The sequence below is a fragment of the Marinobacter sp. EN3 genome (assembly GCF_000475315.1).
GTDB lineage: Bacteria > Pseudomonadota > Gammaproteobacteria > Pseudomonadales > Oleiphilaceae > Marinobacter > Marinobacter nauticus.
Window position 1 is genome coordinate 1 of sequence record NZ_AXCC01000021.1, and the last position, 115,343, is coordinate 115,343.

The window sequence follows — 115,343 nt, forward strand, 5'->3', positions numbered from 1 at the left end:
ACCTTGGTCTGGAATACGCAGACTGTGCGGATTACCGCCATTACGGCGCATTTGCGGCCGTAGTTGCTTAATAAACGATCAACCGCTGTCGTCCGGACACACGTCCCTTTCCCCATTGAGTCGGGCCGGGGAGCCCTGGCATTTATCGGCTTCAATTTGACGACCAGAGAGTGGCGAGAAGTTCAGTTTTTCAGGTAGCATTTTAAAAGCGGCTGTTGGTGCTTGGTGAACGATGTAAGATCCTGAAACTATAGCACTTTCAGCCTCTTTCTTTTATCCCCTCGTTAGAAATACCGGTTAGCAACCTCCGCAAGAAAGGCCTTACCGATGAGTTCGTCAGCCAGGGCGAGAACGACAAGGGCGGCCATGAAACCGAGGCCATGCGCAAACATTACCGACTGGTGGTGCCACCGAAGCGCGCACGCTCGACGCTCACCTACATTGGTAAGGCTGCCAGCAAGTAACGCAGTTCGTCAGGAAGTTGAGTATCTGGAGGGATGAAATCGAGGTTTTGGCGCCCAGGATGGGCCGGATTCAGGCCTCGAAAATTTTTCTCGGAATTTTCTCGGTGCAGAATGCAACTATTTCTTATCGCTGCAAACCGTTGGAAACATTGGAGAAAAATGGAGGCGCGGGTCGGAATCGAACCGGCGTACACGGAGTTGCAGTCCGCTGCATAACCACTCTGCCACCGCGCCGGGGAAGCCTGGATTCTGGCTTTTGCTCTCAGGAGGCATTGAGAGACTTGGAGAAATTGGAGCGGGAAACGAGATTCGAACTCGCGACCCCAACCTTGGCAAGGTTGTGCTCTACCAACTGAGCTATTCCCGCTCTAATGTTTCAGAGGCATTGCCTCGTCAACGGCTGCGTATTCTACGGATTCCGCCTTCGCCGTCAACACCTTTTTTTCAACTTTCTGTTTTTACTGAAAATCTGCACAAAGTTTAGCCAGCAACGATTCAGGATCGATCCCCAGCCACCGCTGTGGTACTTCGCGCACCAGCCAGCTGCCCGGCGGAATCGCAGTTCAGGTAACTGGAGGACTGGAGCCATTCCTGATCGGGATAGTATTTAAACACCAGCTGTCCGCCCTTGAGCTCGTCTACCACGGTTTTGATGATTTGATTGTCTACCGCCGGGCAGCCATGACTACGGCCGATTCTGCCGTACTTTGTTACCCAGCTGTCCTGAACGTAGTCTGCACCATGGATAACAATCGCCCGCTGACGAGCAAGATCATTGAACCCTGGTTCCAGTCCGTCAAGGCGTAACGAATAGCCATGGGACCCCCGATAGGATTCGGCGGCTTTGAACAGGCCGATACTGGACTGGTGACTGCCCTCGATATTGGAAAATGCGGTTGCCTCAGCATTACCGGAGTTTTTACCGTGAGCCACGAGGTCACGAAGGATTAATTCTCCTTCGTTCAGATCAAACAGCCACAGCCTTTCTTTCGAGGACGGCAAAGAGAAGTCGATCACAGCCAGCCGCTCCGGCATGGCTGTGCCATTGCTGATGGCGCAACGGGTTGCCTTGAGTGCGGCTTCGAGAACCTGCGGGCTGAGCTTGGGAGCCGCGGAAGCCAAACGTCCAAACATATCATCGTTCGCGGTTTGGGCGTGGCCTGCGGCCGACAACCCGAGGGTAAAAAGCGCGCCTGCAACCAGAGCAGAAATTCCTCGTCGTTTGTGATGCTTGGGCATCAAACTTACCTCTCAACCAGATAGAAGCTGCATAAATCCGCAGATCAAAAAATGCCCTATTCTACCAATAAAAAATGAGACACCCGTCATCGCCGTACAAAAATTAAACAAGCAGTAATCAAACATACGAATTCCGGGGTGTGGCTCCGGCGTGATAGCATTGGCTCAACTCAACGGGGTGCCTGGAGGGCTGAGACCATACCCGCGGAACCTGACCCGGTTAATACCGGCGTAGGGATTGAGTCACCACCTTTCGTGGTGTTCGCGGCATGGCACCCCCGCTACTGAACAAGGTGCCAATGTATGATTTCACGCTTGATTCCCGCGTTGTTCGCCGTGTCGCTGCCGCTGATGGTTGCCGCCGATGAACCGACCGTCCTGAATGTGTATACCCATCCCTCCTTTGCCGCCGAATGGGGCCCGGGGCCCGCGGTTAAAGAGGCGTTTGAAGCCCAATGCGGGTGCTCCCTGAACTACACCGTATTGGACAGCGGCGGAGACATTCTGCAAAGGCTCCGGCTGGAAGGAAGCTCCACTCCGGCAGATGTGGTTCTGGGGCTGGATACCGGCACCATGGAGACCGCTCGGCAAACCGGCCTTCTGGGCCGCCACGGCCAATCACTGGAACGCCTGGCATTGCCTGTTAACTGGGACGACGACACTTTCGTGCCCTACGACTGGGGCTATTTTGCCTTTGTCTACGATACCGAGCAGTTGTCGGAGCCGCCCTCAAGCCTTGAAGAACTGGTCAACGCGCCAGACGATCTCAAGATCATTATTCAGGATCCGCGCACCAGCACACCGGGACTCGGCCTGTTGCTCTGGATGCATGCCGTCTATGGTGATGAAGCGCCAGCAAAGTGGCAGCAGCTCAGCGACAAGATTCTCGCAACCACCCAAAGCTGGAGTGACGGTTATTTCTCGCTATTCATGAATGGCGAAGCGCCTATGATCCTCTCTTACAGCACCTCTCCTGCGTATCACATGGCTATCGACAAAACTGCCCGTTATCAGGCGGCCCGTTTCAATGAAGGACATTACCTGCAGGTGGAAGTCGCCGCCCAGGTGGAAAGCTCCGATAACAAGACACTTGCCAGAGAGTTTCTGGACTTCATGCTGACTGCGGACTTCCAGCGTCATATTCCACTGAAGAATGTGATGTATCCGGCGGTCGATCTTGGCGATGAATTGCCAGACGTTTTCGACAAGCTGATTACACCACCCGAAGCCCTGTATATAGACCCCGCGACAGTTGCCACCATTCGCCGACAGTTGGTGAACGACTGGCTTGATGCACTGACCGACTAATGTGATGCCAACACACGCGAGAGCCGCCCCCTTCAGCCATCCTGGCTGGCAAATCTGGCCTGGCCTGTTACTCGGCACCGGGCTATTGCTGCTCGTGGCACTTGGCTTGGGGAGCATACTACAGGAGGCCGGTGAGCTGGATCTGGGGCGCACGCTAGCAAGCGCCTATTTCCAGAGCGTGGTCCGATTTACCCTTTGGCAGGCCTTTTTATCTGTCCTGTTAAGCCTGGCGCTGGCGCTCCCGGTAGCGACCGCCCTCGCCCGCTACAAAGGCTTCCCTGGTCGCACATTGATTCTGCGGCTGATGGAGTTGAGTCTGGTTTTACCCACTATCGTGGCAGTCTCAGGCATCATAGCGGTGTTTGGTCGGCAGGGCTGGTTAACCGGTCTGCTCAATACTTGGCTTCCTGGAAATGGTTGGAATCTTTATGGGCTGAACGGCATTCTGCTCGCCCACGTGTTCTTCAATGCGCCACTGGCGGCCCGAATCCTGTTGCAGGCTCTGGATTCCATACCCGCGCCACGAATGAGAACCGCCTCTCAGCTTGGGCTCGGCGGCTGGTGGCTGTGGCGTGCGGTACACTGGCCCGCCATCAAACCGGTACTGCCCGGCGTGGCGGCACTGGTGTTCACGCTGTGCTTCACCAGTTTTGCCATCATCATGACTCTGGGCGGAGGGCCAGGAACAACCACCCTGGAAGTCGCCATCTACCAGGCTCTTCGCTTCGAGTTTGATTTCGCCCGTGCCGCACTGTTCGCTATTCTTCAATTAGTTATTTGTGGCAGCCTATGGTGGCTGGTTTTCCGGAAACGGTTAGATACCGCGGTACTGCCAAACCGTCGGTTATCACGCCCCGTCCCTCTGTTTGCACGGCCTTGGCAAGGGTTTTCAGCGGGTCTGCTCCTGGCGATTTTCACGGCCTTTCTGGTCGCGCCACTACTGGCCATTATCCTGCGCGGTTTACCGGCGTTATGGCCAACGGCGGATGCTTCTTCTATTTACCGGCAGCTCTTGCCGGCCACCGCCCGCAGCCTGTTCATCGCCCTTCCAGCCGGGCTGGGCTCGGTGCTCGTTGCCTTGCTAACTCTGGCAGCCGCCAACCGGGCTGGTCGGCGCTGGCTGGCCATAGTGCCAGCCGTCACCGGCTATCTCCCCTTAATCGTTCCGCCTCTGGTACTGGGGACCGGACTTTTTATTCTGTTAAGGCCGCAATTGGGGAATACCATGCAGGGCTGGTTCCTGGTGGCACTGATCAACGGGCTGATGGCCGTGCCGTTTGTGCTACAGATACTGCGCGGACCTCTCGCAAGCCTGGACTCCGGATCACTCAAACAGGCAGACCAACTGGGCATCCTGGGCTGGTATCGATGGCGATGGCTGTATTGGCCGTATCTGCGCCGTCCAGTTGCTCTGGCCCTGGCGTATGGTGTGGCATTATCTCTGGGTGACTTCGGTGTTATCGCCCTGTTCGGCAGTCCCGGCAAACCCACTCTCCCCGTTTTGCTATATCAGCAACTGGGTAGTTACCGCTTAGGGGAGGCCGCAGGTACCGGACTCTGGCTGTTGGGGCTACTGATACTGATTTTTGTATCGCTCTCCGGTGTTCCCGGCATTAAGTCCAGAACAACTTCCGCTGCGAGCCAACCACTGCCGGAGCCTGAACATGCTTGAGATCAAAGATCTGGCCTTCGAGTATGGCCCTGACGGCCATCTCTGGCGATTCGATTTTTCCGTGCCTGCTGGTGAATGTCTGGCCATCCAGGGCCCGAGCGGTTCCGGCAAATCAACCCTGCTCAGTCTGGTTGCAGGTTTTCTCCCGCCAGCCAGCGGCCGGATTCTCTGGCAGGACAAGCCGATCCACTTGCTAAAACCCTGGCAGCGCCCGGTAACGAGCGTGTTCCAGGAACACAACCTGTTCGAGCACCTGGATGTCTTTACCAATATTGGCCTTGGCATTCACCCCGGTCTCAAGCTGGATGAATCTCAACGCCACGCCATTGAAGCCGGACTGGAACGCACCGGGTTAGCAGGTTTCGGTCCCAGAATGCCTGGCGAGCTTTCCGGTGGCCAACGCCAGCGCGTTGCCTTGCTGCGAGCCATCCTGCGGCGCCAACCATTGCTGTTGCTGGATGAGCCGATGACTGGCCTGGACACCGAGACCCGGAAGATTCTGTACGCCATGCTGCTGGAAGAGAAAGCCCGGGGCATCACCATGCTACTGGCCAGTCACGATGAAGAAGAACGCAGAATACTGGCAGACAGCCACTGGAATCTTTAAGCTTTCAGAGAACTCAAACAGGGACTCCGTGACTCCGTGGCAAATGAACCAGGCCTATCTCAGCCACTTGGCGCCCACACTCCCGGTAACGCCGAATTCGGTGGCCATACGCTGAAGTTTTCCGGCGACTGGACTCTGTCCCACTATTCCGCCCTGAATCGGCAAACAACTGCCCTGAAACCTCGCGCAGCCGCCTGCAACCCGGATTTTTCCGGCCTGGGCCGCCTGGACACCGCCGGCGCTTCGTTGATGGTGAAACTGCTCGGCAGCGAGGCTCTGATCAGCGCTCTGGGCCAGGCCGATTTACCGGATGAACAGCGTGCCCTGATCCACGCCGTCGCAGAAGCCATGAATCAGCCATCGGCGGATGTCGCAACCGTTAACCCTGCCGTGGCGTTCCTGGCGGAGATCGGAAAGAAGGTGACCACGCTGTGGCAACTTGTCTGGTTGCTGGCGGGGTTTATTGGCCAGACGCTGGGCACCCTGTTCTACATCCTGCCCCGGCCTACTCGCTGGCGTATAACACCCTTTGTGGCGGCACTACACGACACCGGTCTGAATGCCCTGCCCATTGTTGCCCTGCTTACCTTTCTGGTTGGCGCCGTGGTTGCGTTTCTTGGCGCGACAGTTCTTGAGGACTTTGGCGCAACCATTTACACCGTGGATCTGGTGGCGTTCTCGTTCCTGCGGGAGTTCGGCGTACTTCTGGCAGCCATCCTGCTGGCCGGCCGAACCGCCAGTGCATTCACCGCACAGATTGGCGCCATGAAAGTCAATGAAGAACTCGACGCTATTCGCACCCTGGGTCTCAATCCGGTGGAACTGCTGGTCGTTCCCCGGGTATTGGCAATGATGTTCAGCCTCCCCATTCTCACGTTTATCGGCATGATCTCGGGCATGGTCGGTGGGGCTGTGGTCTGCGCAGTGGCTCTGGACATTCCACCCAGCCAGTTCATTGCCATTGTCGAACGGGATATCGCCCTGAAGCACTTCCTGGTCGGCCTTGGCAAGGCGCCGGTGTTCGCATTTCTGATCGCCGTCATTGGTTGCCTGGAAGGCTTCAAAGTGGCCGGCAGTGCTCAGTCTGTCGGGGAACACACCACCTCCAGCGTGGTGCAGTCTATCTTTATGGTGATACTGCTGGATTCCGTGGCAGCGCTGTTTTTCATGGAAATGGGTTGGTAAGGCATGGCGGATCATCCGGTCATACAGGTACGCGCACTCGACAACCGGTTCGGCAGCCACATCGTTCATGAGAAACTCGATCTGGATCTGTATCCCCGGGAGATTCTTGGTGTGGTCGGCGGCTCCGGCACCGGCAAGTCCGTTCTACTGCGCAGTATTGTTGGCCTGAATCCACCATCCGGCGGGCACATCACCGTTTTTGGTGAAGATTTGACGGAATTATCCGCCACCGAACGTTCTCGCTATGAGCAACGTTTCGGGGTTCTGTTTCAGGGCGGTGCCTTGTTCACCTCACTGAACCTTGAGCAGAACATCGCGCTGCCGCTGATTGAACACGCCCGGCTGTCGCGGGCCGAAGCGGAGGAACTGGCCCGAATGAAACTGGCCTTGACCGGCCTGCCACCAGAAGCCGCCACGAAATACCCGGCCGAACTCTCCGGCGGTATGGTCAAGCGGGCGGCCCTGGCCCGGGCGCTGGCGCTGGACCCGGAAATCCTGTTTCTGGATGAACCAACCGCCGGTCTGGACCCGATCGGCGCTGCCGCCTTTGATGAGCTGATTGTCACCCTTCGCAACGCACTGGGCCTTACGGTGTTTCTTGTTACCCACGATCTGGATACCCTGTACACCACCTGTGACCGTGTTGCGGTTCTGTCTCAACGCAGGGTGCTGGTTGCCGATACTCTGGAAAAGGTGGCACAAACCGACGATCGCTGGATTCAGGACTACTTCCATGGTCCCCGTGGCCGCGCGGCGATTACAGCCCACAACAGGCTAACCAAACAGGAGCCCGGTTAATGGAGCCCAAGGCCCATCACGTTATCATCGGATTCTTCACGCTTGCGGCAGTCAGCGCTGCCTTGCTGTTTGCTCTGTGGCTGGGCAAATCATCTACCGACACTAACTGGGCCTATTACCGGATCGGGTTTGATCACCCGGTTGGCGGGCTGGCCAAGGGTAACCCGGTCCTCTATACCGGCGTCCCGGTGGGCGACGTGCTGGATCTTACCCTGGCGCCGGACAACCCCGCCCATGTGCGGGTACTGGTGAGGGTGAATCAGGATATTCCGGTACGGGAGAATACCCGCGCGGGCCTGGTACTGGCCAACATAACCGGCAGCATGAGCATACAGTTTACCGGAGGCACACCAGACAGCCCCATTCTTGAAGGCCACAAAGACAATCCACCGCTGATAACCGCCGAGCCTTCGGCCTTCAGTAACCTGCTGACCAACGGCGAGGCCATGCTCGGCAAAGCAGAGCAGTTGCTGGAGAATGCCAACCGGCTGATGTCCGAAGACAACCTGAGCAACATTGCCGAAATTCTTGAGAACACCCGCCAGGCCAGTGAATCGCTGCTGGCCAGCCGCGGCGAGCTTGAGGCGCTGATGACCCGGTTCGATGAAGCCGGCATCCGTGCCGAAGAAGCTGCCATCAAGGTGTCTGCCGCGGCAGACAGGTCCCGAGAGGTACTGGATGAGCGGGTGGAACCGGTTCTCCTGGCCATGTCCAGGGCGCTGACCACCCTTCAACCTACCCTGGATCGACTGGACACCCTCACCGGCGACAATGAACTGGCGCTGGACGCTGGGCTTCAGGGTCTGGGAGAAATAACCCCTGCATTGCGGGAGCTGCGTAGCACCTTGCGCAACCTGAACTCGTTTACCCGCAGGCTGGAGCAGGACCCCACCGGAACCTTGTGGGGCGGCACCGGCATCAAGGAGTACGAACAATGAAAGTGCTATCCGCTCTCGCCTTGGGCCTGGTTCTGGCTGGCTGCACGGTCTTCCCGGTGCCCGAATCCCCTCGCCTGATGGAGCTGGCACCAGCGAGCGACTTGCCAGCATTTGACCAGGCGCTGTCGGTCAGCCTTCGGGTAGATACGCCACTGGCTTCTGACCCGCTGGACAGCGCTCGTATTCTGATTAAACCGTCGGCTTACGAATACCGGGCCCTGGCAGGCGCCCGATGGCGAGAGAGTATTCCCGTGGTCGTTCGCGATCACCTGCTGGAAACCTTCCGGGCAAGCGGCGCGTTCGCGAATGTGATGACCGACACCAGCCCGGCAACGTCGCAGTTAACCCTGGTCTCCGAGCTGACCGGATTTCATGCTGAGAATAGTGAAACTGGCACACGGGTGGTGATCAGGCAGCATCAGCAACTCATGGATAATCGCACCAGACGGAGCTTGTGTGTGAGGAGTTATGAAGCCAGGGCGAACGCACAAAGCACCGCGCTGGGGGAGTTGATGGAGGCCTTCAGTAATGCCAGTGCACATTCATCCGTGACCACAGTCACCTGGGCACACCAGTGTATGGCCCAGGAACCTCCGGCCAATTAACCTGCCTCTTTCGGAAACAAGTCAGCCCAGGCGGCACGAAGGTAAAGAATCATGGACCACAGGGTCAGCACTGCTGCGATGTATAGCAGACCGATGGCCACATAAGCCCAGAAATTACCCGGCGGAAACGCCAGCAATCCGACAATGGCCGCCATCTGAGCGGTGGTCTTGATCTTACCGATATAGGACACGGCAACACTGGCGCGGCTGCCCATTTCGGCCATCCATTCACGCAACGCCGAGATCACAATCTCGCGACCGATAATCACGGTGGCGGGAATAGTCAGTAGTACCGCCGAATACTCTTCAATCAAGACAGCCAGCGCCACTGCCACCATGAGTTTGTCAGCCACCGGATCCAGGAAAGCGCCGAACGGCGTGCTCTGGTTCAATTTGCGGGCCAGGTACCCGTCCAGCCAGTCCGTCAGACCTGCCAGAGCAAATATGATGGCGCTAACCAGGTAACTCCATTGCATGGGCAGGTAAAAGATCACAACGAATACCGGAATCATCACGATACGGGACATGGTCAGTATGTTCGGTAAATTCATGGTGTTCCTATTGGTCATGCAATGCTGCGTAAATGGTCTCTGCCAATGATTTGCTGATGCCCTGCACTTTCGCCATTTCATCAACACTGGCTTTTCTGAGTTCCTGGATGCCACCAAAATAGCGAATCAGTTCGCGCCGGCGCTTTGGCCCAACCCCTTCGATACCTTCCAGGGTCGACTGGCGCCGCTTTTTATCTCGCCCGGCCCGATGTCCGGATATGGCAAAGCGATGGGATTCATCCCGAATATGCTGTATCAGGTGCAGCGCCGGAGAATCCGCCGGTACTCGGAATACGGCCCCAGTTAAGGCGTCAATCAGCTGCTCCATCCCTGCGCGCCGGGTCACACCCTTGGCGACACCAATCAGAGGGATATCGGAAATTCCTAGCTCTTCAAACACTTCACGAGCAATATTCAACTGGCCCTTACCACCGTCGATAAACACCAGATCTGGCCGCTTGCCCTCGCCGTTCACCATCCGCCGATAACGCCGGGTGAGCACCTGTCGCATGGCGGCATAGTCATCGCCGGCGGTTATGTCCTGGATGTTATACAACCGGTAATCGCTTTTCAGTGGCCCATTCTCGTCGAAAACCACACAGGATGCGACGGTATTTTCCCCATGATTGTGGCTGATATCGAAGCATTCCATACGGGAAGGCGTTTCCGTCAGCTCCAGCAGGTCCCGCAGGGCCAGCAATCGGCGATACACGGTTTCTTTACTGGCGAGATGTGTCAGCAGGGTTTGCCGGGCGTTGGTCATCGCCAGCTCCAGCCAGCGCCGACGCTCGCCCCGCACATTGCCGCGGATGCGGGTTTCCCTGCGCGCCGCTTCCGACAGGGCCTGCGACAATAATTCCTGCCCGTCTACCGCCACCGGCACCAGGATGTCGCGCGGAATCTCCCGCCGGGTGTCGCCACCGAAATAGTACTGGCCCAGAAACGAGGCCAGCAATTCGCCTTCGGTCTGTTCCAGGGAATAGCGAGGAAAATAATCCTTGGTGCCCAGAACCCGCCCGCCACGAACGATGATCACAACGATGCAGACCACACCGGCATCCTGAGCAATGGCGATGACATCTGCATCCCCTCCCTCACCGTCTACGGATTGCTGCTCCTGAACATGGCGAAGGTTGTTGATCTGATCTCTGTACGCCGCGGCTTTCTCAAACTCCAGCGCCCGTGATGCATCCTCCATGGACTGCATCAGGTCCTGAATAATCGCCGGGTTCTTGCCCTCCAGAAACATGCTGGCGTGCCGGATATCCTCCTGGTATTCCTCAGGGCTGATATAGCCGACGCACGGCGCCGTGCAGCGGTTGATCTGGTACTGCAGGCATGGCCGGGTTCTGTTTCTAAAATAACTTTCACTACAAGATCTTATGCGGAAAACCTTTTGTAGAATATTAAGACTTTCCTTGACCGCTCCCGAGCTTGGAAAGGGCCCGAACCAGGTGCCACCACCATTTTTGGTGCGGCCCCGCCGAAAGGTCAGCGAGGGATAATCCGAATGCGAGGAGAGATAGATATAGGGATAGGACTTATCGTCCCTCAACAGAATATTGTAGGGCGGCCGCAGCGATTTGATCAGATTCTGTTCCAGCAGCAACGCTTCTGTTTCACTGCCGGTAATAGTGACTTCAATGGCCGCAATCTTGCCCGCCAGGGCTTCGGTTTTAGGGGCCAGGCCTGATTTACGGAAATAACTGCTGACGCGCTTGCGAAGGTTGCGGGCTTTACCCACGTAGAGGATGCCACCGGTATCGTCATACATGCGATAGACACCGGGGCGTTCTGTCAGTTGTTTCAGGAAATTCTGGCTGTCGAACTTCCCGGGAGATTGCTCGGGGTCAGACCTTGTCGGCATCCAGCAATCCAAGCCTTACTGCCATCAGCGCCAGTTCCACATCACTGGAAATCTCCAGCTTTTCGAAAATCCGGTAACGGTAACTGTTTACGGTTTTCGGGCTCAGGCACAGCTTGTCGGAGATATCCTGAACCTTCTGGCAATCCACCACCATCATGGCAATCTGCATTTCGCGCTCAGACAGGCGCTCGAACAACGACAGCTCGCCGTCTTCATCCCGCTCACCCCCGAGCTGTTTCAGTGCCATTTTCTGGGCAATTTCGGGGCTGATGTAGCGCTGGCCGGAATGGGCTTTACGAATGGCCCGCACCATTTCCTGAATGTCAGCGCCTTTGGTGACATACGCGGTGGCGCCGCTCTGCATCACACGGGCCGGATAGGGGTCGTCAGCACAGGCGGTAACCACGATAACGCGAATGGAATCATCAATACGAAGAATGCGCCGGGTCGCCTCCAGGCCGCCAATACCGGGCATGCGAATATCCATCAGGACAATATCCGGACGGTTTTCACGCACACAGTCAATCGCCTCTTCGCCAGACGAAGCCTGGCCAATGACGTCTATATCGGGATTGTCAGCCAGCATGCGAGTGATACCCGAGCGTACGAGCTCGTGGTCATCAACAACCAATACCCTGATCAAAACTCACCTCGCCGTCAGGTATGAGGAAACAGGCCGATTGTAACGGTTAGCAGCGTCAGCCGGTAGGCGGCATGAAAAAAAGCTGCCAAAATGGGCACCTTGATCACAGACTATTGCCGGAAGGGGAGCCCAGGCCGGCGGTGTTCTCAACCGGATCGAACCAGACCACCAGTTCTCCCCTACGCACAGCTTCAAGTACGCGCTCCCGCTCTGCCAGAGGACTTTCGGTGTCATTCAACCCGTGATAACGGGTGCAGTATTCCTCGGCCAGGCCCTCGAGCTGATCAGCCGTAAGCAAACCCGTGTCTACTACAAATTTTTCTTCTCGCGGGTCCGGATCGGAAGGCTGCACTGCATCGTTACTCATAGAACCTCCAGTCAGTCGCTGTATGTTACGGTTTTATGAGCCAGACAAGAACCCCCGCAGATGAAGACACATCATCACGTTTCTGGAGAGCGGGTGCGGAAACGGGCAATGAGCTGCTTCATGCCCACCGATTCCTGCCTAAGCGCTTCACTGACAAGGCGGGTATCCTCCACATTCAGAGTCAGGGTCTCAGCACTCTCACCGAGAGCCTCCGCACGACGCCCCACTCTCGCGATTTCACCCCGCTGCAAGGCAACCGCACCCTGCACACTCTCACTCTGACGCTGCAGCTCATGAAACTGAGCCGCCAGACCTTCCAGGTGCGCTCTCAGGGCATGCAGATTAGCGCGATTCATTTCGCCAGCGCCCGCCATATCTTCCAACAGTGAGTCTGCGTTGTTTGCACCCACGACAAGGTCCTGCACCCACTGGCGAATATTGGCGGTGGATTCCGAGGTCCGACGCGAAAGCGTGCGTACCTCGTCTGCCACCACGGCAAATCCCCGGCCGTGTTCGCCCGCCCTGGCTGCTTCAATCGCCGCATTCAGGGCCAGAAGGTTGGTCTGCTCGGCAATATCGGCGATCACGCCGGTGACTTGCTCGATTTTTCCGGTTGCGTCTATCAACGCGGTGATCGACTCAGAAACCCGTCCAATCACCTCAACCGTGTGGTCAGCGCCTTTCTCACTGTTAGCCAGCCCCTCACGGACTTCGCTGTTGGCATTGACTGCATGCATCACCGTTGCTGCAGAGTGCTCGGTGGCCTGTTCGATCTGTGACGCCTGATCCGCGATGGAAGCCATAGACTGAGCCACATCGGAAATCTGGCGACGAGTGCTTTCGGAGGTTTGCTGCAGTGCTTCCGCTCCGCTATCCAGGCTGGCAGAGCGTGCATCAAGGCCTGAAGCCGCTGACCGAACATCCTCAACAAACACCTCAAAGCGCCGGACCAGTTGTTCAATAGCTCCGGCCACGCCGGCAACCTCGTCACGACCTTTTACCGCGAGGATCTTGGTTAGATCAGCGTTCTGCTCCATGGCCGACACATCCCGGGCCATGGCCTGCAAGCGAAGGATCACCGAAGTCCGTAGCCAGAGCGTCATCGCCGCGACCAACGCAAGAAAGACCAGGGCGCCACCAAGCAGGAACCTCTGCTGGTCTGCCAGATAATGCAACAGTTCCGATGCGCTCGCAGTAACGCCATCGCGACTGGCTCTCTGGCGCTCAGTTATCGCCGTCAGCATGGGCTCCAACGCTTGGAACAGTTGAAAATCGACGATTTTTCCCACTTCATAGTAGCTGCGCTGGCCTATTCCCTGTTTCATGTCCGCCATCAGCGCCACGACCCGGTCATATTGCTCGCGATTGTCCCGTGACCAGGTGCCTAACCCGGGATTCTCCTGAATCCTCTGCCAGTGCCGGGGAATTGAGCGCTCCAACTCGGTGAACAAAGGATCGATTTCGTCCCACAGTAAAAGCTGTGCCTTGATCTTGTAAGCCAGATCCTGCAGCAGTCGATGGTCCTGCTCCAGATCAACCAGCATCCAGGATTGCTCGAGACTCTCTCCAACCAGTGCCTGCGAGGTATGCTCGGCTTTCGCTATGATCATCCAGGCAATGAACGTGAGGCCGGCAACAGCAGCCACCGACAGCAACGCAAACGCCAGGATTCTGGCGCGAACAGTGGTCAGCATAAAAACTCCGATCAGGTGTACCCGGTCGGAGGGTATGCCCGTTTTATGACACTTTTATGTATTTGCTTGCGTCATTTTTTCGATACTACGTTTGGCGATCTTCAAAAATAACTGCTAAATCACTATCATCGCTCTTTTATTTCCGTTCGGATGCTAATGAATCACCACGCTTTCAAACTCACTCTGCCGATTTTATTTGGCTACATCCCCCTTGGTATGGCCTTCGGTGTGCTGTTTACCACGCAACTGGATTATCCCTGGTGGATTGCCCCCCTGATGGGCCTGGTTATCTACGCCGGTGCCGGCCAGATTCTGGCGGTCAGCCTGCTGGCTGCCAACGCCGGACTGGTTGAGGTGGCCGTTGCCATGTTCGTACTGAACGCTCGACATCTCTTCTATGGGTTGTCGCTGCTGGGACAATTCCGTGGCGCCGGCTGGCGTAAGGCGTATCTGATTTTCGGTTTGACCGATGAAACCTATTCCCTGCTCACCAGCCGCCCCCGTTCGGCCAATCGCGAACAGGAACAGCATGTGGACTTCCGGATCACGGCCATGAACCAGGGCTACTGGATTGTCGGATGCACCTTGGGTGCGGTACTCGGCAAGACTGTCGCCTTCAACAGTACCGGCATTGAGTTTGCACTCGTGGCGCTGTTTATTGTGCTCACCATCGAACAATTGAAAGCATTGGGGGATTCGTTTCCGGTGTGGGCGGGGGCGGCGGCAGCTGCGTTTGCCATGATGCTGGTGCCGGCAACCCATCAACTGATAGCAGGCATTGTACTGGTTACTGCAGTGCTTCTTCTGCACTACCGGAAATACCGCACCGACACTATGGCAGGAGAAGCAGATCGTGGGTGAAAGCAGCTACCTGGCGGCGTTTATTGCCATCTCCGCACTGGCCACGTTTGCGACCCGGGTGGTGCCGTTCCTGTTCTTTGAAAAACACACGGACCATCCTCTGGTGAAACACATCGGGCGCTTCCTGCCCGCAGCCGTGATGGCATTACTGGCCACAGTATTTTTGCAGAGGTCTGCGGACTGGCAGGCACAGGCACCTGGCGCAGATGCGCTGATACCCGGATTACTGGTGGTTGCCGTTCACCTGTGGCGCAGAAACGCGCTGCTTTCTATCGCGGCCGGCACTGCAGCCTACATGGCCATTCAGCAATCAGGCATTCTGTAAGGCACCCGAAAATCAGGGGGTGCCCTCAACATTGGCCACCAGCCGGGAATCTTCCAGCGCGGCCGTGCGGTGCTTCACCACGCCCTTGTATTCCGGGCTTTCAATCATCGCCAGAAACGCGTTAATGGAGGGGTAGCGGACCAGCAGCACCTGATCCCAGGATTCATCCGGCGGCGCAATCAGCGAACCGACGGAACGGCCAGACCAGATCACCTCGGCACCAACTTCCGAGACACTGCGGGCAGCCTCTGTCATATAACGCTTGTAAGCATCCCTTCCGGAACAGTCTTCGCTGTCATCCTTGTATGCAGCCTTGTCCCTGAACCGAAGCAGATTCAGCATCACAACAGGCTGATCTTTGGGGATTTCATCAAGAATCTTCTGTAACTCTTCCTGAGATGGATTGACGGTCGCCATAGTTGTCCCTGTTCATTCGTTTGCAGGATGGCTCTTTGATGCCATTCTTTGAATAGGACAGTAAACGAAAATCCCGAAATGTGCATCTCCATCTTCGCCTTTCGGAGGGGTTCCCTTGCATTATTGACCTTCGTCAAGCAAGAATTGAGGCCACACTACGGCTATAAGCACATAACCATCAGTGCTAAAGCGTACTTATTCAGAACAAGAGAGAGACAATCGACCGTGAGCAAACTCCCAGTGATACTGGCCGCAATCGGGCTGGCCACCACGGCAGGTAGTGCATCTGCTGCGGTATCTGGCGACCCACAAAACGGCAAGGAGGTCGCCAACCTCTGCGTAGCGTGCCACCAGGCCGATGGCAGCGGCAAACACATCGAAGGTGGAGAATCCTGGCCCAGGCTGGCCGGGCTGAATGCCACCTATTTGGCCAAACAGTTGCATGACATCAAAGATGGCTCCCGGACCAGCCCCACCATGATGCCTTTCGTCAACATGCTGGACGATCAAAAGATTGCCGACGTTGCGGCCTACTACAGCCAGCTTGAACCCACCGCTGGTGAAGGCGGCCAAAAAGCCGATGAAGCACTTCTGACCAGGGGCGAACAATTGGCTCAGCGTGGCGACTGGTCCCAATACGTTGTTTCCTGCAAAAGCTGCCACGGCCCCGGGAACCAGGGTGCTGGCGACGTATTTCCCGGCATTGCAGGCCAGCACGCGGGTTACATCGAGGCACAACTGAAAGCCTGGAAGGAAGGTACCCGCAAGAACGATCCCCAGGATCTTATGGGCTCCATTGCACGCCGTATGAGCGATACCGACATTCACGCGGTCGCCGTCTGGCTTGCCAACCAGAACACCCCCAACAACTGAGGGACAAAGATCATGATGCGCACACTGCTAACCATCGCCCTCTCCGGCTGCGTAATACTTCCGATAACCGCTGCGGCCAATGACGACAGAACCCAGGCCTACATCGATCAGCTCACCGCCATGGGCTTTCCTGCCCCGAACGAAAACCAACTGGTACACATTCCGCCGTCCATGGCAGACCTGGAAGAAGCCGACATCCATCCGGAACTGAAAAAGGTTATCCGCAGGGGCTATGACCTGTTCACCAACACCCAGCAACTGCGTGGCAAGAACGTGTTCAACAATATGAACTGTTCCAGCTGCCATCTGGGCGAAGGCCGGACGCCTTTCAGCGCGCCTATCTGGCCGGCTGCCGTCACCCTGCCCGGCTATCGCGGCAAGAACGGCCATGTAAACAACCTGGAGGAACGGATTGCAGGCTGCTTCACCTATTCCATGAACGGCAAGCCGCTGGAGTACGGCAGTGACGATATGCTGGCACTGTCTGCCTACCATCAGTGGTTGGCGACAGGTGTGGAGATGTACCCCAAACAGCCCATCTATGGCCGGGGTTTCCCGGCGCCCGAGCGGCCGGCTGAACTGAGCTACACCAACGGTGAAAAGCTATATCAGGAAAACTGCGCGGTGTGCCACGCTGAAGATGGGACAGGCCTGCGTATCGACGGCCACACAGTATTCCCGGCCCCCTGGGGAGATATGTCCAACAACTGGGGGGCTGGTATTGTGCGCCTGCATACCGCAGCTGGCTTTATCAAGAACAACATGCCATTGGGGCAGCCCAACTCCCTGACCGATCAGGAGGCCTGGGATATCGCCTTCTACATGGACAGCCAGGAGCGGCCACAAGATCCGCGCTACACGGGCGATGTGAAGGAAACCGCTGAAAAATTCGGCCCCACCTTCCACAAACATTCCATGTATGGTCAGGTTCGGGAATCCGATGGCAAGTTACTGGGTGACCACGACAACACCGGAGACAAGCCTTTCCTGAAGCCAGACTCAGTGCGGTCGAGAACATTCGACTGACAGGCGTTATAATGCGGTATCACAGGCCTCCCTTGCGGAGGCCTTTTTGCTTGCAATCAACGCAAGGAGGAACACGATGACCATCAATCGCTGGCACTTGCTGGTAAGCGGCAAAGTCCAAGGCGTTTACTACCGGGCATCCACCGAACAGAAAGCCCGGGAACTGGGCGTGAAAGGCTGGGTACGAAATTTACCCGACGGCCGGGTCGAAATTATGGCAGAGGGCGAGCCACTCCAGCTCAAGGCACTGCATGAATGGTGTCACGAAGGCCCGGAACGTGCTGTGGTCGATGAGGTGTCAGCCCAGGAACTGCCGGCCACTCAGGAATTCTCTGACTTCAGGACCACACATTGAGCAGTCTTCTTGATACCTTTCTGTATACGCTGGAGACCACGCTGCCGGTATTCGCCATGGTCTTTATCGGCATCGGCCTTCGGCGCATTGGCTGGATTGATCAGGGCTTCATCGCCACCGCCTCTGCCCTGGTTTTCAAGGCCACACTCCCCACCCTGGTATTCCTGAGCATCATCAGAGCCGATCTGGATACCACCCTCAGCATCAGCATGCTGGCGTTCTACTTCCTGGCGACCCTGGCCAGTTTTGCCCTGGTCTGGTTCTGGGCAATAAAACGGGTTCGGCAAGAGGATCGCGGCGTTTATGTCCAGGGGGCGTTTCGAGGCAACTGTGGTATCGTTGGTCTGGCGTTGGCCGCCAACCTCTATGGCGACTATGGGCTCTCGGCCGGGGGGCTGCTGCTGGGTCTGGTGATTGTGGTCTACAACTCGTTGTCGGTGATCGTGTTGCTGGCTTATCAGCCGGGAAAAACCATGAGCCTGAGCAACACCCTTCGAGACATTACCCGCAACCCCCTGATTATCGCGGTGGTACTGGCCATCCCGTTCGCAGCCTTTGAAATCAAGCTTCCAGGCTGGGTAATGACGAGCGGCGACTACTTTGCCTCTCTCACTCTTCCGCTCGCCCTGCTCTGTATCGGCGCAACAGTCTCGCTGAAAGCCATCCGCAGTGACAGTGGCCCGGCCATGGGTTCATCCATCTGGAAGATGGTGTCTTTGCCGGCCCTGTGCACATTTGTAGCCTGGCTGGCCGGCTTTGAAGGGCGCGAACTCGGGCTCATGTTCCTGTTCTTCGCCAGCCCAACGGCAGCAGCCAGTTTCGTGATGGTGAAGGCTTTGGGCGGCAACGATCGCATGGCAGCGAACATTATCGCGCTGACGACATTGCTGGCGAGTGTGACGGTAACTACCGGGGTGTTTGTTCTGCAGTCGATAGGAGTTGCGTAAGAGAGAACCAACAAAAAACCCCAGCATTTCTGCTGGGGTTTTGTATTGGCGGAGAGGGAGGGATTCGAACCCTCGATACGCTATTAACGTATACACACTTTCCAGGCGTGCGCCTTCAGCCACTCGGCCACCTCTCCAATAAACTGTTTCAAATCAGCGATGTCGTCGCTCATTTGAGGGCGCAAACTTTAATGGTTTTGACGGCGTTTGGCAACTCCATGTTTTGAATTCATCGAAAAAATTTTCCTAAGGGCCTTACGATGGCCTCGGACATAACAAACCTCTCAGCCATGGCGTATCCTTTCAGGAAACCCGCTCAACACGTTCAGGAGAATGACCATGCTGATGAAAGCCGACCAATCCACCCTGTTGCTCATCGATGTTCAGGTACGGCTAATGCCTGCCATTAGCGAAGGCGATGCGGTTGCTGAGCGTTGCATTACGCTGGCAACCATCGCCGGACTGCTTGGCGTACCCGTGATTGCAACCGAGCAGATACCTGAAAAACTTGGGCCGAATCTGGAAGGCGTTAAGGAGCTGTGCAACAAAACCCTGGCGAAAACCCATTTCGACGCCTGCCCGGACGGACTCATCGACGAATTGCCAGAAGGCCGGCAACACATTGTCATCGGAGGCTGCGAAACCCACGTATGTATGCTGCAAACCGCCCTGAGCCTCCTGGATGCCGGCTACAAGGTATGGGTGGTGGCTGACGCCACCGGGTCCCGTAGCGAACTTGATCGGGACGTAGCTCTGGATCGACTGCACCAGAGCGGCGCCCGCATTGTTACCACTGAGATGGTGGCCTTTGAGTGGATGGTTCACTGCAAGCACCCACACTTCCGGGACATTCAGGCCCTGATAAAGTGAATGACAGAAGGTAGACACGTTATGCTCAACATGGATTTTTCCCAGCGCGTTGTTATTCATACCCACGAACAGCACTGGGTCCCCAGCCCCGCCGCAGGCGTTGAGCGCAAGCCACTGGCCCGAGAGGAAGCCGAGCGGGGCCACGCCACCAGCGTTGTACGCTATAAGCCCGGCTCCTCCTTCTCTACCCACGAACACCCTCTGGGTGAAGAGATTCTGGTGCTTGAAGGCGTTTTTTCCGACGAGACCGGCCACTATCCGGCCGGCACCTACATTCGGAATCCTCCGGGCAGCAGTCATGCACCGTTCAGCGAAGAGGGCTGCACCCTGCTGGTCAAACTCCATCAGTTCGACCCGAGAGATACCGCGACGGTCAGAATCGATACCAATGCCGGCCACTGGCTGCCCGGCATTGGCGGTTTACAGGTTATGCCGTTGCACGAATTCGAGCATGAGCACGTTGCCCTGGTGAAGTGGCCGCCAAACGAGACCTTTCAGCCACATCGTCACTTTGGTGGAGAAGAGATTTTTGTGCTGTCCGGCGAATTCTGTGATGAACACGGACGTTATCCCGCCGGGAGCTGGATTCGCAGCCCCCACATGAGCCAACACCATCCGTTCGTAGAGCACGAAACGGTCATCTGGGTAAAAACCGGGCACTTACCGGTCAATCATTCCCCTGAAACATAAAAAGGGCCCCAATCGGGGCCCAAGAGAGCGTGCAACACTGCTTGCTAGCCGGAGCAATCAGGACGCATAGCGTCCTTGCCACCCGGCGCCACCCAGCAAATCATCACTGGCCCGTTCATGGCCATTACCAGTGAGGAGCAATTCCCCCGCTGGCACAGCGAAAACGTGATAGGCCTCAGGACCAAACGGATCAAGAGCGGTATCGATGTATTGGAACCGATCAGGAACCGGCTCACCCGACATTGCTACCCGGAACTGCCGTTCCACCGTGGGAGTGGTTACATTCAATGGCTGCTGTACCCAAAGGAAAACCGCCTTATGCGGCACCAGATACTCGCAGCGTACCACTTCATAGCCCTCTCTCAAGGTCAGGGTGGTAGGCTCTTTACCAGGTTCGAGTCTGAACTTGTGAATCGTTTTCATAACTGCGCTCCTCTGGATACTGCGGAATACGGTCCCATGATGGGGCAGCGCAAACTTCGATAAAATAAGTTTTCTTAAACAAAAAACATCGACTTTTTCGAGGATTTAACAGCTTGGCGCCTAGCGCTCAAAGATCCCCTGACGAGCCTCACAGATTGCCCGCACACCCTCGTGGGCCAGCTTGCGGCTTCGGGTAACCGCGAACAGCTGGTCTGTCACTTCATCGAGCGAAGCAATCAAAGCCACCTGATACTGCCGGCACACCTCATCCTGAATCATCGTAGGGGCGGCGAATACACCAACTCCCTCGCGACCAAACACCTTGATAAGGGCGCTGTCATCGACTCGGGCAACCAGGTTCATTCGCACATTATTGAGGTTGAACCAGTGCATCAGTTTCTCGAAATACGGCGCATCGGTGGCGTTCGCCAGCAGCGGCTGGTGGTTGAGGGAATGAGGAAAACCGGTTTTGAGTTTCTCCGCCAGTTCAGGTGCAGCGAACAGACTGATGGTAGACCGGGACAACGGATGAACCGCAAACCGCTCAGGTGATTCAGCCTGGGGCATTCTGTCGGTCAGCACCACATCCAGCTCTTTGCGCTTGAGGCTCAGCAGGAGATCTTCAGTCCGGCCGGTCCGGCATTCAAGCTGCACGGGCCGGTTCAGTTTCATCGCGGGGTGAAGAAGGTAATAGGCAATCAGCTTGTGGATAGACGCCGATATGCCCGCAGACAGCGAAAGCGGCCTGTGTTCAGGCCCCGCCCTCAAGGTTTCAGACAACTGGCCGGTCAGCTCGAAGATTTCATCGGCATAACTGCGAACCATATGGCCGAGTTCTGTGAGTACCAGTTGCCGGCGCTCGCGGCTGAATAACCGGCCGCCCACCGCGCCCTCAAAGGTCGCAAGCTGGCCGCTGAGGGTCTGGGGAGCCAGGTCGAGTACCTCGCTGGCCCGGGCAATGGAGCCTTCGCGGCTAATTATCCAGAAATAATAGAGATGCCGGAGGTTCAGATTCTCCACATCGGTACCCTACTCCGCATTTAACAGTTCCCGGCTATTTTTTGCGATAGATAATGCCTGGATGACACTGAACCATTTCATAGAGGTTGGGAAGCCCGTTCAAAGACTCGGAGGCCCCGAGAATCAGGTAGCCCCCGGGGTTCAGCGCCCCATGCAGCCGGGTAAGGATGTCCTTTTTCAGATCCGCCGAGAAATAGATCAGCACATTTCGGCACATGATGATGTCGAACTTGCCCAGCATGTATCGGTCCAGCAGGTTCAATTCCTTGAATTCCACCATGGACTTGATTTGCGGGCGAATCTGCCACCCACCGTTGGCCGAGGGGGTAAAAAAGTGTTTCTGGCGCTCCGGGGAAAGCCCCCGGCCGATGGCGATCATTTCGTATTCGCCACGGCGGGCAACTTCCAGCACGCTTTTGGAGATGTCCGTTGCGGTGATTTTTACATCCCGTAGCTTACCAGGCCGGGTACGGCGGAACTCGTCCACCACCATGGCTACAGAATACGGCTCCTGGCCAGTAGAACAGGCGGCAGACCAGATTCTCAGGGGCTGGAGTGAATTTCGCTCGGCGAACTCCGGCAAGAGCTTTTCCTGCAGAATCCGGAACGGATGATTATCCCGAAACCACAGCGTCTCGTTGGTGGTCATCGCATCGATGACCACTTCGCGCAAACCCGCCCGACCAGGCCTCTGCAATCGTTCGAGAAGCTCTCCAAGGGAGTTCAGGCTGTTTTCTTCGAGTATCCGCCGAAGCCTGCTCTTCACAAGGTACTGCTTGTTATCACCCAGCAGAATGCCGCACGCATCCTGCAGGAACTTTTTAAAGGCTTCGTATTCCTGGGGCGTCATGTCCGCTTTCATTGGATCTCTTCGTGGGTGAAACCGTCAGCCGAGCACTAGTGCTGATCAATAATCTCCATTACTCGCTCGGCCAGCTCATCCGGGCTGAATTTCGCCATGAAATCGTCTGCGCCCACTTTCTGCACCATCGCCCGGTTAAAGACGCCACTCAGCGAGGTATGCAGCATGATATACATTTCTTTCAGCGCCGGATCTTCCTTGATTCTGGTAACCAGGGTGTAGCCGTCCATTTCCGGCATCTCAACATCAGAGATAATCAAAGACAGGTGGTCGCTTGCTTTTGAACCGTCCTGGGTAATCTCCTTGAGATACTGTAGCGCCTGCTTGCCGTCGTTTTTGGTAACCACTTCCATTCCGATAGCGGTCAAACAGCGCTCAATCTGCCTGCGAGCCACGGAAGAATCATCCACAACCAGCACGGGCAAATGGCCGGGAACCCGTTCCGCACTTCGGCTGACCAGCTCTTCCGTCACATCTTCCCTGAGCGGAGAAACTTCTGCAAGAATCTTTTCTACATCTATGATTTCTACAAGTTTATCGTCAATCTTGGTAACCGCCGTGAGGTAGACATCCTTTCCGGCACCCTTCGGTGGAGGCAGAATGTCTTCCCAGTTCATATTCATAATCCGGTCTACGCCCGTTACCAGAAAGCCCTGAGTTTTACGGTTGTATTCCGTGATGATCACGAAACTGGTGGACAGCTGTTCCTGCGGTATACCCGGCAAGCCAATCGACATACTCAGATCGATAATCGGAATGGTTTCACCGCGGATGTGGGAAACCCCTCGAACCACGCTCCGGCTGTTGGGAATCGATGACAGCTTGGGGCACTGAAGCACCTCTTTGACCTTGAATACGTTGATGCCGTACATCTGCTGCCCCCGTAAACGGAACAGCAAGAGTTCGAGCCGGTTCTGACCGACCAGCTGGGTGCGTTGGTTAACGCTGTCTAATACCCCTGCCATGATGCTTTACTCCTGGCGTGCCTATACCGGCATCAATATTGCTTAAATCATTGTAAGGTGGTTTCAGGCATGTCCAAGACAATTCTTTGACGCCTGCAGACCTGTTAAGGGTTAACGGCCCAAGAACCCGAATCCTTAACGAATTTCGACAAAACACACAGATACAGACAGCATAGGACAAACCGGTGCGTATGCGAATCATCTTTTTGGCTGCATTGTGCCTTTTACTGAGCCCGGTCACTCAGTCTTCAGAACGTACCACTGCTGAAACCATCCGTAACGCCGCCCAGACGTTTCTGGTCAGGTGGTCCGAAACCCTTGCAGCCGAGGGCTATGAAAGCAGCTATGAAGTCGGCGCTATCGACAGCCGCATCGCCCTTGCCGCCTGCGATCAGGGGCTGAACACCGAATTTGCGGGCGATCCTCTACAAACCACCAGCCCGTCTGTGCTGGTATCGTGTAGTGGTGAACGCCCCTGGAAAATGTACGTGACCACCAGCGTTGAGGTTCATGGCCCTGCCCTGGTAGCGGCTCGCCCCCTGGCGCGCGGGGAGCGTTTGACACAGGATCTGGTAACCGTAAATTCGGTTCAGATCAACGCCAGTCGCCGCGGAGTACTCACCCGCAAAGAGTCCATTTCAGGGATGATGATGCGCCGCCCGGTGAATGCCGGCACGGTAATGACCCCGGATCTCCTTGAAGCCCCCAACGCGATTGAGCGGGGCGATCATGTTATTATCACCGCGCGTTCAGGCTCATTTTCGGTGTCTTCTCGCGGTAAAGCACTGGCGAGTGCAGGGGTTGGAGAGCAGGTTCTGGTAGAGAATCTCCGCTCGTCCCGGACAGTCAAAGCCCGTGCGGTTGGCCCCGGGCGGGTCGAAATTCCGATGTAAGGCAGCAAAGTAGCAAAAGCGGCAAATGTTTTCCGTTTTGTAACTAAAGTATGGCGCGGATTTGCCGTTAAGTAGATATAAACCCGAATACGCCACTTTGATGTGGCCCCAGGCAAGCAGGTATTGATATGTCAGTTGACTTAAATGGAATTGGCCCAGGCCAGGTCAACACCACTCGCACCACGGCCGACAAAGCCACAGGCAACCAGGGCTCACAGGCGACAACTGGCGAACAAGCCAAGGCCCAAAGCCCCGCTGCCCGCGGTGAAAATGTGAACCTGAGCAATCAGGCAAAAAACCTGAAGCAACTTGAGCAGAAGCTGGGGGATTACCCCGAAATGGACGATGATCGTATCGAACAGATTCGTTCTGCTCTTGAGAACGGCACCTACAAGGTAGATGCTCAGAAACTGGCCCAGAAAATGCTTGAGATGGATAAAAGCATTTTCGGGTGAGTAAAGCATGAACGCACATGAACAGTTGAAAGCGATTCTTCAGGAAGATATCCGCCAGCTTGAGCTGCTGGCGGAACTTCTCCACCAGGAAAAATCCGTGCTCTCCTCTGCGGATATCCAGCCCCTGCAAGAAATGACCAGCCGGAAGAACCAGATTCTTGAAGGCGTTCGTGAACGCGCCAAAAAGAAAATTCACCTGCTGGTGAATATGGGCTACAAGCCCAACGCAGGAGAGCCATCACGATTCATTCGGGCCGCGGGCATGGATGAGCTCCACCAACTCTGGAAAGACGCAGACACCCACTTGCGCGAATGTCAGGCTGTGAACCAGAACAACGGCCGAATCCTTGGGCATCTGCAAAAGCGCCTGTCACGCCTTACCGACATCTTCCGAGGCGCTTCCGCCCAGCAGAAGCTCTATGGCGCCAAAGGCCAGCAGACCAACGTCTCAAGCACCAATATTCTGGCCAGTGCCTGATACACCAAGCGCCCAGAGAAAATAAAATGCCCGGAGATTTTCCGGGCATTTTTCGTTTCAGGGCACGGCTTTCAGCGCGTGTAAATGGTCATCTGCGAATCGGGGTGAAAGCGGATATCCCGGATACTGACATTGCCCATGGGCGGTGTTTGCCCGCCCATCACACGAATGTTGTCCATCCGGATTTCCTCAATACGCTCAGGAAATGCCAGCCGCAGGCCTCCGTCTTCCTGCAGCGAGTAGCGAGGCTCTGAGTCCCGGTAATGCACACCCGAAATCGTAAGGTCGGAATCCAGAAAGCTGAGCACCGGCACGAACACGTTGGCCGCCAACCTGATTCCTTCCACCACGTCGACATCGGGAGAGTCACCTGAGGGATTGTCCCTGGCGCTGCCAGGCATGGAAGAAACCGCCTCCAGGCGCTCCATCAGGCCGATACCGCTTTGAGCAGACACCCCTGACATTTCTTCTTCCGACAAGGGCGTGAGATCGCCCCGTGCATAGAGCTCGCCCGCTTCAGCGCCAATCTGCCCTGCGTTGGTGTTGCTGGACGCCAGTGAAACCAGGGGCTGAAATGGCAGAGTGACCATGGTAACCAGTGCCGCTGCGTTACGGTAACGGGACTGATGCTTGAGTACCCGGTGGAGCTCCCGCTCTGAGATCCAGCCGGCAGCGATTAACACCTCACCGAGGCGCTGGCCGGTTTCCCTTTGAGCACGAAGTCCTTCTTCCAGCTGACCTTCAGACAGATAGCCACGATTGATCAGCAACCGGCCAAGCCGGGATTTCTCTTCAAAACCCTGACGGATTCTCACCAGATTCCTCCTGCAGTATCAGTGATCACCGTACAACCCGGCCCGGTATTCAACAATCAAGTGAAGCGTAGCCCACAACCTCTGAGCATGCTGTTCTGATTTACCCTTAATGGCGTAATGATCTGTTAAGATCTGCTCAAACTTCGTAATAACCGGATTATCTCAGTATTCTGGTCACCACCTGTAACAGAGAGCTGCCTTAAAATGACAAATACCGTAAAACACATCTCGATTGTGATGTCTGTCCTGTTTGCCTTCGTTGCCACTCTGCTGACCACCTCACCAGCCATGGCCCAGAGCGAAGAAACAGCACTTCCGGAGGTCCGCTTTGTGACGACGGAAGGCGCATTCGTGCTTCAGCTGCGGCCCGACGTCGCTCCAAAAACCGTTGAAAACTTTTTGGCCTACGTAAACAACGGATTTTACGACGGCACCATCTTTCACCGTGTGATTCCCGGCTTCATGGTCCAGGGCGGCGGATTCGATGAGAATCTTGGACGCAAACAAACCAGAGCCCCGATTGTGAACGAAGCCACCAGCACCCTGCCCAACCTTCGCGGCACCATCGCTATGGCCCGGACCAATGCGCCGGATTCTGCCACCAGCCAGTTTTTCGTTAATGTGGCCAACAATGATTTCCTGAATGCCGGAGTGCGAGGCCCGGGCTATGCCGTTTTTGGCAAGGTTACCGAGGGCATGGGTGTAATTGATCGTATCGCAGGGGTTCAGACCGGCTACCAGCGTGGCATGGCCGATGTCCCGGTGAGCCCGGTCATTATCGAGTCCGCCGAAGAAATCACGAAAGACAACTGAGCCCCATGACCCCCGACCTTCTTCCGCCGGCCATGGAACCGGCGGAACTGATATGGCGAGACGGAGTGCCTGAATCGGCCCGCTTTGGCGATGTCTATTTCAGCCGAGATGACGGACTGGCCGAGACCCGTTATGTGTTCATCGACAGAAATGAACTGCCCGGGCGATTCGCAGCACTGAACAGCAACAGCCATTTTGTGATCGCGGAGACCGGTTTCGGCACCGGGCTCAACTTCCTGGCAACCTGGGCAGAGTGGCTCGCTCAACGCCCCGACGAGCAAGACCACGCAATTCTTCACTTCATCTCGGTCGAGCGCTATCCCCTGTCTCTGGCCGATCTGGAAAAGGCCTTGGACAGCTGGCCAGGGCTGCAGCCCCTGGCCCGGGAGTTGATTGAGAACTACCCTCCGCTGATAAAAGGAACCCACCGCCTGGTGCTTGGCGGCGGCGCCATCAGGCTTACCCTCTATTTTGGCGATGTGCTGGACGCCTGGAACGAACTGGAATTCGTGGCCGACGCCTGGTTTCTGGATGGATTTGCGCCGTCACTGAACCCCGACATGTGGCTCGAACAGGCCATTCAGCAGATTCGTGCTCACAGTAAACCGGGCACCACCCTTGCCACTTTTACTTCGGTCGGTCGGATTCGTCGCGCTCTCGCCGATGAGGGCTTTGACATGCTGAAAGTGCCCGGTTTCGGCCGCAAGCGGGAGATGCTGACCGGCAGATTTCCTGCGGCGGAACAGGCCGTTGCACCCGCCGCAGGAGCGGAGCCCATCGCCATCATTGGTGCCGGAATTGCCGGTGCCACCCTGGCCCGCAATCTGGCAGAACGGGGCGTTCCGGTAGTGCTTATCGACCAGGCCAATGGCCCCGGCGCGGGCGCCTCCGGCAATGACCAGGGGGCTTTGTATGTAAAACTCGGTGTCGAGTACAACGATCAGACAGAGCTCGCGGCCACCGCACTTTCCTTCAGTCAACGCTTCTACCAACGCTGGCAGGGCGAGTTCTGGCACCCAAGTGGTTTGCTGCAGCTTGCAGCAACGGATCAGGAACACGATCGCCAAAGGCGATTTCTGGAACGCAACACCTACCCTGAAAATCTGCTGGCGGCCGTGAAAGCCGGCGAAGCAAGCCGTATTGCCGGCATGCCGGTCCAGTGCGAAGGGCTCTGGTTCCCAGGTTCCGGCTGGCTACAACCGGCCCGTGCGTGCAAAACGCTGATTGAGCACCCACTCATCCGCACGATTTTCGAGTTTCAGGTTGATACGCTGCGGTGGGTGGAAAATTACTGGGTAATAAACGCCAGTGACGGAAGATCACTCAGGGCAACTAAGGTTGTGGTTGCCGCCGGCCACGAAACCGGCGCTCTTGCTCCTGTGCCCGAAGGCCAGTCGCTGCGGCTTAAGCCAATTCGCGGACAGGTCACCCGGATACCCGCAGACGACTGCCAACTTCCAGACGTGGTTATTTGTGGCACCAAATACCTGAACCCCGCTTATCAAGGCAATGCCATAACCGGTGCCACATTTGATCTGCATGACGATAACCCGGAACCAACGCCCGAGGGGAATCAGGAAAACCTCGACCAACTTCGGGAACTGCTGCCCTCCGTAAACATCTCAGAGCACATACAGGCAGAACATCTTGAGGGGCGCGTGGCATTCCGCTGCACCACACACGACTATCAGCCGGTGGCTGGTCCCTGCCCAGCCAGCGACGAGCCAGCCCAGCCCGGCGTTTTTCTACTGACGGGTTTCGGCAGCAAAGGCCTGGTGTGGGCTCCCCTGCTGGCTGAATATCTGGCCGACCGGATCTGCGAGCAACCGCCCTGCCTGAATACCCGGCTCGCCCGTCGTGTGGAAACGGGACGTCTTTACCGGAACCAACTAACCGGATAGTAATAAACTCGTGCTATAGCGAACGGTCAGGCGGCCGATAAAAGGTCATAAGGTGGTGGTAAAGGGGAGAATCCCCGGAGAGGTGGAATCATGTCCATTTTCGTCAGTGAACCCGGGCGCCCAATCGGGACCCGGTTACCCGAAGCGTTCCGAAGTCGCCGGGTGGGTGATGTCACCGAGCTGTCGGAGTCTGAGGCCATTTCTGCCGAACATAGCGAGGCTACCGATGCCGAGTTCCAGCAGGCAGTCCACAGCGGTGGCGGTGGCAGCCGCTTTCGCGCGCTTCAGGAATATGGTGCCGCTGCCGCCGGCGAACGCCGGGAAGAAAGGGTTTACCTGCCAGTCGCTGACATCAGCTCACCAGCCCAGTTCTCGGTTCCTGCTTCTGCCACCGTCGCAGAGGCATTGGATACCATGGAAGAACACGGAGTTCATCATCTGGTGGTGCTGGCCGATAGCAATGTGGCAGGTCTGATCGATCTGCGCTGGCTACTTTCGTGGATTCACGAACACAGTTCAGAGGCTTTGGACCAAAGCCTGATTCACATCGAACTTCCGGCTTTTCTGACCGCCTCTCCGGAAACGGATGCCCATCAACTGGCTCGCCTGATGCTCGCTCACCGGCTGAATGCCGCGCTGGTGATCAATGCTGCCGGAGAACCCGCCGGTGTGGTTACCAGCACAGACTACCTGAAACTCTATGCCAATGCCGGCCGGCAGGAAGGGTCGGTCTGAATCCTCCCTGACCTGCCAGCCTGAGGATTACGGCGTTATCGGTGTCAGTAACTCACCTTCCGGACTGAAGACAAGCACCATTCTCTCGCCGTTTCTGTCCGCCAGCACCACTAGCTCATCGTCGCGATAATTTTCCAGGTCGAGAATTTCCAGACCTTCGAATGCCAGCTGCTTACGCCAGTTCCGGAACGCTGCGCCGGATTCGGATGTGTCCACTCGGGCCAGGATACTTTCTGTGCCAGACACCGGCGCCGCCTGACCTTCAACAAAACTCCCGTTGGTATTGCCCGACACCACGATATCACCGTCGAACCGGACACCGCTGGTCAGGAGTTCATTGGAAAGATCATCGGCATCATCAACGGTGTACGCGCTCAGAGGTTCGCCTGAAGTATTGAATCCAAGAACAAAACCAGCGCGGTTATCCAACGGTGTGCGAATAATCTCATCCTCTGCGTTATCGGTACCGGCGTCCTCTGGCTGGGCTTCACGGAATCGGTAGCTATAGGGTGCATCGCCGACCAGCACGACCCCTGCCCCTCCATAAAGACCGTCCCCCAGCGATTCAGAGTTGTCTTCACCTACCTGATACACGGTCGGTGATTCTCCTGTGTTGCCATTGAAGAAATACGGACCAACATTGCCCAGGCCATCAAGCGTCATTGGCGATGACCCGAACAGCAGCGCCAACGAGCCTTGTGAGCTACCACCGACCACGGTCTCATTACCGGATGAGCCCACCTGCCGCGCCCAGGCCAGGGTCGGCTCCAGAGCCCCTGCGTTCTCGGCAGTATCAATGCGCGCCAGGAAACTGTCGGTACCGCCCTGATAGGCACCGGTATTCCAGGCACCTCGGGTTTCACCCCCCACCAACACATAGCCAGTGGTGCCGTTTATGCCAACCCAGCGCACCGAATCGTCGGCCGGGGTGCCAATCCGATAGATTTCATCGTCCCAGCTGGGAACATAGTTCCCCGAATCACCGTTAAAATGGAACAGTGCCGTTACCGCATCAACCCCGCCCACCGGTGTGCCCAGGCCTGCCTCATCAGAGCTGAAAGCAACGGCAATTTCATAACGATTTACGCGGTTATTGTTTTCAGTGACCGTTCGCACACCCACGTCCAGAAATACCTCGGACGGCGGCATTGCCAAGCCCGAGCTTGTCACATCAATAGGATCCTGGAGCACAGCGCCTGCCTGGTCATAGATGCGGACCTGAACCTGATTGTTCCCCGGAACGTAGCCAGCAACAAACACCCGGCCCTCATGGCCCAAAGCCACATCCGTTGCCACAAAGCCATCATTCCAGGCCAGCGGTGCGATCAGGCGGTTCAGGTTCAGCCTCAGCAGTGTTTCAGAAGCGCCCCTGGCATACCCTGCCCGACCAGCCTGATAATTGACGTCTACGCCAATGGGCGCTGCGTTGTCATCCAGTTCTTCCCCCTGATTGTTATAGGCAAGTGCGCGAACACCAAAGGTGATTTCATCCTGCTCCAGCGGGAATACCAGCTCTTCTATTTCGTCATAGTCGTCCTGTGCATTCTTCTGAACAATCTCGAAGGTTTCGTCCTCGATAACACCGGTCAGTGCACCAATTCTCGCCAGTTTGGCTCTGAATTCGGTTTTACGGTCACCGGTGAGAATAGCGCGATACTCTCGAGTCGTCTCCGTATTGATTGTATCGCGGCTGCCGCCATTGACGGTTTCAATGCTGAGTAGCGGTTCATTGTCCTCGATGGAAATGTTGGCCTTGACCTCAACACTGCCGTTGCCAAGGGAGGCAATGCCCTGGCGAACCTCGGTCAGAACCATCGTCGCGACTTCTGTTGGCTCGGGAATCAGGTCGTCGACCACTTCAAAGGGAATGTAGCACTCGGTAATACCGGGCTTCAGCGTCACAACACCACTGGTAACCGTATCACCAGTCATGTCGTATTCGATGTACTCGAGAGGATTACCTTCTTTATCAACGGGGTGATTCAGTTCGTCGCTGAGCGCAACAAGGTCTTCGCCGATAATAATCGCACCGGTGTTGGCGCGGCTATATTTGCAGTCCTGATGGGCGGGATCAGTTTCGTCATTGTCACAGGCAGTTGGGTCGAAATCAGAACGCAGCTCAAAGGCGATTTTGACTTCGGTAACGGAGGGTTGATCCAGATTTACTTTTACATACGCGCGCTTGGTTGGGTAGGTGACTGACTCAGTTCCATCCGGCGCGCCCTCATCCGTGAACTTCTGGAGCTCGTAAGAATAGGAACCGGCATCCAGCTCAGGCACCGCACACCGCTCTTCCGACTCATCTTCTGGCGCCTGACTTTCACCTTCTTTCAGGTTGGCTCCGTCGAGGGTAATTACGTTCCGCTTGACTTCAATATCAAACGGCTGAAAACCCGCCATGCGGCCGTCCGTGGTGACTATCTCGATATTCTCGGTCTGGCCAAGATCAGCTTCACCCCGGTTGCCCCCGGATAACCCAGGCACACCGCGCATGATAATACCCTGACGGGCCTTATTGCTGGTGTCTTCCAGCGCAAGCCAGGATGGCGCATTGGTCAGGGAGTAATCGAGAATGCTTTCGCCGCCATAGGCGCCCCAGTTGTAGTAATACTCCACCCCCAGATAGGCGGTGGTTGGCGGGGCCCCCAACAAGTTGGGCTGGTCAGGATCTTTTTCGGTCTTGCAGCCGGCTGCTGCCAGGGCAATCAGGGCAACACCAAGGAGGCGGCCCGAGGCGGTTGAGCGGGAGAACAAATCGGCGCGCATGCAAAAATCCGTTTCATGACGTTATTGTTATGGCCGTGCCCGGGTGCCTGGCACCCGGTTTACACACCGTTACAGATCAACGCCATGGTAGCCAATTTGAATCCGGAGCGACCTGCGCGAGTTCTCAGATTCTTTGGCCAGCTGCCCTCAGACCTCCAGACCATGCTCCCGTAGCAGGTTGGCCAGCCCTTCCTCGTCCAACACTGGCACCCCCAGCTGCTTGGCTTTGGCCAGTTTGGAGCCGGCGGCCTCGCCTGCGACAACGCAGGCGGTTTTTTTGGAGACACTACCAGCCACCTTGGCACCGAGCTGCTCAAGCTTTTCCTTGGCCTGATCCCGTGTCATGCCTGAGAGAGTGCCGGTCAATACCCAGGTCTGGCCATTGAGGGGCTGTTCATCCGCCGAAAGCACCTGCTCTTCCTGCCAGGTGACACCTGCCTCTTTCAGAGCCGCCAGTGTTTCCTGGTTGTGGGGCTGATCAAAGAAGCTCCGGATATGACCGGCCACAATCGGCCCGACGTCAGGTACCGTCTGCAGAGTCTCCTCATCCGCTTCGGAAATCGCTTCCAGCGTACCAAAATGGGCTGCCAGCCCCTTTGCAGTTGCCTCACCCACTTCACGAATGCCAAGCGCATAGAGGAAACGCCAAAGCACCGGTTCCCGGGAGCGGTCGATGGCGGCAATCAGATTAGCAGCGGATTTGTCGCCCATACGCTCCAGGCTGGCAATCTGGAATTTCGTCAGGCGATAAAGATCCGCCACGGTGCTGACCATGCCCTCGTCTACCAACACCTCGATCAGCCGGTCCCCAAGGCCCTCAATATCCATGGCCTTACGGGAGGCATAATGCCGGATTGCTTCCTTGCGCTGAGCCGGGCAGTACAGACCGCCGGAACACCGGGCAACGGCTTCCCCCTCAATCTGGACTATATCTGAGCCACAGACCGGGCAATGCTCTGGCATTTTAACCATCGGCGCCTTGGCCGGGCGCTTTTCCGGCACCACCTTCACGACCTGCGGGATTACATCCCCGGCCCGGCGAATGAACACCGTGTCGCCGATATGAACATCAAGGCGCCGGATCTCGTCCATGTTGTGCAGGGTCGCATTTGATACCGTGACGCCGCCGACAAACACCGGTTTCAGCCGGGCTACCGGTGTTACCGCTCCGGTTCGGCCCACCTGGAATTCCACATCTTCAATAACCGTCAGCTCTTCCTGGGCCGGAAACTTGTGGGCGATCGCCCAGCGCGGCGCGCGGGAAACGAACCCCAGCTCCTGCTGGAAATCCAGACGGTTTACCTTGAACACAATGCCGTCGATTTCGTAGGGCAGGCTGTCGCGCTTGGCCATTAGTTCGTTGTAGGCATCCAGGCAGGCTTCCACGCCCTCGGCCTTGCGCATTTCCGGATTAATCCGGAAGCCCCAGCCCCGGACAAGCTGCAGGCTGTCCCAATGGGTTTCCGGCAGTACAGTTTCGTCGGTCACCGCCATACTATAAGCACACAGCTCCAACGGACGCTTGGCGGTTACGGTCGATTTCTTCTGGCGCAGACTTCCGGCAGCAGCGTTGCGGGGATTCACAAAGGTTTTCTCGCCCTGCTCTGCCAGCCGCTCGTTGAGTTTCTCGAAACCGGCACGGGGCATGTAAACCTCGCCCCGAACCTCAACAAGATCCGGGTATCCCGAGCCGCGCAGCTTGAGGGGTACCGACGGAATCGTGCGAATATTGGCGGTGATATCTTCGCCGGTATAGCCATCGCCCCGGGTAGCGGCGCGGGTTAAGGTGCCATTTTCGTAGTGCAGACTGACGGCGAGACCATCAAGTTTGGGCTCACAGACATACTCAATGGCGCCGTCCTCACCCAGTCGGTCTCGAACCCGACGATCAAAATCCCGAAGTTCGTCCTCACTGAAGGCATTATCCAGCGACAGCATCGGCAGGCGGTGGGTGACTTCCGCGAAACTGGTCTCAGCACTGCTGCCTACCCGACGGGTGGGTGAATCCTCAGTCGCCAGTTCCGGGTGTTCAGCTTCCAGCTTCTGCAGTTCCCGAAACAAACGATCGTACTCGGCATCGGGAATTCTGGGGTCGTCCAGAACGTAGTAGTAGTAATTGTGGTCTTCGAGGGTAGCGCGCAGAGAATCCACGCGCTTCCGGATAGCTTCGGGAACGTTAGTCATCGGGTCTGGGGTCCGGACGGGCTATTAGGCTCGCTGTGAGCGCTGCTTGCGTTCAAACTCACGAATGCGCTGGCGACAGTGCTCAATGGTTTGCGGTGTCATCACGCTTCGACGCTCGTCTTTCAGTTCACCACCGAGGTTTCGCACCACACACTGGGCGGTTTCAAGCATGAACTCGAAGGCCTGCAAGGCATTGGTGGGCCCTGGCAGGCTCATGAAGAAACTGATACCGGGGGTGCTGAGCCCGGCCATGTCCTGAGGGCGAAAGGTGCCCGGCTCCACGGCGTTGGCCACGCTGAATTGCACAGGCGTGGTGGTGTCCTCGGATTCATGGCGGTGGTAAATGTCCATATCGCCATGCTCCAGGCCGCAGGCCTCAAAAAGGCTCTTGAGCTTGCTGCCCTGGAACTGCTCACCGCTGCGAGCCAATACATTGATCACCAGCACTTCCCTGGCCTCCGGGCGATTGGCTCCAGCCAGGGGCTGATTCTTGCGCGATTTCCCAGGCGTTCGCCGGGCTGTATCTTCCTCAACTTCGGTGGTAACCACCGGCTGCTCTCCCGCTCGGGGTTCGGCTTTGGCTTTTTCAGGCCGGGCGGGCCTGGTTTTCGGTTTATCCGCTTCTGGTTCCGGAGTGCTGGTCACCTCGGGCTCAAGGGACTCGGGTTCTTCTATTTCCGGTTTCACAACCCTCGGCGGACTCAGGATGCCATCATCTTCATCCCCATCTCGGGCGCTCCAGCCGGATTCCGGGGTAACATCGTCTTCTTCATCGGCACTTACGGGGGCGGACATATCGCGCTTCAGATAGCCCCGGTCTTCCAGTGTCGAACGGGAAACCGTGCGGGCGCCGCCGTTTGGCAATTCCGGATTGAAGTCATCATCCAGCGGGGAATCCTTGAGCTCGTCTGCACCCATACCAGACGAAATGGCCATGGATTCCTTCCGGGCACGCCGCATTCGGCGCACACCGTCAATCACAATTCCAATAATAACCAGGGTACCTATGGCAATTAACCATTCCCTAAGTGACATAATGCTGCTGTCCTGTTTGCAGTTTGGAACGTTGCTACTCTAAGAAAAGCCCGTAATGAATACAACGCACACCGGGCCCAGATGGCGTTATTGTCATGGTTGGCGAGCATTTCACCAACCACTACGCCTATCAGGCCTCAGCCAGCGCGGCGGCCTCATCCACATCAACAGATACCAGGCGCGAGCAGCCGGGTTCGTGCATGGTGACCCCCATTAACTGATCCGCCATTTCCATGGCGATCTTGTTATGGGTAATGTAGATGAACTGAACCTGTTTCGACATCTCCTTAACCATATTCGCGTAGCGACCCACGTTGGCGTCGTCCAGCGGCGCGTCCACTTCGTCCAGCATACAGAACGGAGCGGGATTGAGCTGAAAAATCGAGAACACAAGCGCGATGGCTGTCAGCGCCTTCTCACCCCCCGACAACAGGTGGATGGTGCTGTTCTTCTTGCCCGGCGGCCTCGCCATGATGGCCACGCCAGTCTCCAGCAAGTCTTCCCCGGTCAACTCGAGATAGGCATTGCCACCACCGAATACTTTCGGGAAAAGGGCCTGCAGGCCGCCATTCACCTGATCAAACGTCTCTTTGAAGCGCTGCCGGGTTTCCCGGTCAATCTTCCGGATGGCATTGTCCAGGGTTTCCAGGGCTTCCATCAGGTCGTTGTGCTGTTCGTCCAGGTAGGTCTTGCGTTCGCTTTGTACCTGATACTCTTCAATGGCCGCGAGGTTAATCGCCCCCAGGCGCTGGATACGATTACCGATTTTCTCCAACTCTTCAGCCCAGACATTTTCCTCGGCATCCTCTGGCAGCTGTTCCAGCACTTCCTGAAGTTTTACGTTCAGCTCTTTGAGCTGTTCGATGTGGTTGCCGGACCGAATCTCCAGGGCCTGGGATTCCATCTTCAGTTTTTCCAGCCGAGCCCGGATTTCCTGAACCTGGTGTTCAGTTCGGCTCCGCCCCTGTTCGCGATCACGAACCTGGCGGTCAATGTCTTCCAGCGCATCCCGGGCGGCACTGAGCTTTTCTTCTTCGGCCAGTCTTCGCTCCAGCAACCCTTCAAGCTGCAGCTGGAGATCCTCGATCGGCTCCTCGGCACTTTCCCGGGATTCCCGAAGAACATCCAGTCGCTCTTCCAGCCGTTCTTTCTGCATCTGCATCCGGTCGATGGTTTGCTGTAGTCCGTCGCGCTGGCTCTGGAGGGTCTGCAACTGTAGTTGCAGTTGATGAGCGTGATCACGATCGTGCCGGGCTTCCTGGCGCAGGCGGTCCAGGTTTTCCCGCAGAGAATCCCGTTGCTCCAGCAACTGCTCTTTCTCTTCATCGCTGTCCTCGCTGGATGCGAGTGCGATGTCCCACTCTTCACGGGCTTCCTGAAGGTTGGCCTGCTGCTCTTCCAGAGCCAGGTCTACATCTGCAATGTCTTCCCTGATGCGGGCCAGCCGGGCGTCAATCTGCTCTGCCCTGGCCTTCAGGCCGCTGGCACGGGATGCCAAAGCACCAAGCTCCCGTTCAATGTCACTGTGGCGTGCCTGGGCCTCGTCCCGTTCGGTTTCCGCACGTTCAGCCTTCTCTTGCAACAGCTCCAGCTGTTCGGTTGCCTGCTCCAACCTGGCTTCAGCTTCTGCCAGCTGTACCTGTAATTCCGCGACTTTTTTCTGACGCTCAATCACACCAACCTGAGCTGCATCGGAGTCTGGCATCAGTAACCAGTCCCGGGACAGCCAGACACCGTCCCGCGTGATGATGCTTTCGCCAGGCGCCAGACCAGCGCGGTTGGCCATGGCTTCGGGAAGGGTATCGGCAGCGTAAACCGAAGAAAGCAGTTGGCTGACCCCTGCGACACCGCTTACCTTGGCCGCCAGACCGTTGGTTACAGGCGCGGCTTCACCGTCACTGACCACTGCAAAACCTTTGGGTGCCGATTCCAGCGCCGTAGCCAACTGATCAAACTCCGGCAATGTCAGGCCTTGGGTGAAGCGGCCAATGACCTGCTCTACGGCGAACTCCCAGCCGTCCTCAATCGTCAGTCTGGCGGCAAGCCGCGGCGCTTCGGTCAGCCCCTGATCGGCCAGCCACGATTGCAGGGCATCGTCGCCTGCTCCCATCTGTTCATCCAGCAGTGCCTGCTGGGAATCCAGCGTGGCTTTCAGGCTCTGTACCGTCTGGCGATATTCCGATGAACTCTGTTCGGCTTCGCGCAACGTCTGTCGGCTGGAATACACCTGATCCTGCAGTTGCTGAATACGCTCCGCGGTTTCTTCCCTTTTCAGTTCCAGGGTTTCCTGTTCTTCCAGCAGCTGCTCGAGCTCCGAGCGATCCAATTGTCCGTCCAGCAGCGTCTGCTCATCCCTCAGCTTCTGTTGTCGGGTTTTAAGTTGTTCGATGGCGTCTTCAAGAGAGCGAATTCGGGATTGGGCCAGTTCAGCCTGCCGGCGGGCATCTGAGGAACGGGTACTGAATTCGTCCCAGCGGTGCTGCCAGTCACTCATGGCCTCTTCTGCCTGCTGCAGCTTCTCGGCTGATTCCTCTGAACGTATCGCCAATGCCTCCTGTTCAGGCTCGATCATGTCGAGCTCTTCCCGGAGCGTGGCCAGCTTTTCTTCATCCTGCTCCAGTTCCCGACCCAATTCCCGCTGGTTGGCCATAGCCTGATCCAGCTCCGCCGCTGTCTGTCGGCTGCGTTCGCGCTGGTGTTCCAGGCTTTGCTCAATACGGGCGATGTCGGCTCCGGCTTCATAATACCGGGCCTGAGCCCGGTTGAAGTGTTCGGTCCGTTCATGGTGGTCTTGCCGGAGCGATTCCAGGGAAGTCTCCAGGTTCACCCTTTCGGTCAGGAACTTTTCAAGTTCCAGCTCGGTATCGCGGATTTTACCGCGCCAGGTCTGAAGATCGTCATCCAGGGCTTTCCAGCGCAACACCGTCAGCTCGGCCTTCTTTTCGCGCTCTTCCTGTTTGTAGGCTTTGTATTTTTCCGCGGCTGCCGCCTGACGCTCCAGGTGCTGCAGTTGACGTCCAAGCTCTTCGCGAAGGTCTGTCAGCCGCTCCAGGTTCTCCTGAGTACGGCGAATACGGTTCTCCGTTTCCCGCCTCCGTTCCTTGTACTTGGAAATGCCCGCAGCTTCCTCGATGTATACCCGCAATTCTTCGGGCTTCGCCTCAATCAGCCGGGAAATCATGCCCTGCTCGATAATGGCGTAACTGCGCGGCCCGAGACCGGTTCCAAGGAACAGATCGGTAATGTCACGACGACGGCATTTGGAGCCATTCAGGAAATACTCGGATTGCCCTTCCCGGGATACCCGGCGTTTTACCGAAATCTCGTTGAACTTCACAAACTCGCCGGGCGCCGATCCGTCACTGTTGTCAAAAACAAGTTCAATCGACGCCTGTCCCACCGGCTTGCGGGCACTGGAACCGTTGAAGATAACGTCGGTCATCGATTCGCCACGCAGGTACTTCGCGGAACTTTCACCCATTACCCAGCGAACGGCATCGATAATATTGGACTTGCCACAGCCGTTAGGGCCCACCACCGCGGTCATGTTGGAGGGGAAAGGCACCGTAGTGGGATCAACGAAGGATTTGAATCCCGCGAGCTTGATGGACTTCAGCCGCATATCAGGCGGTCTCCTCCGTGAGAATACTCAGAACCTGGTGGCGCTGATGCTCGCCAAAGTCCTGAATAACCCGTTGCAGACGCTCGGAATCGCCCTCAACGGCAGCATCGGCCAGACGACGGAAGAAGGTACCGGTTTCTGCGATCTCACTCCGGAAATGATCCAGCGCCACGTAATAGGTCCGGCTGATGGCGGGACGGAAGTTTTCGAGGGTTTCCTCAAGAAAGGGATTGTCAACCAGACGGTAGGCATACTGCATGACCCCGAACCCCGCTTCAATGACCCGCTCTGCGGCATCGGGCGCATTCGAGTTCAGGGCATCAATAACCGCCTGCATTTCATTAACCTGCCCCATCACGCCGCCGAGCTGTTCACCTGGCCAACGCTCCAGCACCTTGCGAGCCAACATGCACAGCAGATCGATGTAAATATCGTAAAGGGCATTCACCGAGTCTATCGTCAGCTCCGACACCACCGCCCCGCGCCGGGGATAGATCTCAACCAGATGACGCCGCTCCAGAATCAGCAGAGCCTCACGCACGGAGCCGCGGCTGACATTCAGATCGCCGGCGACCTTGAGCTCCTGAATTCGCTCTCCCGGCTTGAGATCGCGAACAACAATGCGCTGCCCCAGATGCTGGGCAATCTGTTCGGATAGGCTTTCCGGTGCCTGAAATCTCATAAATCGACAGCTCACTTGGTACATTCAAGCGCAGGAGTTTATCACAGGCTTTTGGCAGCCCCACCCCTTTGTCCGACATTTCGATTGCACGTCTTCAGAACCGGCAACCCGCTGCCGGAATTTTGACAACCAGGCAAATATTATCTGCCAGTTTATGGAATCGACTTTAAAAAGAGACATTTCCCTGTTGTTTTTATTGGTTTTTTATCTTATGGCATTTTTTCTGCTTATTGGTACAGCAAATCACTTTGTCACCAGCAGAGCGTCCTACTGTGAAAAACCTGACATCGATCCGGCCAAACACTTCCCGCCCCGCGCGGCTTGCCGCTTTGAAGCAGTCGTTCCAGGACTGGAACAACACCTCCGATGTCATGGCCCGGCTGGCCAGACGCCTGAGCACCACTCTCTCCCTCGAGGCGCAACTGTCGATTCTGGCGGAGGAGATGACAGACATGGTGCCTTTCGACTCACTCAATTACAGGCACCGCATTGCCCGTCAGGACTTCGTTTTTTCCACTGGCATGGGTGGGCCCCATCGCTGCGAGTACCGTCTCTCTCTGGAAGGTCACCAGTATGGCACTCTGACGCTACACCGTCGCCAGCGATTCAGCGATGACGAGCTGACGGGTATCGAGATGATGCTGTCCGGTGCGATCTGCCATATTCGTAATGCCTGCCAGTTCATTGCCATCGAACAGACCGCACTGACGGATTCCCTGACAGGCATTGGCAACAAACGGGCACTGGATGAGGCGCTCCAGCGCGCAAGCGCCATGGCGGACAGACACGGCGCCCCCTGGAGCCTGATCCTGTGCGATCTGGATCACTTCAAACTGATTAACGACAACCACGGCCACGTGGTTGGCGACCACATTCTCGCTCGCACCGCAGAAAAGCTTGAGCAGGCCCTGCGTAATTCCGACACGGTCTATCGCTTTGGTGGTGAGGAGTTTGCCATTCTCCTGCCTCATACCAACGAGCAGGAAGCCCGTGATGTAGCAGATCGAATTCGGGGTGCCATTGAAAGCATTCGAGTGGACGGCGGTGAAACACCTTTGACGGTTACCGCCAGTTGCGGTGTGGCGATGCATCTGACGGATGAACAGCCCGAGCAATGGCTTGCCCGGGCCGACGAAGCACTCTACCGGGCCAAGGCGGCCGGCAGAAACTGCACGCGGGTATTCGCAAGTATTTCCTGAAGAGAGGCCTCAGCGTGCGGGCTTTCTGCCCTTGCCTGCAGATGGCTTCCCGCGGGAATCTGACCGGGCTTTTGGCGGCGCACCATCGGCGACTTGCCAGCTTCCACCTTTACGCGTCCGTTGCAGTGATTTACCAGGACTCTTGCGGCGCTTGCGATCATGGGCAGCCTGCTCTCCCGGAGTTTTCTGGGGTACAGCAACGCTGCCGAGCCCGACGGCACGGCTCAGCGTATCAACACCCTTCTGATCCAGCTCTTCCCAACGGCCCATGGTCAACCGGCTGGGCAGGAAGATCGGTCCATACCGTACCCGCTTGAGACGGCTCACCCGAACGCCCTGAGATTCCCAAAGGCGACGCACCTCCCGGTTGCGACCTTCCAGCAAGGTTACGTGGAACCACTGGTTCATACCTTTGCCACCCGCCGGGCTGATATCGGTAAACTTGGCCATGCCGTCTTCAAGCAGCACACCTTCCTTCAGGCGCTCAATCATGGCGTCATCCACTTCACCGAATACCCGAACCGCGTATTCCCGGTCAATCTGACTGGAGGGATGCATCAAGCGATTCGCCAACTCACCGTCGGTGGTAAACAACACCAGACCGGTAGTGTTGATATCCAGACGCCCAATGGAGATCCAGCGCTGGTCCTTGAGCCGCGGCAGGCGGTCAAACACCGTGGGCCGCCCTTCCGGGTCTTTCCGGCTGGTTACTTCGCCCTCTGGCTTGTTGTAAATCAGCACCCGACGCACAACTTCGGCAGCTGAACTCACATCCAGCAGCTTGCCATCAAGCTCAAAACGATCAGAAGTGGAAGCCTTCTGGCCAGGCTGAACCGGAACGCCATTAACCAGCAGTCGACCGGCCTCTATCCAGCCTTCCACTTCCCGCCGGGAGCCAACGCCGGCGCGGGCAAGCAGCTTCTGCACCCGCTCGGGGCCTGCACTTAGAGACTGATCGCTACGGGCTGTTTTGTTTTCGGGGCCTTTTGCCGCCATAAGGGTAGATATCCTTGATATACGGGGCTGAAACCTGGGTTTCAGTGAAGTGTCTGATCCGATTCAGGCGCCTGGGACTCCGAGTCAGAGTCCGGACTGGCACCGGAACCATCAGGAGAGTCGAATTTGATCTCTCCCTGCATGTTCTGCTCTATTTCCCGACCGATTTCCTCAAGGTCACGCACCTCAGAAAGCGGAGGCAGTTCATCCAGCCCGGTCAGGTTGAAATAATCGAGGAACTGGCGTGTGGTGGCATACATGGCAGGCCGCCCAGGGACATCCCGATGACCGACCACGCGCACCCACTCTCGCTCAAGCAGTGTTCGAATGATATTGCTGCTTACCGTAACACCACGAATATCCTCGATCTCGCCACGGGTGATGGGTTGACGATAGGCAATCAGGGCCAGAGTTTCGAGAAGCGCCCGGGAATAACGCTGGGGCTTTTCCTCATACAGCCGACCAACCCATGGCGCAAACTCTTCCCTGACCTGCAATCGGTACCCGCTGGCAACCTTGCGAAGCTCGAAGCCGCGGCCTTCGCAGGATTGCTCCAGCATCATCAGCGCATGCTCCATCACCTGCCGGGCCGGGCGCTCATCTTCGCCAAACAGCTCGCGCAGCTGCTCCAGAGACAACGGCTTGCCGGCCGCCAACAGTGCCGCCTCCGCAATAGCCTGAATACGGGTCAGATGTTCTTCGTTCATAGTGTCACTCGATCCTTCAGCTTGCCGCCCGCGCCCTGACATGAATGGGGCCGAGCACTTCCGCCTGAACGATTTCAATCAGCTGTTCTTTCACCAGTTCCAGTGTGGCAAGAAAGGTGACCACCACGCCAAGCCGGCCCTCTTCAAGGGTATACAGGCTCTCGAATGTTACGAACCGGTCGCCCTGCAGCACAGACAGAATGTGGGACATCCGCTCCCTTGTCGATAACCGCTCTTTCTCGACATGGTGGCTGGTAAACAGATCCGCCCTCTGCAAAACACCCTGCAACGCCAGTAACAGCTCCTTCATATCAACGTCCGGATGGGGTTGCGATGACGGAAGCTTGGGTAAAGCAGCGGAAGCCGGATAGGTATCCCGTTCCATGCGCGGGATCTCATCGATATCCTCCGCAGCCTTCTTGAAGCGTTCGTACTGCTGCAGCCGGCGAATCAGCTCTGCCCGGGGGTCAATATCGTCTTCATCGTCACTCTCCTGGCGGGGCAGTAACATACGGGATTTAATTTCCGCCAGGGTGGCCGCCATCACCAGATATTCCGCTGCCAGCTCGAACCGCATCGCTTCCACTGCACCAATGTAATCCATGTACTGGCGGGTGATTTCACTGACATCAATATCGAGGATATTCATGTTCTGGCGGCGAATGAGGTACAGAAGCAAATCCAGCGGCCCCTCGAAGGCCTCCAGAAAAACCGCGAGCGCATCCGGCGGGATGTAAAGATCCTTCGGGATGTCCACCAGGGGTTTGCCGGACACGAGCGCCAGCGGCACCTGTTCCGGTGTCGTTGCCTGCGCCTCTTCCGGCTCCCTGGTGTCTTCGGTCATGCCTTTGCCAGCCTTTGACGTTATTGGCAGTCAGGACTCAGCGGTAGCTGAGCCCCATCGCTGCACGGACTTCTTCCAGGGTATCGCGGGCAGCATCACGCGCATGCTCTCGCCCTTCCTGCAAAATGGAATGGACCAGATCCGGGTTGCTCTCGTATTCCCGGGCGCGCTCATGCAGCGGCTTCTGCTCTTCGATGATGGCATCGATCAGTGGCTTTTTGCAGTCCAGACAACCAATGCCGGCGCTGCGACAGCCTTCCTGTACCCACTGGCAGGTCTGCTCGTCAGAGTAGACTTTATGCATACCCCAGACCGGACACTTCTCCGGTTCGCCCGGGTCTGTCCGGCGCACCCGCTGCGGGTCGGTTTGCATGGTCCGGATCTTTTGCGCAACACTGTCCGGATCTTCACGCAAGCCAATGTAATTGTTGTAGGACTTGGACATTTTCTGGCCATCCAGCCCTGGCATCTTGGATTCCGGAGTCAACAGCGGCTGAGGTTCCGGCAAGATCACTTTGCCGCCGCCTTCAATAAAGCCATAAAGCCGCTCGCGGTCACCCAGAGAAATGTTCTGCTGTTCTTTCAGCAGGGCCCGAGCGGTTTCCAGTGCCTCAAAATCACCTTCTTCCTGATAGCGCTTTTTCAGGCTGCGGTAGAGTTTCGCGTTCTTTTTACCCATCTTGACGATAGCCGCCTCAGCCTGTTCTTCGAAACCGGGCTCGCGGCCATAGATGTGGTTGAAACGGCGAGCGATTTCCCGGGTAATTTCCACATGGGAGACCTGATCGGCACCCACCGGCACCTTGCCTGCCCGATACATCAGGATATCCGCAGTCTGAAGCAGCGGATAACCCAGGAACCCGTAGGTTGCCAGGTCTTTCTCCCGCAGCTTTTCCTGCTGATCCTTATAGGTAGGAATACGCTCCAGCCAGCCCAGCGGGGTGATCATCGAGAGTAACAGGTGCAGTTCCGCATGCTCCGGCACCTGAGACTGAATGAACATGGTCGACGACCCCGGGTTAACACCGGCGGCCAACCAGTCAATAACCATGTCCCACACACTTTGTTGAATACCGGATGTGTCATCGTATTGCGTGGTCAGGGCATGCCAGTCTGCCACGAAGAAGAAGCACTCATACTCGTGCTGGAGTTTCACCCAGTTTTTCAGCACACCGTGATAGTGGCCGAGGTGAAGCTTGCCGGTCGGTCGCATACCGGACAAAACCCTTTGCTGGGAATCTACAGAACTCAAAGCACGAACTCCTTATTTCTGTTTATTAGGCGCCTGGTTTCACCACCGGAGGTGGCTCAGGAAATCAGGCTGACCGGGCATTATAGTCTTTACACCTCGCTGCGTTAAGCAAAGCGATATAAAACACCGGCGCCATAACGCAAAACCCCCGGAATTCTCGCGAATCCGGGGGTTTTGTTAAAGGCTTGAAACGGGACTGATTACCAGCCGGTCACTTCCTTCAGGGCCTTGCCGATTTCGGCCAGGCTGCGCACGGTTTTAACACCGGCGTCTTCCAGGGCGGCAAACTTCTCGTCTGCAGTACCCTTACCACCAGAGATGATGGCGCCCGCGTGGCCCATACGCTTGCCTGGAGGTGCAGTAACACCGGCAATGTAGGAAACCACGGGCTTGGTGACGTTCTCTTTGATGAACGCAGCCGCTTCTTCTTCGGCAGTACCACCGATTTCACCGATCATCACGATAGCTTCGGTTTCCGGATCTTCCTGCAGCAGGGCCAGAATGTCGATGAAGTTGGAGCCAGGAATCGGGTCACCACCGATACCGATACAGGTAGACTGGCCGAAACCGTAGTCCGTAGTCTGCTTGACGGCTTCGTAAGTCAGGGTGCCGGAGCGGGATACGATGCCAACCTTACCCTTCTTGTGGATATGGCCTGGCATGATGCCGATCTTGCACTCGTCCGGAGTGATGACACCCGGGCAGTTCGGGCCAATCATGCGAACGCCTTTGCGGTCAACGTATTCTTTGGCGTACAGCATGTCGATGGTCGGGATGCCTTCAGTGATACATACGATCAGCTTGATGCCGGCATCAGCCGCTTCAATGATGGCGTCTTTACAGAACGGCGCCGGTACATAGATCACGGTAGCCTCGGCACCGGTCTGCTCTACGGCGTCACGGACGGTGTTGAACACCGGCAGGCCCAGGTGCTCGGTACCGCCCTTACCCGGGCTTACACCGCCAACCATCTTGGTGCCGTAGGCAATGGCTTGCTCAGAGTGGAAAGTACCCTGTGCGCCGGTAAAGCCCTGGCAGATAACCTTGGTGTCTTTGTTGATCAGGATGCTCATTATTTACCCCCTGCGGCTTTAACGACTTGCTCTGCGGCATCCGCCAGGCTGGTGGCGGCGATGATGTTCAGACCGCTTTCGGCCAGAACCTTGGCGCCCAGGTCAGCGTTGTTGCCTTCCAGACGAACCACAACCGGTACTTTAACACCCACTTCCTTAACAGCACCGATGATGCCTTCAGCGATCATGTCGCAGCGCACGATACCACCGAAGATGTTAACCAGAACGGCTTGTACTGCGTCGTCAGACAGGATGATCTTGAACGCTTCGGTAACGCGCTCTTTGGTTGCGCCGCCGCCTACGTCCAGGAAGTTGGCAGGCTGGCCACCGGACAGCTTGATGATGTCCATGGTGCCCATGGCCAGGCCAGCACCGTTAACCATGCAGCCGATGTTGCCTTCCAGCGCAACATAGTTGAGCTCCCACTTGGCCGCTTCCGCTTCCCGGGAGTCTTCCTGGGAGGGATCGTGCATCTCGTGGATTTTCTTCTGACGGTACAGTGCGTTGCCGTCTACACCTACTTTGGCGTCGAGGCAGTGCAGGTCACCAGCCGGGGTGATCACCAGCGGGTTGATCTCAACCAGAGCCAGGTCGCACTCTTCAAACAGTTTGGCCAGGCCCAGGAAAATCTTGGTGAACTGACCGATCTGCTTGCCTTCCAGGCCAAGCTTGAATGCCAGTTCACGACCCTGGTACGGCTGCGCGCCGACCAGCGGATCAATTTCGGCTTTCAGGATCTTTTCCGGAGTTTCTTCGGCAACCTTCTCGATTTCCACGCCACCTTCAGTGGAGGCCATGAAAACGATACGACGGGAACCACGGTCTACCACAGCGCCCAGGTAAAGTTCCTGATCGATGTCGGTGAGGGATTCAACCAGAATCTTGCTGACTGGCTGGCCGTTTTCGTCGGTCTGGTAGGTAACCAGGTTCTTACCCAGCCACTTTTCGGCGAATTCACGGATCTCTTCTTTGCTCTTGACCAGCTTTACACCGCCGGCCTTGCCGCGACCACCGGCGTGAACCTGGGCTTTCACTACCCAGCCGTCACCGCCGATTTCGTCTGCCGCTGCTACGGCTTCCTTGGGAGTATCGCAGGCAATGCCTTTGGATACGGGCAGGCCGTACTCAGCGAACAGCTGCTTGCCCTGATATTCGTGCAAATTCATAGTTAATGTCCCGTCTATTGATGGAGGATAACCACGTACGGAAATGAACCCGTCAGTGCACCGCCATTGGTGCAGCTGGAACGAATTCGTTCTGGCAGGCCAGGGATCGCCTCGGCCTGCCGGTCACGCATGCGAAAAGCCGCCGTTATGATGGCAGCGGGGCGCCCCAGTTGGCGCCCCGTATTCCGGCAATGCGTTACTTCTTCTTGCGACGGTTGGCGACGTGAATCGCACCGCCAGCAACGGCCAGGGCCGCTTCGTGCACAGACTCGGACAGAGTCGGGTGCGCGAAACAGGTCAGGGCCAGATCTTCTGCGCTTGAACCGAATTCCATGGCGATCACGCCCTGGGCAACGATTTCAGACGCCTGCGGACCCACCACGTGGAAGCCAAGAATACGGTCGGTCTTCGCATCTGCGATGATCTTGACCATACCGGAAGCGGCATTGGCAGCCATGGCACGACCGTTCGCCGCAAACGGGAAGGTTCCCACGTTATATTCTTCGCCTTCAGCTTTCAGTTGCTCTTCGGTCTTGCCGACCCAGGCAACCTCAGGGAAGGTGTAGATGACATTCGGGATGCAGTCGTAATTGACCTGAGGCTTATGCCCGGCAATACGCTCAGCAACCATCACGCCCTCTTCAGACGCTTTGTGGGCCAGCATTGGACCACGAACCACATCACCGATGGCCCAGACACCCGGTGCTTCGGTCTTGCAGTTGTCGTCTACGAAAATAAAGCCCCGCTCATCCATGGTCACGCCGGAGTCTTCAGCCAGTGCACCATCGGTGTACGGACGACGGCCAACAGCCACGATCAGCTTGTCAAACTTGGCGTCTTGCTTACCCTTGGAGTCTTCGTAGCTGACGTTAACCAGCTTGCGCTTGACTTCCGCGCCAGTCATGCGGGCGCCCATCACGATGTTCAGGCCCTGCTTCTGGAACTGCTTCAACGCATCCTTGGCACACTGCTGGTCAACCGCCGGCAGGAAACTGTCCTGCGCTTCGATCACGGTTACTTCTGAACCCAGGCGGGCCCAGACGCTACCCAGCTCCAGACCAATAACACCGGCACCGATCACACCAAGACGCTTGGGCACTTCGGTAAACTCCAGCGCACCCTCGGAATCGACGATGTACTCACCGTCGAACGGCGCCGGCGGAATCTCGATCGGCCGGGAACCGGTGGCGATGATCACGTTGTCGGCTTCATAGGTCTTGGTTTTGCCATCCTTGTCGGTGACTTCCACCTTACGACCGGCCAACAGCTTGCCGTGGCCGTGGATCGAGGTGACGCCATTGGCCTTGAACAGGCCAGCAATGCCACCGGTCAGCTGCTTAACGATACCAGCCTTGCGCTCCATCATCTTGGCAACGTCGATTTTCACGTCCTTGGCCAGGATGCCCATGGAATCGTAATCGTGGCTGGCTTCCTCAAACTTGTGAGTCACTTCCAGCAGGGCCTTGGACGGGATACAGCCTACGTTCAGACAGGTGCCACCGAGCACCTGGCTCTTGCCGTCTTTACCAGTCCAGGACTCAACACAGGCGGTCTTAAGACCCAACTGAGCGGCTTTAATGGCAGCAACGTAACCACCGGGGCCTGCACCAATGACAATAACGTCGAACTTATCGGACATAATCTTTCCTGTTATCGAATTCGTTGAGTGTCAGATTACACATCCAGCAGGATACGTGCCGGGTCTTCCAGCATTTCCTTGATGGCCACCAGGAACTGCACCGCTTCCTTGCCATCGATCATACGGTGATCGTATGACAGCGCCAGGTACATCATCGGCAGAATCTCAACCTTGCCATTTACCGCCATCGGGCGCTCCTGGATCTTGTGCATACCCAGAATGGCAGTCTGGGGCGGATTCAGGATCGGCGTGGAAATCAGAGACCCGAAAATACCACCGTTGGTGATGGTGAAGGTGCCACCGGTCATATCTTCAATGGCCAGTTTGCCTTCCTTCGCCTTGGTACCGTACTCGACGATCTTCTTCTCGATGTCGGCCAGACCCATAGCGTCGGTGTCACGCAGAACCGGTACCACCAGGCCACGGTCGGTGGATACCGCCACACCTACGTCCTGGTAACCGTGGTACACCATGTCGTTGCCATCAATGGAGGCGTTTACTGCCGGGAAGCGCTTCAAAGCTTCGGTAGCCGCTTTGGTGAAAAACGACATGAAGCCCAGCTTGATGCCGTGGCGCTTCACGAAGCTGTCCTGGTACTGCTTGCGCAGTTCCATGATCGGCGCCATGTTCACCTCGTTAAAGGTGGTCAGCATGGCTGCTGTCTGCTGGGCATCAACCAGACGCTTGGCGATGCTGGCACGCAGGCGGGTCATCGGAACCCGCTTCTCGGCGCGCTCGCCCTGGGCAACGTTCACCTCAGGCATCGCTGCCGGCTTGGAGGCAGCCGCTCCACCGGAAGATTTGTTGCTGTCCACGTAGTTCTGAACGTCTTCCTTGGTAACACGGCCGTCTTTACCGGTGCCCTTTACCGCGCTCGGGTCAACGTTGTTTTCTTCGGCCAGCTTGCGGGCAGCCGGGCTTAGAATGGCATCACCGGAAGCAGCTTCGGATTTCTCTTCGGCTTTCGGTGCTTCGGCTTTCGCTTCGGACTTGCTCTCGGCTGGCTTGGATTCACCTGCCGCGCCTTCTTTGAACTTGCCGATCACCTCACCGCTTTCCACGGTGTCGCCTTCGTTCTTGAGAACTTCTTCGATCACACCATCCGCCGGCGCAACCACTTCGAGCACAACCTTGTCGGTTTCGATATCGACAATCAGCTCGTCACGGGAACAGGCCTCACCCGGCTGCTTGTGCCAGGTCGCGACGGTGCCTTCGGCAACCGACTCAGGGAAAACGGGGGCTTTAATCTCTGTTGACATTACGGATCCTTAGTTCGGTAGCTCGTCAGATTTCAAACGCGTCGTTAACCAGTTTCTTCTGCTCTTCAATGTGAACAGACATGTGTCCACAGGCAGGAGCAGCAGAAGCCTCACGACCGGCATACTGGAGATATAGCTTGGGATTCAGGCGCTGCAGTGCGTTCCGCATGTGATGCTGACTGCAATACCAGGCTCCCTGGTTCATCGGCTCTTCCTGACACCAGACCACATGCTTGAGCTTGCTGTACTGGCTCAGCAGTTCGTCCAGGTCATCGCTCGGGAACGGGTACAATTGTTCGATACGAACAATCGCGACATCGTCCCGCTCATCCGCCTTCTTCTTCTCCAGAAGATCATAGTAGACCTTGCCACTGCAGAGGATCAGGCGAGTCACTTTTTTCGGATCGGACGGCTCTTTCTCCGGCAGAATTGTCTGGAATGTACCGGATGTCAGGTCGTCCAGACCCGAAATGGCTTCCTTATGGCGCAGCAGGCTCTTGGGCGTAATGGCAACCAACGGCTTGCGCAACGGACGCTTCACCTGCCGACGCAACATGTGGAATACCTGAGACGGTGTAGTCGGCACACAGACCTGAATATTGTGTTCGGCACACAGCTGCAGGAAACGCTCCAGACGGGCGGAACTGTGTTCCGGCCCCTGCCCTTCATAACCGTGTGGCAGCAGCAGTGTCAGGCCACACAGTCGACCCCACTTATGCTCACCACTGGTCAGGAACTGATCAATCACCACCTGGGCACCGTTGGCGAAGTCACCAAACTGGGCTTCCCAGACAATCAGCGCGTTCGGCGTCGTGGTGGAATAACCGTATTCGAACGCCATCACCGCTTCTTCAGACAGCAGTGAGTCATAGATGTCGAACTTCGGCTGATCGTCTTTCAGATTCTGCAGGGAAATATGAGTAGACCCATCTTTCTGGTTATGCAGAACAGCATGACGGTGCGAGAAGGTGCCCCGGCCCACGTCCTGACCAGTCAGGCGGATCGGGTGGCCTTCGTTCAGCAAAGTGGCATAGGCCATCATTTCGCCGTAGCCCCAGTTCAGGGACAGCGCGCCAGCCGTCATCTTCTCGCGATCATTAACAATCTTGGAAACCTGGCGCTGTATGCTGAACCCTTCCGGCACTTCAGTCAGCTTCTTGCCCAGTTTCTGGACGGTTTTCAGCGCAACGCTGGTCTTGCACTTCGCTGTCCACTCATGGCCCAGATACGGAGCCCAGTCCACGTAAAGCTCTTTGTTAGGCTCTTTAACCAGGGACTTGACCACGTGATCACCCTTGTCCAGGGCGTCCCGGTAATCAGTCTCCATCTGCTTGGCTTCATCTTCGGTGATCACACCGGCTTCAACCAGCTGATCCGCGTAGATCGCACGAGTGGTCTTCAGCTTGCGGATCTTGTCGTACATCAGCGGCTGGGTCGCTGCCGGCTCATCCGCCTCGTTGTGGCCACGACGACGGTAGCAAACCAGATCAATCACTACATCGCGCTTGAATTCGTTGCGGTAGTCCATCGCCATCTGGGTGGCAAACATCACCGCTTCAGGATCGTCGGCGTTCACATGCAGAATCGGCGCCTGAACCATCTTGGCAACGTCGGTGCAATACTCGGTGGAACGAGCATCTTCCTGTTTGCTAGTGGTGAAGCCAACCTGGTTGTTGATCACGATGTGGATGGTACCGCCAACACCAAAGCCCCGGGTCTGGGACATCTGGAAGGTTTCCATCACTACGCCCTGCCCGGCAAACGCAGCGTCGCCGTGCATCACAATGGGTACCACGGTACTGCCATCGGTATCGCCACGACGGTCCTGACGGGCGCGTACCGAGCCTTCCACTACCGGGGATACGATTTCCAGGTGAGACGGGTTGAAGGCCATGGCCAGGTGAACCTCGCCACCTGGCGTCATCACGTTTGAGGAGAAGCCCTGGTGGTATTTCACGTCGCCGGAGCCGGAATCCGCGAGCTTCTTGCCCTCGAATTCATCAAACAGTTCTTTCGGATTTTTGCCCAGGGTGTTGACCAGCACGTTCAGTCGACCGCGGTGGGCCATGCCCAGCACGATCTCTTTGGCGCCATAGGAGCCCGCACGCTGAATCAGCTCGTCCAGGCAGGGGATCAGACTTTCACCGCCCTCGAGACCAAAACGCTTGACGCCCGGATAACGGGAACCCAGGTATTTTTCCAGCCCTTCGGCAGCCGTCAGGCGCTCAAGAATATGCTTGCGGGTTTCGGTCTCGTATTCCGGACGGGAACGAACCGGCTCCATACGTTGCTGGAACCAACGCTTGATGCGCGTGTCTACCACATGCATGTATTCAGCGCCGATGCTCTCGCAGTAGGTCTGGCGCAGGCCTTGGACAATATCGCCGAGTTTCATGCTCTCGGAACCAAAGTTCAGAGAGCCGGTCTGGAACTCCAGATCAAGATCGGATTCGCCCAATTCGTGGAATCGCGGGTCCAGATCTTCTACCTGAGGACGTTGCCAGACACCCAGAGGATCAAGCTTTGCTTCCTGGTGACCGCGGAAACGGAAAGCGTTGATCAGCTGCAGAACACGGATCTGTTTTTTATCAGCGTCGGACGTAGCACTGGCAGGCACGCCATTGGTCGCCAGAAAACGCTGATTGCGGGAGATGTGCTCAAACTGCTCGCGGATGGTGGAGTGAACGATGTCGCGGCCCTGATAGCCATCGACGCTCGGGAGTTTGTCGAAGTAACTCCGCCACTCTTCTGGAACTGCATTGGGGTCTGTCAGGTAGGTTTCAAAAAGCTGTTCAACATAGGCAAGATTGCCACCCTGCAGGTGGGAAGTCTGCCATAACTGCTCCATGATGCTTTCGTGCATTTTGAATAGCTCACCTTGGGCTGGTGCGGGGGAGCCAGTATGGTCGGCCAGGGGTAATTCTCAGTCAATACGGGTTATTACGGCATGACTTTGGCCACCACACCCGGCAAGGATGTTTTCCGTCCCCAGTGATTTTTATACTCAGCAATACTGTCCGGTGACTGGATAAGCGCACCGAAACAGCGTGCATAAGTTTGCACCCCGGTAAGACTTTTGACTATAAGCCTTTGGTTGAAGGCCCCGCATATAGCGAGGCCTTCAGGGGTACTAACTGGTGTCAGAACACCAGTATAGCTGGTGCTGCGAATTTTGCCGGTCAGGTGGCTCTTTGCAGCAACAGGTTCCGGATATGGCCAATTGCCTTTGTGGGGTTCAGGCCCTTCGGACACACACTGACACAGTTCATGATGCCACGGCAGCGGAACACGCTGAATGGATCGTCCAGGTTCGCCAAACGCTCTGCCTGGGCGGTATCACGGCTGTCGGCCAGAAAGCGATAAGCTTGCAACAGACCAGACGGACCGATGAACTTGTCCGGATTCCACCAGAAAGACGGGCAAGCGGTAGAGCAGCAGGCACAGAGAATACACTCGTACAGGCCGTCCAGCTTCTCACGATCTTCCGGAGACTGCAGACGCTCGATGGCTGGCGCGGGGTTGTCATTCACAAGGTACGGCATCACTTTTTCGTACTGCTTGTAGAACAGGCCCATATCAACCACCAGATCACGAATGACCGGAAGACCAGGCAGCGGGCGCAAAACCAGCTTGTTGTTCTTGACCACATCGGAAACCGGTGTGATGCAAGCCAGGCCGTTCTTGCCATTCATGTTCATACCATCTGAGCCGCAAACGCCCTCACGACAGGAACGGCGAAATGCGACAGTCGGGTCCTTTTCCTTGGCCAGCGCCAAAACATCCAGAACCATCAGATCTTTGCCTTCCGGCAACTCAATCTCAACGTCCTGCATGTAAGGGGCGTTGTCAGTTTCCGGGTTATAACGGTACAGACTTACCAACATTTTCAGGATACCCCCTTAGTAGGTCCGGATCTTCGGCTCGAAGGTCGGAACCGTTTTCGGTGCAAAGTTCACGTCACGCTTGCCAACGCGCTTGTCCAGCGGGAAGTACATGGAGTGCTTCAGCCAGTTCTCGTCGTCACGCTCGGTGAAATCGTTACGGGCATGGGCACCGCGACTTTCTTTACGCTCAATCGCAGACTTGGCGGTCGCATAGGCAACTTCGTACAGGTTGTCCAGTTCCAGCGCTTCGATACGGGCGGTGTTGAATGCCTTACTGGTATCAGTCAGCTTGGTCTTGCGAACCCGCTCACCGATTTCTTCCAGCAGCTTCAGCCCCTTCTCCATGCTTTCGCCGTCACGGAACACGCCGAAGTAGAGCTGCATGCAGTTCTGCAGGTCTTTACGAACCTGAGCCACATCCTCACCCTCACTTGCACTGTCCAGACGCTCCAGACGAGCCATGGCACGCTTGATGTCTTCGTCGCTTGCGCCGTCGACCTCGAAACCACCACGCAGCTGCTCCTCAATGTGCAGACCAGCCGCACGACCAAAGACCACCAGATCCAGCAGAGAGTTGCCACCCAGACGGTTGGCACCGTGTACAGACACACAAGCGGCTTCACCGCAGGCAAACAGGCCCGGAATCGGCTTGTCATTGCCGTTTTCATCCTGAGTCAACGCCTGACCACCAACGTTGGTCGGAATGCCGCCCATCATGTAGTGACAGGTCGGAACCACAGGCACGGGCTCTTTGACCGGATCAACGTGAGCAAAGGTACGGGACAGCTCACAGATACCCGGCAGACGCAGGTTCAGGGTTTCTTCGCCCAGGTGATCCAGCTTCAGCAGTACGTGATCCTTGTCGGGACCACAGCCGCGGCCTTCCAGAATTTCCAGAACCATGGAGCGGGCAACAACGTCACGACCAGCGAGATCTTTGGCGTTCGGAGCATAACGCTCCATGAAACGCTCACCTTCGGAGTTGATCAGGTAACCACCCTCACCCCGGCAACCCTCAGTTACCAGCACACCGGCACCGTGGATACCGGTCGGGTGGAACTGCCACATTTCCATGTCCTGAACCGGGAAGCCGGCACGCAGGGCCATACCGATACCGTCACCGGTGTTGATCAGGGCATTGGTGGTTGACGCATAGATACGACCGGCGCCACCGGTTGCCAGAACGGTCGCCTTGGCCTTGATGTAGCAGACTTCACCGGTCTCAATTTCGATACCGACAACACCGACCACTTCGTCTTTACTGTTCTTGACCAGGTCCACGGCGTACCACTCGTTCAGGAACGAAGTGCCGCCTTTGAGGTTAGCCTGGTATAGCGTGTGCAGCAGAGCATGACCGGTGCGGTCGGCTGCGGCACAGGTACGGGCAGCCTGACCGCCCTTACCGTAGTCCTTGGACTGACCACCGAACGGACGCTGATAGATACGACCCTGCTCGGTACGGGAGAACGGGAGGCCCATGTGCTCGAGCTCGAACACTGCCTGCGGACCGACGGAGCACATATACTCAATCGCGTCCTGGTCACCGATGTAGTCAGAACCTTTCACAGTGTCGTACATGTGCCAGCGCCAATCGTCGTTGGGATCAGCGCTTGCGATCGCACAGGTAATACCGCCCTGGGCGGATACCGTGTGCGAACGGGTCGGAAATACTTTCGTGATACACGCGGTATCGAGACCGGATTCGGTCAGCTGGAGGGCGGCTCGCATACCGGCACCGCCACCACCGATAACAATCGCGTCGAACGACATGGTCTTGATGTTAGCCATCGATTAAAGCCCCCAAAGAATCTGAATGCCCCACACGACATATACAAACATTACGAGCACACAGGCTGCCTGAAGCAGAAAACGCGGCATCGCGGATTTGATGTAGTCGGTAGAAACTGTCCACAAGCCAACCCACGCGTGCCCGGCAATGGACAGCAGCGCAAGCAGACTGAAGATCTTGAACCATCCCTGAGCAAACAATGCAGACCACGCCTGGTAGTCAACATCGGTGGTCACAAAGAAGCCAAGCAGGAACAGCGTGTACAGAGCTAATACGTAGGCTGTTACGCGCTGGATGATCCAGTCCTGAATACCGTTACGACCAATATTCGTTACACTGTTCATGCCCATACCCAGACTCCTGCCAGAACGATGAGAACAACGGAAACCGCAATCGTGGCTTTCGCGGCGAGGCGCCCGCTTTCAAGCTCTTCGCCAATACCAGCGTCCATCAACAGGTGTTTGATACCTGCAACCAGGTGGTACAGCAGAGCAGACAGGATGCCCCAGATGATCAGCTTCGCCAGGAAGCTGTCCAGCAGCTCATTCACCCGGTTAAAGCCATCTTCTCCGGAAAGGGAGAGATCCAGGCCGTACATCAGGAAGGCAACACCTACGAAGATGATGATGCCGCTGATGCGATGCAGGATCGAAGTAATGGCTGGCAGCGGGAAATGAAACTTGCCGAGATCGAGATTTACTGGTCGTTTGCTATTCACAGCGCTCTCACACTCTCTCTTGGTTCCGCGGGACCGCAAAACGGTGGCGGATGGTTGGTATGTTGGGACCGGAGAATCGGTACGATACCGATAACCGATTGGTTCAGGAGGGCGGATGACTACCCGGTAGCTTGCTATACTCAAGCCCATAAGCCGGTGCATCCCCGATTCCGGGCTACGGATTATAAGGAGACACCCCGGTAATTACAAACTTGCAATCGCCCTCCAGGCCTTGCAGCTTGCAGCCTCTACCCATCTATAAGGCTTATTGACAAAACCAATTTCCGCCCCAGGGGCCCGATATTCCGGATATCCCTCATTTACAAACGGGAAGAAATTTGCCGTTTTCTCAGCCAGTGCATTGACAAAAAAAGCTGACGCCCTATATTTTGCCGCCAGTTTTGCGATAATACGCGCTTTCTGGCGCATCTACACATGCAGAAAAGCTGTTATAGCTAATCAGACAGGAGAGCACCATGACCGACAGGAAAGCCACGCTCTCGGTGGGAGATAAGTCCATTGAGCTACCGGTTTATTCCGGCACCGTCGGCCCTGACGTTATTGACGTACGCGGCCTGGTACAGGAAGGCGTTTTCACTTACGACCCCGGATTTGTATCCACCGCAGCCTGCGAATCGGCCATCACATACATCGATGGCGCCAACGGTGTGTTGCTGCACCGCGGCTACCCCATTGACCAGCTGGCCGAGCACTCCGACTTCCTGGAAGTCTGCTACCTGCTGCTGAACGGCGAACTGCCCAGCGAAGAAGAAAACAAGCGGTTCCACGACACCATCAAAAACCACACCATGCTGCACGACCAGATGCGCAACTTCTTCAACGGCTTTCGCCGTGACGCGCATCCAATGGCCATCATGTGTGGCGTTGTGGGCGCGCTGTCTGCGTTCTATCACGACCAGATGGACGTTTCCGATCCCAAGCAACGTGAAATTACCGGCCATCGCCTGATCGCGAAAATGCCGACCATTGCGGCATGGTGCTACAAGTATTCCATGGGACAGCCGTTCATGTATCCACGGAACGACCTGTCCTACGCAGAGAACTTCCTGCACATGATGTTTGGCACTCCGTGCGAAGAGTACAAGCCAAATCCTGTTCTGGCCAACGCCATGGACAAGATCTTCATTCTGCACGCTGACCACGAACAGAACGCGTCCACCTCCACCGTTCGCCTTGCAGGCTCTACCGGCGCCAACCCATACGCCTGTATTGCGTCCGGCATTGCCGCACTCTGGGGCCCGGCTCACGGCGGCGCGAACGAAGCGGTACTGGACATGCTGGCCGAGATCGGCGACGAGTCCAACATCGAGAAGTTCATTGCCAAGGCAAAAGACAAGGACGATCCGTTCCGCCTGATGGGCTTCGGCCACCGGGTTTACAAGAACTTCGATCCACGCGCCAAAGTCATGGCTCAGACTGCCCACGAAGTATTGAGCGAACTCGGCCTGGAAAACGATCCGCTGCTGAAAATTGCCCAGCGCCTGGAAAAGATCGCCCTGGAAGACGAGTACTTCGTTCAGCGCCAGCTGTATCCGAACGTCGACTTCTACTCCGGCATCATCCTGAAGGCCATCGGTATTCCGACCTCCATGTTTACCGTTATCTTCGCCATGTCCCGTACCATCGGCTGGTTCTCCCACTGGAACGAAATGGTCAGCGGTGCCAACCGTATCGGCCGCCCGCGCCAGCTGTACACCGGCTCGCCGAAGCGGGACTACCCGAAGAAGTAAGCACACCACTTGCCTTCAACCAGAAAAAAGCCGCTGACTTCAGCGGCTTTTTTTCATTTCCCGGTCAGTCTTTCACCATGCTAACGACAGTCCGCCGGCAGTAGTTTTTCAACAGCGTTCTGACCATAGCAACTCCAGAATAACCCGCTATCGGTGACCTCCGGCTCCAGAACGATGTATTCCGACTCTCCGGTTTCATCAACCCCCATCTCAATGCCGATCACACCACCGTCATAGACATCGATAGTATAGTTTTCGCCAGAGCCCCCGAAGGTACCGCCATAACCAAGCTCCGCCATCGAGCTCGGCCAGGCCTGGTGTTCACTGACATAGGAATCGACAGAATCCGTAACCCCCAAACCTTCCAGGTAAGCATCCTGATAACGACTTCTCTCTACGTATTCCTGATACTGAGGAATCGCAACAGCGGCCAGTATGCCGACAATGGCAACCATCACGAGCAAGGACGCAGCCCCTCCCCCAACCCCGAGCCTCGGGACGAACAGAGCGAAAAACCAGGCTAACTCGCTCCGCCCCGGGTGAGATACTTCACGCCCTTCCGACAGGGCAATGGCCGCTGCCATCCGCTTGGTGAGCCAGGGGTAGTCTCCCGTTATTTCGTTAAAGGACATCCAGAAGCCGTTGGTCACAGCCACTTGCCCTACAAATGCGTCCACGTTGATGGTTTGCCAGCGGGTATCGCCAGCAGCGATTGCTGCCAGCGCTGCCTTGATGTCCTCCGGTGACTGACAGCAGGCTACACCGTAGCGATCACACGTGTATTCTTCGGCACGCCGCAACGCCGGCCCGATTACAGGCAGCCAGGCAGCGGGTGCCAGCACCGGCCCCCAGGAAAGATGGCGCCGGTGAATATGACCCAACTCATGACCGATGTAGAAATCAATAGCGTCCGGGCGCTCTTCCAACGCATCAACAACATCAGTGAACAGCACAACAAAATGCCGTCCAAGAAACTTGGTCGCAAGTGCATTGAAAAAGTCCGTCCGCAGGAGGTAGGCTTCCGGCACCTCCTTTACCCCAACCTTTTCGCAACAACGAATAAGCCGGTCATAGAGATCCGGATATTGCTCGCGACTGATTCGCACCCCAGACCCCTTCAGGTGTGAGATGAAAGCCGAATGGGCAAAGAGAAAGAACACGTACCCCACCAACAGATACAGCAATACAATACCGAGCGTCCCCAGTATCAGAGCCAGCCAGATGGCCACAGCAAGCACCGCCGTCACCAGCAGCAACGGTTTTTCATGTTTGTATACCAGATTCATTTACTTCCCTCACGAATAAACTACAGGCGGCATCACGGCCTCCCCCATTCGCTGAACAACAAGGATAAGAAGCACCGGGAGACCCAAAAACTGGTTTCTCACGGCCTGTAAGCATCCATGCGGCTAGCCTGCTAAGTATAAGAAGGCCTGGAAGCGCCTGCTATCGTATGCGCCTGAAATAGGCAGATAGTTTACCGGTCTGTGATTGGCGTCATGCCTGCATTGAGCATTCTGTGAGCCCAGACCAATGGATACCCCGCGAACGGTCGAAAAGGGTTTCAATCCTTTCGGCTCGATTTCATAATCAAAGCACACTGACACTCACCGACTGGAGTAAATCAATGACAACAACGGTAGCGTTTATTGGCCTGGGCGTAATGGGTTATCCCATGGCGGGGCATTTGGCAAACGCAGGACTTTCTGTCCGTGTCTGGAACCGGTCTGGCGAGAAGGCAACACAATGGGCGTCAGAACATTCAGGCGCCGCCTGTGATTCGATCGCGCTCGCTGTTAGAGACGCAGATTTTGTCATAACCTGTGTTGGCGCTGACAAAGATCTGATCGAAGTATTTGAAGGCGACGAGGGAATCATCGCAAACGCTCCAGAGGGCGCCATCCTGATTGACCACACGACGGCATCTGCGGGGATTGCCGAACGCCTGGCCGAGTCCGCTGGCGCCCGCAAACAGGCTTTTATCGATGCGCCGGTTTCGGGTGGTCAGCAAGGCGCCCAGAATGGCGCACTCACCATCATGTGTGGCGGCGCCGAGCAGGCGTTCGAAAAAGCCAGGCCGGTCATGGCGCACTACGCTCGTGCGCTCAACCTGATGGGCCCGGCGGGCAGCGGGCAGAAAACCAAGATGGTTAACCAGATTGCAATTGCCGGGTTGGTTCAGGGGCTTTCAGAGGCGCTGCACTTTGCCGAACAGGCAGAGCTGGATGTACGCAAAGTGGTAGATGTGATTTCCAAAGGTGCGGCCCAGTCCTGGCAGATGGAAAACCGTTCGGGAACCATGATTGACGGTGAGTTCGATCACGGGTTCGCGGTTGACTGGATGCGAAAGGATCTGGGAATCTGCCTGGAGGAAGCGAGAAAAGTGAATGCATCGCTGCCGGTTACCGCACTGGTAGACCAGTTCTACGCGGATGTGCAATCCATGGGCGGACGACGCTGGGACACATCGTCTCTCATACAGCGACTACGCAAGTTCCGTTAACGCGCCAGCGTATACGAGAATAACGCCCCCTCGCCTTCTCAAAGGCGAGGGGGCGCCACCGACCATCTTACTTTTTCTTGTCGCGCGGGACCCAGCGACCATTTTCAAACCACGCTGACCACCCCGTAGCCTTGCCGTCTTTCTCCGACATGACGTACTGCTCTTTTGATTTTCGGCTGTAACGTATCACCGTCGGATTGCCTTCAGGGTCCTTTTCAGGGGCATCCATCAGGTAATCGTATTTCGGATCGATTTCCTTACGGTGTGGCTTGATTTCCATCACTAATGGCGGCCGCGTTTCCCGATTTTTCGGGAATTTACTGGCTGCCAAAAACAGGCCGGACGCCCCATCACGCAGTACGTAGGTATCGTCCACCTTATCGCACTTGAGCTCTGGCATTGGCACCGGGTCCATTTTAGGGGGTGCCGGCTCACCATTTTTCAGCAACTTACGGGTGTTCTTGCATTCACTGTTGGTGCAACCGAAGTACTTGCCGAATCGGCCGGTCTTGAGCTGCATCTCGGAGCCACACTTGTCACATTCCAGCGTCGGCCCATCGTAACCTTTGATACGGAACGTACCCTCTTCAACCTCGTACCCTGAGCAGTCCGGATTGTTACCACACACGTGCAGCTTGCGCTTCTCGTCGATCAGGTAGCTGTCCATGGCGGTGCCGCATTTCGGACAGCGGCGTTTTTTCCGGAGCAGCCGGGTTTCACCCTCCCCTTCCACATCGTCATCAGCACTCACCACTTCGTCGCCAGACACCAGGTTAATGGTGGTCTTGCAGCGTTCCTTGGGTGGCAACGAGTAGCCGGAGCAGCCCAGGAATACCCCGGTACTGGCCACCCGGATCTGCATATTCCGGCCACAGCTCGGACACGGTATATCGGTTTCCGTGGGAGTATTGGCGCGCATACCGCCATCCGTCTTTTCAGCGCTTTCCAGCTGATTACGGAATTTGGCATAGAAGTCGTTCAGCACTTTTTTCCACTGAACCTCACCCTCGGCGATCTCGTCCAGCTCATCTTCGAGGCGCGCGGTAAAATCGTAATCCATCAGATTCGGGAAGGATTCCGCCAGTCGCTCGGTCACTATCTCCCCCATCTTCTCCGCGTAGAAGCGGCGATTCTGAAGCTTTACGTAGCCCCGATCCTGAATAGTAGAAATGATGGAGGCATAGGTGGACGGCCGGCCGATCCCCTGCTTTTCGAGCTCTTTGACCAGGCTGGCTTCGGTGTACCGGGGCGCCGGCTTGGTAAAATGCTGGGTTGGATCCAGTTTCTTGAGATCCAGGGGCTGATCCACCTTGATATCTGGCAATGCCACGTCTTCATCTTTCTTGGTGGACTGCGGCGCAGCCTTCAGGAAGCCGTCAAACTTGACGATTCGACCCCGGGTGCGCAGCTCGTAGTCGCCGTTGGCCACCACAATAGACGTACTCAGGAATTCGGCATCTGCCATCTGACAGGCAATAAACTGGCGCCAGATCAGGTCGTAGAGCTTCTCTGCGTCTTTTTCCAGGCCGGTAATATCCGTTGGCCTGCGAGCAACATCCGTCGGGCGAATGGCTTCGTGAGCTTCCTGAGCGCCTTCCTTGCTGCCGTAGACCCGCGGCTTCTCAGGCAAATAACGTTCGCCGAACTGCTTCTGGACGAACTCTCGACAGCTGACTACGGCATCCTGGCTGAGATTGGTGGAATCCGTACGCATGTAGGTAATAAAACCGGCCTCGTACAATCGCTGGGCCAGCATCATGGTTTTCTTGACGCTGAAACCCATGCGGTTACTGGCCGCCTGCTGCAGCGTAGAGGTAATAAAGGGTGCAGACGGACGGGATCGGGTCGGCTTGTCTTCGCGCTTGGCCACCTTGAAGCCGCCAGCCTTGAGCCGCTCAACGTGCTCCTTGCTCTGAGCTTCGTTGACAGGGCGGTAGGGCTTGTCGATATAACGGGTTACTTCGAACCGGACCGGGTCTTTGGCGCCCTCGGCAGCAAGGTCTGCATGCAATTGCCAGAACTCTTCCGGCACAAATTTACGGATCTCCCGTTCCCGTTCCACAATCAGTCGTACGGCGACGGATTGCACACGGCCCGCTGACAGACCGCGGGCAATCTTTGCCCACAACAGCGGCGAGACCATATAACCCACAACGCGGTCCAGGAACCGTCGGGCCTGCTGAGCGTTAACCCGGTTGTTATCGAGGTTGCCCGGATCCTTGAAAGCTTCCTGAATCGCCCGTTTGGTAATCTCGTTGAACACCACACGACGGTATTTGTCCGGCTCGCCGCCAATGGTCTCCTGAAGATGCCAGGCAATCGCCTCCCCTTCTCTATCCAAATCCGTTGCCAGATAGATGTGGTCGGCAGACTTGGCCAAACGCTTGAGCTCGCTGACCACCTTTTCCTTGCCAGGCAGAATCTCGTAACGGGCGCTCCAGTCATGGTCGGGATCAACACCCATGCGGGCTACCAGTTGCTCCCGGGCCTTACGCTTCTTGTGCTCGGCTTTCTCGTCCGGGCTCATCTTGCGCGTGGCCGCCGCCTGTTTCGCCCGTTCTTTCGGGTCTGACTGGCTGCCGCTGCCACTTACGGGCAGGTCACGGATGTGGCCAACACTGGACTTCACGATAAAATCCGAGCCCAGGTACTTGTTGATGGTCTTCGCTTTCGCTGGCGACTCGACAATAACGAGACTTTTACCCATATCGGAGATCTGTATCCTTGGCGATCAATCGGTCAATATCTGAACAGAACCGTAAACTCGCATAAAAATCAGGCAACTGGAAAACACAAAGGCTGCCATTCTGTATAGGCTCACTGTTTTACAGGGTCAAGATTGGCAAGACAACCCATTCTTTGATTTCAATCAGCCTTTTTTCCGGGTTCCGTCGCATTTTGCGCGTCCGGAAACAGGAAGGCCCGGCATATGCCGGGCCTCCTGACTGAGCTCACTAATCAGATACTCCTGATCAGATACGCTCCCACACAGTGGCAATGCCCTGACCAAGACCGATACACATGGTGGATACACCAAGCTTACCGCCTTTGGCCTGCATGATATTCAGCAGTGTGGTGGAGATACGGGCACCGGAGCAGCCCAGCGGATGGCCAAGAGCAATCGCGCCGCCGTTCAGGTTCACCTTCTCTTCCATGACGCCCAGCAGTTTCAGGTCTTTCAGAACCGGCAGGGACTGGCCAGCAAAGGCCTCGTTCAGTTCCCAGAAGTCGATATCTTCAACTTTCAGGCCTGCACGCTTCAGGGCCTTCTTGGTGGCCGGTACCGGGCCGTAACCCATGATCGCGGGATCGCAACCAGCCACGGCCATGCTGCGGATCTTGGCAATCGGGGTCAGACCCAGAGCTTCTGCCCGCTCGGCGGACATCAGCACCATGGCAGACGCACCATCGGTCAACTGGGAAGAGGTACCGGCAGTCACCGTACCATTTTTCGGATCGAACGCCGGGCGCAGCTGGCCAAGGGACTCAGCTGTGGTTTCCGGACGAATGGTCTCGTCTTCTTCGATCAGCTTCACAAAGCCGTTCTCGTCGTGACCTTCAATCGGAACGATTTCGTTCTTGAAACGACCTTCCTGAGTGGCTTCATGGGCGAGGCGATGGGAGCGGGCGCCGAACTCGTCCTGCTGCTCACGGGTGATACCGTGCATCTTGGCCAGCATTTCCGCGGTCAGGCCCATCATGTTGGACGCCTTGGCGGAGTACTTGGAAGCAGCCGGGTTGTGGTCGAAACCCTCAGTCATGGGTACGTGGCCCATGTGCTCAACACCACCGACCAGGAACACATCACCGTTACCAGTCTGGATAGCCTGCGCCGCGGTGTGGATAGCGCTCATGGCGGAACCACACAGACGGTTTACGGTCTGGGCAGCAGACTCGTGGGGGATACGGGTCAGCAGGGAAATCTGCCGCGCCACGTTAAAGCCCTGCTCCTTGGTCTGGTTTACACAGCCCCAGATCACATCTTCTACTTCTTTCGGGTCGAGCTTCGGGTTGCGCTCAAACAGTGCTTCAATCAGCGCAGCCGACAAAGTCTCGGCACGTACGTTGCGGAAACAGCCGTTTTTGGCACGACCCATCGGAGTCCGCACGCAATCGACGACGACAACGTCTCTCGGATTAAGGCTCATAGATCTTTCTCCGTTCGGAAATCTCGTTAGGGTTAGCCAAAGAACTTCTTGCCAGTCTTGGCCATTTCACGCAGCTTCTCGGTCGGCGCGTACAGCGGGCCAAGATCTGCGTACTTGTCTGCCAGTTCGACGAACTTGTCGACGCCCATGTCGTCGATGTAGCGCAATGCACCACCACGGAACGGAGGGAAGCCGATACCGTAGATCAGGCCCATGTCTGCATCGGCCGGGTCTTCAACAATGTTGTCTTCCAGGCAGCGAACGGTTTCCAGGCACAGAGGAATCATCATGCGGGCGATGATTTCTTCTTCGTCGAAGTCTTTGCTGCCGTCAACCACAGGCTCGATCAGCTTGTAGGTTTCTTCGTCAACAACCTTCTTCGGCTTGCCCTTCTTGTCTTCTTCGTACTTGTAGAAGCCTTTGTCGTTCTTCTGACCGTAACGGTTGTTCTCGAACATCACGTCAATGGCAGACTTGAAGTCGGCCTTCATGCGCTCTGGGAAACCGTCAGCCATCACTTCGTTGGCGTGCTTGGCGGTATCCATGCCGACAACGTCCAGCAGATAAGCCGGGCCCATGGGCCAGCCGAACTTTTCCATCACCTTGTCGATCTTCTGGAAATCGGCGCCGTCACGTACCAGCGCGGCAAAACCACCGAAGTACGGGAACAGAACACGGTTAACCAGGAAGCCCGGGCAGTCGTTGACGACAATCGGGGTCTTGCCCATCGCTTTGGCGTAGGCAACCGTAGTCGCGATAGCCCGGTCACTGGTCTTCTCGCCACGGATAACCTCAACCAGCGGCATCATGTGCACCGGGTTGAAGAAGTGCATGCCACAGAAGTTCTCCGGACGCTTCAGGTTTTTGGCCAGAAGGTTGATGGAGATAGTGGAGGTGTTAGAGGTAAGAATGGTGTCTTCGCGAACTGCATCTTCAGTTTCACGCAGAACAGCATCTTTGACCTTCGGATTCTCAACAACCGCTTCAACCACCAGGTCAACGTTCTTGAAGTCGCCGTAGTTGAGGGTCGGAGTGATCGCGTTCAGCACGTCGCCCATCTGGCCGGCGTCCATCTTGCCTTTGGCAACACGCTTGGACAGCAGCTTCTTGGCTTCATTCAGACCCAGCTTGATGCCGTCCTGATTGATGTCCTTCATAATGATCGGTGTGCCCTTCAGTGCAGACTGGAACGCAACACCGCCACCCATGATTCCGGCACCCAGTACGGCGGCCAGATTCACATCAGAAGCTTCTTTTTCCCAGGCACTGGCTTTCTTCTTCAGGGCCTGGTCATTCAGGAACAGACCAACCAGACACGCGGCAACGTTGGTCTTGGCCATCTTGGCAAAGCCTTTGGCCTCTACCTCAATCGCCTTGTCGCGGGTCATGCCGGCATGCTTCTGCATGGTCTTGATCGCTTCCACCGGCGCCGGGTAGTTCTTGCCAGCCTTGCCGGCCACGAACGCCTTGGAAATCTCGAATGCCATCATGCTTTCCATGGCATTGAGCTTGATCTTGCCTTTCTTTTCTTCACGGCGAGCCATGTGGTCCAGCTTGCCTTCATTGCACTGCTTGATGATCGCAACGGCAGCTTCAACCAACTTGTCAGCGCCAACAACAGCGTCAACAGCACCGGTTTTCAGAGCGGCATCAGCGCGGTTTTCAGTACCACCAGCAATCCACTCAACCGCATTGTCGACACCAACCAGGCGGGACAGGCGAACCGTACCGCCAAAGCCCGGGAAGATACCCAGCTTCACTTCCGGCAGACCTACCTTGGCCTTGGGAGCCATGACACGATAGTCGGTCGCCAGACACATTTCGAAACCACCGCCCAGAGCGATACCGTTGATAGCGGTAACCGTCGGGAACGGCAGGTCTTCAATGGCGTTGAATACTTCGTTGGCCCTGAGGTTGTTGGCCACGAGGTCTTCCTCGGAACCAGCAAACAGCTCGGTAAACTCGGTGATATCGGCACCGACAATGAAGCTGTCCTTGGAGCTGGTTACTACCAGGCCTTTCAGGTTCTTCTGGGATTTGAGTGCTTCAGCTGCGGCGCCCAGTTCTTCGATGGTGAGACGGTTGAACTTGTTGACTGACTCGCCTTGCAAGTCGAAGTCCAACTGAGCGATCCCGCCTTCGATCTCTTTAACCGTGATGGCTTTACCTTCGTAAATCATCAACTGATCTCCAGTCTGTGTTTGGAACTGCTGACAACCGGCGGGCGTTGGCCACCATGCCGGCTGTTTGTGCAGCGAGATTTCGGTCACTGCCCGATCTTCCGATCCAAAAATTCATACAGTCGTTTGAATCGTGAGGGCACACGATGAAAAAAAAAGACGCGTTTGTCAATTTGTTTCTGAATGAAACCTGCAGAAAAAAGGGAGCTGACTCTGTAAGCGCCGGAAACTACTTGATTAGCCGGCAGACTTACTTTAACTTCGGGTTACGACTTTAGTCCACAATAATAAAACTGCATTACGGAGACTCATCCGATGAAAGACGCCCGCCTGCGGATCCAGTCGTTGATTGCCGCGTTCATTCTACTCGCCCTGACGGCTTTGAGCGCAAAGGCCCAGGAAACCGGGGCAGAGTTTCTGTCTGACCTCCACGATTTCCGGGTCAATAACTACCTTGCTCTCGATGCCTTTTACAGCTTCAGTGCGACCGGCGATACCGAAACACTGAACCGGATCGTTGTCGGAATCAATAACTCCAACGACGCCATGAATTCCGTAGTGGCGAGCACCAGCGGCGTTCTTTCTGAACAGCAGATTGAGGAACTGAACCAGGCCTTCGACCAGTTCAAGAATCTGATGCGCGGCAACATCAATGAGGTACGCGACCGGGGCTATCCGGATCTTCGCCTGATGGCCGACCTGGCAAACCAGGCCCAGAGTATGAATAACCTGGCTACCGAGCTCTATTCGGTAGCACAGGAAAGCAGCGGAATTAAGGCGGATACCCGTATTGAGTCGGCTCGTTCAGCCGCTGTGGTCATGGCCCAGATGATGGCCCGTTATGCCGCCAGAACGCACTCGTCCGTCGCCCAGACCTTCCAGGGAGCTTCCAGCGAAGTTCCGCTCGACGAGCAGGCCAAGACATTCGATCAACTCCTTTCCTCACTCAGGGCCGGCTCAACAAACGGCGAACTCAAGACTGCCCTGGACGATGTCGCTTCCAAATGGCAATTCATCCGCAGCTCGTACATCAACTACAACGAGAACAACGTGGGCTTTGTGATTGATCGCTACTCGAAAGGCATCATTGAAGGCCTGACCAACGCTATTGACCTGCTACGCGCCAGCGCCTGACGCTCTTCCGGGGTGAGCGGCCAGCTCACCCCAGCCAAATCCCTCCCCCGGTTGATACCGGTCAGCATGACAAAACACTTTCCCCGGTATACTCTCGGTACTATTCTGAACATATTCCCCAAGTACGAAGGAGCGCTAAGTTATGTCCACCTATAAGAAAATGCTGGTTGCCATTGATCTGACTGAAGAGGCACCACAGGTTCTGAACAAAGCCAAGGCGATGTGCGATGCCCAGGGAGCCGAGTTGCTGCTGGTTCACGTTGTTGAGCCGGTTGGCTACGCCTATGGTGGCGATATTCCTATGGATCTGTCTGAACTGCAGGATCAGTTGGACAAAGCCGCTCGTGAACAGCTGGGCAAGTATGGGGATGAATATGGTATTGCGGCGGCCAACCAGGTGGTAACCGTCGGCCGGCCAGAATCGGAAATCCACCGGCTGGCCAAGGAGCACAACGTTGACCTGGTGATCGTGGGAAGCCATGGCCGTAAAGGCTTCCAGTTACTGCTTGGCTCAACTGCCAACGGCGTTCTTCACGGCACGGAGTGCGATGTACTGGCCATTCGTATTCATTGAGACTCGTGATGGAAGGGGGACGGCCCTAGCCCTCCCCCTTCATCCTGGCCTGAAGCTTCCTGAGCTGGCTTTCCAGAGAAACGCTGACACTCGAGGCCATTGAGAAAAAGTTGAGCAGTGCCTTCAGATTACTGTCGCCCTTGCAAACAGCATGTATCCGCTGCCAGAGCGCCTGATTCACCAGCTGTAATCGCTGATTACGCTCCACCAGACCTTTCAGTTCCCAGTCCGCTTCCTGCTGATTCCGCTTTGCGAAAAGCTGTTGAAGCAGATAATACCCCACACTGCGCATCACAAATTCGTCACTGTTGGCAAACGGCAGGTGGTGGAGCGCCATCGGCTTGAGCTCCGAAAGCACAGGGCAGCCACTGGTAGCCATCTTGAGCCCCAGCAGAGAACGCAACGCCTCTTCCAGCGTCGTCTGCTTGAAATAGGAGCGGCGCTCATCCGTCACGGTTACATCCACTTTCTGATACGCGTCTTCCGCCTGAAACGCCTCTACGACCGGCAGAATCTCGGTTGCCGCCGGGCAATACGGGGTCTCGCCAGGCTTCAGCGGGCAGTTCGAACACTGACAGTGTTCGAGACGAACCCAGGCCGGCAGTGACTGACCCTGCGGCGGCGAGGAGGACTCCCCAGTTACCTTGAACTCGATATCACGGCCATCCTGAAATTTGAAATTGTAATTTATGTTCATTGGTTCGCCTGTTCTTCCAGCTCCATCCACCGTTCAATCACCGACTCCAGGCGAGACTCCGTTTCCGCCAGCTGTTCCAGAGTGGCCGATACATCTTCCGGTGGGCCTGAATAAAAATCCGGTGCAGAAATTTTATCCTGAAGCTCAGCTACCTGCTGCTCCAGTTGTTCGATTTTGCCGGGCAATTGTTCCAGCTCAAGTTTAAGCTTGTAGCTCAGTTTGACGGGCTTTGATTTTGCCGACTGCCCCACAGTACCGCCATCCTGACCTGGCTTTTTAGCGGAACTGTCGGGTTTATCACGCTTATCCTGTTTGTCCAGTCGGCTTCCCGATGTTTCAGAGGGAAAACGACCGCCTTGCCGACGCCAATCGGTGTATCCACCCACGTATTCCATCACCGCCCCGGAACCGTCCAGGAAGATGGTATCGGTCACCACGTTATCGAGAAATTCCCGATCGTGACTGATAACAATCACGGTACCCTTGAACTCTGAAAGCTGTTCTTCCAGCAATTCCAGGGTTTCGACGTCAAGATCGTTGGTAGGTTCGTCCAGTACCAGAATATTGGCTGGCTTACTGAACAATTTGGCCAGCAACAGTCTCGCCCGCTCACCACCGGAGAACACACGCACAGGAGAGCGTGCCCGTTCCGGGGTAAACAGAAATTCCTGCAAATAACCCAAAACATGCTTGCTCTGACCATTGATATCGATGAATTCCCGGCCCTCAGCCAGGTTATCCAACGCATTTCTCTGGAGATCCAGCTCTCCCCGAAGCTGGTCAAAGTAGGCGACCTGAAGATTCGTTCCCAGCCGAATACTTCCCTCAGTGGGTGTCAGCTCACCTAACAACAGGCGCACGAGGGTCGTCTTGCCCGTGCCGTTCTCACCAACCAGTCCGATCTTGTCGCCCCGGAGAATGGTGAGATCCATATTGCGAACCACTGGCTCGCCATCGACATAAGAGAATCCGGCATTGCTCGCTTCCGCAACCAGCTTGCCCGAAATATCCGCCAGCTCTACGGCAAAACTGGCGGTGCCACCCCTCACCCGGCGTTGCCTGTGCTCTTCCCGCATCGCTTTGAGCGCTCTCACCCGCCCCATATTCCGGGTGCGGCGAGCCTTGATACCCTGGCGGATCCAGGCCTCTTCCTGTTTCAGGCGCTTGTCGAAAAGCGCGTTCTGGCGCTCCTCTTCCTCCAGCGCTTTTTCCTTAAGCTCCAGATATCTGTCATAACTGGCCGCAAAACTCACCAGCTGCCCCCGGTCCAGCTCCACGACGCGAGTGGCCATTCGCCGGATAAAGGCACGGTCATGACTGACAAACAACATGGCCCCCCGGAACTGCGATAACGCCTCTTCCAGCCAGGCAATGGCGGGCACATCCAGATGGTTGGTTGGCTCATCCAGCAACAGAATATCCGGGTCTGCCACCAACGCCCTGGCCAGAAGCACTCGCCGCTGCCACCCCCCGGAAAGCGTATTCAGTACCCGATCCGGATCCACTCCATACTGCCCCAGAATCGTGGTTACCTTCTGGTCAAGCCGCCAGCCATCCAGAGATTCCAGCCGTTCCTGAACCTTCATCAAACGCTCAAGACTGGATTCGTCCGCCCTTTGAGACAGCCGGTGGAATTCCGCCAACAGGTCACCGGTTTCCGGAAATGCGGAAGCCACCACATCATAGGCCGTACGAGTGTCGTCCGATGGCAAACTCTGAGGCAACACCGACAGCACTGAGCCATCTTCCATGCGCACCACACCGCCGTCCGGCGTCACTTCCCCGCTGACGATCTTCAGCAGCGTGGATTTCCCCTCACCGTTTCGCCCCAACAGACACACCCGTTCACCGGGCTCGATGGTCAGGCTGGCCTCATCCAGCAATGGATGCATGCCATAGGCGAGCGAAATCCTGTCTAGCGTTAACAGTGGCACTGTATCAATTCTCCTGATTCAAAACGGTTACCTCATCGCCCACAGATATCTCGCCGGGCTTCTGGTGCACGGCATTTTGCCCAAAAATAACGCCGTCCCGGGTCTTTCGATAGCTGGCCAGAGTCTTGAGGGGCTGAGTGGCGGAATCTTTCTCGCCAGTATCCGGGTTGACCGTGGTCATCACACAACGGGAGCAGGGTTTGACAAGATCCAGCCGGCTTTCACCAACGCTGACGCTCCGCCAGGTGTCTTCCGCCCAGGCCCCCGCCCCCTCAACCACAATGTTCGGCCTGAAGCGACGCATATCGACCGGGGATTCGAGACGGGAATTGAGCTCATCCAGAGACGACTGGTTAACCACCAGCAACGGGAAGCCATCGGCAAAACCCACTCGGCGTTCAGCACTGACACGACCAGGATCCACCCGCCGGAAACAGCTATCAGGCATATAAACCAGCCTGAGCGTTTCTCCGCAATAGCGGCTCAAGGCCTCGGCAGCACGATCAGCTCCGGCAGTGGCAGCCACCTGATCACGCCAGACCGTCACTTCCACAGCGTCAGAGCCCACCTCGAGAGGGAAAATCCCCTCGCCAGGCACATCAATAACGACCACTCCCTCTTGCAGAGCCGTTGAAACATTGGCGAGCTGAGGCAGCCGACGCTGAGTGACGAAGCGGTTATCCCCATCAACAATCATCCAGCGGCGATCACCTTGCGGGCCGAAATCATCCAAGCTGAAGCGGGACACGTCGATTCCAGCCAACGACTTGACCGGGTAGATATAGAGGGATTTCACCTTCATGGCTTCGCCTTCCTCAGTTGCCGGATTATTCAGGAAATGGCTGCCGAGTATAACTGACGAGACAGAGGTAGTGAGTGATTTTGCGAGGCTATAAACGAAGAAACCCGGCCTGAGGCCGGGTTTCCGAATTCTGGAGCGGGAAACGAGATTCGAACTCGCGACCCCAACCTTGGCAAGGTTGTGCTCTACCAACTGAGCTATTCCCGCTAGTTGCTGTCGGGCGTTGCCTGACAACGGATGCGTATTCTACTGATAACTCGGGGGCCGTCAACACTTTCGTGAAAAAATCTCACAGCCGCTGATAATCATGGTGCCCGCAGGTCTTCAGGCTCCACCCCTAGGGCCAACTGCACAATTCTGGCCACGGATGCACTCAATACCTCAGCCTCGGTGCCGGGCACTTCCAGCAGCAGATCGTAGCTCATACCCAGCACTACATTGACGATCAGGGTACCGTCCTGACGAGGGCACGGCGAATCCAGTCGTACCAGGAGCTGCTCGAGACCATCAATCCAGGACTGCCGATACCGACGAGCCACCCTGGCCAGACGGCCATCTCTGAGGGCCTCCATCAAAAACACCTGCTCTGCCAGTACCTGCTCCCTCCGGCGTGTAAACTGCTCCTGCATCCAGGCCCGGGCAAAGTCGGTCAGGCGCTGACACAGCTCCGGACGGAACTCAGCGCCGCGGCGCAATTGTTCCGCAGGCACACCATCGAGCACCAGATTCAGGGTGTCGTGGAAGGCTTTCAGTTCCGCACCGGCTTCCTTCGCGTACAGCATGAAGGCGTCGCTGATCAACTCGTTGATGTCTCGGAAATAATAGGTGGTTGCTGCCAGGGGTACGCCTGCTTCCCTGGCGACGGAACGATGCTTGATACCTTTGATACCGTCCTTCGCCGCTACCCGGATGGTTGCCTTGAGAATGGCATGACGCCGGATTTCACTTTTCGCACGAGTGGTTCTGCCACCCCGCCCTGGGGCCCTGTTATTGTTGGAGATAGGTTTATTGGCGCCCGGGTTATCGCTCACCGCCGGGTTGTTAGATGACATCCTGTTCTTGCTCCGCTGCTTTTATTGTTATCGCTGTAAGGGAGTGTGCCCGTTATCGACAGTCAATTCGTTGAACCGATCACCAAACTGGCAAGCTCTACTGGCCAAAGCGCGGCCCGCCCTCAAGATAAGCCTGTTCATCCTGCGACGACGCGCGCTTCAGGGCTTTGTTGCGATGAGGAAATCGGCCAAAACGGGCAATAATATCCCGATGATCGCGAGCCGACTGAAGAAAACTGCCCAGAAAGTCTCCCAGAACGCCATCGGTGGTGGCAGACAATTGCTGATAGCATTCTACCGAAAGATCCTGATCCGCCAGCTTTTCGGAATGCTGTAACGGCATATAGAGGAAAGCACGCTGAACCGGCGGCAACTCCAGATCCTGTCCTCGCTGCATCGCGCCGCGACACAATTGCCGGGCCAGACGGTCGTTATCGAAGGCCATGGCGCCCCCGCGAAAAATATTGCGGGTGAACTGATCCAACAAAAGAATCTCAGCAAGCGAGCCTCCGGCGGCTTTGCGCCAGTGATCCAACCCCTGCTCAGAGGCAAACAGCACCAGAGACAGAAACCTGCGCCGGATTTCCTGATCGAAGGCACGGTCACTGCGAAACCAACGGTTGCGATGATCGCGATCAGGAATACCGTTTTCATCTAATTCACCGAACCAGAAATCCAGAAGCTCTTTCCAATCGAACATCTGACAACTCCCTGATACATTGATTGTCAGGATCACTTTAAACGACCCACTGTCGTCAAGTTTACGGTCGCACCGACACAAACGACCAGATCGGAGATGTTATGACCCAACCACACCAGATTATTTTACTGGCCCACGGCAGCAGCGACGCACGCTGGTGCGAAACCTTCGAGAAACTGGCCGAACCGACCGTAGAGTCAATCGAGAATGCAGCCATTGCCTACATGGAACTGGCAGAACCCTCACTGGATACCATTGTGAACCGGGCCAAAGGGCAAGGCGTGGAGCAATTCACGGTCGTCCCGTTATTTCTCGCTGCGGGCCGCCACTTGCGAAAAGATGTCCCGGCCATGATCGAAAGGCTGGAGGCGGAACACGGCGTTACTATCCGCCTGGCTGAACCAATCGGGAAAAATCCGAGGCTTGGACTGGCCATCCGTGATGTGGTTAAGGAGGAACTCGAGCGCTCTGAACACTGACAAAGAACCAACCACGGATTCCGATCGCAGGAGGGAACCCATGGACAAACGTATATTGGTTACCGGCGCCACAGGGTTTATCGGCCACATACTATGCCGTGAGCTAATTGAACGCGGTTATGGGCTAACGGTTCTCAGCCGCCAGAAGCCGGATGCCGTGCGCTCCATCTGCGGCCGGGTAGAAGTCACGGATGATCTGGAAAAGTTGCGCGCACACCCGGGCTTCGATGCAGTTATCAATCTGGCCGGGGAAGGCATTGCCGACAAACGGTGGAGCCATGCCCGCAAGGAACAGCTGCGTGCCAGCCGCATTGATCTCACCCGCACCCTGGTCGGAGTGGTAAGAACCTGGAGCAACATGCCGGAGGTTCTGGTATCCGGCTCTGCCGTTGGCTTTTATGGTAACCAGGGGGATCACCTGGTTACCGAAGACACAGAACCCCATGATGAGTTCACACACCAACTGTGCCGGGACTGGGAACAGGAGGCACTGAAACTTGAAGCTGATGGCGTACGCGTTTGCCTGTCCCGCACCGGCGTGGTGGCCGGCCGTAACGGCGGTTTTCTGCAACGCATGGTCCTGCCCTTCAAGCTCGGACTTGGCGGAAAGCTGGGCTCCGGACGGCAATACATGCCCTGGGTTCACAGGGACGACGTGGTTTCCGGCCTGCTCTGGATGCTGGATACGCCAACGGCAAACGGCCCCTACAATATGGTCAGCCCGAACCCGGTCACCAATGCGGAATTCACCAGAACGCTTGCACAGGTTCTACACCGCCCTGCCGTTATACCGGCTGCAGCGCCTGCACTGAAACTGATGCTGGGGGAAATGGCCGGGCTGTTACTGACCGGTCAGAAGGCGATACCGGAACGGCTCAAACGTGAGGGTTTTGAATTCCGGCTTGCGGAACTGGAAGCCGCGTTGAGGGAAAGTGTGGGAACATAATTTTTTTAAGAAAAAGCGTTGACAGCCCCAGGCACCTTACTTAATATACGCGCCACCTCGACGAGGCAAGCTTTTGAAAACGTTGCGTCCCCTTCGTCTAGTGGCCTAGGACTCCGCCCTTTCACGGCGGCAACAGGGGTTCGAACCCCCTAGGGGACGCCAATTTCAAAGCTGTCTGCTCGTCAGCTGCCATGACCACCCTGGTGGTGTTTTCCTCCTTTAGCAGCATGGCTCTTCTGATCCTTCATGACGAAGATGCCGACTCCGACGAAGAAGCCAATCATCAGCAATACTGTGGCGATTCCGGCGATTACAACTGCGTCCATATACATGGCTATGTCTCCTGTACCTGTAAAACTTGATTAAGCTCAGGTTACGCCGGCACCGCCTGCCCCGTATTGATCTGCATCAAGCTCATTTCGTCATTGCAATAATTGCCAAAGTGAGACGCCCTGCCCCATTTCTCTCGGTTTATCCTGAGTTTGCAGCGCATTTGCCGTAAACTGCTGCTATAGTCGTAGGCAAGGGAATACAGGTAACAACGTCAGGGATCGCTTCTGTAATTGCTATGTCCGATACTTCCTTGGATGGTCGAAAAATCAAAGACATGCCAGACATTGCGACGCGTTTGAAACGTTTTCGTGCAGCCTCTCCTTTATCATTCCGGCTGGTGGCATGGATCCTTCTGTTCAGCTCTGCCTTTACATTGCTCGCGTCCGGCATTCAGATCTACTCAGACTACCGCGAGGACCTGTCCAAGATAGAACAGCGGATGCAGGTAATTGAGTCCGGTTACCGCTCCAGTCTTGCCCAGAGTCTGTGGGCGCTGGATCAAAAACACCTGCAAACCCAGATGGACGGCATTCTCAGCCTGCCCGATATCGAACATCTACGGCTCCGAATTGAACCAGACTCCGAACTGGTCATGGGCGAACTCCCACGAGACACCGATACCCTCACCCACAGTTTCGAGCTGATCTACCGGGACGATGCGGAATTCCGGCTGGGCGAGCTCACCATCACCGCCAGTCTGCAACGGGTGTATGATGAACTAAGGCGCCGGGTGGGCTTCATTCTTGCCACTCAGTTCCTGATCATATTTGTTGTTTCCATTCTGATTCTGTGGATATTCCGCCATCTGGTCACTCGCCACCTGGCGGACATGGCCGACTACACCCGGGATCTGTCATTGCGAAATCTTTCACGCCCGCTGGAGCTGGATAGGCCGGATACTCCTGCTTACCAGCGCGATGAGTTGGGTATGGTGACCGAAGCCATCAACCAGATGCGCGAACGGCTCACCGATGACGTTGCAAGGCGGGAACGTGATGAAGCCGAAATCCGGAAATTCTCCAAAGCCATCGACCAGAGCCCATCTTCGGTTCTGATCTGCGACCGGCAATGGCGCATTGAATATGCGAACCGGAAATTCAGCCAACTGACGGGGAACAGCCCGTCTGAAATCATCGGCAAGCATCCCTCGTCACTTATTGACCCCGGTGTGGATTCCCACGAAGCCAGACAACTATGGAAATCCATCAGGCTTCAGGTACAGCGCGTGGGCGTTTGGCAAGGCGAAGTCAATAGCACACGGAAAAATGGCGAGCGCTACTGGGAACAGCTTGTGGTCACCCCTATCAAGGACAATAACGGTGAAACCACCGGTTACCTGATACTCGGGGAAGACATCAGCATCCGAAAACGTTACGAGCAACAGCTGTTGCGGCAAGCGAATTACGACATCCTGACCGGGCTTCCCAACCGCATGCTTGCGCTGGACCGCCTGAAACTGGCGCTGGCCCAGGCAAGGCGTGATGAGTCCAAGGTTGGGGTAATGTTCCTGGATCTGGACAACTTCAAGCACATCAACGATACCCTCGGCCACGACGCCGGTGACACCCTGCTGATTGAAGCCGCACGCCGGATCTCCAGCTGCCTGCGCGGCACCAGTACCGTTGCGCGGCTGGGTGGTGATGAGTTCCTTGTGGTGCTGCCGGGGCTGAACGGGCCGGACGCCTCTTCCCAGGTTGCCGAACGTATTCTGAAAACCTTCGCACCGCCGTTCATGCTCAGCGGCCAGGAAGTGTTTGTCACAACCAGTATTGGCATCGCCACCTTCCCGGACGACTCGGATAACAGCGGCACCCTGCTCCAGCACGCCGATGCGGCCATGTACGAGGCGAAACACAAAGGCAAGAGCGCCTATGCCCGTTTTACTCCGGAGATGAGCGAGGTTTCTCACGAGCGTCTGCAAATGGAATCTCACATGCGCAAGGCCCTGGAGCTGGGTGAATTCGAGCTCTATTTCCAGCCCATTGTCGACACCGCCAGTGGTGGCCTGGTGGCGGCTGAAGCCCTGCTTCGCTGGAACAATCCGGCCATGGGCATGGTGATGCCAGATCGCTTTATTCCGCTGGCCGAGGAAACCGGCCTGATCATTCCGATCGGCGAATGGGTCGTCAAGGAAGCCTGTCAAGCCGCGTACTGCTGGCAGGCGATGACCGGGCGTGAGATCAGCATTGCCGTCAATGTATCACCACGCCAGTTCCGGGACCCCGGGTTTACCGACGCCATCATGCGCGCGCTGAACGACAGCAATTTACGGCCGGAACTGCTGGAACTGGAAATCACGGAACGGCTGATTCTGGACAATTCCATCGAAACCGCTGATATCCTCAAACAACTCGACAAAGTTGGAATCCGCTTGTCGGTCGACGATTTCGGAACTGGCTATTCGGCACTCAGCTATCTGAAAAGCTATCCGTTCGATACCCTGAAAATCGACAAGTCATTTGTTCAGGATGTCCTGAAAGAAAACGAAGATGCTTCCCTTGTCCGCGCGATCATCAACATGGCCCACAGCCTAGGCCTGAAAGTGGTTGCCGAAGGGGTTGAGGAAGAGGACCAGACTCACTTCCTGAAAGCGGAGCATTGCGACTACTCCCAGGGTTACTTCTATAGTCGCCCCCTGCCCGAGCAGGACTTCATTCACTGGCTCGAAACCAATGAGCGGGCCAATCTAAAGTAATCAATACGGCACAACCATGGACGACTCAATCCTGGTCGTAAACTGCGGCAGTTCATCACTGAAACTCGCCCTGTTTGATCACGACCACCAGAAAATCACCTCCGCCCTGGCGGAAAGACTTAATCAATCCGATGCCTTTGCCCGCATCAACGGCGATGAAACACCGGTTCACTTACCTTCCGGTGCCAGCCACAGCCAGGCGCTGGCGGCACTGGTCAACGCATTTAATGACCGGGCTCTGATGACGGGCGAACCCAAGGCTGTTGGCCATCGAGTGGTGCATGGCGGCGAAACCTTCCGTGAAGCTTCGTTGATTGATGATCAAACAGTGTCCGCCATTGAAACCTGCGCAGCGCTGGCCCCCCTGCATAATCCGGTAAACCTCGCGGGCATTCGAGCCATGCAGGCGCTGTTCCCGAACGTTCCACAGATCGCGGTATTCGATACCGCTTACCATCAGACCCTGCCCGAGCGCGCTTACCGATACGCACTACCGGAACGGTTCTACAGCGACTGGGGAGTGCGTCGTTACGGCTTCCACGGCACCAGTCATTATTTCATGGCACACGAGGCCGCTCGTCTGCTGGACAAGACACCGGCCACCACCTCAATTATCTCTGCCCATCTGGGTAACGGTTGTAGCATCACAGCGATCCAGAATGGGCTCAGCGTCGATACCAGCATGGGCCTGACTCCGCTTGAGGGACTCGTGATGGGCACCCGCAGCGGGGATGTCGATCCCGGGCTGTTCGACTACCTCGCAAGTCGGGGTATGAGTGCCGGTGACGTCCACGAGATGCTGAATAGAGAAAGCGGATTACAGGGACTCTCAGGCCAGACAAACGACATGCGAACCTTGTGTGAGCTGGCTGACCATGGCCACGAACCCTCACAGCTGGCAATTGACGTATTCTGCTTCCGCCTGGCGCGGTATATTGGAGCGATGACCGCGTCCCTGACAAAACTGGACGCTCTGGTCTTTACTGGCGGCATCGGTGAAAACAGTGCCCGCATTCGCCAGGACACAACCCGACATCTGCACCTGCTTGGGATTGAGCTGGATCCGGACCTCAACGAGCATCACGGGCGCTGGAGTGATGGCCGCATCAGTTCCCCGGACTCGCGTTATCCGGCGCTGGTCATTCCCACAAATGAAGAACTGGTGATTGCCCGAGAAGCCGCCCGCCTGGCCGCTGCCAGCACCGAACACTCCGAAGAATGAAACCTGGAACAATCATGGCAAAAAGTCTTTTCATAGCCCCAACCTCTCTTGACTCAGGCCTGACATCCGTATGCCTTGGTCTTCTGCGTGCCCTGGAACGGGAAGGAGTGAGCGTCGGCTTTTACAAACCATTCAGTCAGTCCGTACACAGAGGCGAAGCGCTTCATAACGACGGCAAAGATTCTTCGGTGGCCTTTGTGCGTGCCCGCAGCCACCTCGAACCACCCGACCCGATTCCTCTGAAACAAGCCCAGCAGCTGTTGAACCACGGCAAAGCCGACCTGCTGATGGAGAACGTCGTCGGTGAATACCAGAAAGTCGCCAACGAAGCGGATGTGGTCATCATTGAAGGATTGGTTCCGGACAGAACCGAAGCCTATATCGCGCGGCTGAACGTGGAAGTCGCCCGCAATCTCGGTTCCGAAGTGATCCTGGTGAGCACACCGAAGAGCTGCACTGCCAGCGAGCTCGATGATGACCTGGATTTCTCCTCGCGCCTGTTTGCTGCACCGTCGGATCCGGACGTGATTGCGGTCATTCTTAACAAGGTGGGAGAACCACAGAAGTCCGGTATGGCACTGGATCATCCGCCGGCAAGTGAAGCCACTGAAACCGATTATCACACCTCCTGCAAAGTATTCGCGAACGGCCGCTTCCAGTTGCTGGCGCAGATTCCCTGGCAACCCCAACTGCTGGCACCCCGGGTCTCTGATGTGGCGCGAGAGCTTGGTGTTCCGGTACTGCACGAAGGGCAAATGCACTCACGGCGGGTGCAGCGGGTATCAGTGTGCGCCAGATCCATCCGCAACATGACCGACACCCTCAAGCCAGGCACTCTGATGGTCACCCCTGGTGATCGCGAGGATATTGTGGTGGCCACGGCCGTTGCCGCCCTCAATGGTGTCCCGCTTGCCGGACTGATGCTGACAGGCGGCCTGATGCCGGACGAACGGGTTATAGAGTTGTGTCGGCGAGCACTGGACACCGGTTTGCCAGTGCTGAGCTCGGAAACCAATACCTACGAGAGCGCCCACCTTTTGGCAAATCTGTCTTCAGCCATTCCCATTGACGATCCGGAGCGTATTGAAGAAGCCATGGAATCTGTGGCCCGGCGAATCAACACCCGGTGGCTGCAGGAGCACCTGAAAGTTCAGCGCCAACGTCGGCTCTCGCCTCCGGCATTCCGTTATCAGCTATCGGAGAGAGCCCGGGCTGCAGCCAAGCGGATCGTCTTGCCAGAAGGCAGTGAACCCAGAACCATTCAGGCAGCCATTATCTGCCATCAACGTAACCTCGCTCATTGCGCGCTGATCGGTGATCCACACGAAATTCGCTCAGTCGCCGCCTCCCAGGGCGTGGAACTGCCAAATGATCTGGAAATCATAGACCCGCAATCGGTGCGCGAGCGTTACGTGGCACCCATGGTGGAGCTGAGAAAGCATAAAGGCCTGACACCGGATATGGCCGAAGCCATGCTGGAGGATAACGTCGTTCTGGGTACCATGATGGTGGCCATGGACGAAGCCGACGGACTGGTATCCGGCGCTATTCATACCACGGCCAACACCGTGCGCCCTGCCCTCCAGTTGATCAAGACCCATGACAACGCCAAGGTGGTGTCATCGGTGTTCTTCATGTTGTTACCGCAACAGGTGCTGGTATATGGCGACTGCGCCATCAACCCAGACCCGAATGCCGAGGAACTGGCCGATATTGCCATACAGAGTGCCGAATCTGCCGAAGCCTTTGGTATTGAACCTGTGGTTGCGATGATCAGCTACAGTACCGGCGAGTCCGGCAGCGGTGAGGATGTCGACAAGGTTCGCGAAGCCACCCGCATTGCCCGGGAACGGCGCCCGGATCTGCTCATTGACGGTCCGCTGCAATACGATGCCGCGGCCATTGAGAGCGTGGCAAAATCCAAAGCCCCGGGCAGCAAGGTAGCCGGCAAGGCTACCGTGTTTGTGTTCCCTGACCTGAACACGGGCAACACCACCTACAAGGCGGTGCAGCGCAGTGCCAATGTCGTCAGCGTGGGGCCCATGCTCCAGGGCTTGCGAAAACCGGTAAACGACCTGTCCCGCGGGGCCCTGGTGGAAGATATTGTCTTCACCATTGCCCTGACGGCAGTACAGGCAAAACAGGTCGCCGATGCAGGAGCCGCCTGATCAGGGCTCCTGGCAGGGACTAGCCCCGGCAGATCAGCGTTTAACGCTTTTCTGCCGGGTCTTCTTGATCCGACGGCCTTTCTTCAGGTCGTTGTCTTTCTTGACCTTTTGCCGAGGCGTCAGACGGTCGACCTTGGTTGCGAAGGGATTTTCGCCTGACTTGAATTCAAACCGTATCGGCGCGCCCACGACTTTCAGCACCTTTCTGAAGGTGTTTTCAAGGTAACGCTTGTAAGCACCGGGCAGTGAATCCACCTGATTACCATGCACCACCACAACCGGCGGGTTGGAGCCACCCTGGTGAGCGTATCGCAGCTTGATGCGGCGACCGTGAACCATCGGCGGCTGATGTTGAGCAACGGCATCCTGAAGGATTGCAGTCAACCGGTTGGTTGGCCACTTTGACATCGCGGATTCATAGCAGGCCTGGACCGACTCATACATGGTTCCCACGCCCGTGCCGTGCAGTGCCGAGATATAATACTTGTCCGCGTAATCCAGGAAATCCAGGCGCCTGGCCACTTGCTCTTTTACCCGGTCACGGTCTTCCGGATCCATGCCGTCCCATTTGTTGATGGCGATCACCAATGAGCGGCCTGCATCCAGTACAAACCCGATCAGGTGCAAATCCTGGTCTACCAATCCCTCCCGGGCATCGATCACCAGAATCACGACGTGGGCATCATCAATCGCCTGCAGTGTCTTGATAATGGAGAACTTCTCCACCGCCTCGCGAACATTCTTTCGGCGACGAACCCCGGCAGTGTCAATCAAGGTATACTCATGGCCCTGGCGCTCATAGGGAATGTAAACGCTGTCGCGGGTAGTGCCCGGCATGTCGTACACCACCACCCGATCTTCACCGAGCATGCGGTTAACCAGGGTAGACTTGCCCACATTCGGCCGTCCCACCACACCAATCCGGATACCCGGGTAACGATCCGCCCGGTCCTGGTCTTCCGGATTTTCCGGTTCCGGCAGCAGCGCTTCCAGCAAAGACAGGATGCCGCGGTTATGGGCCGCCGCAATCAGAAACGTGGATTCAAACCCCAGACTGTAGAAGTCCGCTGCCGCCACGTCCGGATCCTGGCCATCGGTCTTGTTAACCACCAGATGAGCCTGTTTGCCCGATTTGCGCAGATAATCCGCGATCATTTCATCGCCGGCGGTCAGTCCTGCCCGACCGTCCACAAGAAACAGGACAATGTCCGCTTCTTCTACCGCCTGCATTGACTGCCGAGCCATTTCGGCGTCAATACCGGCTTCGTCACCGGTCAGGCCGCCCGTATCGATAACGATGAACTTCTGGCCTTCGTAGTTGCCCTCACCGTATTTACGGTCCCGGGTCAGCCCGGGGAAGTCCGCTACGAGAGCATCCCTGGAGCGGGTCATCTGGTTAAACAACGTGGACTTACCAACGTTGGGGCGGCCTACAAGGGCGATAACTGGGGTCATATTGATCTGCTATTCAAGAAACCAGAAACCCGGCACGCAGGCTGAAGCCTGGGCCGGGCATAAACTTGTCGGGGCGTACTCAGTCGTCCTGTTCAATTCTCAGGACGGCCATCTTTCCGCCATTTCCATAAACCAGCAGGTTACCATCTTCGATCACCTGAACTGGTACGCGGATACCGTCACTATCGAACTCACGCTGGCCCTGCAGACTGCCATCGGAGGTCGACAGCACGTGCAGGTAGCCTTCAAAGTCGCCTACCACGAGGTAATCACCGGAGACAGCCGGCCGGGTCAGCTGGCGCCAGGACAGGCTATCCTGAACCCAAAGCTCTCGCCGGTTGCTGCCACGGAGCGCTACGATATCGCCATTGGCGGAGGACAGAAAGATATTGCCGTTACCAATCGCAGGCGAGTAGAAGCTAGATGCCCGGCGGCTCCAGATTTCCTGCCCGGAACGAATATCCACCAGTGCCAGCTTACCCTGATAACCGACGACCATAATGGCCGAATCCAGAACCAGCGGCTGGCCGCCGATATCCACCAGGCGTTCCAGTTCGGTACGACCCTGGGGCTGACCGACCTCATACTGCCACACTGGCTGCCCGTCCGAGGCGGTGAGTGCAATGACACGACCGTTGGCAAACGAGGAGATCACAATGTCGCCGCCCACCAACGGTGCAGCTGCGGTGCGCACGGTCAGCACCGGTACTTGAGCCTCGTATTGCCAGCGGCGTTCTCCGGTCGCTGCGTCGTGGGCAATCACACGGCCATCGGTGGTTTGTACCACCACGAGGTTACCGTTGGATTGAGGCGCAGCCAGCACCTCGGTGGGCAGAGGTACCCGCCAGGTCTCGGCACCGTCTTCCGAGGACACGGCCACCAGTTCCGCATCCCGGGTGACCATGTAAAGATGCCGGGCATCAGCGCCCGGTCCGGCGAAAAACTGTTCATCGTAGTCTTTCTGCCAGACGACCTCACCATCCGCCGGCCTGACCGTCGCAACAATCCCGTCAGCGGAAGCGGCGTAAATCACGTCGCCGGCGTAAAGAGGCGCGATCTGAAGCAGCTGATCGTCATGACCATCGCCAACAGACATACTCCATACCGTATCCAGTTCAACGGTTTCGCTGATTTCAGGCACCGGAGCAGGTTGCTCAAAAGTGTCTGTACTACTGCACCCGGAGATTCCGACCAATAGACCACAAAAAACGGAGCCAACCCCGACCTTGAGCGCGCGCCCAACGAACATCAAGCGTCCTCCCCGACACCGAGGTCTGACAGCTTCAGTTCAAGAACACCGCTACGACCCTGCTGGCTCTGCTCACGTGCCGCCAGGTACGCCTCACGCGCACCTTCCCGGTCGCCCTTGGCCAACAGAACATCGCCTCTCAGCTCGGAGAAGATGGCCGCAAAGGCATCGGCGTCTACTGCATTGTCCAGAGTGGCAAGCGCGGCATCGTGTTCGCCAGCGGCAAACTGGGCTCGGGCAAGACGGTTACGAATCACCAGCTCCAGAGCCGGATGACCCGCTGATTTCTCCAGCGCCCAGTTCAGTGATTCAACAGCGGCCGCGGGATCCTCACCTTCAACCATCTGCTGCCGTGCCAGAACCAGATTGCCATAGATGGCATAGGCGCTGTCGCCGTGTTCGTCTCGCAGTGTCTCCGCCACAAAACCTACAGTGTCGGCCGACTCATCATCTGCAGAGGAGAACGCGTTCAGCAGGTTGGCAAACTGATTAGCGGCTTCGGCGCGTTGTTGCGCCTGATGGTTCTGCCAGGCCTGCCATCCGAAGACGATGGCCAGAGCCGCACCAATACCGATGAGCAGCGAGCTTCCGTTATTTTTCCACCAGTCCTTGATTGCCTGAACCTGTTCTTCTTCGGTGCGCAACTCCGCCATGAAAACTCCTGTTATTCGTTAAAACTGCCTGTTTATATAGACTCTGCTTACAACAAACCGGCAAGCACAGCTGCCAGGTCTGCCTGAGCGATTTCCTGCTGGGGCTGATCGTCACGTAACGGTTTAAGCCCCGCCGTGGCCTGAGCGACTTCGTTTTCACCCAGAATCACCGCAAAGCGTGCGCCACTGCGGTCTGCCTTTTTCATCTGACTCTTGAAGCTGCCGCCACCGCAGTGTGAGACGACAATCCGGCCCGGCAATTCACTTCGTAGCGTTTCTGCCAACGCCATCGCCGGTGCTATTGCCTGGTCCCCCATGGCTGTAACGTAAACATCGGCTTGATTGTTCACATGTTCGGGGACCAGTTCCAGGGTTTCCAGTAACAGAATCAGTCGCTCCAGCCCCATGGCGAAGCCCACCGCTACGGTGGGTTTGCCTCCAAGTTGCTCCACCAGACCATCGTAACGGCCACCGGCACAGATCGTGCCTTGGGCACCCAGGCTGTCGGTAATCCACTCGAACACGGTTTTGCCGTAATAGTCCAGTCCGCGCACCAGGGCCGGGTTTACCGTGTAGGCAACGCCCGCCGCATCCAGCATCGCTTTCAGTTGTTCAAAATGCTGGCGCGATTCATCATCCAGATAGTCGTCCAGGCTCGGTGCGCCCTGCAAAATCTCCCGCGTGGCCGGATCCTTGCTGTCCAGTATCCGCAAAGGATTCGTGGTTAACCGGCGTTTGCTGTCATCGTCGAGCTTATCCTGATATTGCTCCAGATAGGCAACCAGGGCCTGACGGTAGACTTTCCGGGAGTCGCTGGTACCGATGGAGTTGATCTCGAGTCTGGCATGGTCGGACAACCCCAGGGCGCTCCACAGGCGCGCCGTCAGGATCAACAGCTCAGCATCAATGTCAGGGCCGGCCATACCGAAGCATTCCACACCAATCTGATGAAACTGGCGGTAACGGCCTTTCTGTGGCCGCTCATGCCGGAACATCGGACCGGTGTACCAAAGCCGCCGGGTCTGATTAAAGAGCAGCCCATGCTCTTCCGCTGCACGCACGCACCCGGCCGTACCTTCGGGCCGCAGTGTAAGGCTATCGCCGTTGCGGTCTTCGAAGGTATACATCTCTTTTTCGACGATGTCAGTGACTTCACCGATCGATCGTTTGAACAACTCGGTATGTTCGACCACTGGCATACGGATTTCCTGATAGCCGTACTGCCCGAGAACCCGTCGAACGGTGGATTCAACGTACTGCCAGACCGGTGTCTGGTCCGGGAGAATATCGTTCATCCCCCGGATTGCCTGAATCTTTGCCAAAATAATATCCTGATAGGTTTCTGAAATCGGTTCTGATCAGTCTGAGGACTTGGCGATGACTGCGCTGTCCTGGTCCTCGCGCCGTGACACTTCCTCGCGAATCAGGCGTTCAAGGTCGTCCACCAGCGTCGCGTTGTCCAGCTTCTGGTTTGGCTTTCCGGCCATATAGAACAGATTTTTCGGTGTGCCACCGGTCAGACCGATATCCGCTACTTTTGCCTCACCGGGACCATTAACAATACAGCCAATAATGGCCACATCCATGGAGGTGTTCACATCCTCTAGCCGGGCCTCCAGATCATTCATGGTCTGGATAACATCAAAGTTCTGACGGGAACAGCTTGGGCAGGCTATAAAGTTAATGCCGCGGCTGCGTAACCGAAGACTTTTGAGAATGTCGAAGCCGACTTTGATTTCCTGAACCGGGTCGGCGGCAAGGGAAACCCGAATGGTGTCCCCAATGCCATCCATCAACAGCATGCCCAGGCCAATGGAGGACTTGACCGTACCAGAGCGAAATCCACCGGCCTCAGTGATACCCAGGTGCAGCGGTTGCTCAATCTGGGAGGCGATAAGGCGGTAGGCCGCGACGGTCATGAACACTTCAGACGCTTTCAGGCTGACCTTGAAGTCCTGAAAATCGTGTTTGTCCAGGATGTCGATATGACGCATGGCCGACTCTACCAGCGCTTCCGGCGTGGGCTCGCCGTATTTGCGTTGAAGCGCTTTTTCCAGTGAACCCGCGTTTACGCCGATCCTGATCGGAATGTTGCGGTCCCGGGCAGCACTGATTACCGCACTGACCCGATCGTCCCGGCCAATGTTACCGGGATTGATGCGCAGGCAGTCCACACCAAGCTCTGCAACTCGGAGCGCTATCTTGTAGTCAAAATGGATATCGGCCACCAACGGTAACGAGACCTGCTGGCGAATCTTGCCAAAGGCCTCAGCCGCCTCCATGGACGGAACCGACACCCGTACGATATCAGCTCCGGCCTCCTGGATAGCCTTGATCTGTGTGACTGTTGCGTCTACATCGCAGGTATTGGTATTGGTCATGCTCTGCACCGCAATGGGCGCATCGCCGCCAACGGGAACATTACCTACCATGATCTGACGGGATTTACGTCTTTTGATCGGAGACTCTTGTTTCATGGGATTCAACCAGAAATCTTTGGGAAGAAAATTCTGCTCAGGGCTCGAGCGTAAACTCTGACCGATTGTTTACGACGCGAAAATTACCAAGATCCATCGGTTCGCCCTGGAATTCCAGGGACTCCACCGCGCTCATGGCGCCCACCACAACTCTGAGCGGTGGCTGTCCGCTCACGTCCAGGGCATCGCCCTCTCGGCGTAACGCACTGGCCAGTCGATTGCCCGCACCATCTGTGACCTGAATCCAGCAGTCGTCACTGAACGTCATGGCCAACCTCACGGTTTCAACCGGGGCCTCCATCACTTCAGACTCAGTCAGAGCGGGATCCGGGGATTGCGCAACAACAGGCGGCTGTTCCACCGAAGGCTGCTCTGACAGCAACTCTTCCTGGCCGAAGCTTCCACTCTCGGTCGGTTCGCTCAGAGCTTCAGTATCCGTCACAGCGCCATTCTCTGTTTCAACGTTTCCGACTGAACTGGTGCCTGAATCCATCTGTTCCGGTTCGGCCGGCTGTTCAGCCTCTTCGATAACGGAGGGCGCATCTTCCGGTCCAGCACTGGCATCGCTAACGGCCTCGCCACTCCGTGCTTCCAGAGACTCCGAGATACCGTCGGCATTACTTTGAACCGGCTCCGACACCGGTTTTACGAGATAGCTATACGCCAGAAAGCCAACTACCCCGAGGAATGCCAGCAAAACAACCAGTTTGGCAATCTGCCGCTTTCGTTTTTTCTTGCGCTCGATATCAACCAGAGGATTGGACTGGTGCTCCTGCTCCCGCTGCTGACGCAGGGGCTCAAGTTCCGAGTCGAGCGCTGCAATCAGGGCGTCTGCATTCAGTTGCACCTGGCGGGCATAGGTTCGAACATACCCTTTGAGAAACAACTCGGTATCAACCTTGCTGTAATCACCTTCCTCGATGGACTGGATTACCGAAGGGCGCAGGTGTTGCTGATCTGCAATGTCTGAAACGCTGAGCCCGAGCTTTTCCCGGGCGCGCCTTAGCTGCTGGCCAACCGAGGCCTCGGAAGCTGGCTGTGACTGCTCCTCACCGGTCATTGGCAATCAGTACCTTATATTGTTGATATTCGACAGATTCCGGATACTCGTTTCTGAGCAATAGTGCCAGGCTCGCTTCCTGATCCCTATCCTGGAAATGCCGGGCAATCCGGATACCGGTATACAGACTCTCCGGTGAATGCGTCAACCGGGTATTGCGCTGTATCATGGTCTGAAGACGGCTGTAGTATCGAGAGGCCTGAGAAAAGTTATCCTGCTCAACCAGCACCCGAGAGAGGGACAACAGGGTGCGGGCTTCGCCCCGCGTAAGCTCCACGGCACGCCGATAGGCAGCTTCGGCCGATTCCAGCGACCCAAGCCGTTCTTCTGTCAGCCCGAGGTTATAAAAAACGGCTCCCCGGTCTTTGTACTCCGTATCACGTGAGGCTATCCGGAACTGGTCCCGGGCCTCCTCAAACCGTTTGAGGCTATACAGGAAAGCACCGTAATACACTCGTCCGCGGGTATAGTCTCCATCTGAGGCAATGGCATCCCGGAAGCTTTTTTCCGCCAGGCTTTCCTCACCCTCCGCGCTCAGCACCAGGCCCCGGGCAGCAAGTGCCGGTGCGCTTCGGCTGTCGATTTCTAACGCCCGCTCCAGGTGGTCACGGGCACGATCCAGATTCCCCTGACCAATGTAGGCAGTCGCCAGTTGAACATAATTGTTGAGGGCTTTCTGTCGGTCGGCTTCACGGCTGAACCGGCTATCGGTGGTGGTGACACAGCCCGATAACATGACCCCGATAACCAGAACCACAGCGGAAACGAGTTTCACGGTAACGTCCTTTGCCATCAACAAACACCTTCTCCTGTTGTCTCCACCCGACGGTTATCAGGGGTTGACCTGTTGTACTGCGATATAACGTTGGCTTCTGCGCGTCCGGTCTTCGACCCGCCCTACCAACTGACCGCAGGCGGCATCGATATCGTCTCCGCGGGTGGTGCGGATCGTCGTGACATAACCGGCCTCGTTGAGCACGGTCTGGAACCTCCGGGTTGCGTTCATGCTTGGCCGGCGGAAATCACTTTCCGGAAACGGATTGAATGGAATCAGGTTGATCTTGCAGGGCAACCCTTTTAACAACACCACCAGCTCCCGGGCATGTTCCGGTTGATCATTCACTCCTTCAATCACCGTGTACTCAATCGTGGCTTTGCGCTTGTCCGGCAGTCGTGAAAGGTAGCGCCGGGTCGCGGCCAGCAGTTCGGCAATCGGGTATTTCTTGTTCAGGGGAACCAACTGGTTTCTCAATTCATCATTAGGTGCATGGAGTGAGATGGCCAGTGAAACATCGGTAACTTCGCCGAGACGATCCAGTGCCGGCACCACTCCGGATGTACTGAGCGTCACCCGACGCTTTGAGATGCCGTAAGCGAGATCTTCCATCATGAGATTCATGGCATCGACCACGTTCTCAAAATTAAGCAGGGGCTCGCCCATCCCCATCATCACCACGTTGGTGATAGGTCGGTCATTGGGATCGAACGGCATGAACGCCCGTCGTGCAACCCATACCTGACCAATGATCTCGGCGGCCGTCAGATTACGGTTAAAACCACGCTTGCCAGTAGAGCAGAAGGTACAGTCGAGGCTGCAACCGATTTGCGACGACACGCAAAGAGTTCCACGCTCGCCATCCGGAATCAGGACGGTTTCAACGCTGTTGCCGTTATCCATGCGCATGACCCATTTCCGGGTACCGTCTTTTGATGTCTCATCATAGACGACCTCGGGGCCACGAATCTCGGCAACTTCCTTGAGCTGTTCGCGCAGCGACTTGCTCATATTGGTCATTTGATCGAAGTCATCAACACCGCGCTGATGCATCCACTGGAGAACCTGCTGGGCACGGAAACGCTTTTCCCCCAGGGTTTCAAAAAACGCCTCCAGTTTTGCCTTGGGCATTCCCAGAAGATTGACTTTTTCGGCGGCGCCCGTCATCACATAACCTCGATCAGATAACCAATTCAGGGGCACCCTGCCGGGCACCCCTGAAACAACAACCTCAGCCGCGCGGGCAGATTTCGTTGTCGTTGAAGAAATAAGCCACTTCACGCTCAGCGGAGGCAGCAGAGTCAGAACCATGGACAGCGTTGGCGTCGATGGAGGAAGCAAAATCCGCACGAATGGTGCCAGCTTCCGCTTCTTTAGGGTTGGTAGCACCCATCAGCTCACGATTCTTCAGGATAGCACCCTCGCCTTCCAGCACCTGAACCACAACCGGGCCAGAGGTCATGAATGCAACCAGATCATTAAAGAACGGGCGCTCTTTGTGCTCGGCGTAAAAGCCCTCAGCCTGCTCCTGAGTAAGGTGCATCATCTTGGCAGCAACGATTTTCAGGTCCGCCTTCTCGAAACGGCTGTAGATTTCGCCGATCACGTTCTTGGCGACTGCGTCGGGCTTGATAATGGAGAGCGTGCGCTCGTTTGCCATGGTATTTCTCCAGTTAGTTCAGGGTTGAAAATTCAGAGGTGGGATTATACGCAGTCAGGGTGCAACTGCCTACCGCACCGAGCGAAGTCGCTCCACAACTTCAATAATCTGGGAACAGGCAAATGCAACCTCCTCTTCGGTGGTGAACCTGCCAAAGGAGAACCTGAGCGCCCGGTGAGCCAGCTCATCGCTGACGCCTATTCCTCGCAATACATAAGAAGGCTCGACCGTTGCTGAAGCGCAGGCGGAGCCCGAGGACACCGCAAGGTTGCGAAGGCCGAGCATCAACGACTCGGCTTCAACACCCTCAAACGACAGATTGACAATACCCGGCACACGATGTTCCCGACTGCCATTAAAGTGAACTCCGTCAAGCCCCTCAAGCCCGTCCAGGAACGCCGCGCGCATCTGTTCCAGTTTACTTATTTCGGCATCAAGCCCGGTACGTGCCAGCTCGAAGGCCCGCCCCATGCCCACGATCTGATGCGTCGCCAATGTGCCCGATCGCATGCCGCGCTCATGTCCACCGCCATGCATCTGTGCTGCAATGCGAACCTCCGGCGCTCGCCGGACATACAGCGCCCCTACGCCTTTCGGGCCATAAACCTTGTGAGCCGAAAGAGAGAGCAAATCCACCTCAAGATCCGCAACATCCACTGGCAGCTTGCCGGCGGCCTGGGCGGCATCAACATGAAACAGCACGCCACGCTTTCTCAAGCACCGGCCGATTGCGCGGATGTCGGTCAGCGACCCAAGCTCATTGTTGACCATCATCAGGCTGACCAGGGCCGTATTATCCCGAAGGGCGGATTCGACAGCCTCAACGGACACCCTGCCATCAACTCCCGGCTCCAGCCAGGTAACCTCAATGCCCTGCTGCTCCAGCCACTTACAGGTATCAATGACAGCCTTGTGCTCAATGCGGGATGTCACGATATGGGGATTATCGCGTAGCTCCGCCACACCCTTGATGGCAAGATTGTCAGATTCCGTGGCTCCGGAAGTCCAGACAATCTCCCGGGGGTCTGCGTGGATCAGATCCGCCACCTGTCGACGAGCATTTTCAACGGCGGCTTCGGCCTGCCAGCCATAACCATGAGAACGGGAAGCCGGATTGCCAAACACCCCATCCAGGGTCAGGTACTTCATCATGTCTTCAGCAACGGCGGGATCAACGGGCGTCGTCGCCGCATAGTCCAGATAGACGGGCTTTTTCATAGGCAAAAGAGGTCGGGTTATCAGGCCGTGGCCTGGTCAGTCAGTCTTTGGGTATTGATAGCGTCGGCACTTTCATCAGACTGCTTGCGGTTCTGACGATCAGCCACTTGCCGGATTTCGTGTTTGCGCATCAGATCCCCGAGACTGATTTCACTCAGGAATTGATGAATCTGGTCACTGAGATCAGACCAGAGATGGTGGGTAAGGCATTTCTCGCCGTTCTGGCAGTCACCTTTGTTACCGCAACGCGTAGTATCAAGGGACTCACTCACAGCGTCGACCACTTCGGCCACGAAAACCTCATCTGCGGAGCGGCTCAGGCGATAACCGCCACCGGGGCCACGCACACTTACCACCAATTTCTGCCTGCGCAGTCGAGAGAACAGCTGCTCCAGGTAAGAAAGGGAAATTTCCTGTCGGGCTGAAATATCCGCCAGACTCACCGGCCCCTGCCCTGCATGCAGCGCAAGATCCAGCATTGCCGTAACGGCATAGCGGCCTTTCGTGGTCAGTTTCATAACCTCAGCCCCAATGATGGGATTGAATCTCGATTCACTGGAGCGAGTATGAATTGACCAACTAAAACAGTCAAGTATTCAGCCACGCTCCCGCTCATCAGACTCATCGCGAACGCAGTCGAAATCCTCATCATGCAAGGGAGGCAGCTCGCCATTCTGATACTCGGCGTTCACCTTGCGAAGCGCCTTGCACATATTCTCAATCCGATCATCCACCGCATGCATGTGGTCCAGCAATGCCCTGACCGATCTAGCGACCGGGTCCGGCATTTCCTCGGTTACGCCGTAGGCGTCGAAACCCATACGCTCCTCCATCTCCTTGCGGCGCACGTCGTCTTCACCTTTGCGTTTGACGATGACCCTGCCCGGTATGCCTACCACGGTTGCCCCAGGCGGAACCGCCTTGGTCACCACAGAGTTGGAGCCGATCTTCGCACCCTCACCCACCTCAAATGGCCCGAGAATCTTTGCGCCGGCACCCACTACCACACCATTACCGATCGTTGGATGCCGCTTGCCCTTGTTCCAGCTGGTGCCGCCAAGGGTCACACCCTGGTATAGCGTGACATCGTCTCCAATCACCGTGGTTTCACCAATCACCACACCCATGCCATGATCAATAAAGAAGCGGCGACCAATGGTTGCGCCAGGATGAATCTCGATACCGGTAAACCATCTCGCCAGCGTAGAAATCGTCCGCGCCAGCCACTTCAGCCCCATGCTCCACAGCCAGTGGGAGAAGCGATGAAACAACAGCGCGTGCAATCCCGGGTAGTTGGTCAACACCTCAAAGGTGTTCCTCGCCGCCGGATCCCGGTGAAATACGCTTTTTACATCTTCCCGTAAACGCTCAAACATGACGTTATTCCTGCCCCTCATCCACGGCACCAGCCGCTGTCGTGTTCCTGCCCAACCCTTCGCGGGCACCGGCGGCCTTCTGAACCGATGTCAGAATACCCCGGAGAATATTGATTTCCATCTGGTCCAGCTTTGCCCGCTGAAACAACCGGCGCAACCGTGTCATCAACTGCCTGGGGTTCTCCCGGCGATGAAAATCCACATCCTGCAATACCTGCTCGAGATGACCGAAAAATCCTTCAACATCATTCACCGTCGCGGGCGGCACATCCCATCCGCGGTCCCCGGGTTCGACCATGGACTCAAGGTAGGGACTGCTTTCCACCTCTTCAAGCCCACGAAGATAATGCATCCTCAATTCATAACAAACCACCTGCACCGCCATTGCCAGATTCAGTGAGCTGTAGTCCGGGTTCGAGGGAATATGGATGTGATAATGGCAGCGCTGAAGCTCTTCATTGGACAACCCATTGCTCTCACGCCCGAACACCAGGGCGACTGGACCACGAGCACTGTTTTCCGCCGCGGTGACGGCAGCCTGGGGCGGGGAAATAACGGGCCAGGGGACCTTCCGCCCGCGTGCGCTGGTACCCATTACCAGGACACAGTCTGACAACGCCTCATCAAGACTGGAAACTACCTGAGCCCGATCCAGCACATCCGACGCCGATGAAGCCCGGGCATAGGAGGCTTCGTCCGGAAACGACTTTGGGTTCACCAGCCAAAGATTTCCAAGCCCCATGTTTTTCATGGCGCGGGCGACGGCGCCGATATTGCCCGAGTGGGTAGTTTCCACCAGGACGATGCGAACCTGATCATGGTAGGTATCAGTGCTTTCCACCGGCAGCGCGGGCTTGTTCATGGTCATCGGGCCTGTTACTTCAAGAAAAGTGATAAAAGAGCGGCATGATACCAGAATTACCGGCCAACCTGCTCTCCGGAAATGCCGCAACCCCGTGGTATCCGTGCTTTTGCTAAGCCAAAAAACGTACAAGGCGGGGCAGTTTTTGCTATCATGGCCGGCCTTCACACACCCGGATAATGAACACTCAGATGCAACCAGCAATTAAAATGGCCCTGCGCGTTGCCCGCCAGGGATCTGACTACCTGAAAGCCCATTTCGAGCGCCAGGAGCCTAACGGTAAGGATGAGTCCGAACGCCATCGGCAACTGGAGCGAGTGGAGCAGTCCATTTACGACAACTTCACCGAACAACTGGAAAAGGCCTACAAGGATCATGTGATCGCACCTCTGGGCGAGTCCGACGCCGGCAACCACGAAAAAAGCTGGCACATATTCCCGGTTCTCGGCCGCGACAATTTTGTGCGAGGCATTCCCGAATTTGTACTTGCCCTGGCCCAGAAAAAGAACAATCGCACAGAAAACCTGCTGCTGGTTAACCCGATTACCGGCGAAGAGTACTCTGCGAGCCGAGGCCACGGCGCTGTTCTGAACAGCCGCCGCGTGCGCACATCCGAAATAAAAGTGCCCGCCAAGGCAGCACTGGCCACCAACCTCCTCGACCAGGCCCGCCAGGGCGATGACCCGATGATCTGGGGCGAGATGGCAGCCGTCCTGGCTCGCGACACCGCCATGTTCCGCACCTCGGGCTGCGTCACACTGGATATCGCGCGAGTGTCTGCTGGCCTGCTGGATGCGGCCGTGATCTTCCGACCACAGGCAGCAGATTTTGATCTGGGCGTAACACTGGCCATGGAGTCTGGCGCCCTGACCGGCGACTTCTCCGGCAACCCCGCCGTTGGCGCAGCCAAGCAACTGGTCGTCGCCAATCCAAAGCTGTTCCGGGAACTGCTCAAAACGCTGCACCCCTTCCGGGGTCGACTGCCGCGTTAAGAAAAGCCGAACCGCAAAAAAACCGCCACTCCTCACGGATGGCGGTTTTTTTTGTGGCCTGGAAAAGACCCGGAGCTTACATCCGGTTCAACCACTCCGGCGGCTGCTCCTCTTCTTCCTCACCGGTACCCTCTTTCGCGGGGACCATCAGATCTTCGCGGGTCACGCCCATCACCATCAACATATTCGCGGACACGTAGATGGACGAATAGGTACCGACAACGACACCGATAATCAGGGCAAGCGCGAAGTTATTGATCGCTTCGCCACCGAGGAAATACAGCGCCAGCAACACAACCAGGGTAGTACCGGAAGTGTTAATGGTTCGAGTAATGGTCTCGTGGATAGACTGGTTGATGATGTTCCAAGGCTCACCCACGCGCATCTTACGGAAGTTCTCCCGTATACGGTCAGCCACAACAATGGTGTCGTTCAGGGAATACCCGATAACCGCCAGCAACGCCGCCAGCACTGTCAGATCGAAGGTCCACTGAAACAGCGCGAACACGCCCAGCACAATGATCACGTCGTGCGCCAGAGGAATCACCGAGGCGATACCAAACTTGAACTGAAAGCGCATACCCACGTAAATCAGAACCACCGCAAGCGCGATCAGCAGCCCCAGGCCGCTGTCCTCTTTCAGCTCTTCGCCCACCTGCGACCCGACAAACTCAGAACTGACCAACTCAAGGTCTGCACCGTCCGCCGCCAGCACGCCGGCCACTTCAAGCGCCAGTTCGTCATTCCCGGCTTCTGCCATCCGAATCAGTACCGTGGTATCGGCCCCGAAATTCTGAACCGCAAACTGCTCATACCCCGCCTCGGTAAGGGTGTTTCTGATTCCGTCCAGGCTAGGAGCTTCAGCGTATTCGAGCTCCACCGAGGTTCCCCCGGTAAAGTCCATACCCAGATTCAGGCCACGCACCCCCAACAGCGCAATGGAGGCCACCACCAAAACAATAGAAAGTACGGAAGCTATCTTCCGCAAGCCCATGAAATCAAACGGCTGCTTTTCCATATCAGGCATTTTCAAGCTTCCCCCCGATGGACAATTTCTCGACCCTGCGACCGCCATAAACCAGATTCACTATGCCGCGGCTCACCATCAGGCCCGAGAACATGGAAGTCAGAATACCGATGCACAGGGTAACCGCGAAGCCCTTCACCGGTCCGGAGCCCATGGCAAACAGAATGACGGCAACCAGAAGGGTTGTAATATTGGCATCGAAAATCGACACAAAGGCGCGACCATAACCGGCATTAATGGCGCTTTGTGGCGGCACCCCCGCCTTCAGTTCTTCCTTGATACGCTCAAAGATCAGAACGTTCGCATCAACGGCCATACCCACCGTCAGAACGATACCCGCGATACCCGGCAAGGTCAGCGTGGCAGATAGGATTGACATGCATGCAACCAGCAACATCAGGTTCAGCGTTAGCGCAACATTGGCCACCAACCCGAAGCCGCGATAGAACACCAGCATGTACAGCAAGACCAGTCCGAAGCCGAGCATCACCGACATCATACCGGCGTCGATATTCTTCTGGCCCAAGCTTGGCCCAATGGTGCGCTCCTGCACAAAGTACATGGGCGCAGCCAGAGCACCGGCCCTCAGCAGCAGTGCGAGCTCAGCCGCTTCGGGGATGGAATCCAGACCAGTAATCCGGAAGCTGCTCCCCAGCGCTGACTGCACTGTCGCCAGGCTGATAATGCCTTTTTCCACGACCCGGTTTTCAGTTTCAACGATTTCTCCGTTAACTTCCCGGGTCTCGGTTTCGGTGCGGTATTCAATGAACAACACTGCCATACGGCGGCCGATGCTATTGCGTGTCGCCCGATTCATCAGGTCACCACCAACGGAGTCCATGGTGATATTGACCTGCGGCTGGCCATTCTCATCGAACGCCTGCTGGGCATTGGCAACGTTGTTACCAGTGGCAATCACATCCCGCTCAAGACGAGCGGTACGCTGTGGATTATCCCGGAAAGGAAACTGTTCGGTCTCGGCGGACGGCGCATCCTGCCGAGCTTCCATCCGGAATTCCAGGTTAGCCGTCGCGCCAAGTACACGCTTGGCCTGAGCGGTATCCTGCACACCTGGCAGTTCTACAATAATGCGGTCTGCCCCCTGACGCTGAACCAGCGGCTCGGCCACGCCAAGTTCATTCACCCGGTTGCGGATGGTGGTCAGGTTCTGTTCAAGAGCGTATTCCTGGATGTTCCGAACTTCCGCTTCGGACAACGTCAGCGTCAGCAGAAACTCTTCACCTTCTGTTGTCTCATCCAACAGGAATTCGTTGTACTGATCGCGAACCAGCTCAAACGCCTCGCTACGTGCAGCTTCGTCACGGAAGCTCAGTACAATGCGGGCCTGATCCTCAATGTCGCCACCGCGGTAGCGGATGCGCTCTTCCCTCAGCTCTCGCTTGATCTGACCAGACAACGCTTCCAGACGCTGGTTCAAAGCCGTTTCCATATCCACCTCCAACAGGAAGTGAACACCACCACGTAAATCCAGCCCCAGTTTCATTGGGCCTGCTCCAAGGCTACGCAGCCAGCCTGGCGTTGACGGCGCCATATTCAGGGCCACCAGGTATTCGTTGCCAAGAGCCGCCTGAACAGCGGGGCGCGCCCGCAGCTGGTCATCGGAGCTGGTGAGGCGGATCAGCGCGTCACGCTCTTCCAACAGGCTTGATTTTACTTCGATACCTTCCTGCTCAAGCTTGGCAAGGGCGCGATCAAGCACTCGCTGCTCAACTTCAGTGCTGCCACGGGCGCCGGTGATCTGGATAGCGTAATCGTCAGGGAAAAAGTTCGGTAAGGCGTAGATAAAACCAATCACCAGTGCAAACACGATGACCAGGTTTTTCCAGAGAGGATACTTGTTCAGCATGAGAATCCTTCGAGCCGGCAGACGTGCCGGTCTTGGTGTTTCAGCCAGTCAGAAAATGAACAGGCGCATCTTGGATGCGCCTGGAAACCAGCTCAGATGTCCTTGAGAGTGCCTTTCGGCAGAGCCGCAGCAACGGCAACTTTCTGAACCTTCATTTCAACGTTATCTGCAACTTCCAGAACAATGAAGTCGTCGGTTACTTTGGTAATCTTGCCAGCGACGCCACCAGAGGTAACCACTTCATCACCCTTGTTAAGGCCGGACATCAGCGCCTTGTGCTCTTTTGCACGCTTGGACTGCGGACGCCAGATCAGGAAATAGAAAATCAGGATGAAGCCGGCGAAGAAGATGATCTGACCCATCACGCTCATTCCCTGAGCGCCCGCTTCCTGAGCCGAGGCCAGAGCAGGCATCAGAGACAGCAGGCCAGCGATGAGCAATTTGACTGATTTCATTCAGGTTCTCCGTTTATTGACAGATTTAAAGCAAAATTTGTTCAGGAATCGCCCAGAGGCGGAACGGTTTCACCCCGTAAGGCATAGAATTCGCTTACAAAGTCCGACAATGTACCTGCTTCAATGGCCCCACGCAATCCACTCATCAGGTTCTGATAGAACCTCAGGTTATGAATGGTATTGAGCTGCGACCCGAGCATTTCTCCGCACTTATCAAGATGATGCAGGTAGCTCTTGGAAAAATGCTTACAGGTATAGCAGTCACAACGCTCGTCCAGCGGTCCGGTGTCGTGACGGTTTTTGGCATTGCGGATTTTGACAATACCGGTGGAGGTAAACAGATAGCCATTGCGTGCATTACGGGTTGGCATCACACAGTCGAACATATCGACACCGCGGCGCACCGCCTCAACGATATCCTCAGGGCGACCAACGCCCATCAGGTAGCGTGGCTTGTCTTCCGGCATCTTCGGCGGCAGGTGATCCAGGATCCGGATCATGTCTTCTTTCGGCTCGCCCACCGACAGGCCGCCAATGGCATAGCCATCGAAACCAATCTTTTCCAGACCCTCCAGGGACTGGTCCCGGAGCGACTCATACATGCCGCCCTGCACGATGCCAAACAGCGCTGCCGGATTGCCCTCATGGGCTCTCTTACTGCGCTCGGCCCAGCGCAGCGAGAGCTCCATGGACTCTTTCGCCTGCTTTTCCGTTGCCGGGTACGGCGTGCATTCGTCGAAAATCATCACGATGTCAGAGCCCAGATCACGCTGAACCTGAATCGCGATTTCCGGTGACAGCTCGACTTTGGAGCCATCAACCGGAGACCGGAAAGTCACACCCTGCTCGGTAATCTTGCGCATCTCGCCCAGACTGAAAACCTGGAAACCGCCGGAATCCGTCAGAATTGGCCCCTGCCACTGGGTGAAGTCGTGCAGATCGCCGTGGGCTTTCACTACCTCTGTGCCGGGTCGCAGCATCAGGTGAAATGTATTGCCCAGAATAATATGGGCACCGATTTCCTCGATGTCTCGGGGCAGCATTCCCTTAACAGTGCCATAGGTGCCAACCGGCATGAATGCCGGAGTCTCCACCACGCCTCGGGGAAAGGTCAGTCGGCCACGACGGGCCTTGCCATCTTCTCCGAGTTTCTCGAAGGACATAAAACAGGATTCACTCACTGTGATTCTCCACGGGATTCGGTTTGATGTGACTCGGCGGAATCCGTTCCCAGCATCATGCCCCGGCTGGGCTCCTGCGCGGTAAGAAACATGGCATCGCCGTAGCTGAAAAACCGGTACTTTTGCTCCACCGCCTCGCGATACGCAGACATGATGTTGTTATAGCCTGCAAACGCACTGACCAGCATGATCAGTGTGGACTCCGGCAAATGGAAGTTGGTGATCATGGCGTCCACGGTCTGGAAACGGTAACCAGGGTAGATGAAGATATCCGTATCGCCCCGGAACTCCTGCAAACGCCCTGCCCGGCTGGCCGACTCCAGAGAGCGGACGGAAGTGGTACCCACGGCAACGACCCGGCCACCCCGAGCGCGGGCCTGATTAACGGCCTTTACCGTCTCTTCCGGCACATGGGCGATTTCACTGTGCATGACATGATCTTCGATCTTGTCGACCCGTACCGGCTGAAAGGTGCCAGCGCCAACGTGCAACGTAACGTATGCAAACTCAATGCCCTTCGCTTTCAGGGCAGACAGCACGACATCATCAAAGTGCAGCCCGGCAGTGGGTGCAGCCACGGCGCCCGCCTCCTTGGCATAGACGGTCTGATAGCGCTCACGATCCGACTGCTCATCTTCCCGTTCCATGTAAGGCGGTAAAGGCATGTGACCGATACGCTCGAGCACATCCAGAAACGCCTCATCCCCTTCATAGACGAAATGAAAGAGCGCATCCTCCCGCGCCAGCATTCGCAGTGCGGTTCCATCTTCCAGCAATAGTCGCTGGCCTTCCTTGGGAGATTTGGAAGAACGGGTATGGGCAAGCAATTCCTTTTCACCCAGTAAACGCTCAACCAGTATTTCAACTTTGCCACCGGTTTCCTTCTGGCCAAACAACCGGGCCGGAATAACACGGGTATTGTTGAATACCAGGAGGTCCCCGGGCTGGAGCAGGTCCGGAAGGTCAGTAAACTTCAGAGGAGTGGTCTGGCCGGAAAGGCCGTCAAGGCTGAGCAGGCGTGAAGCACTGCGTTCTTTAAGCGGATAACGGGCGATAAGCTCGTCCGGCAGATCAAAATGAAAATCGGAGACGTTCATGGGCCGGGCTATTCACGATGCCGCAGGTTGCGGCCTATAAGTGGTAGCGGCGGGCGGACTCGAACCGCCACGGGTTTTACCCCAACGGATTTTGAATCCGTCGTGTCTACCAATTTCACCACGCCGCCATCGGAGAGTGGGAGGGATTATACTGAGCCAGAGCCCGAAAGCAACCAGCCGGCAGGCAAAAATCACCCGCCGGCACAGTGAATTAGAGTCGATCGAACAGGGACAGCTGAGAAACCTGCGCAAACGACTGCTGAGCGGCCTGCAATACGAAGCTCTGGAAACTGAGGTTGCTGATGGCCTCGGCGTAGTCGACATCCTGTAGCTGGGAACGAATCTCTTTGGTGTAGAGTTCCGAATCCTCAAGAAACGCGGTGGTGGACTCCACTGCGTTGAGCCGGCCACCAAGCTCGGTTTGCTTGAGAATGATTGACTCCTGGGCATTATCGAGATTGACCAGGGTTTCAGCGATCAGCGCATCGTACTCGGCACTGCTCTTGGGCGTTGTTTTGGAAATTCCGTCCAGGCCGGCAATCAGGTTCTCGATGGTGCCGAAGATGGATTGTTTATCATTTACCCCTATCGTGAAAGTATCTCCTGCTCCCGTTGGTAAACCTGTAACCGGATCAATTCCATTTGGATCATAAACAGCATCATTGACCGTCATTTTTATACCGGCCACTTGAAACTCTTCACCAACCCTAGGTGGAGGTGTTGGAGTTAAATCAGGAGAACCATTCGGCCCTGTAATTCTAAGGTCACCATCTAAATTCACAACCGAAACGGTCAGGTCATCGGGGACAGACGGCGTGGCTCCAATAAATGAATTCGTTAAATCATTCGGGGCGACCAATTCAAGCCCAGAGATGTAACCAGAGGCGGAAACACCATTGTCAGATCCATTGTCATCGCTAGTTACAGAGATTGACTTAGGAACATCCACAAAGATCCCTTTGCCGTGGTCGCTAATAGGCACGGTCACACCATCATCAATCTCCAATACCCGCTGCCCCTCATCGCCTTGATACACCCATTTGCCTTCATCATTTTTGGCAAATGCAGGCGTACTGCCCTGGAAGCCACTGAAGATATACTCCCCGGATGCATCCCGGGTATTGGCAATATTGGCGAGCTGGCCAAGACGTTCCTTGAGCTCCGCCGAGATGGACTGCCGATCATTTGCAGACAGAGAACCATTACCGGCCTGAACCGTCAGCTCCCTCACCCTCTGGATAATGTCCACAGCGCTGGCGAGTGTGCTTTCTTCCTGCTTCAGCCGGTTATCGGCCAGATTGGCATTCCGGCCGTAGGTTTCCGAGCGCTGAAGCTCCTGGTCAAGCTTCAGAATACGGGCGGCCGCCACTGGATCATCCGACGGTTTGTTTACTTTCTTACCGGTAGAGATCTGCTGCTGGGTGTTAACCAGGTTGCTGTTGATGTCCTGCAGACGGTTGATGCCGCCGAAAAAAATCTGTTGTGATGAAATTCTGATCATGTGACATCACCTCGCCTTAACGGAAGCTCTGCAGCAACGTGTTAAAAAGATCCTGCGCCACAGACATCACCTGGGCCGATGCGTTGTAGGCTGCCTGGTACTGAATCAATTTGCCGGCCTCTTCGTCCAGGTTAACGCCCGAGACAGACTCCCGCTGATTGGTAGACTGCTCCAGCAGCGTTGCCCCGGCGTCTTTATCCAGCTGGCTCTGGCGGGTTTTCACGCCGATATCCTCGACCAGGCCAGCGTAGCCCTCGGTAAAGTTCTGGGAACCGCCATTGAGCGTATTTTTTGTACCCAGCGCGGCCAGAAGCTCAGCGTTGCGGTTGTCTGAAACGCCGTTCTTATTGAAATCGATGGTAAACTCATCGCCAACTGCAGGCTCTCCAGTCATTTCGAACTGAAAGCCCTGGTAGCGGCTGCCATCGCTGGGGTCATCACTAAAAAACACGTTGACCTTTTTCGGATCATAATTGCCGGTTTCGAGAACGTTATTACCCGGGGTATCCGTGATCTCGTAATCGTAAGTGCCCGTTGCCGCATCGTAATTCGTGAACTCGATATTCAGGGGGCCATTGCTCAGCTCCCCCCGACTCTGAAACCCTGGCAACAAGGCTCCCGTATTCGGGTTACGAACATTCAGCATATTGCCCTGGCCAATCTCGGCAGTGCCTAGGTTGTCGTCACTGCCGCTTGCCCTGATCGGACTGGCAAAAGCAAGATCTTCCTCACGCCGAACATTCAGCTTGATGTTCTCCGCCGCATTTCTGCTGGGCTGAATCAGGTACTTGTCACCGGCATTGAATTCTCCTCCGTCAATGCGGATATTAAATCCCGGCATTGTGATTTCGGATTGCACCGGGTCCGGCAATCGCCCCTGGTTGACAGTGTCCCCTGTCGCAGTATTGATCAACTCAAAATTGCGACCGTCACCACTGAACTGAAGTGACCAGGTACCGGCAGGTAGATTGCTGCTGTCAGTGATTTCAACCGCCAAACGGCCATTCTGGGGCTCTGCATTATTGGCGTTTGGAATCACCCGACTGCGCTGAAGTTCCAGAGCATTTACATCGGTAAAGAAATTGCTCCCCAGATCGCCCTCCAGGTCCATCCCGATCTCATGCTGATGGTTTATGGCCGAGGAGATGGCAATCGCCAGCCGGCCGAGCTCATCGAAGGCGGGCTTCAGGGCCATTTCATCAAAGGCACGCAAGCCACCCAGTTTTCCGCCCTGAATCTGTTCATCCACCAGCAGGGTGCGCCCACCACTGGAGAGCGTAAATTCCAGCCGCGTGGGATCTTCCGCACTGCTTCGGGTCGCAAATTCTGCGGCGTTGGCGCCGGTAACCAAAGCCAGACCGTTAGACAGGGACACATTCACCTGGCTGCCTTCAACCTCCGTTACCCGAATGCTCACCAGCTCAGACAACTGGCGCAACTTCTCGTCCCGCTTATCCATCAGCTCCAGGGGCTCCTTGCCCTGGGCCAGGCCCGGAGATTCAGAAATAGCCAGGTTCAGTTCAGCGATACTCTTCAGCAGAGTATTGGCATCTTTCACGCCCTGCTGCATCTGGGTTTTTACCGATTCGCGCTGCTGGATGAACTCCTGGTTCAAACCTTGAAAGCGATTCACCAGTTGCTGGGCTTCGCTCAGCACTAACTGGCGTTGTGGCAACGAGGTCGGGTCTTCCGCCGCATTCTGCATGGCCGAGAAGAAGTTGTTCAGCGCTTTGTTCAGGCCGGTGTCTTCACCGCCCAATAGATTATCCAGCCGCGTCAGTTCGGCGTTAAAAGCATTCTGCTCGCCAAACAGAGTGCTGTCCTCGCGTAACTGCTGACTCAGATAGGCATCTGCCAGCCGGCGGATATTAGCGACGGATACGCCACTGCCGATGGTCCCTGCACCTGTACGCCGACCTTCCTGGGTCTCGAACTGGACCTCCTGGCGACTGTAACCCGGTGTGTTTGCGTTAGTTATGTTGTTTGCTGTGGTGTTGAGCGCCGCCTGGTGCCCCAACACCCCACTCAGACCAATACCGATCAAGCCCGCCATGATCTGTTACTCCTTCGCTCTGTCACTGTTCATCGACAGCGTCATCAGAGAATCCCGATTCATGATCCGACGGATCTTGGCTCCGTATTCCGGATCGGTTGCATAACCCGCTTCCTGCAGCTTCTCCGCAAATACTTCCGGCTGATCTGCTGAAGACAGAACATCGCGATAACGGGGGTTGCTTTGCAGAAAATCAACGTAATCCCGGAAGCTGGCCTCATAGTCCGGATAGGCACGGAAATCCGCCCGCTCCTTCATGGCCACGCCACCCCTGAATTCGGTGGTGGTAATGCTCACGGCGTCACCGCCCCAACGACTGTCTGCCTTGATGCCAAACAGGTTGAAACTCGGCTGCGAACCATCACCTTTGATCATGTGTTTGCCCCAACCGGTTTCGAGCGCCGCCTGGGCAATCATCAGGCGCGGATCAATGCCGGTCTCCTTTCCGATCTGCTCTGCGAACGGCATCAGCTGCTCAACAAAATGCTCTGGCGACTCAAATACCTCCGGCAGCTTGCCGGGTTTCTGCGCTGGCTCTGCTTTTACCTTCGCAGCTACATCCGCCACCTCTGCCATTCGCTCCGGCAACGCTCTGGAAATCGCCGGCATACTGCGGTCGTAATCGGTAATGACACCCTTGTGACCCGCCAGTTTCTCTCCATCCTCACCGAGCCCCGGAATCTGTTGACCCAGTTGCCGGACCAGCGCTTCCGCCAGCCCGGTACCGGTACCACCGGCCATACTTAAGCTGATCTGGCTGTCGAACATATCCCGGTACATCTGACTTTCATTACTGTTCAGGTAGTTGCCCTCGGCAAACACTTCGCCAGCCTTGCGCATGGATTTGAGCATTTCTGACAGGAACAGGCTCTCGAACTGCTTGGCAACCTGCTCCAGCGCGGCCTGCTTGTCGGTACGAGCCTGGGTTTTCAGTGCATTCAGACCACTGAAATCGGTGTAGACCTGGGCTTGCTGTAGTCGTGGATCCTGCATGGCGATACCTAGATCACAATCAACTCGGCACGAAGCGCGCCAGCCTGTTTGAGTGCTTCAAGCACCGCCATGACATCGCCTGGCGCTGCTCCTACCTGGTTTACTGCCTGAACAATTTCGTTAAGTGTGGTTGCCGGGCCGAACTGGAACATCCGCGCCGGGTCTTCAGTCACAGCGATCTGGGTATTCTGCTGAACGGCTGTATCACCCTGAGCCAGAGGATTGGGCTGCACTACCTCGGGGTTTTCCTGAATAGTCACGGTCAGGTTGCCATGGGTAATGGCAGCCGGGCTCACTTTTACATTCTGGCCGACCACGATGGTACCGGTGCGGCTATTGATCACCACTCTTGCGGCTTCCTGAGCCGGATCGACCTCAATGTTCTCCAGAATGGATAGAAAACTGACTCTCTGTGATGGGTCCCTGGGTGCCCGCACCGATATAGACGTGGCGTCGTGTGCATAAGCCATGTCCGGGCCCAGACGACCATTAATCGCCTCAACCACACGGCGGGCCGTGGTAAAGTCGGAACGCAACAGGTTGAAGGTGATGGTATCGCCCCGGTTGAACGGCGATTCCACCTCACGCTCGATGGTTGCGCCGTTCGGAATTCGGCCAACGCTGGGTACATTCACGGTAATCCGGGAACCATCCTGGCCCTGGGCACCAAAACCGCCCACCACCAGGCTGCCCTGTGCCATGGCATAAACCTGGCCATCGGCGCCTTTCAGCGGTGTCATCAGCAAGGTTCCGCCACGCAGGCTATCGGCATTTCCGATAGACGAAACTGTGATATCCAGCTCCTGTCCGGCTTTGGCAAAGGCCGGCAAAGTCGCGCTTACGGTTACCGCCGCCACATTGGCCAGATTCGGGTTCACACCATCCGGCAAGGTTATGCCGAACTGGTTCATCATGTTCCGAAAGGTCTGGTTGGTAAACGGCGCTTTGTCGCCAGTACCATCAAGACCGACCACCAGGCCATAACCAATCAGTTGGTTGTTGCGTACGCCTTTAACCTTGGCCAGGTCTTTCAGGCGGTCGGCCATCACCGGCGCGGAACAAAGGGCCGTGAGGGCAAAGACGGCAATCAGTTTGCGGATCATAGCGGCCACCACTCACTGTTGAAGAAGCGAGCCAGCCAGCCCATCTGGTTGGCCTGGTCAAAATCACCGGTACCGCCGTAGGCAAACCGGGCATCTGCAACACGGTTGGAGGCAACGGTATTATCCGGTTGAATATCCTGCGGTCGAACCAGCCCGGTCATTCGGATGTACTCATCACCGTTGGTCAGGGACAACCACTTCTCGCCCCGAACCCGGAGTACACCATTAGGCAGAACTTCGGTGACCGTAACGGTAATACTGCCAGCCAGGCTGTTGCTCTGATCGGCTTCGGCAGAGCCTTCAAAGTCCCGCTCAAAATTGGCAGAAGCGTTCAAGCCGATATTTGTCTTTCCAAAGATGCTCGGTTCCGGAATGCTCAGTTCCTGATCCTTGGTAATGGAGGTTTCAGCGTTCTTGCTGGCACTGGTGGATTCCTGCAGCAATACCGTAAGCACGTCACCCACGTTGAGTGCCTTGGTATCGCCGTACAGGTTGTAATTTCTCGACACCTGGTAAATTGCCCCGGAGTCCGGGTCGCGCTGCATCATGGATTGGGCGCGAACCGGTGCGTAGGCCGGATCGTCCGGCATCGCCCGGGGGCGAGACATGGCGGTGCATCCCTGCAGCATAATCAGCACACCCACCAATGCCAGGGTGGCCAGCCGTTCAGTGTATAAACTGCGTTGAATGCGTTTCATGACTTAACCAATATTGTTGGTGATGAACTGAAGCATCTGGTCTGTGGTCGAAACCACCTTGGAGTTCATTTCATAGGCACGCTGGGTCGTAATCATGTTCACCAGCTCTTCCACCACCTCTACGTTGGAGGATTCAATGGTGCCCTGTTCAATGGACCCGAGACCTGCAAGTCCGGCTTCACCTTCAGCCGGATCACCACTGGCATTGGTCTGCTTGAACAGATTATTACCGATGGCCTGCAAGCCCTGCGGGTTGATGAAGTCCACCAGGGTGATCTGGCCGAGGTTGACGGGCGCAGCCTGGTCATCGGTAATAGCGGTGACCGTCCCATCTTTGCCAATGGTGATATTGGTGGCGTTCTCCGGCACATTGATATTCGGCTGAAGCGGAAAGCCATCCGGTGTGACCACATCGCCGTCAGAGTTCAGCTGAAACTGGCCATCCCGGGTATAGGCGATCTGTCCGTCCGGCATCTGAATCTGAAAGAATCCCCGGCCATTCACCGCCATATCCAGAGGCTGTTCAGTGATCTGCAGGTTGCCCTGGCTGAATTGCTTGGCAGTGCCAACAATCCGGACCCCGGTCCCGAGCTGCAGGCCAGAGGGCAACTGCGTGTTCTCAGTGCTCTGCCCGCCGGGCTGACGGTTTATCTGATACAGCAGATCCTGGAACACCGCCCGATCCCGCTTGAAGCCGGTGGTGTTCACATTGGCCAGGTTGTTGGAAATGGTGGACATGTTGGTGTCCTGCGCGCTCAACCCGGTTTTACTGACCCAAAGTGCTGGATGCATGGTTTTACTCCTTGCCCGTCGGTGGCCGATGCGGCGATCTTTTGCCGCTCTCCGCCAACCGATGGCGTTTGATCATCGTTATCAGAGGTTCTGCAACAGTCGTGCCGTAGCCTCGGAATTTTCATTGGCGGTCGACATCACCTTTACCTGCATCTCGTATTGGCGAGATAACTGCAGATTGGAGATCATTTCCTCCACCGCATTCACGTTTGAACTTTCGAGAAAACCGGTGGCGACACGCATGGCTGCATCCGGTGGCTCTGGACCATCAAGAGCCTGATCCGGCTTGCGTCGAATGAACCCATCCAGACCTTTCTCAAGTGCATCTACCGGTGGGTTGACAAGCTTCAGTCGGTCAACTTCCACTAGCTGATCCGGCGGCCCACCTACCGGCACAATGGAGATGGTGCCGTCCGAGCCAACCTGAAGATTGCCAAAAGGAGGAAGAGCCACCGGCCCACCGTTCCCCAGAACCAGCTCGCCACTCGCCAGCCGCACAAGTCCGTTCACGTCGACCTGTAAGCTACCGGTACGGGTGAATACCTCTTCGCCCAGATTGTTTTGAACGGCGAGCCAACCACCGCCGTCTACCGCCACATCCAGCTTACGTCCGGTCTCCATTAAAGCGCCGGGCGAGAGATCAGTGCCGGGCCGCTCGGTCATGGCGTAGGCGCGGGTGGGATGGTGCTCACCGAACACGGGCATACTGCGGGCCTGGGCAAAATCCTTCTTGAACCCGGTGGTATTGACGTTAGCCAGGTTGTTGGCATGGGCACGCTGGGCCAGCATGTTCTGCTTGGCGCCAGACATTCCAATATAGAGGGCTTTGTCCATGGGCAAACTCCTGCCGGAATTTTGACTGTTTCCGGTCTTCCTGCAGGAGTCATGCCATGTTCGCTAGGGCGCGAAATTATCGGAGGTTGATGATGGTCTGGGTGACCGCATCGGAGGTTTCAATGGTTTTGGCGTTAGCCTGGTAGTTGCGCTGGGCAATGATCAGGTTCACCAGCTCTGCCGAGAGATCCACGTTGGAGTCCTCTACGGAGCTGGCCTTGATGGAACCGAGCGTACCGGTATCCGGAGCACCAATTATCGCCTGGCCAGATTCGAAAGTCTCCACCCAGGTCGTGTCACCTACCGGCGACAGCCCATCAGTATTGTTGAACGCAGCTAGAGCAACCTGCCCCAATGACTTGGACTGGCCATTGGTGTAGCGCGCGAAGATCACGCCCTGATCAGACACATCCAAGCCGGACAGCCGTCCTGTAGTATAGCCATTTTGCTGTTGATCATTCACACCGAATGCCGCGCCGTACTGAGTCGCATCACCCAGGCTAAGGACAAAAGCAGACGAGGTCGCAGGCTCAGGAATTGGACTAACGACACTGGTGGGGTCTGAAGGAGGACCGTCGGCCCCATTTGGATCACCATTGGAGTCCTTGGGCACCCAATCTGTAACAATGATCTCACCATTCGGATCACCGTTTACAGATTGCAGAACACCGTCCTGATCAAACAATGCTGTATATGGCTGTTGATCCGTGCCCGCTACAAGCTCACCATCAATCTGGATATAAATCGACCACTGGCTCTGACCGACCCCATTTCCCGGAGAAGGGTCTTTGACGTAAAACTGTGTCATCTCGTGAGGGTTGCCAAGACTATCGTAAATAGTAGTCGATGTGGCGTGATTGTACGTGCGCTGATCGATAGGATTGAAAGAGTTCGTGGTTTCCAGGGTTCGATCCAACCAAGTGTTGGCATAAAGCGCATCACCTCCGGGAACCACATTGGCAACTGTGCGATCCGCCTGCGGCCTGACGGTCCCCAACTCCGTATTAGGCCCAACAGACGTAGAATTATTACTGTATGCATACGTTAGTGTATTGCCGCTATTGTCAACAACCTGCAACTCTCCGTTGTCATCAAGAGAGGCGAATAAGCTCCTGGCGCTGGGGCTAGCGTTAATTGCATTAATCAATCCGTCTACATCGTTAACGCCACCGAGATCCACGAACACCTCTGAACCATCGATCTGCAGTGTGAAATCGAAGTTACCACTTTGAATAAAGGCATCGTCTATCTGACCCAAATTTAACTCTGTAGTAGCAGAGGCACTTAACCCGGTCTCATCATTAATGGCTGCAGCTACATCTTTTGCAGACAGTCCAGAGGGAATATTGATTGTGCGGTCGGCAGAACCATCATTATAGGAGACCGTAAATGTACCCGTAGGGAATGCTGTAACTGGTGGATTATTAGGGTCGAGGTTAAAGCCATTATTGGTGTAGGCTGGACCCGCTATCTCACCCATAACCGACACTTGTCGCTCTAAAACCGACTCTCGTGAATCTAAATTGACATCTGTCTCCAGCAAGGTGGTTCGCTTGGGAGCCAGATTATCAGTTTCAATTTGTAGGTCACCACGGATACCAGACAAGTTGCCATCACCGTCAGCGACGTAGCCCTGAACCCGCATATTCTGGTTATTAACAACATAACCTTCTTTATCAATCCCGAACTGGCCAGCCCGGGAATAGCGGATTTCACCGCCGTTATTCAGAATAAAGAAGCCATCACCACTGATAGCCATATCCAGGCCGTTATCGGTGAAGCTGATATTGCCCTGACCGAATGACTGCTTTACGTCCTGCACCCGCACGCCGTCGCCAATCGGATTGGTACCGGCACTCAGGAAACCACTGGCGTACAAATCACCGAACTGTACCTTGCTACTTTTGAAGCCGACGGTACTGGCGTTGGCGATGTTGTTACCGGTGACATCCAGATCCACCGAAGCGGCGCGCAGACCACTCAAACCTGTGTTAAATGCCATGACTTATACCTCCTGGTCTGACACCGGATCAGTTGATTTGTTTGACTTCAGACAGCGGAATGGAGCCCATTCCGGCCAGATTCAGAGTAATGGAACCACCCTGCCCCAACGACACACTGTCGACATTGGCGCTCACCATGGTCGCCAACTGCTCCGATCCGGAGGGATAGGAGCCCTGCGCCACAATCGAGTAGGGGCCGGGCGGCAAAGGATTGCCGTTGCCGTCTTGCCCATCCCACTGGAACGACACCACACCAGCCTGGCTGCTGCCCATATCAATCTGGCGAACTAACTCACCGCTTTGATTCATGACCGACAGTCGCAGCCCACCCGTGGAAGCCGGCACCTGAATGGTGCCAGTTATCTCGCCTTCGCTACCCAGAATGCCCACACTGGAGGGTGCCAGAACGGTTTTGCCTACCATCGCCGAGGCCTGCAAGGCCTGGCTGGACCGGAACTGACCAACCACATCGTCGACACTGCCCGACAGATTCTGCATTTCTTCCAGTGAACTGAACTGGGCCAACTGGGCGATAAAATCGCCGTTGTCCTGCGGCTCCAGTGGGTTCTGATTCTTGAGCTGCGCCAGCATCAGCTCCATAAACGCGTCTTTACCCAGCTCGTTGCCACCAGGGGTCTTGCCCTCCTGGTTCAGTTGGTACTGGCTCAGCACGTCTGAGGCGGCTGCGGAATTCACTGCACTCATGGCTTAATCCTCACTTGTTACTGCTGACCCAGTGTCAGAATTCGCTGCATCATGGATTTGGCGGTGTTCATGACATCCACATTCATCTGAAAACTGCGGGACGACGACATCATGTCCGCCATTTCCTCAACCACGTTCACGTTGGGGTAATAAACGTACCCTTCCTCGTTCGCGGCAGGGTGATTCGGCTCATAGCGCATCTGCAGTTCTGCATCGCTCTCGACAATCCCCTCAACGCGAACACCTGCCCCGGCCCCCTCTTCGGAACCAATACCAAATCCCTGCTGATCAGGGTTCAGCATGGCCTGCTGAATAGCGGCAAACACCGGTTTGCGGGCACGGTACGTTGTATCCGTGCTCGAACTGGCGGTTTCTGCGTTGGCAATGTTAGACGCGGTGGTGTTGAGCCGCAGTGACTGTGCGGTCATGCCGGAACCGGCGATGTCGAAAATGTTACCCAGTGACATGACAATCTCCTTCAATCTCGTACGGACTGCGGCTTATTCGCCCTTCAGCGCCTTGGTCAGGCCGGAAAACCGACTACTCAGGAACTGGAAGCTGGCCTGGTAATCCATGGCGTTGCGCATGAAACGGGTCTGCTCGGCCTGCGCATCCACGGTATTGCCATCAATTGATGGCTGGTGCGGGGTACGGTACAGCAGCTCGCCGTCAGCGCCAGGGCTGGAGGTGTCCATATGGCCACTGTGGGTCGTGGTCATACCAAAGCCCGTCATGGAATCCTGCGCCTTCTGCATCATCGCCTGGAAATCCACGTCGCGGGCTTTGTAGCCCGGGGTGTCGGCATTTGCCAAGTTGTTCGCCAGCACTTCGGCCCGCTTGACCCGCGCCTGCAGCGCGTGCTCATGAATACCAAGCGCTTTGTCGAATGTAATAGCCATTACTGCCTCCAGATCTTTGCACCGACCAGGCTGAACCTGTGAACTTGCCGGTTTTGCGTTCTGAAGTGATTAAAGCAAGCAGAGTGCCAGAATTGAAAAAGCCCGCTGTAATGCGGGCTTCGAAGAGGGCTGTCTAATAAATGAGCGGCAAATTCCGGTTAAACGCAACGAGGGCGGCAACGGGTTTCCCCAGGCGGACTTGCCGCTGATCGAGGCTCAGACTTGCCAGGGGGAAGTGCGCCCTGGCGCGGCCCACCTTGAGACATACTCTTTGGTATCGGGCCGGGGCACCGATGGTTTCTCACTGGCAACGGTACCGGTATAGAGGAAACCGATAATGGACTCGCCCGGCAGCAGCCTAAGACCGTCATGCAGCGACGGATGATAAGCCACAGGCCCGGTTCGCCACATGGCGCCGTAGCCGGCATCATTCAGCGCCAGGGAGATAAAACTCATACCGGCCGCTGCCGACATTACCTGCTCCACCTCCGGCACCTTCGGATGATGACGGGGCGACGCAATACCGACAATAATCATGGGTGCACGAGCCGGAGCATTCCGGGCCTTCTCACGCTCCTTATCAGAAGCGTCCGGCGGGCAGCATTCAGCAAACAGGTCGCCCAGAGCTGCCAGGCCTTCCCCCTCTATCACGAGATAACGCCAGGGCCTCAACAACGCATGATCCGGGGCCCGGGCCGCGCACCGGAAGGCCTGATCAACCACAGACACCGGTGGTGCCGGTGCCTGCAAACGGGGCTCCGAAGCACGATCCAGAATAAAACGGGTTATCGAACTCATACAGTCTCGCTGTTGATTGGTTGCATGATTTTCGGTTGGGCCGGAAGCGGCCCCGATGAATTGTGAGTTCTACGTAATGCTGTTAATCTTTAGTCGTAGTTCAAACCAACAATTATAAAGAATCGGCAGCATACAATGAGCGACATACTTATCGGAAGGATCCGGTTCTGAAAATGATGAGCGCACCCGCTGAATTACGCAGCATAACCGGCAATACCGGCAAGCTGGGGCAAGGCGACATCTACGACCACACGGTGGCGATTCCACCGATGCCCGATTACAACGGTCGGATACTGGCCTACACCGCCACTGCCGCCATTATTGTCACGGGTGTCCTTCAGGATGTGTTTCCCCAATTGCTTCTCTGGATGGTGGCTGGCGCTCTGATCTGGCCACACCTCGCGCACGTGCTTACACGGCGAACCTTCCTGCGACGTTCAGCCCGGATTCGGCAAAAAATGCTGTTCCTCGACTGCATAATCGGAGGCAGCTTTATTGGCTTGATCGGATTGATCGCCATTCCGTCGGTATCGGTTGTCCTGATGCTGATGTTCAGCTGTCTGATCGTGGGCGGCGTCAGGCAATGGTTGTTCGGCACAGCGCTCATGTCTGCCGCCATGGCCGCCACAGTGGCGGCAACCGGCACCGCCGCCAATCTGGAAGCCCCCCTGCTCACCAGCATCGTCGCCATTTTGGCCACAGGCACGTACATCTGCGTTACCGCCTATTACTCACACCAGCAGGCCCGGGCCCTGCTGCTGGCAAAGACCCAGATTCAGAACCAGCGGGAACAGTCCATCGCCCTGTCCCACAAGCTCTCGAAATACCTGTCGCCTCAGGTCTGGCAGTCCATCTTTACCGGGGAACGGGATGTTCGGCTTGAAACCCAGCGCAAGAAACTGGCAGTGTTTTTCTCAGACATAAAAGGCTTTACTGAACTGTCGGAGGAGATGGAGCCGGAAGCCCTTACCGAGCTTCTGAATCACTACTTCAACGAAATGTCAGAGGTCGCCCTGAAATACGGCGGCACCATCGACAAGTTTGTCGGCGATTCCATCATGGTGTTCTTTGGCGATCCGACCAGTCGCGGCCAGAAAGAAGATGCGTTCTCGTGTGTGTCCATGGCCATCGAGATGCGCAAACACATGAAGATCATGCGCCAGAAATGGCGCAGCCTGGGCATCAAGACGCCCCTGGAAATCCGCATGGGCATCAGTACCGGCTACACCACGGTTGGTAACTTCGGCGCCGAAAACCGGATGGATTACACCATTATCGGCAAGGAAGTGAACCTCGCCAGCCGACTGGAGTCCCTGGCGGAACCAGGCGAGATTCTGGTGTCGTATGAGACCTTCTCGCTGATCAAAGACCGCATTATGTGCCGGGACAAGGGCGAGATTACCGTAAAAGGCTTTGGCAAGCCGGTGCCCATCTACGAGGTGGTGGATTTCCGGCGCGACATGGGGCCTCACCGTAGCTTCCTGGAACACGAACACAGCGGCTTTGCCATGTACCTGGATTCCGATAAGGTCACCGAACGGGAGCGCAAAGCCATACTCAGCGCCCTCGAAGACGCAGCCGACCGACTGCGTCAGGAAGACGATACCGAATAGCCGAGCCTGCTACTGCCTAACCAGCCGCGGCCCCGGACCATCTTCAGCACATGTGCTGCGCCAGGGGTTGATATCCAGGCCACCACGCCGGGTGTAACGGGCGCACACCATCAAGGATTCCGGCTGACACCTCGCCATCAAGTCAGTAAAGA

The 115,343-nt window shown here is 56.3% G+C and carries 105 protein-coding genes, 6 tRNA genes and 1 riboswitch (1 of these 112 running past the window's edge); of the genes, 34 read left to right on the forward strand and 77 right to left on the reverse strand.

Going from position 1 to position 115,343, the window contains the following annotated elements; genetic code table 11:
• Positions 1-624: 624 nt before the first annotated feature.
• From Q675_RS26390 to Q675_RS26400, 3 genes are all read right to left on the reverse strand, one after another.
• Positions 625-698: transfer RNA gene (locus tag Q675_RS26390), tRNA-Cys, on the reverse strand.
• A gap of 57 nt (positions 699-755) precedes the next feature.
• Positions 756-831, reverse strand: a tRNA-Gly gene (locus Q675_RS26395).
• Between the two features lie 128 nt (positions 832-959).
• On the reverse strand, positions 960-1,703 hold the full coding sequence (locus Q675_RS26400) for a murein L,D-transpeptidase catalytic domain family protein (RefSeq protein WP_022992751.1): 744 nt from the start codon (positions 1,701-1,703) through the stop codon (positions 960-962).
• Between the two features lie 164 nt (positions 1,704-1,867).
• Positions 1,868-1,958: riboswitch (TPP riboswitch) on the forward strand.
• 48 nt (positions 1,959-2,006) lie between these two features.
• Between Q675_RS26400 and thiB the strand changes: the two genes are divergently transcribed.
• The 7 genes from thiB to Q675_RS26435 are packed head-to-tail and all read left to right on the forward strand — an operon-like array spanning position 2,007 to position 8,816.
• Positions 2,007-3,011 carry a thiamine ABC transporter substrate binding subunit gene (thiB, locus tag Q675_RS26405; protein ID WP_023011035.1) on the forward strand — a complete coding sequence of 335 codons (1,005 nt, stop codon included), beginning with the start codon at positions 2,007-2,009 and terminating at the stop codon, positions 3,009-3,011.
• Positions 3,012-3,015: 4 nt separating this feature from the next.
• Positions 3,016-4,683 carry a thiamine/thiamine pyrophosphate ABC transporter permease gene (thiP, locus tag Q675_RS26410; protein ID WP_031211267.1) on the forward strand — a complete coding sequence of 556 codons (1,668 nt, stop codon included), beginning with the start codon at positions 3,016-3,018 and terminating at the stop codon, positions 4,681-4,683.
• Complete coding sequence (locus Q675_RS26415) at positions 4,676-5,290, forward strand: ATP-binding cassette domain-containing protein (RefSeq protein WP_023011037.1); 615 nt, start codon at positions 4,676-4,678, stop codon at positions 5,288-5,290. Before thiP ends, Q675_RS26415 begins: the two co-directional genes overlap by 8 nt.
• Before the next feature lie 36 nt (positions 5,291-5,326).
• Complete coding sequence (locus tag Q675_RS26420; protein WP_023011038.1) at positions 5,327-6,475, forward strand: ABC transporter permease; 1,149 nt, start codon at positions 5,327-5,329, stop codon at positions 6,473-6,475.
• Positions 6,476-6,478: 3 nt separating this feature from the next.
• Positions 6,479-7,273, forward strand: coding sequence for an ABC transporter ATP-binding protein (locus Q675_RS26425; RefSeq protein WP_011784704.1), 795 nt, complete (start codon positions 6,479-6,481; stop codon positions 7,271-7,273).
• Positions 7,273-8,211 carry an MlaD family protein gene (locus tag Q675_RS26430; RefSeq protein ID WP_022992757.1) on the forward strand — a complete coding sequence of 313 codons (939 nt, stop codon included), beginning with the start codon at positions 7,273-7,275 and terminating at the stop codon, positions 8,209-8,211. The genes Q675_RS26425 and Q675_RS26430 overlap by 1 nt, the downstream gene beginning before the upstream one ends.
• Positions 8,208-8,816: an ABC-type transport auxiliary lipoprotein family protein gene (locus tag Q675_RS26435; RefSeq protein WP_022992758.1), complete on the forward strand. Its 609-nt coding sequence runs from the start codon at positions 8,208-8,210 to the stop codon at positions 8,814-8,816. The genes Q675_RS26430 and Q675_RS26435 overlap by 4 nt, the downstream gene beginning before the upstream one ends.
• Here the strand turns inward: Q675_RS26435 and pgsA are convergent.
• From pgsA to Q675_RS26460, 5 genes are all read right to left on the reverse strand, one after another.
• Positions 8,813-9,367: a CDP-diacylglycerol--glycerol-3-phosphate 3-phosphatidyltransferase gene (pgsA, locus tag Q675_RS26440; RefSeq protein ID WP_011784701.1), complete on the reverse strand. Its 555-nt coding sequence runs from the start codon at positions 9,365-9,367 to the stop codon at positions 8,813-8,815. The two genes, Q675_RS26435 and pgsA, sit on opposite strands and share 4 nt — an antisense overlap.
• Positions 9,368-9,374: 7 nt before the next feature.
• A complete protein-coding gene (uvrC, locus tag Q675_RS26445; RefSeq protein ID WP_031211268.1) occupies positions 9,375-11,234 on the reverse strand; it encodes an excinuclease ABC subunit UvrC in 1,860 nt (619 codons plus the stop codon).
• Entirely contained in the window at positions 11,218-11,877 is a 660-nt protein-coding gene (gene uvrY / locus Q675_RS26450) for a UvrY/SirA/GacA family response regulator transcription factor (protein ID WP_011784699.1), read from the reverse strand. Before uvrY ends, uvrC begins: the two co-directional genes overlap by 17 nt.
• Before the next feature lie 103 nt (positions 11,878-11,980).
• On the reverse strand, positions 11,981-12,244 hold the full coding sequence (locus Q675_RS26455; protein ID WP_014421676.1) for a hypothetical protein: 264 nt from the start codon (positions 12,242-12,244) through the stop codon (positions 11,981-11,983).
• Positions 12,245-12,318: 74 nt separating this feature from the next.
• A complete protein-coding gene (locus tag Q675_RS26460) occupies positions 12,319-13,938 on the reverse strand; it encodes a methyl-accepting chemotaxis protein (RefSeq protein ID WP_022992761.1) in 1,620 nt (539 codons plus the stop codon).
• 156 nt (positions 13,939-14,094) lie between these two features.
• On the opposite strand from Q675_RS26460, the gene Q675_RS26465 reads away from it, so the two are divergent.
• On the forward strand, positions 14,095-14,799 hold the full coding sequence (locus Q675_RS26465; RefSeq protein ID WP_022992762.1) for an AzlC family ABC transporter permease: 705 nt from the start codon (positions 14,095-14,097) through the stop codon (positions 14,797-14,799).
• Positions 14,792-15,124: a branched-chain amino acid transporter permease gene (locus Q675_RS26470; protein ID WP_022992763.1), complete on the forward strand. Its 333-nt coding sequence runs from the start codon at positions 14,792-14,794 to the stop codon at positions 15,122-15,124. Before Q675_RS26465 ends, Q675_RS26470 begins: the two co-directional genes overlap by 8 nt.
• A 12-nt stretch (positions 15,125-15,136) precedes the next feature.
• Here Q675_RS26470 and Q675_RS26475 read toward each other — a convergent pair whose 3' ends face one another.
• Positions 15,137-15,541 carry a DUF1330 domain-containing protein gene (locus tag Q675_RS26475; RefSeq protein ID WP_011784694.1) on the reverse strand — a complete coding sequence of 135 codons (405 nt, stop codon included), beginning with the start codon at positions 15,539-15,541 and terminating at the stop codon, positions 15,137-15,139.
• A gap of 225 nt (positions 15,542-15,766) precedes the next feature.
• Here Q675_RS26475 and Q675_RS26480 point away from each other — a divergent pair, with 225 nt between their 5' ends.
• From Q675_RS26480 to Q675_RS26495, 4 genes are all read left to right on the forward strand, one after another.
• A complete protein-coding gene (locus Q675_RS26480; RefSeq protein ID WP_031211269.1) occupies positions 15,767-16,414 on the forward strand; it encodes a c-type cytochrome in 648 nt (215 codons plus the stop codon).
• A gap of 12 nt (positions 16,415-16,426) precedes the next feature.
• Positions 16,427-17,440 carry a c-type cytochrome gene (locus Q675_RS26485; protein WP_023011040.1) on the forward strand — a complete coding sequence of 338 codons (1,014 nt, stop codon included), beginning with the start codon at positions 16,427-16,429 and terminating at the stop codon, positions 17,438-17,440.
• 76 nt (positions 17,441-17,516) lie between these two features.
• Positions 17,517-17,795: an acylphosphatase gene (locus tag Q675_RS26490; RefSeq protein WP_022992766.1), complete on the forward strand. Its 279-nt coding sequence runs from the start codon at positions 17,517-17,519 to the stop codon at positions 17,793-17,795.
• Entirely contained in the window at positions 17,792-18,742 is a 951-nt protein-coding gene (locus Q675_RS26495) for an AEC family transporter (protein WP_023011041.1), read from the forward strand. Before Q675_RS26490 ends, Q675_RS26495 begins: the two co-directional genes overlap by 4 nt.
• A 46-nt stretch (positions 18,743-18,788) precedes the next feature.
• On the opposite strand, the gene Q675_RS26500 is transcribed toward Q675_RS26495, so the two are convergent.
• Positions 18,789-18,879: transfer RNA gene (locus Q675_RS26500), tRNA-Ser, on the reverse strand.
• Between the two features lie 202 nt (positions 18,880-19,081).
• On the opposite strand from Q675_RS26500, the gene Q675_RS26505 reads away from it, so the two are divergent.
• Positions 19,082-19,612, forward strand: a complete 531-nt coding sequence (locus Q675_RS26505; RefSeq protein WP_022992447.1) for an isochorismatase family protein — start codon at positions 19,082-19,084, stop codon at positions 19,610-19,612.
• 21 nt (positions 19,613-19,633) lie between these two features.
• Entirely contained in the window at positions 19,634-20,302 is a 669-nt protein-coding gene (locus Q675_RS26510) for a cupin domain-containing protein (protein WP_022992448.1), read from the forward strand.
• 57 nt (positions 20,303-20,359) lie between these two features.
• Here Q675_RS26510 and Q675_RS26515 read toward each other — a convergent pair whose 3' ends face one another.
• From Q675_RS26515 to Q675_RS26530, 4 genes are all read right to left on the reverse strand, one after another.
• A complete protein-coding gene (locus Q675_RS26515; protein WP_022992449.1) occupies positions 20,360-20,725 on the reverse strand; it encodes a hypothetical protein in 366 nt (121 codons plus the stop codon).
• Between the two features lie 120 nt (positions 20,726-20,845).
• Positions 20,846-21,745: a LysR family transcriptional regulator gene (locus tag Q675_RS26520; protein ID WP_022992450.1), complete on the reverse strand. Its 900-nt coding sequence runs from the start codon at positions 21,743-21,745 to the stop codon at positions 20,846-20,848.
• Positions 21,746-21,779: 34 nt separating this feature from the next.
• On the reverse strand, positions 21,780-22,607 hold the full coding sequence (locus tag Q675_RS26525; RefSeq protein WP_022992451.1) for a CheR family methyltransferase: 828 nt from the start codon (positions 22,605-22,607) through the stop codon (positions 21,780-21,782).
• Between the two features lie 35 nt (positions 22,608-22,642).
• A complete protein-coding gene (locus Q675_RS26530; RefSeq protein ID WP_022992452.1) occupies positions 22,643-23,572 on the reverse strand; it encodes a chemotaxis protein CheV in 930 nt (309 codons plus the stop codon).
• A 185-nt stretch (positions 23,573-23,757) separates the two neighbouring features.
• On the opposite strand from Q675_RS26530, the gene flgA reads away from it, so the two are divergent.
• The 3 genes from flgA (at position 23,758) to Q675_RS26545 (ending at position 25,398) form a co-directional block, all read left to right on the forward strand.
• Positions 23,758-24,465, forward strand: coding sequence for a flagellar basal body P-ring formation chaperone FlgA (gene flgA, locus Q675_RS26535; RefSeq protein WP_036193201.1), 708 nt, complete (start codon positions 23,758-23,760; stop codon positions 24,463-24,465).
• 128 nt (positions 24,466-24,593) lie between these two features.
• A complete protein-coding gene (gene flgM, locus Q675_RS26540) occupies positions 24,594-24,920 on the forward strand; it encodes a flagellar biosynthesis anti-sigma factor FlgM (RefSeq protein WP_022992454.1) in 327 nt (108 codons plus the stop codon).
• A gap of 7 nt (positions 24,921-24,927) precedes the next feature.
• Complete coding sequence (locus tag Q675_RS26545; protein WP_022992455.1) at positions 24,928-25,398, forward strand: flagella synthesis protein FlgN; 471 nt, start codon at positions 24,928-24,930, stop codon at positions 25,396-25,398.
• Between the two features lie 71 nt (positions 25,399-25,469).
• Here Q675_RS26545 and Q675_RS26550 read toward each other — a convergent pair whose 3' ends face one another.
• Positions 25,470-26,213, reverse strand: a complete 744-nt coding sequence (locus Q675_RS26550) for a hypothetical protein (protein ID WP_022992456.1) — start codon at positions 26,211-26,213, stop codon at positions 25,470-25,472.
• A 204-nt stretch (positions 26,214-26,417) separates the two neighbouring features.
• On the opposite strand from Q675_RS26550, the gene Q675_RS26555 reads away from it, so the two are divergent.
• From Q675_RS26555 to Q675_RS26565, 3 genes are all read left to right on the forward strand, one after another.
• On the forward strand, positions 26,418-27,026 hold the full coding sequence (locus Q675_RS26555) for a peptidylprolyl isomerase (protein WP_022992457.1): 609 nt from the start codon (positions 26,418-26,420) through the stop codon (positions 27,024-27,026).
• A gap of 5 nt (positions 27,027-27,031) precedes the next feature.
• Complete coding sequence (gene mnmC, locus Q675_RS26560; protein ID WP_022992458.1) at positions 27,032-28,927, forward strand: bifunctional tRNA (5-methylaminomethyl-2-thiouridine)(34)-methyltransferase MnmD/FAD-dependent 5-carboxymethylaminomethyl-2-thiouridine(34) oxidoreductase MnmC; 1,896 nt, start codon at positions 27,032-27,034, stop codon at positions 28,925-28,927.
• A 90-nt stretch (positions 28,928-29,017) separates the two neighbouring features.
• On the forward strand, positions 29,018-29,662 hold the full coding sequence (locus tag Q675_RS26565; protein WP_022992459.1) for a CBS domain-containing protein: 645 nt from the start codon (positions 29,018-29,020) through the stop codon (positions 29,660-29,662).
• A gap of 27 nt (positions 29,663-29,689) precedes the next feature.
• On the opposite strand, the gene Q675_RS26570 is transcribed toward Q675_RS26565, so the two are convergent.
• The 5 genes from Q675_RS26570 to Q675_RS26590 form a co-directional block, all read right to left on the reverse strand.
• A complete protein-coding gene (locus Q675_RS26570) occupies positions 29,690-32,428 on the reverse strand; it encodes a hypothetical protein (RefSeq protein ID WP_023011043.1) in 2,739 nt (912 codons plus the stop codon).
• Positions 32,429-32,575: 147 nt separating this feature from the next.
• Complete coding sequence (gene ligA, locus Q675_RS26575) at positions 32,576-34,612, reverse strand: NAD-dependent DNA ligase LigA (protein WP_023011044.1); 2,037 nt, start codon at positions 34,610-34,612, stop codon at positions 32,576-32,578.
• Positions 34,613-34,636: 24 nt separating this feature from the next.
• Positions 34,637-35,647, reverse strand: a complete 1,011-nt coding sequence (gene zipA / locus Q675_RS26580; RefSeq protein ID WP_023011045.1) for a cell division protein ZipA — start codon at positions 35,645-35,647, stop codon at positions 34,637-34,639.
• Positions 35,648-35,777: 130 nt separating this feature from the next.
• Positions 35,778-39,269, reverse strand: coding sequence for a chromosome segregation protein SMC (gene smc / locus Q675_RS26585; RefSeq protein ID WP_023011046.1), 3,492 nt, complete (start codon positions 39,267-39,269; stop codon positions 35,778-35,780).
• 1 nt (position 39,270) lies between these two features.
• Positions 39,271-39,951 carry a GntR family transcriptional regulator gene (locus Q675_RS26590; protein WP_022992464.1) on the reverse strand — a complete coding sequence of 227 codons (681 nt, stop codon included), beginning with the start codon at positions 39,949-39,951 and terminating at the stop codon, positions 39,271-39,273.
• A gap of 272 nt (positions 39,952-40,223) precedes the next feature.
• Between Q675_RS26590 and Q675_RS26595 the strand changes: the two genes are divergently transcribed.
• Positions 40,224-41,150 (forward strand): GGDEF domain-containing protein, encoded by a 927-nt coding sequence (locus tag Q675_RS26595; RefSeq protein WP_031211270.1) that lies wholly within the window; start codon positions 40,224-40,226, stop codon positions 41,148-41,150.
• A gap of 9 nt (positions 41,151-41,159) precedes the next feature.
• On the opposite strand, the gene rluB is transcribed toward Q675_RS26595, so the two are convergent.
• From rluB to Q675_RS38105, 14 genes are all read right to left on the reverse strand, one after another.
• The gene (gene rluB / locus Q675_RS26600) at positions 41,160-42,146 is read right to left on the reverse strand and encodes a 23S rRNA pseudouridine(2605) synthase RluB (RefSeq protein WP_023011048.1); all 987 of its coding nucleotides are present in this window, start codon (positions 42,144-42,146) and stop codon (positions 41,160-41,162) included.
• 41 nt (positions 42,147-42,187) lie between these two features.
• Positions 42,188-42,853 carry an SMC-Scp complex subunit ScpB gene (scpB, locus tag Q675_RS26605; protein WP_023011049.1) on the reverse strand — a complete coding sequence of 222 codons (666 nt, stop codon included), beginning with the start codon at positions 42,851-42,853 and terminating at the stop codon, positions 42,188-42,190.
• Positions 42,854-42,869: 16 nt separating this feature from the next.
• A complete protein-coding gene (locus Q675_RS26610) occupies positions 42,870-43,697 on the reverse strand; it encodes a segregation and condensation protein A (protein WP_023011050.1) in 828 nt (275 codons plus the stop codon).
• 37 nt (positions 43,698-43,734) lie between these two features.
• On the reverse strand, positions 43,735-44,949 hold the full coding sequence (locus tag Q675_RS26615) for a tryptophan--tRNA ligase (RefSeq protein ID WP_081698855.1): 1,215 nt from the start codon (positions 44,947-44,949) through the stop codon (positions 43,735-43,737).
• Between the two features lie 200 nt (positions 44,950-45,149).
• Positions 45,150-46,022, reverse strand: coding sequence for a succinate--CoA ligase subunit alpha (gene sucD / locus Q675_RS26620; protein ID WP_023008221.1), 873 nt, complete (start codon positions 46,020-46,022; stop codon positions 45,150-45,152).
• Positions 46,022-47,188, reverse strand: a complete 1,167-nt coding sequence (gene sucC, locus Q675_RS26625; protein WP_023008220.1) for an ADP-forming succinate--CoA ligase subunit beta — start codon at positions 47,186-47,188, stop codon at positions 46,022-46,024. Before sucC ends, sucD begins: the two co-directional genes overlap by 1 nt.
• A gap of 196 nt (positions 47,189-47,384) precedes the next feature.
• Positions 47,385-48,827, reverse strand: a complete 1,443-nt coding sequence (gene lpdA, locus Q675_RS26630; protein ID WP_011784664.1) for a dihydrolipoyl dehydrogenase — start codon at positions 48,825-48,827, stop codon at positions 47,385-47,387.
• Positions 48,828-48,862: 35 nt separating this feature from the next.
• Entirely contained in the window at positions 48,863-50,086 is a 1,224-nt protein-coding gene (gene odhB / locus Q675_RS26635; protein ID WP_014421717.1) for a 2-oxoglutarate dehydrogenase complex dihydrolipoyllysine-residue succinyltransferase, read from the reverse strand.
• A 25-nt stretch (positions 50,087-50,111) separates the two neighbouring features.
• Positions 50,112-52,949: a 2-oxoglutarate dehydrogenase E1 component gene (locus tag Q675_RS26640; protein WP_011784662.1), complete on the reverse strand. Its 2,838-nt coding sequence runs from the start codon at positions 52,947-52,949 to the stop codon at positions 50,112-50,114.
• Between the two features lie 316 nt (positions 52,950-53,265).
• Entirely contained in the window at positions 53,266-53,970 is a 705-nt protein-coding gene (locus tag Q675_RS26645) for a succinate dehydrogenase iron-sulfur subunit (protein ID WP_011784661.1), read from the reverse strand.
• Positions 53,971-53,985: 15 nt separating this feature from the next.
• The gene (sdhA, locus tag Q675_RS26650) at positions 53,986-55,758 is read right to left on the reverse strand and encodes a succinate dehydrogenase flavoprotein subunit (protein WP_011784660.1); all 1,773 of its coding nucleotides are present in this window, start codon (positions 55,756-55,758) and stop codon (positions 53,986-53,988) included.
• Positions 55,759-55,761: 3 nt separating this feature from the next.
• Positions 55,762-56,103 carry a succinate dehydrogenase, hydrophobic membrane anchor protein gene (sdhD, locus tag Q675_RS26655; protein WP_011784659.1) on the reverse strand — a complete coding sequence of 114 codons (342 nt, stop codon included), beginning with the start codon at positions 56,101-56,103 and terminating at the stop codon, positions 55,762-55,764.
• On the reverse strand, positions 56,100-56,477 hold the full coding sequence (gene sdhC / locus Q675_RS26660; protein ID WP_011784658.1) for a succinate dehydrogenase, cytochrome b556 subunit: 378 nt from the start codon (positions 56,475-56,477) through the stop codon (positions 56,100-56,102). The genes sdhD and sdhC overlap by 4 nt, the downstream gene beginning before the upstream one ends.
• A 204-nt stretch (positions 56,478-56,681) precedes the next feature.
• Entirely contained in the window at positions 56,682-56,906 is a 225-nt protein-coding gene (locus tag Q675_RS38105; RefSeq protein ID WP_014421719.1) for a hypothetical protein, read from the reverse strand.
• Positions 56,907-56,953: 47 nt separating this feature from the next.
• Here Q675_RS38105 and gltA point away from each other — a divergent pair, with 47 nt between their 5' ends.
• Positions 56,954-58,228 carry a citrate synthase gene (gltA, locus tag Q675_RS26665; protein ID WP_011784657.1) on the forward strand — a complete coding sequence of 425 codons (1,275 nt, stop codon included), beginning with the start codon at positions 56,954-56,956 and terminating at the stop codon, positions 58,226-58,228.
• An 80-nt stretch (positions 58,229-58,308) separates the two neighbouring features.
• Here the strand turns inward: gltA and Q675_RS26670 are convergent, their stop codons facing one another.
• Positions 58,309-59,514, reverse strand: a complete 1,206-nt coding sequence (locus Q675_RS26670; protein WP_022992472.1) for a M48 family metalloprotease — start codon at positions 59,512-59,514, stop codon at positions 58,309-58,311.
• Positions 59,515-59,855: 341 nt separating this feature from the next.
• On the opposite strand from Q675_RS26670, the gene Q675_RS26675 reads away from it, so the two are divergent.
• Positions 59,856-60,731, forward strand: a complete 876-nt coding sequence (locus tag Q675_RS26675; RefSeq protein ID WP_011784656.1) for an NAD(P)-dependent oxidoreductase — start codon at positions 59,856-59,858, stop codon at positions 60,729-60,731.
• A 67-nt stretch (positions 60,732-60,798) separates the two neighbouring features.
• On the opposite strand, the gene topA is transcribed toward Q675_RS26675, so the two are convergent.
• The 3 genes from topA to fadB all read right to left on the reverse strand — a co-directional run bounded on the left by topA (position 60,799) and on the right by fadB (position 67,059).
• The gene (gene topA, locus Q675_RS26680) at positions 60,799-63,438 is read right to left on the reverse strand and encodes a type I DNA topoisomerase (protein ID WP_011784655.1); all 2,640 of its coding nucleotides are present in this window, start codon (positions 63,436-63,438) and stop codon (positions 60,799-60,801) included.
• A 265-nt stretch (positions 63,439-63,703) separates the two neighbouring features.
• Positions 63,704-64,879: an acetyl-CoA C-acyltransferase FadA gene (gene fadA, locus Q675_RS26685; protein WP_011784654.1), complete on the reverse strand. Its 1,176-nt coding sequence runs from the start codon at positions 64,877-64,879 to the stop codon at positions 63,704-63,706.
• A gap of 32 nt (positions 64,880-64,911) precedes the next feature.
• Complete coding sequence (gene fadB / locus Q675_RS26690) at positions 64,912-67,059, reverse strand: fatty acid oxidation complex subunit alpha FadB (protein WP_014421724.1); 2,148 nt, start codon at positions 67,057-67,059, stop codon at positions 64,912-64,914.
• Between the two features lie 315 nt (positions 67,060-67,374).
• Here fadB and Q675_RS26695 point away from each other — a divergent pair, with 315 nt between their 5' ends.
• Together Q675_RS26695 and Q675_RS26700 are read left to right on the forward strand one after the other, a co-directional pair.
• Positions 67,375-68,193, forward strand: a complete 819-nt coding sequence (locus Q675_RS26695) for a hypothetical protein (protein ID WP_023008218.1) — start codon at positions 67,375-67,377, stop codon at positions 68,191-68,193.
• 142 nt (positions 68,194-68,335) lie between these two features.
• The gene (locus tag Q675_RS26700) at positions 68,336-68,767 is read left to right on the forward strand and encodes a universal stress protein (protein WP_011784651.1); all 432 of its coding nucleotides are present in this window, start codon (positions 68,336-68,338) and stop codon (positions 68,765-68,767) included.
• Between the two features lie 25 nt (positions 68,768-68,792).
• Here the strand turns inward: Q675_RS26700 and Q675_RS26705 are convergent, their stop codons facing one another.
• From Q675_RS26705 to Q675_RS26730, 6 genes are all read right to left on the reverse strand, one after another.
• Positions 68,793-69,464, reverse strand: coding sequence for a DUF6901 family protein (locus tag Q675_RS26705; protein ID WP_022992475.1), 672 nt, complete (start codon positions 69,462-69,464; stop codon positions 68,793-68,795).
• On the reverse strand, positions 69,461-71,398 hold the full coding sequence (locus Q675_RS26710; protein WP_031209832.1) for an ATP-binding cassette domain-containing protein: 1,938 nt from the start codon (positions 71,396-71,398) through the stop codon (positions 69,461-69,463). The genes Q675_RS26705 and Q675_RS26710 overlap by 4 nt, the downstream gene beginning before the upstream one ends.
• Positions 71,399-71,402: 4 nt before the next feature.
• On the reverse strand, positions 71,403-72,200 hold the full coding sequence (locus Q675_RS26715; protein ID WP_023011052.1) for an MOSC domain-containing protein: 798 nt from the start codon (positions 72,198-72,200) through the stop codon (positions 71,403-71,405).
• Positions 72,201-72,331: 131 nt separating this feature from the next.
• Positions 72,332-72,407, reverse strand: a tRNA-Gly gene (locus Q675_RS26720).
• 98 nt (positions 72,408-72,505) lie between these two features.
• On the reverse strand, positions 72,506-73,252 hold the full coding sequence (locus Q675_RS26725) for a TetR/AcrR family transcriptional regulator (RefSeq protein ID WP_023011053.1): 747 nt from the start codon (positions 73,250-73,252) through the stop codon (positions 72,506-72,508).
• Positions 73,253-73,349: 97 nt separating this feature from the next.
• On the reverse strand, positions 73,350-73,952 hold the full coding sequence (locus Q675_RS26730; protein ID WP_014421729.1) for a DUF924 family protein: 603 nt from the start codon (positions 73,950-73,952) through the stop codon (positions 73,350-73,352).
• A 101-nt stretch (positions 73,953-74,053) separates the two neighbouring features.
• Between Q675_RS26730 and Q675_RS26735 the strand changes: the two genes are divergently transcribed.
• The 3 genes from Q675_RS26735 (at position 74,054) to Q675_RS26745 (ending at position 75,539) form a co-directional block, all read left to right on the forward strand.
• A complete protein-coding gene (locus Q675_RS26735) occupies positions 74,054-74,431 on the forward strand; it encodes a sirohydrochlorin chelatase (RefSeq protein ID WP_011784645.1) in 378 nt (125 codons plus the stop codon).
• Between the two features lie 40 nt (positions 74,432-74,471).
• Entirely contained in the window at positions 74,472-75,377 is a 906-nt protein-coding gene (locus Q675_RS26740) for a TIGR01777 family oxidoreductase (RefSeq protein WP_023011054.1), read from the forward strand.
• Positions 75,378-75,463: 86 nt separating this feature from the next.
• Positions 75,464-75,539 (forward strand) — tRNA-Glu (locus Q675_RS26745).
• A 20-nt stretch (positions 75,540-75,559) separates the two neighbouring features.
• Here Q675_RS26745 and ccoM read toward each other — a convergent pair.
• Positions 75,560-75,709 carry a cytochrome c oxidase subunit CcoM gene (gene ccoM / locus Q675_RS38625; protein WP_022992482.1) on the reverse strand — a complete coding sequence of 50 codons (150 nt, stop codon included), beginning with the start codon at positions 75,707-75,709 and terminating at the stop codon, positions 75,560-75,562.
• A 236-nt stretch (positions 75,710-75,945) separates the two neighbouring features.
• Here ccoM and Q675_RS26750 point away from each other — a divergent pair, with 236 nt between their 5' ends.
• Genes Q675_RS26750 through pta form a run of 3 tightly spaced genes read left to right on the forward strand, consistent with a single transcriptional unit; the run spans position 75,946 to position 81,795 of the window.
• Positions 75,946-78,405: an EAL domain-containing protein gene (locus Q675_RS26750; RefSeq protein ID WP_014421733.1), complete on the forward strand. Its 2,460-nt coding sequence runs from the start codon at positions 75,946-75,948 to the stop codon at positions 78,403-78,405.
• 16 nt (positions 78,406-78,421) lie between these two features.
• Positions 78,422-79,627 (forward strand): acetate/propionate family kinase, encoded by a 1,206-nt coding sequence (locus Q675_RS26755; protein ID WP_023011055.1) that lies wholly within the window; start codon positions 78,422-78,424, stop codon positions 79,625-79,627.
• A gap of 14 nt (positions 79,628-79,641) precedes the next feature.
• The gene (pta, locus tag Q675_RS26760; protein WP_023011056.1) at positions 79,642-81,795 is read left to right on the forward strand and encodes a phosphate acetyltransferase; all 2,154 of its coding nucleotides are present in this window, start codon (positions 79,642-79,644) and stop codon (positions 81,793-81,795) included.
• 33 nt (positions 81,796-81,828) lie between these two features.
• Here the strand turns inward: pta and der are convergent, their stop codons facing one another.
• From der to trmJ, 13 genes are all read right to left on the reverse strand, one after another.
• The gene (gene der, locus Q675_RS26765; protein ID WP_011784640.1) at positions 81,829-83,250 is read right to left on the reverse strand and encodes a ribosome biogenesis GTPase Der; all 1,422 of its coding nucleotides are present in this window, start codon (positions 83,248-83,250) and stop codon (positions 81,829-81,831) included.
• A 79-nt stretch (positions 83,251-83,329) separates the two neighbouring features.
• A complete protein-coding gene (gene bamB / locus Q675_RS26770) occupies positions 83,330-84,499 on the reverse strand; it encodes an outer membrane protein assembly factor BamB (RefSeq protein ID WP_031211272.1) in 1,170 nt (389 codons plus the stop codon).
• Entirely contained in the window at positions 84,499-85,152 is a 654-nt protein-coding gene (locus tag Q675_RS26775; RefSeq protein ID WP_023011058.1) for a YfgM family protein, read from the reverse strand. The genes bamB and Q675_RS26775 overlap by 1 nt, the downstream gene beginning before the upstream one ends.
• Before the next feature lie 47 nt (positions 85,153-85,199).
• A complete protein-coding gene (gene hisS, locus Q675_RS26780) occupies positions 85,200-86,477 on the reverse strand; it encodes a histidine--tRNA ligase (protein WP_200861836.1) in 1,278 nt (425 codons plus the stop codon).
• 33 nt (positions 86,478-86,510) lie between these two features.
• Entirely contained in the window at positions 86,511-87,629 is a 1,119-nt protein-coding gene (ispG, locus tag Q675_RS26785) for a flavodoxin-dependent (E)-4-hydroxy-3-methylbut-2-enyl-diphosphate synthase (RefSeq protein WP_011784636.1), read from the reverse strand.
• A 37-nt stretch (positions 87,630-87,666) separates the two neighbouring features.
• Positions 87,667-88,689 (reverse strand): RodZ domain-containing protein, encoded by a 1,023-nt coding sequence (locus tag Q675_RS26790; RefSeq protein WP_023011060.1) that lies wholly within the window; start codon positions 88,687-88,689, stop codon positions 87,667-87,669.
• The gene (pilW, locus tag Q675_RS26795; protein ID WP_023011061.1) at positions 88,679-89,482 is read right to left on the reverse strand and encodes a type IV pilus biogenesis/stability protein PilW; all 804 of its coding nucleotides are present in this window, start codon (positions 89,480-89,482) and stop codon (positions 88,679-88,681) included. The genes Q675_RS26790 and pilW overlap by 11 nt, the downstream gene beginning before the upstream one ends.
• A 39-nt stretch (positions 89,483-89,521) precedes the next feature.
• Positions 89,522-90,631 carry a 23S rRNA (adenine(2503)-C(2))-methyltransferase RlmN gene (gene rlmN / locus Q675_RS26800; protein ID WP_011784633.1) on the reverse strand — a complete coding sequence of 370 codons (1,110 nt, stop codon included), beginning with the start codon at positions 90,629-90,631 and terminating at the stop codon, positions 89,522-89,524.
• A gap of 64 nt (positions 90,632-90,695) precedes the next feature.
• Positions 90,696-91,124: a nucleoside-diphosphate kinase gene (ndk, locus tag Q675_RS26805; protein WP_011784632.1), complete on the reverse strand. Its 429-nt coding sequence runs from the start codon at positions 91,122-91,124 to the stop codon at positions 90,696-90,698.
• A gap of 69 nt (positions 91,125-91,193) precedes the next feature.
• Complete coding sequence (locus Q675_RS26810; protein ID WP_022992492.1) at positions 91,194-92,342, reverse strand: IscS subfamily cysteine desulfurase; 1,149 nt, start codon at positions 92,340-92,342, stop codon at positions 91,194-91,196.
• A gap of 20 nt (positions 92,343-92,362) precedes the next feature.
• Entirely contained in the window at positions 92,363-92,860 is a 498-nt protein-coding gene (gene iscR, locus Q675_RS26815) for a Fe-S cluster assembly transcriptional regulator IscR (RefSeq protein ID WP_011784630.1), read from the reverse strand.
• Positions 92,861-92,938: 78 nt separating this feature from the next.
• Positions 92,939-93,718: a serine O-acetyltransferase gene (cysE, locus tag Q675_RS26820; RefSeq protein WP_014421741.1), complete on the reverse strand. Its 780-nt coding sequence runs from the start codon at positions 93,716-93,718 to the stop codon at positions 92,939-92,941.
• Positions 93,719-93,722: 4 nt separating this feature from the next.
• On the reverse strand, positions 93,723-94,580 hold the full coding sequence (gene trmJ / locus Q675_RS26825) for a tRNA (cytosine(32)/uridine(32)-2'-O)-methyltransferase TrmJ (protein WP_051995610.1): 858 nt from the start codon (positions 94,578-94,580) through the stop codon (positions 93,723-93,725).
• 191 nt (positions 94,581-94,771) lie between these two features.
• On the opposite strand from trmJ, the gene Q675_RS26830 reads away from it, so the two are divergent.
• Positions 94,772-95,572, forward strand: coding sequence for an inositol monophosphatase family protein (locus Q675_RS26830; protein ID WP_023011062.1), 801 nt, complete (start codon positions 94,772-94,774; stop codon positions 95,570-95,572).
• A 76-nt stretch (positions 95,573-95,648) separates the two neighbouring features.
• Here the strand turns inward: Q675_RS26830 and secF are convergent, their stop codons facing one another.
• The 18 genes from secF to Q675_RS26920 all read right to left on the reverse strand — a co-directional run bounded on the left by secF (position 95,649) and on the right by Q675_RS26920 (position 113,578).
• A complete protein-coding gene (gene secF, locus Q675_RS26835) occupies positions 95,649-96,599 on the reverse strand; it encodes a protein translocase subunit SecF (RefSeq protein ID WP_023011063.1) in 951 nt (316 codons plus the stop codon).
• Positions 96,592-98,466 (reverse strand): protein translocase subunit SecD, encoded by a 1,875-nt coding sequence (gene secD, locus Q675_RS26840; protein ID WP_014421744.1) that lies wholly within the window; start codon positions 98,464-98,466, stop codon positions 96,592-96,594. The genes secF and secD overlap by 8 nt, the downstream gene beginning before the upstream one ends.
• A gap of 92 nt (positions 98,467-98,558) precedes the next feature.
• Complete coding sequence (yajC, locus tag Q675_RS26845; protein ID WP_011784624.1) at positions 98,559-98,921, reverse strand: preprotein translocase subunit YajC; 363 nt, start codon at positions 98,919-98,921, stop codon at positions 98,559-98,561.
• Positions 98,922-98,962: 41 nt separating this feature from the next.
• A complete protein-coding gene (gene tgt, locus Q675_RS26850; RefSeq protein ID WP_014421745.1) occupies positions 98,963-100,084 on the reverse strand; it encodes a tRNA guanosine(34) transglycosylase Tgt in 1,122 nt (373 codons plus the stop codon).
• 14 nt (positions 100,085-100,098) lie between these two features.
• Positions 100,099-101,199 carry a tRNA preQ1(34) S-adenosylmethionine ribosyltransferase-isomerase QueA gene (gene queA / locus Q675_RS26855; RefSeq protein WP_023011065.1) on the reverse strand — a complete coding sequence of 367 codons (1,101 nt, stop codon included), beginning with the start codon at positions 101,197-101,199 and terminating at the stop codon, positions 100,099-100,101.
• 41 nt (positions 101,200-101,240) lie between these two features.
• Positions 101,241-101,327: transfer RNA gene (locus Q675_RS26860), tRNA-Leu, on the reverse strand.
• Between the two features lie 83 nt (positions 101,328-101,410).
• On the reverse strand, positions 101,411-102,700 hold the full coding sequence (flgL, locus tag Q675_RS26865; protein ID WP_023008197.1) for a flagellar hook-associated protein FlgL: 1,290 nt from the start codon (positions 102,698-102,700) through the stop codon (positions 101,411-101,413).
• Between the two features lie 16 nt (positions 102,701-102,716).
• Positions 102,717-104,753, reverse strand: a complete 2,037-nt coding sequence (gene flgK, locus Q675_RS26870) for a flagellar hook-associated protein FlgK (RefSeq protein WP_022992500.1) — start codon at positions 104,751-104,753, stop codon at positions 102,717-102,719.
• Between the two features lie 6 nt (positions 104,754-104,759).
• Entirely contained in the window at positions 104,760-105,746 is a 987-nt protein-coding gene (gene flgJ / locus Q675_RS26875; protein WP_023011066.1) for a flagellar assembly peptidoglycan hydrolase FlgJ, read from the reverse strand.
• 8 nt (positions 105,747-105,754) lie between these two features.
• Positions 105,755-106,849 (reverse strand): flagellar basal body P-ring protein FlgI, encoded by a 1,095-nt coding sequence (locus tag Q675_RS26880; RefSeq protein WP_022992502.1) that lies wholly within the window; start codon positions 106,847-106,849, stop codon positions 105,755-105,757.
• Complete coding sequence (gene flgH, locus Q675_RS26885) at positions 106,846-107,547, reverse strand: flagellar basal body L-ring protein FlgH (protein WP_023011067.1); 702 nt, start codon at positions 107,545-107,547, stop codon at positions 106,846-106,848. Before flgH ends, Q675_RS26880 begins: the two co-directional genes overlap by 4 nt.
• A 3-nt stretch (positions 107,548-107,550) precedes the next feature.
• Entirely contained in the window at positions 107,551-108,339 is a 789-nt protein-coding gene (gene flgG / locus Q675_RS26890; protein WP_023008194.1) for a flagellar basal-body rod protein FlgG, read from the reverse strand.
• 81 nt (positions 108,340-108,420) lie between these two features.
• Positions 108,421-109,173, reverse strand: coding sequence for a flagellar basal body rod protein FlgF (locus Q675_RS26895; protein WP_023011068.1), 753 nt, complete (start codon positions 109,171-109,173; stop codon positions 108,421-108,423).
• A 76-nt stretch (positions 109,174-109,249) separates the two neighbouring features.
• The gene (locus Q675_RS26900) at positions 109,250-111,175 is read right to left on the reverse strand and encodes a flagellar hook protein FlgE (RefSeq protein ID WP_023008192.1); all 1,926 of its coding nucleotides are present in this window, start codon (positions 111,173-111,175) and stop codon (positions 109,250-109,252) included.
• Between the two features lie 28 nt (positions 111,176-111,203).
• The gene (locus Q675_RS26905) at positions 111,204-111,881 is read right to left on the reverse strand and encodes a flagellar hook assembly protein FlgD (RefSeq protein ID WP_011784613.1); all 678 of its coding nucleotides are present in this window, start codon (positions 111,879-111,881) and stop codon (positions 111,204-111,206) included.
• Between the two features lie 17 nt (positions 111,882-111,898).
• Positions 111,899-112,348, reverse strand: a complete 450-nt coding sequence (gene flgC / locus Q675_RS26910) for a flagellar basal body rod protein FlgC (RefSeq protein ID WP_022992507.1) — start codon at positions 112,346-112,348, stop codon at positions 111,899-111,901.
• A gap of 33 nt (positions 112,349-112,381) precedes the next feature.
• Positions 112,382-112,780 carry a flagellar basal body rod protein FlgB gene (gene flgB / locus Q675_RS26915; protein ID WP_011784611.1) on the reverse strand — a complete coding sequence of 133 codons (399 nt, stop codon included), beginning with the start codon at positions 112,778-112,780 and terminating at the stop codon, positions 112,382-112,384.
• 216 nt (positions 112,781-112,996) lie between these two features.
• Entirely contained in the window at positions 112,997-113,578 is a 582-nt protein-coding gene (locus Q675_RS26920) for a nitroreductase (protein WP_023008191.1), read from the reverse strand.
• Positions 113,579-113,751: 173 nt separating this feature from the next.
• On the opposite strand from Q675_RS26920, the gene Q675_RS26925 reads away from it, so the two are divergent.
• Positions 113,752-115,191, forward strand: a complete 1,440-nt coding sequence (locus tag Q675_RS26925; RefSeq protein ID WP_023011069.1) for an adenylate/guanylate cyclase domain-containing protein — start codon at positions 113,752-113,754, stop codon at positions 115,189-115,191.
• Positions 115,192-115,200: 9 nt separating this feature from the next.
• Here Q675_RS26925 and queF read toward each other — a convergent pair whose 3' ends face one another.
• Positions 115,201-115,343: the 3' end of an NADPH-dependent 7-cyano-7-deazaguanine reductase QueF gene (queF, locus tag Q675_RS26930; RefSeq protein ID WP_014421759.1), read on the reverse strand. Its footprint extends 676 nt past the window's final position; 143 of the gene's 819 nt are visible here — the last part of the coding sequence; the start codon falls outside the window, past its right edge; the stop codon is at positions 115,201-115,203.

Excerpts from the sequence above, each read along its gene's own strand:
- Q675_RS26400 (WP_022992751.1), bottom strand. The coding sequence starts at position 1,703 with ATGCCCAAGCATCACAAACGACGAGGAATTTCTGCTCTGGTTGCAGGC.
- thiB (WP_023011035.1), top strand. The coding sequence starts at position 2,007 with ATGATTTCACGCTTGATTCCCGCGTTGTTCGCCGTGTCGCTGCCGCTG.
- thiP (WP_031211267.1), top strand. The coding sequence starts at position 3,016 with ATGCCAACACACGCGAGAGCCGCCCCCTTCAGCCATCCTGGCTGGCAA.
- Q675_RS26415 (WP_023011037.1), top strand. The coding sequence starts at position 4,676 with ATGCTTGAGATCAAAGATCTGGCCTTCGAGTATGGCCCTGACGGCCAT.
- Q675_RS26425 (WP_011784704.1), top strand. The coding sequence starts at position 6,479 with ATGGCGGATCATCCGGTCATACAGGTACGCGCACTCGACAACCGGTTC.
- Q675_RS26430 (WP_022992757.1), top strand. The coding sequence starts at position 7,273 with ATGGAGCCCAAGGCCCATCACGTTATCATCGGATTCTTCACGCTTGCG.
- Q675_RS26435 (WP_022992758.1), top strand. The coding sequence starts at position 8,208 with ATGAAAGTGCTATCCGCTCTCGCCTTGGGCCTGGTTCTGGCTGGCTGC.
- pgsA (WP_011784701.1), bottom strand. The coding sequence starts at position 9,367 with ATGAATTTACCGAACATACTGACCATGTCCCGTATCGTGATGATTCCG.
- uvrC (WP_031211268.1), bottom strand. The coding sequence starts at position 11,234 with ATGCCGACAAGGTCTGACCCCGAGCAATCTCCCGGGAAGTTCGACAGC.
- Q675_RS26455 (WP_014421676.1), bottom strand. The coding sequence starts at position 12,244 with ATGAGTAACGATGCAGTGCAGCCTTCCGATCCGGACCCGCGAGAAGAA.
- Q675_RS26460 (WP_022992761.1), bottom strand. The coding sequence starts at position 13,938 with ATGCTGACCACTGTTCGCGCCAGAATCCTGGCGTTTGCGTTGCTGTCG.
- Q675_RS26465 (WP_022992762.1), top strand. The coding sequence starts at position 14,095 with ATGAATCACCACGCTTTCAAACTCACTCTGCCGATTTTATTTGGCTAC.
- Q675_RS26475 (WP_011784694.1), bottom strand. The coding sequence starts at position 15,541 with ATGGCGACCGTCAATCCATCTCAGGAAGAGTTACAGAAGATTCTTGAT.
- Q675_RS26485 (WP_023011040.1), top strand. The coding sequence starts at position 16,427 with ATGATGCGCACACTGCTAACCATCGCCCTCTCCGGCTGCGTAATACTT.
- Q675_RS26490 (WP_022992766.1), top strand. The coding sequence starts at position 17,517 with ATGACCATCAATCGCTGGCACTTGCTGGTAAGCGGCAAAGTCCAAGGC.
- Q675_RS26505 (WP_022992447.1), top strand. The coding sequence starts at position 19,082 with ATGCTGATGAAAGCCGACCAATCCACCCTGTTGCTCATCGATGTTCAG.
- Q675_RS26510 (WP_022992448.1), top strand. The coding sequence starts at position 19,634 with ATGCTCAACATGGATTTTTCCCAGCGCGTTGTTATTCATACCCACGAA.
- Q675_RS26515 (WP_022992449.1), bottom strand. The coding sequence starts at position 20,725 with ATGAAAACGATTCACAAGTTCAGACTCGAACCTGGTAAAGAGCCTACC.
- Q675_RS26525 (WP_022992451.1), bottom strand. The coding sequence starts at position 22,607 with ATGAAAGCGGACATGACGCCCCAGGAATACGAAGCCTTTAAAAAGTTC.
- Q675_RS26530 (WP_022992452.1), bottom strand. The coding sequence starts at position 23,572 with ATGGCAGGGGTATTAGACAGCGTTAACCAACGCACCCAGCTGGTCGGT.
- flgM (WP_022992454.1), top strand. The coding sequence starts at position 24,594 with ATGTCAGTTGACTTAAATGGAATTGGCCCAGGCCAGGTCAACACCACT.
- Q675_RS26545 (WP_022992455.1), top strand. The coding sequence starts at position 24,928 with ATGAACGCACATGAACAGTTGAAAGCGATTCTTCAGGAAGATATCCGC.
- Q675_RS26555 (WP_022992457.1), top strand. The coding sequence starts at position 26,418 with ATGACAAATACCGTAAAACACATCTCGATTGTGATGTCTGTCCTGTTT.
- mnmC (WP_022992458.1), top strand. The coding sequence starts at position 27,032 with ATGACCCCCGACCTTCTTCCGCCGGCCATGGAACCGGCGGAACTGATA.
- Q675_RS26565 (WP_022992459.1), top strand. The coding sequence starts at position 29,018 with ATGTCCATTTTCGTCAGTGAACCCGGGCGCCCAATCGGGACCCGGTTA.
- Q675_RS26570 (WP_023011043.1), bottom strand. The coding sequence starts at position 32,428 with ATGCGCGCCGATTTGTTCTCCCGCTCAACCGCCTCGGGCCGCCTCCTT.
- ligA (WP_023011044.1), bottom strand. The coding sequence starts at position 34,612 with ATGACTAACGTTCCCGAAGCTATCCGGAAGCGCGTGGATTCTCTGCGC.
- zipA (WP_023011045.1), bottom strand. The coding sequence starts at position 35,647 with ATGTCACTTAGGGAATGGTTAATTGCCATAGGTACCCTGGTTATTATT.
- smc (WP_023011046.1), bottom strand. The coding sequence starts at position 39,269 with ATGCGGCTGAAGTCCATCAAGCTCGCGGGATTCAAATCCTTCGTTGAT.
- Q675_RS26590 (WP_022992464.1), bottom strand. The coding sequence starts at position 39,951 with ATGAGATTTCAGGCACCGGAAAGCCTATCCGAACAGATTGCCCAGCAT.
- rluB (WP_023011048.1), bottom strand. The coding sequence starts at position 42,146 with ATGGCGGCAAAAGGCCCCGAAAACAAAACAGCCCGTAGCGATCAGTCT.
- scpB (WP_023011049.1), bottom strand. The coding sequence starts at position 42,853 with ATGAACGAAGAACATCTGACCCGTATTCAGGCTATTGCGGAGGCGGCA.
- Q675_RS26610 (WP_023011050.1), bottom strand. The coding sequence starts at position 43,697 with ATGACCGAAGACACCAGGGAGCCGGAAGAGGCGCAGGCAACGACACCG.
- sucD (WP_023008221.1), bottom strand. The coding sequence starts at position 46,022 with ATGAGCATCCTGATCAACAAAGACACCAAGGTTATCTGCCAGGGCTTT.
- sucC (WP_023008220.1), bottom strand. The coding sequence starts at position 47,188 with ATGAATTTGCACGAATATCAGGGCAAGCAGCTGTTCGCTGAGTACGGC.
- lpdA (WP_011784664.1), bottom strand. The coding sequence starts at position 48,827 with ATGTCCGATAAGTTCGACGTTATTGTCATTGGTGCAGGCCCCGGTGGT.
- odhB (WP_014421717.1), bottom strand. The coding sequence starts at position 50,086 with ATGTCAACAGAGATTAAAGCCCCCGTTTTCCCTGAGTCGGTTGCCGAA.
- Q675_RS26640 (WP_011784662.1), bottom strand. The coding sequence starts at position 52,949 with ATGCACGAAAGCATCATGGAGCAGTTATGGCAGACTTCCCACCTGCAG.
- Q675_RS26645 (WP_011784661.1), bottom strand. The coding sequence starts at position 53,970 with ATGTTGGTAAGTCTGTACCGTTATAACCCGGAAACTGACAACGCCCCT.
- sdhA (WP_011784660.1), bottom strand. The coding sequence starts at position 55,758 with ATGGCTAACATCAAGACCATGTCGTTCGACGCGATTGTTATCGGTGGT.
- sdhD (WP_011784659.1), bottom strand. The coding sequence starts at position 56,103 with ATGAACAGTGTAACGAATATTGGTCGTAACGGTATTCAGGACTGGATC.
- Q675_RS38105 (WP_014421719.1), bottom strand. The coding sequence starts at position 56,906 with ATGCGCCAGAAAGCGCGTATTATCGCAAAACTGGCGGCAAAATATAGG.
- gltA (WP_011784657.1), top strand. The coding sequence starts at position 56,954 with ATGACCGACAGGAAAGCCACGCTCTCGGTGGGAGATAAGTCCATTGAG.
- Q675_RS26670 (WP_022992472.1), bottom strand. The coding sequence starts at position 59,514 with ATGAATCTGGTATACAAACATGAAAAACCGTTGCTGCTGGTGACGGCG.
- Q675_RS26675 (WP_011784656.1), top strand. The coding sequence starts at position 59,856 with ATGACAACAACGGTAGCGTTTATTGGCCTGGGCGTAATGGGTTATCCC.
- topA (WP_011784655.1), bottom strand. The coding sequence starts at position 63,438 with ATGGGTAAAAGTCTCGTTATTGTCGAGTCGCCAGCGAAAGCGAAGACC.
- fadA (WP_011784654.1), bottom strand. The coding sequence starts at position 64,879 with ATGAGCCTTAATCCGAGAGACGTTGTCGTCGTCGATTGCGTGCGGACT.
- fadB (WP_014421724.1), bottom strand. The coding sequence starts at position 67,059 with ATGATTTACGAAGGTAAAGCCATCACGGTTAAAGAGATCGAAGGCGGG.
- Q675_RS26695 (WP_023008218.1), top strand. The coding sequence starts at position 67,375 with ATGAAAGACGCCCGCCTGCGGATCCAGTCGTTGATTGCCGCGTTCATT.
- Q675_RS26700 (WP_011784651.1), top strand. The coding sequence starts at position 68,336 with ATGTCCACCTATAAGAAAATGCTGGTTGCCATTGATCTGACTGAAGAG.
- Q675_RS26705 (WP_022992475.1), bottom strand. The coding sequence starts at position 69,464 with ATGAACATAAATTACAATTTCAAATTTCAGGATGGCCGTGATATCGAG.
- Q675_RS26715 (WP_023011052.1), bottom strand. The coding sequence starts at position 72,200 with ATGAAGGTGAAATCCCTCTATATCTACCCGGTCAAGTCGTTGGCTGGA.
- Q675_RS26725 (WP_023011053.1), bottom strand. The coding sequence starts at position 73,252 with ATGTCATCTAACAACCCGGCGGTGAGCGATAACCCGGGCGCCAATAAA.
- Q675_RS26730 (WP_014421729.1), bottom strand. The coding sequence starts at position 73,952 with ATGTTCGATTGGAAAGAGCTTCTGGATTTCTGGTTCGGTGAATTAGAT.
- Q675_RS26735 (WP_011784645.1), top strand. The coding sequence starts at position 74,054 with ATGACCCAACCACACCAGATTATTTTACTGGCCCACGGCAGCAGCGAC.
- Q675_RS26740 (WP_023011054.1), top strand. The coding sequence starts at position 74,472 with ATGGACAAACGTATATTGGTTACCGGCGCCACAGGGTTTATCGGCCAC.
- ccoM (WP_022992482.1), bottom strand. The coding sequence starts at position 75,709 with ATGTATATGGACGCAGTTGTAATCGCCGGAATCGCCACAGTATTGCTG.
- Q675_RS26750 (WP_014421733.1), top strand. The coding sequence starts at position 75,946 with ATGTCCGATACTTCCTTGGATGGTCGAAAAATCAAAGACATGCCAGAC.
- Q675_RS26755 (WP_023011055.1), top strand. The coding sequence starts at position 78,422 with ATGGACGACTCAATCCTGGTCGTAAACTGCGGCAGTTCATCACTGAAA.
- pta (WP_023011056.1), top strand. The coding sequence starts at position 79,642 with ATGGCAAAAAGTCTTTTCATAGCCCCAACCTCTCTTGACTCAGGCCTG.
- der (WP_011784640.1), bottom strand. The coding sequence starts at position 83,250 with ATGACCCCAGTTATCGCCCTTGTAGGCCGCCCCAACGTTGGTAAGTCC.
- bamB (WP_031211272.1), bottom strand. The coding sequence starts at position 84,499 with ATGTTCGTTGGGCGCGCGCTCAAGGTCGGGGTTGGCTCCGTTTTTTGT.
- Q675_RS26775 (WP_023011058.1), bottom strand. The coding sequence starts at position 85,152 with ATGGCGGAGTTGCGCACCGAAGAAGAACAGGTTCAGGCAATCAAGGAC.
- ispG (WP_011784636.1), bottom strand. The coding sequence starts at position 87,629 with ATGAAACAAGAGTCTCCGATCAAAAGACGTAAATCCCGTCAGATCATG.
- Q675_RS26790 (WP_023011060.1), bottom strand. The coding sequence starts at position 88,689 with ATGACCGGTGAGGAGCAGTCACAGCCAGCTTCCGAGGCCTCGGTTGGC.
- pilW (WP_023011061.1), bottom strand. The coding sequence starts at position 89,482 with ATGGCAAAGGACGTTACCGTGAAACTCGTTTCCGCTGTGGTTCTGGTT.
- rlmN (WP_011784633.1), bottom strand. The coding sequence starts at position 90,631 with ATGACGGGCGCCGCCGAAAAAGTCAATCTTCTGGGAATGCCCAAGGCA.
- ndk (WP_011784632.1), bottom strand. The coding sequence starts at position 91,124 with ATGGCAAACGAGCGCACGCTCTCCATTATCAAGCCCGACGCAGTCGCC.
- Q675_RS26810 (WP_022992492.1), bottom strand. The coding sequence starts at position 92,342 with ATGAAAAAGCCCGTCTATCTGGACTATGCGGCGACGACGCCCGTTGAT.
- iscR (WP_011784630.1), bottom strand. The coding sequence starts at position 92,860 with ATGAAACTGACCACGAAAGGCCGCTATGCCGTTACGGCAATGCTGGAT.
- cysE (WP_014421741.1), bottom strand. The coding sequence starts at position 93,718 with ATGTTTGAGCGTTTACGGGAAGATGTAAAAAGCGTATTTCACCGGGAT.
- trmJ (WP_051995610.1), bottom strand. The coding sequence starts at position 94,580 with ATGAACAAGCCCGCGCTGCCGGTGGAAAGCACTGATACCTACCATGAT.
- Q675_RS26830 (WP_023011062.1), top strand. The coding sequence starts at position 94,772 with ATGCAACCAGCAATTAAAATGGCCCTGCGCGTTGCCCGCCAGGGATCT.
- secF (WP_023011063.1), bottom strand. The coding sequence starts at position 96,599 with ATGCCTGATATGGAAAAGCAGCCGTTTGATTTCATGGGCTTGCGGAAG.
- secD (WP_014421744.1), bottom strand. The coding sequence starts at position 98,466 with ATGCTGAACAAGTATCCTCTCTGGAAAAACCTGGTCATCGTGTTTGCA.
- yajC (WP_011784624.1), bottom strand. The coding sequence starts at position 98,921 with ATGAAATCAGTCAAATTGCTCATCGCTGGCCTGCTGTCTCTGATGCCT.
- tgt (WP_014421745.1), bottom strand. The coding sequence starts at position 100,084 with ATGTCCTTCGAGAAACTCGGAGAAGATGGCAAGGCCCGTCGTGGCCGA.
- queA (WP_023011065.1), bottom strand. The coding sequence starts at position 101,199 with ATGAACGTCTCCGATTTTCATTTTGATCTGCCGGACGAGCTTATCGCC.
- flgL (WP_023008197.1), bottom strand. The coding sequence starts at position 102,700 with ATGATCAGAATTTCATCACAACAGATTTTTTTCGGCGGCATCAACCGT.
- flgK (WP_022992500.1), bottom strand. The coding sequence starts at position 104,753 with ATGGCGGGCTTGATCGGTATTGGTCTGAGTGGGGTGTTGGGGCACCAG.
- flgJ (WP_023011066.1), bottom strand. The coding sequence starts at position 105,746 with ATGCAGGATCCACGACTACAGCAAGCCCAGGTCTACACCGATTTCAGT.
- Q675_RS26880 (WP_022992502.1), bottom strand. The coding sequence starts at position 106,849 with ATGATCCGCAAACTGATTGCCGTCTTTGCCCTCACGGCCCTTTGTTCC.
- flgH (WP_023011067.1), bottom strand. The coding sequence starts at position 107,547 with ATGAAACGCATTCAACGCAGTTTATACACTGAACGGCTGGCCACCCTG.
- flgG (WP_023008194.1), bottom strand. The coding sequence starts at position 108,339 with ATGCATCCAGCACTTTGGGTCAGTAAAACCGGGTTGAGCGCGCAGGAC.
- Q675_RS26895 (WP_023011068.1), bottom strand. The coding sequence starts at position 109,173 with ATGGACAAAGCCCTCTATATTGGAATGTCTGGCGCCAAGCAGAACATG.
- Q675_RS26900 (WP_023008192.1), bottom strand. The coding sequence starts at position 111,175 with ATGGCATTTAACACAGGTTTGAGTGGTCTGCGCGCCGCTTCGGTGGAT.
- Q675_RS26905 (WP_011784613.1), bottom strand. The coding sequence starts at position 111,881 with ATGAGTGCAGTGAATTCCGCAGCCGCCTCAGACGTGCTGAGCCAGTAC.
- flgC (WP_022992507.1), bottom strand. The coding sequence starts at position 112,348 with ATGTCACTGGGTAACATTTTCGACATCGCCGGTTCCGGCATGACCGCA.
- flgB (WP_011784611.1), bottom strand. The coding sequence starts at position 112,780 with ATGGCTATTACATTCGACAAAGCGCTTGGTATTCATGAGCACGCGCTG.
- Q675_RS26920 (WP_023008191.1), bottom strand. The coding sequence starts at position 113,578 with ATGAGTTCGATAACCCGTTTTATTCTGGATCGTGCTTCGGAGCCCCGT.
- Q675_RS26925 (WP_023011069.1), top strand. The coding sequence starts at position 113,752 with ATGATGAGCGCACCCGCTGAATTACGCAGCATAACCGGCAATACCGGC.